The 115343-nt window shown below is 68.3% G+C and carries 103 protein-coding genes and 1 other RNA gene (2 of these 104 running past the window's edge); 38 read left to right on the plus strand and 66 right to left on the minus strand.

The genetic code is table 11. The annotated features are described in order from the left end of the window. A protein-coding gene (locus tag IT361_13270; protein ID MCC6318645.1) for an MBL fold metallo-hydrolase crosses the window boundary here: on the plus strand, nucleotides 1-793 show its 3' portion. The gene continues 74 nt to the left of window position 1, outside the view; 793 of the gene's 867 nt are visible here — the last part of the coding sequence; its start codon lies off the left edge, out of view; it ends in the stop codon at nucleotides 791-793. Nucleotides 794-948: 155 nt separating this feature from the next. On the opposite strand, the gene IT361_13275 is transcribed toward IT361_13270, so the two are convergent. From IT361_13275 to IT361_13385, 23 genes are all read right to left on the minus strand, one after another. Next, nucleotides 949-2526 (minus strand): hydantoinase B/oxoprolinase family protein, encoded by a 1578-nt coding sequence (locus IT361_13275; protein MCC6318646.1) that lies wholly within the window; start codon nucleotides 2524-2526, stop codon nucleotides 949-951. Next, entirely contained in the window at nucleotides 2523-4475 is a 1953-nt protein-coding gene (locus tag IT361_13280) for a hydantoinase/oxoprolinase family protein (protein ID MCC6318647.1), read from the minus strand. The genes IT361_13275 and IT361_13280 overlap by 4 nt, the downstream gene beginning before the upstream one ends. Then, on the minus strand, nucleotides 4472-5692 hold the full coding sequence (locus IT361_13285) for a DUF4105 domain-containing protein (protein MCC6318648.1): 1221 nt from the start codon (nucleotides 5690-5692) through the stop codon (nucleotides 4472-4474). The genes IT361_13280 and IT361_13285 overlap by 4 nt, the downstream gene beginning before the upstream one ends. Then, a complete protein-coding gene (locus IT361_13290; protein ID MCC6318649.1) occupies nucleotides 5692-6696 on the minus strand; it encodes a Gfo/Idh/MocA family oxidoreductase in 1005 nt (334 codons plus the stop codon). The genes IT361_13285 and IT361_13290 overlap by 1 nt, the downstream gene beginning before the upstream one ends. A 19-nt stretch (nucleotides 6697-6715) precedes the next feature. After that, nucleotides 6716-7873, minus strand: coding sequence for a SpoIID/LytB domain-containing protein (locus tag IT361_13295; GenBank protein ID MCC6318650.1), 1158 nt, complete (start codon nucleotides 7871-7873; stop codon nucleotides 6716-6718). Nucleotides 7874-7959: 86 nt separating this feature from the next. Next, on the minus strand, nucleotides 7960-9360 hold the full coding sequence (gene rimO / locus IT361_13300) for a 30S ribosomal protein S12 methylthiotransferase RimO (GenBank protein ID MCC6318651.1): 1401 nt from the start codon (nucleotides 9358-9360) through the stop codon (nucleotides 7960-7962). An 11-nt stretch (nucleotides 9361-9371) separates the two neighbouring features. Then, nucleotides 9372-10328, minus strand: coding sequence for a D-2-hydroxyacid dehydrogenase (locus IT361_13305; protein MCC6318652.1), 957 nt, complete (start codon nucleotides 10326-10328; stop codon nucleotides 9372-9374). After that, a complete protein-coding gene (locus IT361_13310; protein MCC6318653.1) occupies nucleotides 10325-10825 on the minus strand; it encodes a YajQ family cyclic di-GMP-binding protein in 501 nt (166 codons plus the stop codon). The genes IT361_13305 and IT361_13310 overlap by 4 nt, the downstream gene beginning before the upstream one ends. A gap of 86 nt (nucleotides 10826-10911) precedes the next feature. Next, a complete protein-coding gene (locus IT361_13315) occupies nucleotides 10912-11385 on the minus strand; it encodes a DUF983 domain-containing protein (GenBank protein ID MCC6318654.1) in 474 nt (157 codons plus the stop codon). A gap of 283 nt (nucleotides 11386-11668) precedes the next feature. Then, the gene (locus IT361_13320) at nucleotides 11669-12556 is read right to left on the minus strand and encodes a sigma-70 family RNA polymerase sigma factor (GenBank protein MCC6318655.1); all 888 of its coding nucleotides are present in this window, start codon (nucleotides 12554-12556) and stop codon (nucleotides 11669-11671) included. A 43-nt stretch (nucleotides 12557-12599) separates the two neighbouring features. Next, nucleotides 12600-13394, minus strand: coding sequence for a signal peptidase I (gene lepB, locus IT361_13325; protein ID MCC6318656.1), 795 nt, complete (start codon nucleotides 13392-13394; stop codon nucleotides 12600-12602). Then, complete coding sequence (locus IT361_13330; protein MCC6318657.1) at nucleotides 13391-13756, minus strand: hypothetical protein; 366 nt, start codon at nucleotides 13754-13756, stop codon at nucleotides 13391-13393. Before IT361_13330 ends, lepB begins: the two co-directional genes overlap by 4 nt. An 82-nt stretch (nucleotides 13757-13838) precedes the next feature. Then, nucleotides 13839-15326: an aldehyde dehydrogenase family protein gene (locus IT361_13335; protein MCC6318658.1), complete on the minus strand. Its 1488-nt coding sequence runs from the start codon at nucleotides 15324-15326 to the stop codon at nucleotides 13839-13841. Nucleotides 15327-15422: 96 nt separating this feature from the next. Further along, nucleotides 15423-15863 carry a hypothetical protein gene (locus IT361_13340; GenBank protein MCC6318659.1) on the minus strand — a complete coding sequence of 147 codons (441 nt, stop codon included), beginning with the start codon at nucleotides 15861-15863 and terminating at the stop codon, nucleotides 15423-15425. Continuing rightward, nucleotides 15860-17224: a sigma-54-dependent Fis family transcriptional regulator gene (locus tag IT361_13345; GenBank protein ID MCC6318660.1), complete on the minus strand. Its 1365-nt coding sequence runs from the start codon at nucleotides 17222-17224 to the stop codon at nucleotides 15860-15862. The genes IT361_13340 and IT361_13345 overlap by 4 nt, the downstream gene beginning before the upstream one ends. Then, the gene (locus IT361_13350; protein MCC6318661.1) at nucleotides 17221-17868 is read right to left on the minus strand and encodes a hypothetical protein; all 648 of its coding nucleotides are present in this window, start codon (nucleotides 17866-17868) and stop codon (nucleotides 17221-17223) included. The genes IT361_13345 and IT361_13350 overlap by 4 nt, the downstream gene beginning before the upstream one ends. After that, nucleotides 17869-18435 (minus strand): RNA 2',3'-cyclic phosphodiesterase, encoded by a 567-nt coding sequence (gene thpR, locus IT361_13355; GenBank protein ID MCC6318662.1) that lies wholly within the window; start codon nucleotides 18433-18435, stop codon nucleotides 17869-17871. Beyond that, nucleotides 18411-18641, minus strand: coding sequence for a hypothetical protein (locus IT361_13360; GenBank protein MCC6318663.1), 231 nt, complete (start codon nucleotides 18639-18641; stop codon nucleotides 18411-18413). Before IT361_13360 ends, thpR begins: the two co-directional genes overlap by 25 nt. Then, nucleotides 18634-19488 carry an ATP-dependent sacrificial sulfur transferase LarE gene (gene larE, locus IT361_13365; GenBank protein MCC6318664.1) on the minus strand — a complete coding sequence of 285 codons (855 nt, stop codon included), beginning with the start codon at nucleotides 19486-19488 and terminating at the stop codon, nucleotides 18634-18636. Before larE ends, IT361_13360 begins: the two co-directional genes overlap by 8 nt. A gap of 8 nt (nucleotides 19489-19496) precedes the next feature. After that, nucleotides 19497-21038: a YifB family Mg chelatase-like AAA ATPase gene (locus IT361_13370; GenBank protein MCC6318665.1), complete on the minus strand. Its 1542-nt coding sequence runs from the start codon at nucleotides 21036-21038 to the stop codon at nucleotides 19497-19499. Nucleotides 21039-21122: 84 nt separating this feature from the next. Beyond that, nucleotides 21123-22307, minus strand: coding sequence for an HD domain-containing protein (locus tag IT361_13375; protein ID MCC6318666.1), 1185 nt, complete (start codon nucleotides 22305-22307; stop codon nucleotides 21123-21125). Further along, complete coding sequence (locus IT361_13380; GenBank protein ID MCC6318667.1) at nucleotides 22304-24334, minus strand: hypothetical protein; 2031 nt, start codon at nucleotides 24332-24334, stop codon at nucleotides 22304-22306. Before IT361_13380 ends, IT361_13375 begins: the two co-directional genes overlap by 4 nt. 295 nt (nucleotides 24335-24629) lie before the next feature. After that, nucleotides 24630-26453, minus strand: coding sequence for an ABC transporter ATP-binding protein (locus IT361_13385; GenBank protein MCC6318668.1), 1824 nt, complete (start codon nucleotides 26451-26453; stop codon nucleotides 24630-24632). Between the two features lie 129 nt (nucleotides 26454-26582). On the opposite strand from IT361_13385, the gene IT361_13390 reads away from it, so the two are divergent. Both IT361_13390 and IT361_13395 read left to right on the plus strand, forming a co-directional pair. Then, nucleotides 26583-26951 carry a hypothetical protein gene (locus tag IT361_13390; GenBank protein ID MCC6318669.1) on the plus strand — a complete coding sequence of 123 codons (369 nt, stop codon included), beginning with the start codon at nucleotides 26583-26585 and terminating at the stop codon, nucleotides 26949-26951. 150 nt (nucleotides 26952-27101) lie between these two features. Next, nucleotides 27102-29297 (plus strand): GAF domain-containing protein, encoded by a 2196-nt coding sequence (locus tag IT361_13395; GenBank protein MCC6318670.1) that lies wholly within the window; start codon nucleotides 27102-27104, stop codon nucleotides 29295-29297. Here the strand turns inward: IT361_13395 and IT361_13400 are convergent. Both IT361_13400 and IT361_13405 read right to left on the minus strand, forming a co-directional pair. Further along, on the minus strand, nucleotides 29294-29677 hold the full coding sequence (locus IT361_13400; GenBank protein ID MCC6318671.1) for an ACT domain-containing protein: 384 nt from the start codon (nucleotides 29675-29677) through the stop codon (nucleotides 29294-29296). The two genes, IT361_13395 and IT361_13400, sit on opposite strands and share 4 nt — an antisense overlap. After that, on the minus strand, nucleotides 29674-30759 hold the full coding sequence (locus tag IT361_13405) for a DinB family protein (GenBank protein ID MCC6318672.1): 1086 nt from the start codon (nucleotides 30757-30759) through the stop codon (nucleotides 29674-29676). The genes IT361_13400 and IT361_13405 overlap by 4 nt, the downstream gene beginning before the upstream one ends. 104 nt (nucleotides 30760-30863) lie before the next feature. Between IT361_13405 and IT361_13410 the strand changes: the two genes are divergently transcribed. Beyond that, nucleotides 30864-32564, plus strand: coding sequence for an STAS domain-containing protein (locus IT361_13410; protein ID MCC6318673.1), 1701 nt, complete (start codon nucleotides 30864-30866; stop codon nucleotides 32562-32564). Here IT361_13410 and IT361_13415 read toward each other — a convergent pair. Then, nucleotides 32561-32842: a hypothetical protein gene (locus IT361_13415; GenBank protein MCC6318674.1), complete on the minus strand. Its 282-nt coding sequence runs from the start codon at nucleotides 32840-32842 to the stop codon at nucleotides 32561-32563. The genes IT361_13410 and IT361_13415 overlap by 4 nt on opposite strands. Nucleotides 32843-32962: 120 nt before the next feature. Between IT361_13415 and IT361_13420 the strand changes: the two genes are divergently transcribed. From IT361_13420 to IT361_13435, 4 genes are all read left to right on the plus strand, one after another. Further along, a complete protein-coding gene (locus IT361_13420; GenBank protein ID MCC6318675.1) occupies nucleotides 32963-33952 on the plus strand; it encodes an NAD(P)H-quinone oxidoreductase in 990 nt (329 codons plus the stop codon). Nucleotides 33953-34033: 81 nt separating this feature from the next. Beyond that, entirely contained in the window at nucleotides 34034-34567 is a 534-nt protein-coding gene (locus IT361_13425; protein MCC6318676.1) for a GNAT family N-acetyltransferase, read from the plus strand. 128 nt (nucleotides 34568-34695) lie between these two features. Beyond that, entirely contained in the window at nucleotides 34696-36330 is a 1635-nt protein-coding gene (locus tag IT361_13430; protein MCC6318677.1) for a long-chain fatty acid--CoA ligase, read from the plus strand. Further along, nucleotides 36299-37567: a DNA polymerase IV gene (locus tag IT361_13435; protein ID MCC6318678.1), complete on the plus strand. Its 1269-nt coding sequence runs from the start codon at nucleotides 36299-36301 to the stop codon at nucleotides 37565-37567. The genes IT361_13430 and IT361_13435 overlap by 32 nt, the downstream gene beginning before the upstream one ends. Before the next feature lie 10 nt (nucleotides 37568-37577). On the opposite strand, the gene IT361_13440 is transcribed toward IT361_13435, so the two are convergent. After that, nucleotides 37578-38093, minus strand: a complete 516-nt coding sequence (locus IT361_13440) for a hypothetical protein (GenBank protein MCC6318679.1) — start codon at nucleotides 38091-38093, stop codon at nucleotides 37578-37580. Between the two features lie 211 nt (nucleotides 38094-38304). On the opposite strand from IT361_13440, the gene IT361_13445 reads away from it, so the two are divergent. Together IT361_13445 and IT361_13450 are read left to right on the plus strand one after the other, a co-directional pair. Continuing rightward, the gene (locus IT361_13445; protein ID MCC6318680.1) at nucleotides 38305-39096 is read left to right on the plus strand and encodes a TIGR00266 family protein; all 792 of its coding nucleotides are present in this window, start codon (nucleotides 38305-38307) and stop codon (nucleotides 39094-39096) included. A gap of 11 nt (nucleotides 39097-39107) precedes the next feature. Further along, nucleotides 39108-40490 carry an NAD-dependent succinate-semialdehyde dehydrogenase gene (locus IT361_13450; GenBank protein MCC6318681.1) on the plus strand — a complete coding sequence of 461 codons (1383 nt, stop codon included), beginning with the start codon at nucleotides 39108-39110 and terminating at the stop codon, nucleotides 40488-40490. Here the strand turns inward: IT361_13450 and IT361_13455 are convergent. Continuing rightward, nucleotides 40487-42241: a protein kinase gene (locus IT361_13455; protein ID MCC6318682.1), complete on the minus strand. Its 1755-nt coding sequence runs from the start codon at nucleotides 42239-42241 to the stop codon at nucleotides 40487-40489. The two genes, IT361_13450 and IT361_13455, sit on opposite strands and share 4 nt — an antisense overlap. Before the next feature lie 45 nt (nucleotides 42242-42286). Further along, complete coding sequence (locus IT361_13460; GenBank protein ID MCC6318683.1) at nucleotides 42287-46249, minus strand: ATP-binding protein; 3963 nt, start codon at nucleotides 46247-46249, stop codon at nucleotides 42287-42289. Between IT361_13460 and IT361_13465 the strand changes: the two genes are divergently transcribed. From IT361_13465 to mnmA, 14 genes are all read left to right on the plus strand, one after another. Further along, on the plus strand, nucleotides 46237-46977 hold the full coding sequence (locus IT361_13465) for a creatininase family protein (GenBank protein MCC6318684.1): 741 nt from the start codon (nucleotides 46237-46239) through the stop codon (nucleotides 46975-46977). The genes IT361_13460 and IT361_13465 overlap by 13 nt on opposite strands. A gap of 55 nt (nucleotides 46978-47032) precedes the next feature. Then, nucleotides 47033-47713, plus strand: coding sequence for a hypothetical protein (locus IT361_13470; protein MCC6318685.1), 681 nt, complete (start codon nucleotides 47033-47035; stop codon nucleotides 47711-47713). Between the two features lie 117 nt (nucleotides 47714-47830). Further along, a complete protein-coding gene (locus tag IT361_13475) occupies nucleotides 47831-49294 on the plus strand; it encodes a TolC family protein (GenBank protein MCC6318686.1) in 1464 nt (487 codons plus the stop codon). 23 nt (nucleotides 49295-49317) lie between these two features. After that, nucleotides 49318-50586, plus strand: coding sequence for an efflux RND transporter periplasmic adaptor subunit (locus tag IT361_13480; GenBank protein ID MCC6318687.1), 1269 nt, complete (start codon nucleotides 49318-49320; stop codon nucleotides 50584-50586). Nucleotides 50587-50636: 50 nt separating this feature from the next. Next, nucleotides 50637-51407, plus strand: a complete 771-nt coding sequence (locus tag IT361_13485; GenBank protein ID MCC6318688.1) for an ABC transporter ATP-binding protein — start codon at nucleotides 50637-50639, stop codon at nucleotides 51405-51407. A 160-nt stretch (nucleotides 51408-51567) separates the two neighbouring features. Beyond that, nucleotides 51568-52809, plus strand: coding sequence for an ABC transporter permease (locus IT361_13490; GenBank protein ID MCC6318689.1), 1242 nt, complete (start codon nucleotides 51568-51570; stop codon nucleotides 52807-52809). After that, nucleotides 52810-54054: an ABC transporter permease gene (locus tag IT361_13495; protein ID MCC6318690.1), complete on the plus strand. Its 1245-nt coding sequence runs from the start codon at nucleotides 52810-52812 to the stop codon at nucleotides 54052-54054. Nucleotides 54055-54101: 47 nt separating this feature from the next. Beyond that, nucleotides 54102-54827: a bacillithiol biosynthesis deacetylase BshB1 gene (gene bshB1 / locus IT361_13500; protein ID MCC6318691.1), complete on the plus strand. Its 726-nt coding sequence runs from the start codon at nucleotides 54102-54104 to the stop codon at nucleotides 54825-54827. Next, nucleotides 54824-55585, plus strand: a complete 762-nt coding sequence (locus tag IT361_13505) for a tryptophan 2,3-dioxygenase (protein ID MCC6318692.1) — start codon at nucleotides 54824-54826, stop codon at nucleotides 55583-55585. The genes bshB1 and IT361_13505 overlap by 4 nt, the downstream gene beginning before the upstream one ends. Next, complete coding sequence (locus tag IT361_13510) at nucleotides 55578-56216, plus strand: cyclase family protein (protein MCC6318693.1); 639 nt, start codon at nucleotides 55578-55580, stop codon at nucleotides 56214-56216. Before IT361_13505 ends, IT361_13510 begins: the two co-directional genes overlap by 8 nt. Next, a complete protein-coding gene (locus IT361_13515) occupies nucleotides 56213-57163 on the plus strand; it encodes an ABC transporter ATP-binding protein (GenBank protein ID MCC6318694.1) in 951 nt (316 codons plus the stop codon). The genes IT361_13510 and IT361_13515 overlap by 4 nt, the downstream gene beginning before the upstream one ends. After that, nucleotides 57160-57894: an ABC transporter permease subunit gene (locus IT361_13520; GenBank protein ID MCC6318695.1), complete on the plus strand. Its 735-nt coding sequence runs from the start codon at nucleotides 57160-57162 to the stop codon at nucleotides 57892-57894. Before IT361_13515 ends, IT361_13520 begins: the two co-directional genes overlap by 4 nt. Before the next feature lie 58 nt (nucleotides 57895-57952). Next, nucleotides 57953-59110 carry a cysteine desulfurase gene (locus tag IT361_13525; protein MCC6318696.1) on the plus strand — a complete coding sequence of 386 codons (1158 nt, stop codon included), beginning with the start codon at nucleotides 57953-57955 and terminating at the stop codon, nucleotides 59108-59110. 25 nt (nucleotides 59111-59135) lie between these two features. Further along, nucleotides 59136-60212, plus strand: a complete 1077-nt coding sequence (gene mnmA, locus IT361_13530) for a tRNA 2-thiouridine(34) synthase MnmA (GenBank protein MCC6318697.1) — start codon at nucleotides 59136-59138, stop codon at nucleotides 60210-60212. 88 nt (nucleotides 60213-60300) lie between these two features. Here mnmA and IT361_13535 read toward each other — a convergent pair whose 3' ends face one another. The 22 genes from IT361_13535 to IT361_13640 all read right to left on the minus strand — a co-directional run bounded on the left by IT361_13535 (nucleotide 60301) and on the right by IT361_13640 (nucleotide 84882). Beyond that, entirely contained in the window at nucleotides 60301-61623 is a 1323-nt protein-coding gene (locus IT361_13535) for a hypothetical protein (protein ID MCC6318698.1), read from the minus strand. Nucleotides 61624-61657: 34 nt separating this feature from the next. After that, the gene (locus IT361_13540; GenBank protein MCC6318699.1) at nucleotides 61658-64744 is read right to left on the minus strand and encodes a SusC/RagA family TonB-linked outer membrane protein; all 3087 of its coding nucleotides are present in this window, start codon (nucleotides 64742-64744) and stop codon (nucleotides 61658-61660) included. Between the two features lie 279 nt (nucleotides 64745-65023). Beyond that, nucleotides 65024-66043, minus strand: coding sequence for a glycerophosphodiester phosphodiesterase (locus IT361_13545; protein MCC6318700.1), 1020 nt, complete (start codon nucleotides 66041-66043; stop codon nucleotides 65024-65026). Between the two features lie 212 nt (nucleotides 66044-66255). Further along, nucleotides 66256-67395, minus strand: coding sequence for a J domain-containing protein (locus tag IT361_13550; protein ID MCC6318701.1), 1140 nt, complete (start codon nucleotides 67393-67395; stop codon nucleotides 66256-66258). 17 nt (nucleotides 67396-67412) lie between these two features. Continuing rightward, on the minus strand, nucleotides 67413-67946 hold the full coding sequence (locus tag IT361_13555; protein MCC6318702.1) for a nucleotide exchange factor GrpE: 534 nt from the start codon (nucleotides 67944-67946) through the stop codon (nucleotides 67413-67415). A gap of 119 nt (nucleotides 67947-68065) precedes the next feature. Then, nucleotides 68066-69406, minus strand: coding sequence for a competence/damage-inducible protein A (locus tag IT361_13560; GenBank protein MCC6318703.1), 1341 nt, complete (start codon nucleotides 69404-69406; stop codon nucleotides 68066-68068). Between the two features lie 58 nt (nucleotides 69407-69464). Further along, entirely contained in the window at nucleotides 69465-70187 is a 723-nt protein-coding gene (locus IT361_13565) for a CDP-alcohol phosphatidyltransferase family protein (protein MCC6318704.1), read from the minus strand. A gap of 17 nt (nucleotides 70188-70204) precedes the next feature. Next, a complete protein-coding gene (locus IT361_13570) occupies nucleotides 70205-70882 on the minus strand; it encodes a gliding-motility protein MglA (GenBank protein MCC6318705.1) in 678 nt (225 codons plus the stop codon). 21 nt (nucleotides 70883-70903) lie between these two features. Continuing rightward, a complete protein-coding gene (locus tag IT361_13575) occupies nucleotides 70904-71395 on the minus strand; it encodes a roadblock/LC7 domain-containing protein (protein ID MCC6318706.1) in 492 nt (163 codons plus the stop codon). Nucleotides 71396-71432: 37 nt separating this feature from the next. Next, entirely contained in the window at nucleotides 71433-72023 is a 591-nt protein-coding gene (recR, locus tag IT361_13580) for a recombination protein RecR (protein ID MCC6318707.1), read from the minus strand. A 4-nt stretch (nucleotides 72024-72027) separates the two neighbouring features. Further along, complete coding sequence (locus tag IT361_13585; protein ID MCC6318708.1) at nucleotides 72028-72357, minus strand: YbaB/EbfC family nucleoid-associated protein; 330 nt, start codon at nucleotides 72355-72357, stop codon at nucleotides 72028-72030. Nucleotides 72358-72462: 105 nt separating this feature from the next. Further along, nucleotides 72463-74529, minus strand: coding sequence for a DNA polymerase III subunit gamma/tau (gene dnaX, locus IT361_13590; protein MCC6318709.1), 2067 nt, complete (start codon nucleotides 74527-74529; stop codon nucleotides 72463-72465). Between the two features lie 153 nt (nucleotides 74530-74682). Continuing rightward, nucleotides 74683-74779, minus strand: an RNA gene (gene ffs, locus IT361_13595) — signal recognition particle sRNA small type. Between the two features lie 203 nt (nucleotides 74780-74982). Then, entirely contained in the window at nucleotides 74983-76059 is a 1077-nt protein-coding gene (locus IT361_13600; GenBank protein ID MCC6318710.1) for an aminotransferase class I/II-fold pyridoxal phosphate-dependent enzyme, read from the minus strand. A 129-nt stretch (nucleotides 76060-76188) separates the two neighbouring features. Beyond that, the gene (locus IT361_13605) at nucleotides 76189-77151 is read right to left on the minus strand and encodes a YihY/virulence factor BrkB family protein (protein ID MCC6318711.1); all 963 of its coding nucleotides are present in this window, start codon (nucleotides 77149-77151) and stop codon (nucleotides 76189-76191) included. Nucleotides 77152-77184: 33 nt separating this feature from the next. Next, nucleotides 77185-78603, minus strand: a complete 1419-nt coding sequence (locus tag IT361_13610; protein ID MCC6318712.1) for a class II fructose-bisphosphate aldolase — start codon at nucleotides 78601-78603, stop codon at nucleotides 77185-77187. 78 nt (nucleotides 78604-78681) lie between these two features. Further along, nucleotides 78682-80061, minus strand: a complete 1380-nt coding sequence (locus IT361_13615) for a glucose-6-phosphate isomerase (GenBank protein ID MCC6318713.1) — start codon at nucleotides 80059-80061, stop codon at nucleotides 78682-78684. 36 nt (nucleotides 80062-80097) lie between these two features. Beyond that, nucleotides 80098-80880: an MBL fold metallo-hydrolase gene (locus tag IT361_13620; GenBank protein MCC6318714.1), complete on the minus strand. Its 783-nt coding sequence runs from the start codon at nucleotides 80878-80880 to the stop codon at nucleotides 80098-80100. 75 nt (nucleotides 80881-80955) lie between these two features. Continuing rightward, nucleotides 80956-81636, minus strand: a complete 681-nt coding sequence (locus tag IT361_13625; GenBank protein ID MCC6318715.1) for a hypothetical protein — start codon at nucleotides 81634-81636, stop codon at nucleotides 80956-80958. 64 nt (nucleotides 81637-81700) lie between these two features. Continuing rightward, nucleotides 81701-83095, minus strand: a complete 1395-nt coding sequence (pyk, locus tag IT361_13630) for a pyruvate kinase (protein ID MCC6318716.1) — start codon at nucleotides 83093-83095, stop codon at nucleotides 81701-81703. A gap of 92 nt (nucleotides 83096-83187) precedes the next feature. Then, nucleotides 83188-84300, minus strand: a complete 1113-nt coding sequence (gene tal, locus IT361_13635) for a transaldolase (GenBank protein ID MCC6318717.1) — start codon at nucleotides 84298-84300, stop codon at nucleotides 83188-83190. A 3-nt stretch (nucleotides 84301-84303) separates the two neighbouring features. Continuing rightward, nucleotides 84304-84882: a DUF2911 domain-containing protein gene (locus tag IT361_13640; GenBank protein MCC6318718.1), complete on the minus strand. Its 579-nt coding sequence runs from the start codon at nucleotides 84880-84882 to the stop codon at nucleotides 84304-84306. 299 nt (nucleotides 84883-85181) lie between these two features. Between IT361_13640 and IT361_13645 the strand changes: the two genes are divergently transcribed. The 5 genes from IT361_13645 to IT361_13665 all read left to right on the plus strand — a co-directional run bounded on the left by IT361_13645 (nucleotide 85182) and on the right by IT361_13665 (nucleotide 90874). Then, a complete protein-coding gene (locus IT361_13645) occupies nucleotides 85182-85580 on the plus strand; it encodes a hypothetical protein (protein MCC6318719.1) in 399 nt (132 codons plus the stop codon). A gap of 151 nt (nucleotides 85581-85731) precedes the next feature. Further along, nucleotides 85732-87345, plus strand: a complete 1614-nt coding sequence (locus IT361_13650; GenBank protein ID MCC6318720.1) for an amidohydrolase — start codon at nucleotides 85732-85734, stop codon at nucleotides 87343-87345. Nucleotides 87346-87481: 136 nt separating this feature from the next. Then, nucleotides 87482-87910 carry a CBS domain-containing protein gene (locus tag IT361_13655; GenBank protein ID MCC6318721.1) on the plus strand — a complete coding sequence of 143 codons (429 nt, stop codon included), beginning with the start codon at nucleotides 87482-87484 and terminating at the stop codon, nucleotides 87908-87910. A gap of 157 nt (nucleotides 87911-88067) precedes the next feature. Further along, on the plus strand, nucleotides 88068-89678 hold the full coding sequence (locus tag IT361_13660; GenBank protein MCC6318722.1) for an amidohydrolase: 1611 nt from the start codon (nucleotides 88068-88070) through the stop codon (nucleotides 89676-89678). A 197-nt stretch (nucleotides 89679-89875) separates the two neighbouring features. Beyond that, nucleotides 89876-90874: a hypothetical protein gene (locus IT361_13665; protein ID MCC6318723.1), complete on the plus strand. Its 999-nt coding sequence runs from the start codon at nucleotides 89876-89878 to the stop codon at nucleotides 90872-90874. A gap of 13 nt (nucleotides 90875-90887) precedes the next feature. Here the strand turns inward: IT361_13665 and IT361_13670 are convergent, their stop codons facing one another. From IT361_13670 to IT361_13680, 3 genes are read right to left on the minus strand one after another with little or no spacing between them, the layout of a single operon-like run. Beyond that, complete coding sequence (locus IT361_13670) at nucleotides 90888-91274, minus strand: hypothetical protein (GenBank protein MCC6318724.1); 387 nt, start codon at nucleotides 91272-91274, stop codon at nucleotides 90888-90890. Then, a complete protein-coding gene (locus IT361_13675; GenBank protein MCC6318725.1) occupies nucleotides 91271-92641 on the minus strand; it encodes an FAD-binding oxidoreductase in 1371 nt (456 codons plus the stop codon). The genes IT361_13670 and IT361_13675 overlap by 4 nt, the downstream gene beginning before the upstream one ends. Before the next feature lie 7 nt (nucleotides 92642-92648). Continuing rightward, on the minus strand, nucleotides 92649-93080 hold the full coding sequence (locus IT361_13680; protein ID MCC6318726.1) for a c-type cytochrome: 432 nt from the start codon (nucleotides 93078-93080) through the stop codon (nucleotides 92649-92651). A gap of 346 nt (nucleotides 93081-93426) precedes the next feature. On the opposite strand from IT361_13680, the gene IT361_13685 reads away from it, so the two are divergent. Together IT361_13685 and IT361_13690 are read left to right on the plus strand one after the other, a co-directional pair. Beyond that, the gene (locus tag IT361_13685; GenBank protein ID MCC6318727.1) at nucleotides 93427-93858 is read left to right on the plus strand and encodes a hypothetical protein; all 432 of its coding nucleotides are present in this window, start codon (nucleotides 93427-93429) and stop codon (nucleotides 93856-93858) included. 58 nt (nucleotides 93859-93916) lie between these two features. Then, the gene (locus tag IT361_13690; GenBank protein MCC6318728.1) at nucleotides 93917-94090 is read left to right on the plus strand and encodes a hypothetical protein; all 174 of its coding nucleotides are present in this window, start codon (nucleotides 93917-93919) and stop codon (nucleotides 94088-94090) included. On the opposite strand, the gene IT361_13695 is transcribed toward IT361_13690, so the two are convergent. After that, nucleotides 94062-95300: a serine hydrolase gene (locus tag IT361_13695; GenBank protein ID MCC6318729.1), complete on the minus strand. Its 1239-nt coding sequence runs from the start codon at nucleotides 95298-95300 to the stop codon at nucleotides 94062-94064. The two genes, IT361_13690 and IT361_13695, sit on opposite strands and share 29 nt — an antisense overlap. Before the next feature lie 341 nt (nucleotides 95301-95641). Between IT361_13695 and IT361_13700 the strand changes: the two genes are divergently transcribed. Together IT361_13700 and IT361_13705 are read left to right on the plus strand one after the other, a co-directional pair. Next, on the plus strand, nucleotides 95642-95917 hold the full coding sequence (locus IT361_13700) for a hypothetical protein (protein ID MCC6318730.1): 276 nt from the start codon (nucleotides 95642-95644) through the stop codon (nucleotides 95915-95917). Nucleotides 95918-96059: 142 nt separating this feature from the next. Further along, entirely contained in the window at nucleotides 96060-96638 is a 579-nt protein-coding gene (locus IT361_13705) for a hypothetical protein (GenBank protein ID MCC6318731.1), read from the plus strand. A 15-nt stretch (nucleotides 96639-96653) separates the two neighbouring features. Here the strand turns inward: IT361_13705 and IT361_13710 are convergent, their stop codons facing one another. The 4 genes from IT361_13710 to IT361_13725 all read right to left on the minus strand — a co-directional run bounded on the left by IT361_13710 (nucleotide 96654) and on the right by IT361_13725 (nucleotide 101207). After that, entirely contained in the window at nucleotides 96654-97166 is a 513-nt protein-coding gene (locus IT361_13710; protein ID MCC6318732.1) for a DinB family protein, read from the minus strand. Nucleotides 97167-97414: 248 nt separating this feature from the next. Continuing rightward, nucleotides 97415-98941, minus strand: coding sequence for an FAD-dependent oxidoreductase (locus IT361_13715; GenBank protein ID MCC6318733.1), 1527 nt, complete (start codon nucleotides 98939-98941; stop codon nucleotides 97415-97417). 116 nt (nucleotides 98942-99057) lie between these two features. Next, nucleotides 99058-100518: a HAMP domain-containing protein gene (locus IT361_13720; protein ID MCC6318734.1), complete on the minus strand. Its 1461-nt coding sequence runs from the start codon at nucleotides 100516-100518 to the stop codon at nucleotides 99058-99060. Then, on the minus strand, nucleotides 100518-101207 hold the full coding sequence (locus IT361_13725; GenBank protein MCC6318735.1) for a response regulator transcription factor: 690 nt from the start codon (nucleotides 101205-101207) through the stop codon (nucleotides 100518-100520). Before IT361_13725 ends, IT361_13720 begins: the two co-directional genes overlap by 1 nt. A 121-nt stretch (nucleotides 101208-101328) precedes the next feature. On the opposite strand from IT361_13725, the gene IT361_13730 reads away from it, so the two are divergent. Further along, nucleotides 101329-101550, plus strand: a complete 222-nt coding sequence (locus IT361_13730) for a hypothetical protein (GenBank protein ID MCC6318736.1) — start codon at nucleotides 101329-101331, stop codon at nucleotides 101548-101550. 138 nt (nucleotides 101551-101688) lie between these two features. Next, entirely contained in the window at nucleotides 101689-102270 is a 582-nt protein-coding gene (locus tag IT361_13735) for a hypothetical protein (protein ID MCC6318737.1), read from the plus strand. A gap of 168 nt (nucleotides 102271-102438) precedes the next feature. On the opposite strand, the gene IT361_13740 is transcribed toward IT361_13735, so the two are convergent. Next, the gene (locus IT361_13740; GenBank protein ID MCC6318738.1) at nucleotides 102439-103983 is read right to left on the minus strand and encodes a trypsin-like peptidase domain-containing protein; all 1545 of its coding nucleotides are present in this window, start codon (nucleotides 103981-103983) and stop codon (nucleotides 102439-102441) included. 185 nt (nucleotides 103984-104168) lie between these two features. Between IT361_13740 and IT361_13745 the strand changes: the two genes are divergently transcribed. Next, nucleotides 104169-104531: a hypothetical protein gene (locus IT361_13745; protein MCC6318739.1), complete on the plus strand. Its 363-nt coding sequence runs from the start codon at nucleotides 104169-104171 to the stop codon at nucleotides 104529-104531. Nucleotides 104532-104581: 50 nt separating this feature from the next. Here IT361_13745 and mprF read toward each other — a convergent pair whose 3' ends face one another. Continuing rightward, nucleotides 104582-107206, minus strand: coding sequence for a bifunctional lysylphosphatidylglycerol flippase/synthetase MprF (gene mprF, locus IT361_13750; GenBank protein MCC6318740.1), 2625 nt, complete (start codon nucleotides 107204-107206; stop codon nucleotides 104582-104584). A 94-nt stretch (nucleotides 107207-107300) separates the two neighbouring features. Here mprF and IT361_13755 point away from each other — a divergent pair, with 94 nt between their 5' ends. Beyond that, nucleotides 107301-107984 (plus strand): hypothetical protein, encoded by a 684-nt coding sequence (locus tag IT361_13755; protein MCC6318741.1) that lies wholly within the window; start codon nucleotides 107301-107303, stop codon nucleotides 107982-107984. 6 nt (nucleotides 107985-107990) lie between these two features. Here IT361_13755 and IT361_13760 read toward each other — a convergent pair whose 3' ends face one another. Continuing rightward, the gene (locus IT361_13760; protein MCC6318742.1) at nucleotides 107991-108953 is read right to left on the minus strand and encodes a polyhydroxybutyrate depolymerase; all 963 of its coding nucleotides are present in this window, start codon (nucleotides 108951-108953) and stop codon (nucleotides 107991-107993) included. Nucleotides 108954-109145: 192 nt separating this feature from the next. After that, nucleotides 109146-110153 carry a deoxyhypusine synthase family protein gene (locus tag IT361_13765; GenBank protein ID MCC6318743.1) on the minus strand — a complete coding sequence of 336 codons (1008 nt, stop codon included), beginning with the start codon at nucleotides 110151-110153 and terminating at the stop codon, nucleotides 109146-109148. A 283-nt stretch (nucleotides 110154-110436) separates the two neighbouring features. Between IT361_13765 and IT361_13770 the strand changes: the two genes are divergently transcribed. Further along, entirely contained in the window at nucleotides 110437-112932 is a 2496-nt protein-coding gene (locus IT361_13770; GenBank protein MCC6318744.1) for an ABC transporter permease, read from the plus strand. A 294-nt stretch (nucleotides 112933-113226) separates the two neighbouring features. Here IT361_13770 and IT361_13775 read toward each other — a convergent pair whose 3' ends face one another. From IT361_13775 to IT361_13785, 3 genes are all read right to left on the minus strand, one after another. Then, on the minus strand, nucleotides 113227-113394 hold the full coding sequence (locus IT361_13775; protein MCC6318745.1) for a hypothetical protein: 168 nt from the start codon (nucleotides 113392-113394) through the stop codon (nucleotides 113227-113229). A 21-nt stretch (nucleotides 113395-113415) separates the two neighbouring features. Beyond that, a complete protein-coding gene (locus tag IT361_13780) occupies nucleotides 113416-113883 on the minus strand; it encodes a hypothetical protein (GenBank protein MCC6318746.1) in 468 nt (155 codons plus the stop codon). A gap of 324 nt (nucleotides 113884-114207) precedes the next feature. Then, on the minus strand, nucleotides 114208-115343 hold the 3' portion of the coding sequence (locus IT361_13785) for a protein kinase (protein MCC6318747.1). The gene runs 2020 nt beyond the window's last position; 1136 of the gene's 3156 nt are visible here — the last part of the coding sequence; its start codon lies off the right edge, out of view; the stop codon is at nucleotides 114208-114210.

The raw sequence follows: 115343 nt of genomic DNA on the forward strand, positions 1-115343 counted from the left end.
CACGACGTGCCTCGAGGTTCGCTCGCAGGACGACGAGCTGATCATTCTCGACGCCGGCACCGGCATTCGCGATTTGGGCCGCGCGCTCGTCGGCGCCGCTGACGGCACGCCGATCCGCGGTGACCTCTTCTTCAGCCATGCCCACTGGGATCACATCCAGGGGCTGCCGTTCTTCACGCCGGCCTTCCAGTCGGGCAATCACTTCCGACTGTGGGGATCCCCGGTGATGGAGAGCAGCCTGGAGGTGGTGCTGCGCCAGCAGATGAGTCCCGTCGTGTTCCCCGTGGCTTTCGACCAGCTCCTGGCGCGCATGGAGTTTGCCCAGGTGGCGCAGCATCGACACTCCGGCTCGGGCTACAACGTCCAAACCATCAACGTGCGGCATCCGGGTGGTGCGCTCGGCTTCCGCCTGTCCGACGCCGCCGAGGCGACGCGGTCGATGGTGTTCATCCCGGACAATGAACTCGACCGGGACGGTGACCGGGCGGAAGACGCCTCCACACGCGACGCCCTGGTGGAGTTCGCCCGCGGCGCCACGGTCCTGATCCACGACGCGATGTATACGGGGTCCGAATACATGGACCATCGGGGCTGGGGCCATTCGTCGTATCGTGATGCGATCGACTTTGCGATTGCCGCGGAAGTCGAGACGCTGGTGCTCTTCCATCACGAACCCGATCGCAGCGACACGGCGCTGGAGGAGATGCTGGCGCTCTGCCACCAGATGGTGCGCGAGCGACAGGGCCGCGTGAGAGTGCTGGCGGCGGCGGAGGGGATGCAGCTGGACGTCTAGGGACGCATGGGCGGATGGCCATGCGGTGGATGAAGCCCGGCGGTGGACCGGGTGGCATGCGGCGGATCACCCCGATACCGGTTCACGTCGCGCACGTGAAGGTCGCGCCTTTGCCAGTGGGCACGCGGGATTCCGGATGAGGGACGGGCGGCGCCTCAGGTGCCCGCTTCGGCGGTCGCTCCCCAGCCTCCGCCTCCTGGCGTGAGCACGGATACGACGTCGCCTGGCTTCAGCTCCAGCCTGCACTTGGCCGCGATGGGCGTTCCGTTCAGGAGGTTTTGCCCAACCTGTCCGTTGCTGCCGCCTGCCGCGCCCTTGGGGGCGTGGCGCCGGCGTTCGGTCAACAGCGTCACGGTGCAGGGCTCCAGCACGCGATAGCGGCGCACGACGCCCTGGCCGCCCTCGTGCAGCCCCGAGCCCCCGGAGCCGATGCGGATCGCATACTCGTCGATTCGGAGGGGATAGGCCTGCTCCAGCGACTCGATCGGCGTGTTGCGCGTGTTGCTCATGGCCACATGCACGGCGCTGGGGCCCGGCCCGCGATCGCTCGCGCCCTGGCCTCCACCGAGCGTCTCGTAGAACGTCCAGCCCCGGCCGCCGAACGTGATGTTGTTCATCGTGCCCTGGCCCTGCGCCGGTGCGCGCACGCCGGCATCGGCCAGCGCGGCAAAGATCGCGTCTGTGATGCGCGTGGACATCTCCACGTTCCCTGCGGCGACCGCCGCCGGCCAACGCGCGTTGATGGCGCTGCCTTCGGGCACGATCAGTCTCAGCGCACCGGCGATGCCGTCGTTCGTCGGCACGTCGTCGTCGAGCAGCGTACGCAACACGAACACTGCCGCGGCCCGCACGACCTGCAACGGGCAGTTCACATTGCCGGCGACCATCGGGGAGGTACCGTCGAAATCGAGCACGAGTGTCGGGCCTTCCGTGCGTACGTCCACCGCCACCACCACGTCGTCTTCGGTCACGCCATCACCCTCGAGCGCGTCGCGCGCGCGGCCCCGGATCGGGCCTAACGACTCCACGCACGCGCGGGCGCGACGGGCGGTGTACTCCAGCAGCGCGTCGCACGCCGCGTCCACCACCTCGCGACCCTCGCGCGCCCGCAGCGCGAGCCACCCCGCGCAGCCCGCCGCACAGGCGGCCCGCTGCGCTCGCAGGTCGCCCAGCCGCTCCTCCGGCGTCCGCACGTTGGCGAGCACGAGGTCGAGCATGTCGCGATGCCACCCGTCGCCGTGCGCGATGCGCACCGGTGGCACGATAAGGCCCTCCTGCACCAGTTCCGTGGCCCCGCGCGGCATGCTGCCTGGGCTCATCCCGCCCACGTCGGCGTGATGCGCGCGAATCGCCGCGAAGCCGACGATCTCCGATCCCTCCGCGATGACCTCGATCATGGTGAGGTCCGGGAGGTGCGAGCCGCCGTGGTTCGGATCGTTGAGCAGGAACACGTCGCCCGGGACCGGGTTCCGCGCGAGCACCGCCTTCACCGATTCCGGCATCGCGCCCAGATGCACGGGGATGTGCGCGGCCTGCGCCACCATCCGCCCCTTCGCGTCGAACAGCGCCGAGGACGCGTCGCGCCGCTCGCGAATATTTGGCGAGAGGGCGCCACGTTCCAGCACGGTGCCCATCTCCTCGGCGATCATCGCGACCGCGTTGGAGAACACGGTCAGGCGAAGCGGGTCGAAGCCGCGCGATGTCGCCGCCGGACGATCGGTCGCGTGACTCATGCCGAGCGCTCCATCAGCCACCCGCCAACCGGCAGCGCCCGCGCGGTCCAGCGCTCGGCCACGAGCATCGTCGCGTCGGGCAGCGCGACCACGGCCCGCCCACTGAGCGTCGCACCAAGCTCGGCCCCCACATCCCTCGGTGCGGTCGCATCCCATGCGGCACTACCTCGCCGCTGCAGCCGAAGCGCCGGCGCGGCCGCCGTGCGCGTGCAGCGAAGGCTGACGATCTCGACCGGCGCCTCGAGCACGAACCCGTAGCGCCGCTGGTGCTGGGCCAGGAACGCCTCGCGCAGCGCCGCCATGTCGCGGGCCGGGTCGTACGGCACCTCGAGTTCGTGGCCCTGCCCCCGAAACCTGGCCCGGATGATCCAGTCAGGAGCGCCACCGCCGCCCGCGGACGCCGCGACCTCGCGCGCCAGTCGCACGAGGCGTTCACACACACCGTCGTTGGCGTGGGCCATCACGCTCCGCATGGCCACGCGTTTCTCCGGCGCGACGGCAAGGCCGAGGGCGCTCAGCACGCCGGCGTGCGGCGGGACCAGGATCCGGGTCATGCCCAGTCGCTCGGCGAGCCCACAGGCGTGCAGCGGGCCACCGCCACCAAACGCCACGAGCAGGCACTCACGCGGGTCGATGCCGCGCTCGACGCTCACGCGACGCAGCGCGCGCGCCATCTCGGCGTCGGCCGTATCGATCATCGCCGCGGCGCATCGCGTCGATGTCACGCCGAGTCGTGCGGCAAGCGCCTGCACGGCCGCCGTGGCCGCGGCCGCGTCGAGATGCACACCCTCGCCCAGGCGATCGGCACGGATATTCCCGAGCGCGACGTGGGCATCGGTCACTGTCGGCTGCGTCCCACCTCGCCCGAAGGCGACGGGCCCGGGCATGGCGCCCGCACTCCGCGGACCGACACGCAGCGCCCCGCCATCGTCCAGCCAGCCGATCGAGCCTCCGCCAGCGGACACCGTCTCGACGAGCACACGCGGCAACGCGATCGGGACGCCGGCCACGCTGCCGCCGGCCTCCACGAGCGGTTGCCCATCGAGGATGAGGCCCACGTCCGCGCTGGTGCCGCCGATGTCGACGCTCAGCGCGGTGTCGAAACCCGCGGCGCGTGCAGCCAGCGCGGCGCCGGCCACACCGCCTGCGGGGCCCGACAGCGCGAGCGACGCCGCCGCGCTTGCCGCATCGCTCGCGTCACGCATGCCTCCGCTCGACGAGACGACGCCAGGCACGGGCATGCCCAACGCCCTCACGCGCTCCCCCAACCGCGACAGGTACCTGGCGACGCCCGGGCGCGCGTAGGCCTCGCAGGTGGTCGTGGCCGTCCGTTCATACTCGCGGATCTCCGGCAACACGTCACTGGAGAGCACGACCTCGACCCCCGGGATACGCGCGACGATGGCGTCGCGCAACAAACGCTCGTGCGTGGGATCCGCGTACGCGTGCAGGAGCGAAACGGCCACGATTTCAGGGCCGATGCCGGCCACGCGTTCGGCAATCTCGGCCGCGTGTTCCTCGCTCAGCGCCTTCACCGCTCCCTGCGGCTCGATCCGTTCGTCCACCGCGAGCACGCGGGTCCGCGGCACGAGCGGGTCCGGGTGGTGTCGCGAGAGGTCGTAGAGCGACGCGCGCTCCTGTCGCCGCAGGTCCAGCAGGTCGGTCGCTCCCTGGGTGGCGCAGAGCACCAGGCGTGCGCCGGTGCGTTCGAGCAGCATGTTCGTGACGACCGTCGTGCCGTGCACGATGCGGGTGACGGGCGCGCGCTGTGCGGCCGGGCTTTGCAGCGACTCGGCGACGCCTGCACTCTGGTCCGACGGCGTAGACAGTACCTTGGCGGCTTGCGCCTCGCCGGTCGTCAGGGACACCGCGACGAGGTCGGTGAAGGTGCCACCGACATCGATGCCGATGCTGAGGCTCTCGCCACCTCCGGGCGGTCGCGTCGTCATGCGCGGACGCGCCGCCACACCGTCGCCAGCACCATCGCGTGCGGTACCAGGACGAGCAGCGCGACCTGTTCGCTCGCCTGCGGCCAGCGCAGGGCGCCGAGCACCACGCCGACGGCTGCGAGACCGGCACAGATCAGGAGGAAGCGTCGCGCGCGTGGGCCTGGCGCTGCCCGACGCGCCACGATCCACGCCACGCCGAACCACAGCGGGTTGAAGTACAGGAGGTTCACGTTCTCGTACGCCCACACGTGCCGCGTGAGGGTCCAAAGACCGAGGATGAGCAGCCCAAGGACGCCGGCGAGAGCGCACCACGTCGCCGCCAGGCTGCGTCCCGCGGTGGGTGCGATCACCCCAACGACAAACAACAGGGCAGCGATCCCGGAGCCGATCAGCAGGAACGGGAGCTGCCGGTTGGTCGGCGCCGCGGGCTCCGGCGTGCGGGTCGCTGTGAAGACCACACCCTCCGACGCCACGAGCGGACGCCGCGCGCCATCCGGCGCTGTCACGCGGGCGCTCCGAAGCAGATCACGGAACGTCATGGGAACGAACATCGCCTCCCACTGCGTCATCTGCCGGTCGGAAGGCGTGCCAAGTCCGATGTCGATCCCCGTGTAGAGCACGTCGGATTCGGTCAGGCGCCGGGCGTCGTCGCGAAAGGTGCGGCCACTGGGGATCGTGTCGAACTGTCGCCGCAACGCGCCGCCGAGCGCGCGGTCGAGCACGTCGCGCACCCGGGTCGAGCAATTGTCGCTGAAGTAGTCGTAGCGGTAATACTTGTTCTCCTCGCGCGCATTCCACTCCACGTAGTCGCGCACGGCAACGCGCTGCGCGGGCGTGAGGTCGAGCTCCTGGATCCCGACCGAGCGGTTGACACTCTGGTAATAGGCCACGGTGAGACCGGCATCGTACGCCTCCACCGAGTAGCGCATCTCCCCGCGCAGGAATCGGGGGAGGAAGTCGGCCTCCGTGAACCTGAACACACCCCAGTTGTAGACGAGGTTGGTGTTCGTGCGCGCGTCGCGAATACCGAGGGCGTTGTGGCCGAACCGCTCCCAGATCGGATCGCCTTGCCCCATCGTCATCACGTAGACCTGGAGTTCGGAGCCTGGTTCAGCCGGAGGAGAGGGCGCGCGATCCTGTGCGCCCGCCGTGGACGGCAGGGTGAGGTACGCGATCGCGAAGAGCCATGGCGCGAGGCGCCCACGGACACCACGCATCAGAAGCGCACTTCCCTGCCGTCCTCTGCGGACTTGTAGGCCGCCTCGAGGATCCGGTGCACCATGACCTGGTCGGTCGGCGGATCATACGCCTGCTCCCCGCGTACCACCGCGAGGAAGTGGGTCAGCTCCGCGCGATACGACTGGATGAACGCGTTCTCTCGCGCCGCGGCTCCCGTCGGCGAAACGTTCACCGGCGTGCCGTTGAGCTCCTTCACCACGCGCAGGGGCGCCAGGCGCGCGCTCCCGCGCTGGCCCAGCGTCTCGAACCACCAGCGCTCCTCGTCACCCACGTAGGCCCAGCTCAGGTCAAACGTCAGCACCAGACCGTGCGCACACTCGACGACGAGCAGCGCAGCCTCCTCCACCGCATTCGCCCCGCGCGCGCGCTGCATACTCGCCCACACGCGCTCCGGCGCCGGGAAATCGGTCATCCACAGGGCCAGGTCGAGCAACGGAAAGCCGTGCTCGAAGAGCGCGCCCCCACCGCTCTCCTGTCGGCGCGTTCGCCAGCCTTCGAAGCGGCCGCGCGGCTGGTAGGCGCCGGCCCGAACTCCGACGAGCCGACCAAGTTCGTCGCCGCGGAGGAATCGCACCATCGCCTGCACATCCGACCGAAAACGGTGGTTGTTGCCCACGACGACCTTCCGGCCGGCCCGCGTGGCCGCCAGGAGGATGCGCTCCACTCCACGCGCGTTGAGCGAGAGCGGGCGCTCACAGAACACGTCGAGCTTCGCGACCATCGCCTCGAGCACGTGCGGTTCGTGCAGATGGTTCGGCGTGGCGACGATCGCGGCATCGAGTTGGCCATAGGAGAGCGCGTCCTCGAGGTCCGTGAACACGTCGGGGATGCCGAATCGATCGGCCAGGGCGCGGGCCTTCGCCCGGTCATTGTCCACCAGCGCCGCGATCTCGACCCCGCGCGCCTTGCACAGGACCGGAAGGTGCGCCAGCTGGGCGATGGCCCCCGCACCAACCACCACGACTCGCACGCGCTCGCTCATCGCCATCCAGGATGAAGGTCTACCGCGATCGAACCCCTGACTGCACCCGGGCGATCACGGTTCCCGGGTAGTACGCCTCGAGGATGCTGGCGCTCGCCATGCCGGCCCGCGCGCGGCCGATCGCTCCCCACTGACACATCCCCACCCCATGTCCGTTTCCGCGACCCCGGAGCGTCAGGCGCGTGAGGCGACCGCCACGCTCGATCGTCGGTTCGAGCGAAAAATAGGTTGAATTCAGCCACTCGCCACGTGCGTCGCGCAGCGCGAATCGCATGTCGTTGCCCGAGAGTGTCACCGTCCCCGCCTCCGTGTCGAGCGCCAACTCACGCACGCGGCCGGACGGCGTGGTCGCGGCCACGCGCGCCATCGTGATCCGTGCGACGCGCCGGCCTCGCTCCTGGCTCGCCACGGCGTCGAGCAGCGCTCGCTCGTCGATCACCCGTTCCCACGCGAACCGGGGAGAAATCTCGCACCACGCGCGGTTCGTGCCGGGGACGAGATCGCTCACCCCCCGGAGCCAGGCGTCCTGGCCGCCTCGCCACACGTCGCGCGGAGAGGCCGTCGCACCGCCACACGTCGAGTGGTACGGTGCACGGATCGGTTGGCCGCCATAGGTGAGCACCTGTCCCGCGGTCGCAGCGATGGCCGAGTCGGACAAGGCGGTCTCGGCGTCCACCCCACCGTAGACCTGATCCGTGGGACGCGCGGTGAGGTCCCATGCCTTTGTGACGCCCTCCAGGGCCCGGACTACGGTGTAGGAGCGTGCGGCGATCGCCTGCGCCTCGACCGCGGCGATCTCGTTCGGTGCACGTCGCCCGATTTCGATCGGCACAACCCCGCGCAGGTACTCCTCGAGCCCGACGACATTGACGACGATGATCGCCGTGTCAGTGGCCACGAGGCGCAGTTCGCCGCGATACCGATGGCCGTTCCATGGCACGATCGAGGCTGGGCCGTCGGCGATGACGGCAAACGGCTCTTCCGACCACGCCGTTTGTCGACGACCGTCCTTCGACACGACCCGCAGTCGCCGGTTGCTGCGCTCCACTCGCCAGGTGGCGGCTGCGTCGCGCACGTGAGTGCGCCCCCACGCGTCGTCGAGGCGCCAGGGAACCCCTCCGCCAAGCTCCAGTTCGTGCGGTGACGATCCCAGCACGACCCGCAGGTGTGAAGGCACGCGGACCTGCGGTGCGGGCGCCGGGGTGGTCGTACGAGCGACCCCCGCGGCCGTCACGCCAAGCAAGGCGATGCCGGTGACCAGCCTCACGCGCCGAAGGGCCGACCGAATGCCGCCGGGCCACGCACACCGGCGACGGGGAGTGCGCGTCGCGTGGCGTGATTTCGTGGGGGAGCGGACAGGGTCCGCACCACGGTGGCGCGAAAGTCGTGGTCGTCGACGACGTCGTCGAGCCGCACGGACACGAGGCTCCCCGGCACCCCCTCGCCCTCGAGCCACGTGACGCCGTCGATGTCATCGGCCTGGGCCTGCGTGCGTGCCTGGGCCGGTGCGTCACCGGTCGCCGCACGATCCACGATCGCGGGCACCTCGCGGCCCAGCATGGCGCCATAGCGCTCGGCCGTGATCGCGCGCTGCAGCTGCTGCACCTGTTCGAGGCGGTCGCGCTTCACGTCGTCCGGTACGTCGTCCTCCATCGCCCAGGCGCGCGTCCCCTCCTGCGGCGAATACGTGAAGGCGCCAACGCGCTCGAGCTGCACCTCCTCGAGGAACTCCAGCAACTCCGAGAACTCGTCGTCGGTCTCACCCGGGAATCCGACGATGACCGTGGAACGGATGGCGACGCCCGGCACGCGATCGCGCAGGCGAGCGATGCGCGCGAGCTGCGTGGCGCGGCGCTCCGGGCGACGCATGCGCGTCAGCACGGCATCGGCCGCGTGCTGCATCGGGATGTCGAGGTACGGCACCAGGCGTGGCTCGCTCACCATGAGATCGAGCATCGGATCGGTGAGCCCGGCACTGTAGATGTAGAGCAGCCGGAACCACGGAATGTCGGTGCCCTCGAGCAGCGCGCGCAGCAGTTCGGGGAGCGCGCGACCGTCGCGGACGTCCCGCCCATAGTGGGCGAGGTCCTGCGCGACGAGGTTCACCTCGCGCGCCCCCTGAGCCTCGAGCAGTTGCGCCTCGCGCACGAGGTCTTCGAGTCCGAAGGACCGATGTTTCCCCCGCATCAGCGGAATGGCGCAGAACGCGCATCCGTGGTCGCACCCCTCGGAGATCTTGAGGTAGCGCACGTGCGGCAGGTCGCCGGTGTACAGGCGCACGCCGGGATGGATCAGCGACGGCGCGTCGGGGAGCAGGCCGCGCGCGCCCACCTCGGCGATCAGACGATCCGTTTCGGTCGTGCCGAGGAAGAGGTCCACTTCGGGAAGCGCTTCGAGCAGCTCCGGCTTGTGCCGCTGCACCATGCAGCCCACCGCGGCCACCATCTGGCAGTTGCCGGTGACCTTGAGCCGAGCCGCCTCGACGATGGCGTCGATCGACTCCTGCTTGGCGGCATCGATGAAGCCGCACGTGTTGATGACGATCAGCTCGGCCTCCGTGGCCGATGCCGCCGGCGAGGCTCCATGGGCCGCAAGCTCGGCGACATAGCGTTCGCTGTCGACGGTGTTCTTGTCGCAGCCCAACGTGACGACGTGGTAGCGCACGGAGGTCGACGTCAGTAGCCGCGCACGCGATCGACGACCCACCGCGGAAGCACGCCGGCCTCCAGTCCTTCGAGGCACTCGAGAAACCCGGCGCCGGCGCCGTCGGACGTGGTCAGCCCGGAGATGTGCGGCGACACGAGCACGCGCGGATGGGACCAGAGGGGCGAGTCGGTCGGCAGGGGCTCGACCTCGAAGACGTCGAGCGCCGCCCCGCGGAGCCATCCCGCCGCGAGGGCCTCGGGGAGCACCGCCTCCTCCACGACCGGACCACGGCCCGCGTTGAGCAGTACGGCGCCACGACAGCGCGAGAGCATGTCACGCGAGAACAGGCCGCGCGTGGCGGGTGTGATGGGCAGCGTGAGCACGATCCAGTCGGCATCGGCCACCAGGTGCGGCAGGGCGTCGACCGGATACACCGCCGCGAACGCCGACTCCTCCGAGCGCCCCGTGCGGGATACGCCGGTCACGCGGATACCTAACGCGGCAAACTGGCGCGCGATCGCGCTGCCCACGTCGCCGGTCCCCACCAGCAGCGCACGCGTCCCGGCCACCGGGCGAATCTCGCGCGGCTCCCAGCGGCGTTCGCTCTGTGCGCGCATGACCTCGGGCAACTGCTGCTGGAACGCGAGCACCCGCGCGACCGCCCACTCGGCGATCGCGGGGCCAAAGGATTCCGGCGTCCGCGTGAGCAGGACCCCGCGATCGATCTCCGGGGACATCCAGGCATCGACGCCGGCGCCTGTGCAGTGCACCCACCGCACCTTTCCGAGGGACGACGCCGACGGCGGGCGACGAAAACCGACGTACGCCTCAGCCCACTCGAGATCAGCCTGCGTTACGTCAACCATGCGGGCCCCGCGAATCTCGAGATCCGGGCGCCGGGAGCCGATCCACGCGGCGATCTCCTGGTGCGCGTTCGCGCCGATCACGATGCGACGCGGGGCAAACGGCAGCGGGAACATGCTCATCGATAGTTCCCGAACTTGAGCTCCACGCCGAAATCCTTCCCGCGCAACAGGGCGATCGCGGCCTGCAACTCGTCGCGCGACGGCGAGCTGACGCGAACCTGCTCGCCCTGGATCGCCGCCTGCACCTTCCTGAGCTTCGCCTCCTTGATGGCCGCCGCGACTTTCTTCGCCGTCTCGGAATCGAGCGCCATCTTGAGCCCGATCTCCTTGCGCACCGTGTCGCCGCCCGCAGGAATCGTCTCGCCCTCGTCGAGGTTCTTCACCGGCACGCCGCGCTTGATGAGCTTCGTCTGCAGCACGTCGTACAGCGCCCGCATCCTGAAGTCGTCGTCAGCCACGAGCCTGAGCTTTCCCTCGGCGCGATTGAACTCGATCGCGGCCTTCGAGCCCTTGAAGTCGTAGCGCTGGGCGATCTCCTTCTGCGCCTGGTTGACGGCGTTGTCGACCTCCTGAAGGTCCACGCCGGTGGTCACGTCAAACGAGTTGTTGTCAGCCATGCGGGAAAACTAGGCGCCTCGGGGGTTTGGCGCGTGGAGGCTGACCTCATGAAGCCACGGGGCGGCCGCCAGTTGCCTGGCTGACCTTACCGGCTCCCCGGACCTGGTCGCAGCGCCAGATCAAAGCTCAGCCAGAGCACCTTCGAGAACGGATAGGTGAGCAGCGGGGCCACGATCATGCCCAATGGCGCGAGCACCTGAATGGCGTCCCAGGGAACCGCCGGCCAGCGCGACAAGAGGATCGTGACGAAGACCGCTGTGAAGATGAACTCCCCGAGCAGCAGGTTGAACAGCATCGCGCCGAGGAAGTAGTCGTGCTCCCCTCGCTCGAGCAGCTCGTGGCAGGCACCACACCGTTGGCGCAGCCGGAACCAGTGCACCAGGATTGGGCGACCTCCGCAGTGCGGGCACCGCAGCGTCAGCGACCGCGCCAGCAGGCGCAGTACACCACCCGCGCTCGGCACGGTGAGTGTGAGGTCGCTGTTGATCTCCCCACGGTTGACCGAATCGGCGTCGGGCACCGCGCCCAGCGGGCCGCGAGGATCGTCCGTCATCTGCACCCGGGGAAGCTAACGCGCGACGCCTCGCGCTCGGCTGGTAGGCCTCCCTTGAACGCAGCACTCGGCCAACGGAAGCGGAGCATCGCGAGGATGCGGACATCGCAGCACGTCGTTGACGGACCGTCGGCGGAGGTCCATGGCACCAGCCAACCCCGAATCCGCGCCTGCTGTGGAAGCCACCTTCATGCGTGGCCTCGCATGCCAGCCGTCTCTGCCTGGCCGGTTTGCGCAGGAGGACCTGGTGCGAGCCTTTGACTTCACGTCCTCAGCCGTACCCCGGGGCCTAGCCGAGGAACGACTCCAGCGCCCGTGCCCGGCTCACGTGGCGCAGGCGTGACAGGGCCTTCTCCTTGATCTGTCGCACGCGCTCGCGGGTGATCCCCAGCAGCGCGCCGATCTGCTCCAGGGTCATCGGCTCCTCGCCGTCGAGCCCGAAGTACAGGCGCAGGATCTTGGCTTCGCGCTCCTTGAGACTCCCCAGCGCCTCTTCGATCGACTCGGTGAGCGCTTTCTCGAACGTCTGCTCGTCCGGCGTGGGATTGAGATTGTCGGGGAGGTAGTCGAGCAGCTTGTTGTCTTCGCCCGGCGTCAGCGGCGCATCGAGCGAAAGGTGCGCCTGCGAAATGGACATCGTCTTGGCGACTTCTTCTTCGCTGATGTCCATGCCGTCGGCGATTTCCGCGTGCGTCGCCTCGCGCCCAAGTTCCTGCAGCAGCATGTTGGCCCGCTTCCCGATCCGGTGCAGCGTGCCAGCGCGATTGAGCGGCACACGCACGATGCGCGACTGCTCGGCCAGCGCCTGCAGAATCGCCTGACGGATCCACCACACCGCGTACGAGATGAACTTGATGCCTTTGGTTTCGTCGAATTTGTGGGCGGCGCGGATGAGGCCAAGGTTGCCCTCGTTGATCAGGTCCGAGAGCGACACGCCCTGGTTCTGGTACTTCTTTGCCACCGACACGACGAAACGCAGATTCGAGCGGACGAGCTTGTCGAGCGCTTCCTGATCGCCGGCGCGGATCGATTGGGCGAGCGCAACCTCTTCGTCACGTGTGATCAGCGGGTACGCACTGATGTCGCGGAGGTACTGATCGAGGGAGCCTTCGTCGAAGGCGGAGCGCCGAGCGCCGCTGCGCGCCCCTCCCGTCGCCTTGCGGCGGACGGAGGGCACCTCAGGCGTCTCGGGGAGGTACGAATCGGTCACAGAGGCACGGCTAGTGTATGCGCTCGCCAAGACGGTCCCAGCGGACCCTGGTCAGCCAGTCGAAGCGGACGGCGGAGTCCGGCTGGTAGCTGTAATACACCACCATGGGCTGCCCGCGCACCAGCGAGTCCGGCACGAATCCCCAGTAGCGGCTATCGAGCGAATTGTCGCGATTGTCACCGAGGACAAAATAGCGGTGCGGCGGCACCACGATCGGGCCCCAGTTGTTGCGCGACGGATGGTATGACACGGACGCCTGCGCGGTCTTCACGAGGTGGTCACGCTGCCAGCGGAAGGCTTCGCCCGAGACGTCGTCGTCGGGCTCCGATCGCACGACATAGCGCTCGGTGACGCGAACCCCGTTGCGCACGAGCACGCCCTCGGCCATGGCGAGCGTGTCGCCGGGGAGCCCTACGAGGCGCTTCACGAAGTTCTTGGACGGATCGGGCGGCCACTTGAAGACGATCACGTCCCCGCGCTGCGGCTGCCGGATGGCTGGGAGACGCTTGCCGCCGACTGGCAGCTCGGCGCCGTACACAAGCTTGTTCACGAGGAGAAAATCGCCAACGCGCAGCGTGCTTTCCATGGAACCGCTCGGGATCTTGAACGCCTCCATGATGAACACGTGGAGGAACAGGAACAGGAAGAGCGCCACGCTCAGCGAACGGGCCCACTCCCACAGGAACGCCGCCGGCTGGATGCGTGGCTGGTTGACGCGAGCCAGCGCGTCGGCACGCTGCTCGGCGGTGATATCGATCGCCGGCCCTTCGGCCGTGGGTTTGACGGGGCTCACGACCTCGCTCATGCGCGGGCTCCGAGCACGATGCGCGCGCCGATCGCCTCGGCGGCCGCACGGATCGCGTCCAGGGTCGCGCCGCTGGCTCGCGCCACGAGAACATGGTGTCGACCTTCGCTCGCGACGGCGACGTCCTCGAGCGTCACGCCAGGCATGGCCGCCTTGAGACGGGAGGCGACGTCGGGCATGCTCTCGGCGCTGACCACGACCGTCTGGTCCGTGGCGGGTGCGGGCGGGATGTCGCGTTCCGCCAGCGCCCCGACCACGCGGTCCACCACCGAGGCAATGAGCGCATCGCGACCGTGCCGGTGCGCGACCCTCTCGGTCACGCGCCGGATCAACTCGTCACGCTCGGCGGAAGACAGCACCATCGTCGTCGGAATTAATGCGCCCTCCGAGAGGGACGGTAGGGAGTCTCAACCGGCGCGGCGTGCCGTGCGCGGCGACCGTCGATCATGCGTCGTACGTGTCGATCTGTGCCCGCTGCAGACTGCCGGAGTAGTCCACGTAACACACCTTGGTTTCCGAGTAGAACTCGTACACCTCCCAGCCCCCTTCGCGGTGCCCATTGCCCGTCTGCTTCACGCCGCCGAACGGCAGGTGCGCCTCGGCACCGATCGTCGGTGCGTTGACGTATGTGATCCCGTTGTCCAGCTCCGCGAGCGCGCGGAAGGAGTGCAGGACACTCGTCGTGTACACCGATGACGACAATCCGTAGCGCACCCCGTTGTTGACGGTAAACGCCTCCTCGGCGTTGGACACCCGAACCACGGAAAGCAGGGGTCCGAAGATTTCTTCCTGCTCCAGGCGCGACCCGGCCTTGACGTCGGTGAAGATCGTCGGCTCGAAGAACCATCCGTGAGCGAGGTCACCCGCGGTCGCCCGTGCACCACCTGTCACCAGCCGCGCGCCTTCCCCGCGGCCGATCTCCACATATCGCTCCACCTTGCGTAGCGCCTCCTCGTGAATGAGGGGCCCCACATCGGTCCCCGTCCGTCGCCCGTCACCGAGGCGCAATCCCTTCACCCTGTCGACGAGCAGCCCGAGGAACTGGTCATGCACCGCGTCTTCCACGATCAGTCGACTCGTGGCCGTACAGCGCTGGCCCGTGGTCCCGAAGGCGCCCCACAACACGCCTTCCAGCGCCAGGCCGATGTCGGCGTCCCTCAACACGATCTGCGCGTTCTTGCCGCCCATTTCGAGGGACAACCGCTTGTGGAGCCTCCCGCAGGTCTCCCCGACCTTCGACCCCGTTTCGGTCGAACCTGTGAACGAGATCACAGGAATCGCGGGATGCGCAACCATCGCGGCGCCGACGGGATCCCCAAAGCCGTGCACCAGCTGGATCACCTTGGGCGGCAGCCCCGCCTCCAGCATGATCTCCACCAGCACGTGTCCGGTGTGCGGCACGTCTTCGGCCGGCTTGAAGACGCATGCGTTCCCGCAGACCAGCGCCGGGAACATCTTCCACGTGGGGATGGCCATCGGGAAGTTGAACGGCGTGATGATGCCGCAGACGCCGATCGGGCGGCGATAGGACATCGCCCACTTGTTGCGCAGCTCGCTCGGGACGGTGTAACCAAAGAGGCGACGCCCTTCCACCGCGGCGTAGTACGCGGTGTCGATGCCTTCCTGCACATCGCCGCGCGTTTCGGCAAGCGGCTTGCCCATTTCGCGGGTCATAAGGTTCGCCAACTCTTCCTTGCGGGCCGACATCAGGTCGCCGACGCGCCGCAGCACGTCACCGCGCAACGGGGCGGGTGTGCGGCGCCACAGGTCGAACCCGCGGGTGGCGCTCGCAACGGCGCGCTCCACGTCGGCGACGCCGGAGCGCGGAAACTCGCCGATGAGGTCGCGATGATCGGCTGGGTTGCGATTCTCGAAGTACGCACCCGTCGAGGGGGCGACCCATTGTCCGGCGATGAAGTTCTGATATGGCATGACGTATGGGACCAGGAAGGCAATGAACCCGGGCGAGTGCCACGGGACCGGTGAGGAGTCTATCCGGCCGCGCGGCTTACCGCGCCGTGGGGGCCGCTACTCACACAGCCATGCGGCGGGATGATCGGCGCTGGGAATCGCGTACCCAATGCGCGGCAGCACCTGGTTGGCGGCGAGCAGGGCGCCCCACAACACGAGCGCCAGCGACAGGAGGTGGCCGCGCCCCGATCGGTGTCGCCAGGTCCACACGGCGCTCCACGCGCCCGCGATGCTGATGAGGCCGGCCGAGGCGAGGTACCCCGCCAGCGGGAGCCCGCAGCGCGCTCCATACGGCCAGAACATGATTCCGACCCCAAGGGCCGAAGCGATCACCAGCCGCAACATGACGCCGAGCGTCGACGTGCCGGCCTGCTTCTGCTCGGCGACCGCTTTGGCCGCCGGCGTCGGGGCGCCCTTGGCCGGCAGGAGCGCTTCGTCGGAGATCGACTCCAGTTGGCGGTCGATCTTCTTCAGTTCGTCTTCCCAGTTCTTGCTCACGATTCCCGCTCCAGGCCGTGGCGCTCGATCTTCTTGTAGAGGTTCGATCGGGGCATGTCGATGCCGCGCGCGGTTTCGGACACGTTCCAGCTGTACGCCCGCAGTTTGTGCAGCAGGTAGGCGCGTTCCGCTGCGTCCTTGAACTCCTCGTATGTCGGGAGGTCGAGGAGTGCCCCCAGCGGTGATCCGTCAGCGGGCCGCGTGCCGGAGAGGCGACCGATGTCGGCCGCAGTGATGCGGGGGCCGGGCGCGAGGATGAGCGCCCGCTCGATCGCGTTGCGCAATTCGCGCACGTTGCCGGCCCATTCCATCTGTGAGAGGGCTTCCAGCGCCGACGCGTCCAGCGCGCGTGGCGAGGCGCCATCACGCGCAGCCAAAACGTTCACAAAGTGCTGGGCAAGCAGCGGGATGTCTTCCCGACGCTCGCGCAGCGGCGGCACATGCAGCGGAACGACGTTGAGTCGGTAGAAGAGATCCTCGCGAAACCGCCCGGCAGCAATCTCCGATTCGAGATTCTTGTTCGTCGCCGCGAGCACGCGCACATCCACCTGCACCCGCTTGCTCCCGCCGATGCGCGTGACTTCGCCGTCCTGCAGCACGCGCAATACCTTGGCCTGCGCGGCCAGGCTCATGTCGCCGATCTCATCGAGAAAGAGCGTGCCCCGATCCGCCTGTTCGAACTTCCCCGCACGGTCGGCCACCGCACCGGTGAACGAGCCCTTCATGTGGCCAAACAGTTCGCTCTCGATCAGTTCCGAAGGGATCGCGGCGCAGTTCACCTCGATGAATGGCCGATTGGCGCGTGGTGACTCGCGATGAATGGCGCGCGCGACCAGTTCCTTGCCGGTGCCATTCTCTCCGGTGATCAGCACTCGCGCCGGTGTACCCGCCACTTTCTCGATGCGATCCAACAGCGCGCGGATCGCGAACGAGCGGCCAACGATCTCGTAGCGCGACTCGATGGACGCCCGCAGCCGTGCGTTCTCCTCCTGGAGCGACAGGTGCTGCCCCAGGTTGCGCAGCAGCACGAGAATGCGATCGGTGTCGAGCGGCTTCTCCAGAATGTCGTAGGCGCCGAGCTGCGTGGCCTCGACCGCGGTCTGCAGCGTGGCGTGCCCGCTGATCATCACGACCGTGGCGGCCGGATCCAGTTCCCGAAGCCGACGGAGTGCCTCGAGTCCGTCCATGCCCGCCATCTTCACGTCCATGAAGACGAGCTGCGGACGCCACTTTTCGTAGGTGGCGATTCCGTCGGCGGCGGACGTGGCACTGCGGACCTCGTAGCCCTCGTATTCGAGCAGCTGCCCCAGGGCCGCGCGTACACCCTGCTCGTCGTCAACGATGAGAATCCGCCGGCTCATGGCGTGGACTTGTAGAGGATGACCCGACCTCGGGCGACGCGAATGTCGCCCACGTACGGGGGCAGTTCAAACGTAATCGTCCGCGTCGGGTCACCTGGAACGTCGCGCGAACCGCGATCGAGCTGTGCAATGAGCGCGCCGAGGAGTGGCCGCGGCACCTCGATCCCGCCAACCGTCGCCGCGTCGACTACGAACGCTCCACGCCCGCGCGCCACCCCGCGCGGCCTGCCGGTGATGGTCACGGTCTGCCTGGCGGTGAGGAGCGCCTGGAGTGGCCCGAGCCCATCGACCGCACGCAGCGAACTGAGGTCGAGCGACGCGCGGATGCCCAGGGCGTCGCCAACCACCGACGCCTCGACATCCTGCACGCCAGGCGGTACGCGGCCACCCGTTGCGCCGAGGATCAGCGCGGCCACCTCACCCGGCGTGAGGGACGTGAACACCTCGCCCTCTCGCTGTTGCAGCGCTTCCACGCGGCGTCGGGCCGCCGGGGCCTCGTCAGGCGTGATCGGTACCCATGTCACCGGCGTACGAAGCGGTTTGCCCGTCACGCGCTCCCACCACAGCTCGCGCGAGAGCCAGGCGCCGACGCCGAGGGCGAGCAGGACGACGAGACAGCCTATTTGCCGCAAGCAGCCTGACATTCAGCGATCGATGAGTGGAATCGTGGACAGCACGTCGTAGTGTGACCCTGCGGCGCCGGGTCGACTGCGTACGAGCGCGACGTCCCGAACGCGCATGCGGAAGCGTACCCCCACCTCCGCCGCGCGTTGCACGAGCCTCGCACCCGCGCTGGGAGTCAGCGGTGCCTTCGCGCGAGCCAGCGTCACATGAGGTCGGAACGGGCGCGACTCGAGCGGCACGCCAACGAGTGCCCCAACGCCATCGAGGTTCCCGGCCAGCCTTGCGAGCGACGGCGAAGCGTCCATGCCCAGCCATACGACGCGGGGTCGGCGGAGATTCGGGAACCCGCCAACGCCCTCGAACGACACGTCATGCGAGGCCACCGCTCGAACGGCGGCGGTCGCGGCCTCCACGAGTGCTGGCAGACGATCCTCCGGAATCTCGCCGAGAAACTTGAGGGTCACGTGCAGCCGTTCCGCGGGAACCCACGCCAGTTCCGGCACGGACTCGCGCAACGCTGCGGTAGCGGACGCGATCTCCGCCTGGAGCGGCGGACCAGGCGTCAAACCAAAGAAGAGTCGCACCACGCTGCGCCGGCCGATGGGATCTCGACGGCCGCGTGCGTGAAGCCGTGCTGCCTGGCCAGCTCGATCAGGTGTCGTCGCGCAACGGCGTCGAGCGGAACGTAGCGTCCGGTCGGCAGGAGAACGGCCAGTGTGTCTCTCGCCTCCACGGACCAGGGCAAGCCGCGCGTCGCGAGGGCGACCTCGAGCGCCTTTGCGTGCTCAGGCATCGGCATTGACCAGCCCTTCGAGCACGTTGAGGGATCCGGATCGGAACCCGCGCACGTCGAGTGCCACACGCGCGAAGCCGGCGCCGGTGACCGCGGCGCGGACGCGCTCTGCGGCTGAAGGCCTCAGCCATCGATCCAGTTCGCTCGCCGACAGTTCAACCCGAGCGAGGTCACCGTGGTGCCGGACCCGAAGGTCACCCGTGACACCGATCTGACGCAGCGCATGTTCGGCGGCCTCGACCTGTCGCAGTCGCTCAGGCGTGACGGCCGTGTGGTACGGAATGCGCGACGACAGGCATGGCGAGGAGGGTTGCGACCACGTGGGCAGTCCGAGCGCGCGCGATCGCACGCGGATTTCGTGCTTGGTGAGCCCGACCTCGGCCAGCGGCGACCGCACGCCATGCGCGACGGCCGCGGCGGCACCGGGTCGGTAGTCGGCGCGGTCGTCGGCGTTGGTGCCATCGATCACCACCGCCAGCCCGCGCGCCCGCGCGATCGGGACGAGGACGCTCCAGAGTTCACCCTTGCAGAAGAAGCAGCGGTTCACGGGATTGGCCGCGTACCGCGGGTCGTTCATCTCGTGCGTGTCGACCTCCAGCAATGGCAGCGCGATGGCGCGCGCGACGTCGCGCGCCGCGGCCCACTGCGCCTCGGGATACGACGCCGAGCGACCGACGACGGCCAGAACCCGTGCGCTGCCTAACGTTTCCACTGCCACGGCCGCGAGGTACGCCGAGTCAACGCCGCCACTGAACCCGACCAGTACCGACCCGGCGTCGCGCAGCCAAGCGCGCAGGGCCGCTTCCCGTGGCGTGACATCCGCGTCGACGGTGGATAGTGGGCTCATGCCGCAAGCTAGGCGCGCTCCGCGGGCGGCGGCACCCGCGCGGGCGCCCGAAAGAAGATCGCCTCGGCCACGTGCGCCCGGGTGAGGCCATCGGCGCTCTCGAGGTCGGCGATCGTGCGGGCGACGCGGAGTACGCGGTGGTACCCCCGCGCCGAGTACCCTGCGCGCTCCGCTGCCTGCACGAGGAACGTCCGCGCGGCTGGCTCGATCGGTGTATGTACGTCGAGCCAGCGCCCGCTCGCCTGCGCGTTGCAGCGTACGCCGCGCTGCGTCGCGAAGCGTTGGCGCTGACGCTCGCGCGCGCAAACCACACGCGCGCGCACCTCAGCCGAGCCGGCGCCGGCCGGCTGCGAGGGGAGGTCCTGCAGCGCGACGGCGGGTACGTGGACCGTCATGTCGATGCGATCGGCAAGTGGCCCGGAGACGCGCGCGCGGTGCTTTTCAACGTCGGCCGCCGAACACGCGCAGGCGCGCCGTGCATCGCCGGCAAAGCCGCAGGGGCACGGGTTCATCGCTCCGATCAGCGCGAACTGCGCCGGGAACTCCACGGACTGCTGCGCACGTGAGATCACCACCTTGCCGTCTTCCATCGGTTGGCGGAGCGCATCGAGCCGAGCGCGCGGCATTTCCTGCAGCTCATCGAGGAAGAGGACGCCGTGGTGAGCGAGTGATACTTCGCCAGGCCGTGGCGTGCTGCCTCCGCCGATGAGCGCGGCGACAGAAAGCGAGTGGTGGGGTGCGCGAAAGGGGCGCAGCACGTCGCGCAGCGAACTCGAAGCGATGAGGCCGGCCACCGAGTGCACGGCAAGCACTTCCAGCGCCTCGGGGTCGGCGAGTGGAGGGAGTATTGATGGCAGGCGACGGGCGAGCATGGTCTTTCCCGCCCCGGGCGGCCCCACCAGCAGCAGCGCGTGCCCTCCGGCGGCGGCGACTTCGAGGGCGCGCTTGGCGGTCTCCTGACCGGCGACATCGGCCAGGTCTGCGTGCGACGGCGGCGCGTCGTCCAGAACCTCGGGGACCGCGACCTCGCATGGAACGCCGGCGCGCAGACAGCGCACGAGGTCACGCAACGTCGGCGGCGTCCACAGGTCGAGGCCCTCGACGAGGCGCGCCTCGCGCGCGTTCGCCGGTGGCACGACGAGTGGACGCGCGGGGAGCTCACGGGCCGCGCGCATCGCCACCGGCAGGACGCCGCGCACCGGTCGCAAGGCGCCGTCGAGCCCGAGTTCGCCTAACGCGATCACCCGGCGCAGCGGCTCGGGGTTGACCTGGCCGGTGGCCGCAAGCACGGCGAGCGCGATCGGCAGGTCGAATGCCGTACCGTCCTTGCGGATGTCGGCGGGCGCCAGGTTGATGGTGTAGCGTCGCGGCGGCAGCTCGAACCCCGAGTTGCCCAGGGCGGCGGAGACGCGCTCCCGCGCCTCCTTGATGGCGTTCGCGGCGAGGCCCACGATCGTCCACGAGGGAAGCCCCCGGGTCGCGTCGACCTCGACCATCACCTCGTAGGCGTGCACGCCGAGGACGGCGGCGGATCGCACGGCGGCCAGCATGTCCCCACATTCGCCGGGGGCGTGCCGAGCGGCGGCATCGTTCCGTCCCCGCTCGCATCGAAATCCTGCCCAGCGGCCGGTGGGTCAGTCGACCGCGAACGCTCCGTCAATCACGTCGGCATGCGCGGCGCGCAATTCGTGGGTCTGCATCATGTCGAGGAACGCCGCGGTGATGGTCGGCTCGAACTCCGTACCGATGCGCTGGCCGATGTACTGCAGGATGTCCTGCGTCTCCCACGCCACGCGGTAGGGCCGGTTGGTCCGCAACGCATCGAACACGTCGCACACATGCACGAGCATGCTCGCGTGATGGCAGTCGCACCGCCGCTGGCGCGTGGGGTATCCGCCGCCGTCGATCATGATGTGATGCTCAAAAGCGACCACGGCGCAGAGATCCAGCCGGTGATCGTGTTCGAGGATCATGCGCGCGCCGTCCGCCGGGTGGCGCCGCATCAGCGCCAGTTCATCGGGCGAGAGCTTCCCGGGCTTCCGCAGTACGTCGAGCGGAACCTTCACCTTGCCCAGGTCATGCAGCAGGCCGGTCATGCCGTACTGCCGCACCTCGCGTCCGGACAGGCCCAGGTACTCGGCGAGCGCCATGCTGAGGACGGAGACGTTGAGCGCGTGCGTCGTGGTGTACTGGTCAAACTCCTTGAGTGTGAGGAGCGGCAGGAGCACGCGCTGACCGGCGTGCATGGCCGTTGCGAGCGTGTGCACCACGGTCTCGGCTTCGGCCAGCGGGAGGTCGTTGCGCGTCGTGACTTCGTCATGGACCCACTGGACGGTCTCCGCCTCCTCACTCAGGTCGTATGACTCGTAGTCGCCATCGTCGGAGCCCTCGGCCACCGGTTCGTTGCCGCGAACGCCCACGGCGCCGTAGCGGATCGCTTCGGTCCCGCCCACGGGCGTGCGTGCGTCCAGCACCAGTTCCCGCGTCACCTGCGCGCCGAGCCGGACGACCAGTCCGTCGAGGAACGCGCGGTACTCCTCGCGCGAGACGCTTCGCTCGAACTCCATGCGCTGGACTCCAGCGGAGGAAAGCCGGCGTGCCCAGTCCCAGCCCTGGAGGTCGCGCAGGGGTCGGTTCGCGTACACCACCTCCGCGCCGAGGAACGAAAACGTCGGTCTCGGATCGGACTCGAGCATGACCCGAAGCAGATCAAACGACACCGACGCGGCACGATCGCGCGCCGGGTGACCTTCGGCGTAGAGGGACATCTGCGCGAGCGCCTGCGCGAGCGATGTCAGGTAGCGCACCACGTCGTTCATGCGGCCCCCCGCACCGAGGGATGGACCGCTCGGCGGTACTCTGCGACCCGACCCCGGTCCACGAGGGAAATCACCCGGGCGGCGACAGGCGACTCCGGATAGTTTGCGACCAGGGCAGCGGCCGCTGCGATGCATTCCGGGGTTGGCTTCCGCAGGCGCGGCGGGCCCACCATCCATCGCCGCGTCAGCAACAGGTTCCCGAGCCACGCCTCGGCCTCCGGCGTGGCCGAGCTCCCGACGGCGCGAATGAGCCGCACGCGCAGGTCCGGCGTCAGCTCCGGCTCCTGGTAGCGCGCGATCAGCGACTGGGCGACGTCCCGCGGGCATGCGCCCGCCAGATGCACGAGCCCGATCGCCACAATGCTCATCTCGCGATCCTTCAGCGCGGTCACCACCGCGGAGTCGTGCGACTCGTCGACGCGAATCAGGTACCGGATCGCCTCGCGACGGATCGCGACGTCCGGATGCGTCGCATAGTACGACGGGTCGACCTGCGCCGGCCATTCGTCGAGCTGATCGAATACGGCCAGGAAATGGCGGAGCAGTCGCGGCGGCGCGCCCGACACATACGCGCCGACCGGCGCCAACACGTCACGGCCGATGCGCACCAGCAGGTCGACGAGAAGTGCTGCGTCGTCGGACGCTCGGCCTTCGAGCGCGGCGATCAGGGCGCCGACGGCCCGCACTTTCATGCGATCCACCGCCTGCCTGAGCAGCGCGACGTCCAGTCTGGACTGCGCCAGGTATTCGCGCAGTGACGCCTCGTTGAGCACCCGATCGACCAGGGCCTCACGCACGCGCGACGGCGGATACTCCTCGAGGCGTGCGATCACCCCGGCGAGCCCGTCGCGGAGGGCCAGGCGTGCCAGGGCGGCCTCGGGCGCGGGACCCAGATGCTGGGTGTGCAGGCAAATATCGACGACGCGTTCCGGTTCGGCCATGTCGCGACGCCGGTCCGCATTCACGCGCGCGTCCGGCGTGGACGCGCGTTCGAGCAGGCGCTCGTACATCTCCGGGTTCGGGTTGTCGAGCGTCCACCCATCGAGCAGCCGCCGGATCGAATGACGGAGCACGCGCTCGGCTTCGGCGCCGCGACCACCGGATTGCTGGGCACGCGTCGTCAGCTTCTGGAGCAGGCGCAGCATCGCCCCGGACACCGACACGGCGTCGTTGCGCGATGCCGCACGCACGAGTTCGAGCACCGCGCGCGAGGCCAGCGTCTCGTTGGCCGTACGCACGACCTGCGCGCCACGCACGGCCCCACCGGCCCGCAGGAGTCGCGCGAGCGCCGGTTCTCCGATCGACGCGATGAGGTCGGACACCCGTTGCCGCTGGGCCGCCGTGACGCCGTGGGCGCGCTCTCCCAGTTCCTCGAGCAGCGCGGCGAGCCGTTCGATCACCGCCGTGTCGAACGCGGCGTCTCCCGATCCGGCCCCGATGGCGGCGGCCATGATCCGGGGGTCCATGGTGTCGCCCTCGACAGCATCTCCGCGCATGGCCGCCGACGACAGCGCGCGCCACGTCGCGTTCTCGTGTTCGGCGGGCGCGGCACTCACCTCGTGTCCGAGCAGCCCGAGGCGCTCGAAAGCGACCGGATGAACGGCGACGTGTTCGCTGCCGTTGTCACGGCGCGCCCCGAACGGTTCGCCCATCTCGTCGACGGGCTGTGCCGCTTCGTCGAGGAAGCGATCGAGTTCCTCCCGCGTGACGCCGCGCTCGAAGCGGAACGCTCCAACGAGATGGTTCCCGAGCCGCGCAGCAAACTCGGAAAGCAGCGGATGCGCGTCGTCCGAGGCAGCGCCATCGATGATCAGCCGGTGGTCAGCAACGCCAATGGGCACGTCGGTGCGATCTGCGAGGATCGAGGCCAACCGCATGTACACCGCCTCGACCGACCCCTGCAGAATCGGGTGCCCCTTGGGGTAGATGGAGCGCTTGTGCACGGCGATCGCCATCTCCACGACGAAGTCGTGGAGTTCGCGCGGCAGAGCGACGCGTGGGCTGGACGGCGGCGTGTGGGTGGGCATGCCAGGACTCGCCTCTATAGACGAGACGGGCGAACCCTAGTCACGGGAAGCCAGAGCCCGGGTCGGGTGTGCGAGCGGCGCCCAGGCTCAACGGGGCGTCCCGCCGGTCGTGGGGCGGCGCGTCGGCGCGCCACGACCCATTCAATTGCGACGCCGGCTAACTCACTGTGTCACAACTGCTTGAGTCAGCAGGCTCTCTCGGTCGGCTCCTGCCCGCCGGCCGCAGCCCTGGGGGCCGCATGAGGTCTCGTGCGCGTATAGCTGGCAGACATCGACGCCAACGTCACCGGGACGGTCAATTCGCCGGTTCGGCCTCCAACGGAGCGTAGTCTTCGCCCGGATTCACGTAGCGGTCGCGCTCGACGCCATACTGCGTGTCGTGCAGCTCCCGATAGCGTCCCCCCTGCGCCATCAACTCTGCGTGGGATCCGCGCTCGACGATCTCCCCCCCCTCGACCACCAGGATCTGGTCCGCGCTTTCGATCGTCGACAGGCGGTGCGCAATCACGAACGTCGTGCGCCCTTCGCGCAGACGCCCCAGCCCGTCACGGATCATGGCCTCGCTCTCGCTGTCCAGGCTCGACGTCGCCTCGTCGAGGATGAGGATGCGCGGGTCGGCAAGGATCGCACGGGCGATCGCGACGCGCTGACGCTGGCCTCCTGACAGCTTCACGCCGCGTTCGCCGACGATCGTGTCGTACTGCTTCTCCCACTTCTCCACGAACTCGTCGACGTGTGCGATGCGGGCCACCGCACGCACCTGCTCGGTGGTCGCCTTCGGGCGCGCATACGCGAGGTTGTCGCGGACACTCCCGTCGAACAGGAAGTTGTCCTGCATGACGACGCCGAGGTGGCTCCGGTATTCGCGCAGCCGGAGACCGGAGAGCGGCTGTCCGTCGACAAAGATCTCCCCGCTGTTGGGCCGGTTGAACGCCATGACGAGCCCGATCAGCGTGCTCTTCCCCGCCCCGCTGGAGCCGACCAGTGCGGTGGTCGATCCGGCCGGCGCCGAAAACGAAACGCGACGAAGCACCGGCACGCCTTCGACATATTCGAAGCTCACGTCGCGGAACTCGATCGCGCCATTCACGTGCGGCACCGGCAGTTTCTCGGCATCGCGCGCGTCTTCGGTTTCCATGTCGCGGATCTCGCGAATGCGATCGAGCCCAGCGAAGGCCTCCGTGATCTGCGTGCCGATCGACGCAATGCCCACGAGCGGTGCCGCCACCATGCCGATGAAGAAGACGTACATGAACAGATCGCCGAGTGTCATCTGTCCGCTGCCGATCGCCTGGCCACCCATGACGATGAGCAGCACGCCGATCACGCCGACGATCACCGTCGTGCCCGCGCCAACCGCCGAGGTGCCGGTGATCGTCGACCGCACGTTCTCGAACAGGCGCTCCGCCCCCTCGATGAACGTCTGCTCCTCCCGCTCCTCCGCCGTGTACACCTTGACGGTGCGTACGCCACCGACGCTTTCGGTGAGGCGGCCCGTTACCTCCGCGTTGATCTCGCCGCGCTTGCGGAAGATCGGCCGCAGCTGTTTGAAGGCCACCGCCATCATGCCGCCAAATGCAGCGAGGAGCACAATGGTGAGCGCCGTGATATGCCAGTTGAGGTAGAACAGGACCCCGAGCGCGATTACGGCCGTGAACAGTCCGCCAACGAGCTGCACGATTCCGGTGCCGACGAGGTTTCGCACACCTTCGGCGTCGGTCATGATCCGCGAGATCAGCACGCCGGTCTTGGTGCCATCGAAATACGAAACCGGGAGCCGCATCACGTGTCGCTGCACCGCGATCCGCATGTCCGTGATCGCGCGCTGCGCCGCAATGCTCACGACCTGCGAGAGTGAATACGAGGTGATCGCCTGGACGATCGTCGCAGCCCCGGCGGCCAGCGCCAGCGGCCAGAGCAGGTCAAATCTTCGCTGGCCGATCACGGTATCGATCAGGTACTTGGAGCTCGCCGGAAGCACGAACCCGGTGAGCCGGTTGACCAGCATCAGCACCGAACCGATCCCAAGCGAGCGGCGGTGTGCCCAGATGAGCGAGCGGGCCTCGGCCCAGGCCCGGGACACATTGATCTTTTTCTTCGGCTTGTCTGACGGTGGCATACCGGAAGCGGGTCGAGGCGTCGCGAAAGCTAGCCGGACTCCGCGCTGGACGCGCATTCGCCGCCCCCGTGAAACCGCGCGAATCGCGCGGCGTACGGTGGTCACACCCGTGCACGGCGGAGGCACACCATGTGGGCGCTGATCAAGGCAATCCTCGTGAAACTGGCGCTCATCAAGACCTTGCTCCGCATCCTCGCGAGCCTGGGCTGGCTGCTGCCGCTCGCCCTGCTCCTCAAGGCCATCGGGATCCCGCTGCTGATCCTGTTTGCGCTGCTCGCACTGCCCGTGATCATCGTGCTCGCGGTGATCGGCCTGCCGCTGCTCCTGGTCGTCGTGGTCGGTGGAGGCTTGGTCACGTTTGCGATCTGGGTCGCGAGCATGGGCCTGCTGGCTCTCAAGCTCGCGCTCCCCATCCTTGCGGTGGTCTGGCTGATCTCGTGGCTGAGGCGTCGCAACGACGACGGCCCCGCGACGGCGGCGGACACCGGCACGGCCTGAGCGTACGGGGCGCCGAGCGGTCGATGTGACGCTCGACTTTGGCTGGCTGGCGTAGCAGAGTGACGAACTGGGGTTTGCCCGAGTGTTTGGCGCGTGGTCCAGGGCCGACACATGGAGGCGACCTCCGCCGTTCCACTTCGCGCTGCCTCCATGCCCGTCCGCCCCAAGCCGAGTTCGCCTGGCGCCGCCGATTCCCCATCGGCCGCTCTCCTGCGTCGGCTGGCGGGTGCGCTCGCACCGCTCGTCGACACCACCGACGTACTGCGCGTCGCGGTCGACACCACGGTCGAGTTGCTTGAGGCGGTGGCCGGTGCGGTACTGGTGCCGGCCAGCGACGGGACTCATGTACGCGTCGCCTACTCGCGCAACTATCCCGCCGCGCTGAGCGAGGGCTTTCCACAACCGATCAGCGCGTACCCGCTCGCTGATCGGCTCCTGCGCGAGCGCTCGCCGGTGTTCCTCGAGAGTCTGAGCGACCTGCACGAGCTGGCACCCGGGGTTCCCCTGCGCGCCGATGCCGGCGCGCGCGCGGCGCTGCCGCTGGTCGTGGGCGAGCAACTGCATGGTGCGCTGGTCATCAGCTTCCCCGCCGGCCGCGCACTGACCCCTGCCGATCGGGAACTGCTGCTCGCCGTTGGGCAGCAGGTTTCGATCGCCCTGCACCGGGCCACGCTGTTCGAGCAGGAGCGGCGCACGCGGCGCGAGGCCGAAGACGCCGCACAGATGCTCAGCGAGGCGCTCGACCACATGACGGACATGCATTTCGTTGCGGACGACGAATGGCGCTATGTCCGCATGAACACCGCCATGCGCACATTCCTCCAGAGCCTGGGCCTCGAGCCGGATGCGCTGCTCGGTCGGTCCATGTGGGAGTGTTTCCCACGCCTCAAGGGCGGCGCGATGCACGAAGCCATGGCGGAGTCCCGGCGCACCGGAAAGGCGGTGCGATTCGTCGCAGTTGGTGTCTATGCCAACACGCGCTACACGGGTTCGGCGTATCCGGTGACCGGCGGAACGGCGGTAATCGTGGAGGACACCACCGAGCAGGAACGCGTGCGTCACGGCGAGCGCCTGCTGGCCGAGTCAGGCGCGGCGTTTGGTGCGACGCCCGACGTCCAGGCCACCATCGCGCAACTCGTCGCGCGCGTCGTGCCGCACCTCGCCGACGTCGCCGTGGTGTTCGTGAAGCGCGACACCGGCAGCATCGGCGTCATGGCGCTCGAGTCGGTCGAGGGGAGCGCGCGCGACGCGCTCACCCGCTTCGATGCGCGCTTTCCGATCGATCAGACGCCGTGGCATCCGATATGGACGCCGATCAACGAAGGGCGTTCGGTCCTCGTCGCGGATGCGGCGGCGCTGGTTGGCACGGGCGTCGACCAGGCGTCGCGCGAGGTGGCACAGCTCGTGCACGATACGTCGACGACCAGCCTGCTCATGGTTCCCCTGCAGGCGCGCGGCAACGTGCTCGGCGCCCTCGCGATGGGTACGCAGGGCAAGCGCCACCGATTCGACGACACCGACCTCGCACTCGCCGAACGTGTGGGCCACCTGGCCGCGCTGGCGCTGGACAACGCGCGTCTGCTCGCCGGCGAGTACCGATCGCGTGAAGAGGCGGAGCGCGCGCGTCACGCGGCCGAGCGTGCGAGTCAGGCCAAGAGCGACTTTCTCGCGATGATGAGCCACGAGTTGCGCACGCCGCTCAATGCGATCGCCGGGTACGCGGAACTGCTCGAGCTTGGGCTGCGGGGCTCGGTGACACCCGAACAGGTGAGCGACCTGCAGAAGATCCGGCGAAACCAGCAGCACCTGCTGGGGCTGATCAATTCGGTGCTCAACTTCGTGCGGCTGGACGCCGGCCGCGTGGTGTACGACGTCACCACCGTGCCGCTGGCCGCGTGCATGGGATCGATCGAGTCGCTCGTGGAGCCGCAGCTCAACGCTCGTCGGCTCCGCTACCGCTGCGACCTTGCCGACGCGGCGCACACGGTGCGCGCCGACAGCGAGAAGGTGCAACAGATCCTCCTCAACCTGCTCGATAACGCGATCAAGCACACGCCCGTCGAGGGTACGATCGTCATGCGCGCCGAGGTCACGGGTGCACACGTGCACGTGGTGGTCACCGACTCGGGCCCCGGGATCCCTTCCGAACGCCTGGACGACATCTTCGAGCCGTTCGTGCAGGCAGGCACCGAGCCCGCGCGCCAGCAAGGCATGGGGCTCGGCCTCGCGATCAGCCGCGAACTCTCCCGCGGCATGGGCGGCGACCTCGTCGCGCGGTCAGCCGACGGCGAGGGGGCGTCCTTCGTGCTGACGCTGCCGCGGGGCCCCGATCGACCGACGGGTTAGCGCTCCCGCACTTCGTGTCCTGCCAGGCGCCACGCCTCGTGCGCGCGGGACAGGTCGGGTTCAGGGACCAGCAGGTAGTCCGTGTCGAACGTGGAGACCGAGAGAATGCTGATGCCCGCGGCCGCCAGCGGCGCCACGAGGGACGCCAGGACCCCCACCGCGTCGAACGGGAGCGGGCCGTCGACCACGTAGAGCGCGAAACCGCGCTCGGCGCGCACGGTCGTCGGGACGAGCGTGGCGTCACACACCACGGATGTCTCGTCCGGCGTGCGCGTGACGCTCGCGAACGCCGAGCGCGTCGCCCACCACGGCCACCCCTCGCTCGGCGCGAGGCGCGCCACCGCAAAGGTGTCCCCAACGCGCCGCAGCGGGTATGTCACGCGTCGAGCCCGAGCGCGCGCTTGATTCGCCGGATCTGGTTCCGGTGCAGCAGGTCGTGCGCGGCCAGCAGTCTGATAATGTGCCACACACTCTCGGGCCCACGTTCGTTATGCAGGCCAACGCGCGCCCGTTCCGTTGCCGACAGGCCGCGCGCAAACCGCAGGTTGCGGCCGCGCAGGACGCGGAGCTCGTTGCGCAGGGTCTCGAGCGGATCGTCGGTGTAGTGCAGACGCGTGGCCCACAGGTCCTGGTCGTACCCCTGGATCGGTGGGGTGTCCTCTGCCACGATCAACCGCACCCGGTAGCCGTAGACGATCTCGGTATCGACGAGGTGCGAAAGCACCTGGGCGATGCACCACTTGCCGGGCGCTTCGGGGCGCCGCGCGTCGGCCTCGCTGAGCCCGGCCGTGAGCGCATCGATCGCGTCCGCGGATTCCGCCCACACCGCGAGCGGGTCGCGATCGCCAAGCAGTTCGAGGAGTGATGCCGTGTACTTCGCTCCTTCCTCGAGCGTGCTCCCCGCCCGATTGGTGAACGGCGTGTCGGCCGCCGCCTCTTCGAGAATGCGCTGGATCTGCGCCAGGTGCCGGCGCTCGTGCTGTCCGATCATCAGCACCCATTGGTACAACGTGATGTTGCCCAGCGCGGGATGCGGGAACCGCACCTCGTCGAGCGCGAATCCGTTCGCCTCGGCGGCCCAGGTGTGCAGGCCCTGACGACTCTTCGACAGGCGTTCGAACAGGCCTGCCGGGTCGGGGCGATCCATTGGCGTGGTGAACGACGGCGCCTGGACCGGATTCACCACCACCGGAAGGCGGGACCAATCGAGCGAGTCGAGCAGGCTGGTCTCCGCCGTCTCCGGTCCCAACCCCGCCTCGCGCGCACGCCGGAAGGCTTTGAACAGCGCCCGCACGGTGGAGTCTTCGACGAGGTGCAGATGGCCGACGATGTCGCGCACCGTCCAGCCACCGGCGTGGGATCGTGCATCCCACTCGCGCGGGCCCAGCGGCTCGAGGAGACGCTGCAGGTCACGGCGGGCCTCATCCGTGTAGTCGAGGAGTTCGCGGAGTCGCGTGTGCATGGCGGCGCAATCTAGTGAGGGAATCCCGAACCGTCCCCGGAGCAAACCCGGCAAGTCGGTGAGTAGTGGTCGTCACGTCGCGATGCAACTACTTTCCCGCTGCCATGCGCGATCTCGTTCCCAAGCTGTTCACTACGCTGCAGCACTACGATCGCGCGCAGTTCGCCCGCGACGTCATGGCCGGGACCATCGTGGGCATCGTCGCCCTTCCCCTGGCGATCGCCTTCGGGATCGCGAGCGGCGTCACGCCGGAGCGCGGGCTCTACACCGCCATCGTCGCCGGATTCATCATCTCCGCGCTTGGTGGCTCACGCGTGCAGATCGGCGGGCCCACCGGCGCCTTCGTGGTGATCGTCTACGGCATCGTCACGGAATACGGGCTCGAGGGTCTCACCATCGCGACGCTGCTGGCCGGCGTGATGCTGGTGGCGATGGGTGTGGCGCGCATGGGAGTGATCATCAAGTTCATTCCGCAGCCGCTGATCACCGGCTTCACGAGCGGCATCGCCGTGATCATCGCGTTGGGGCAGGTGAAGGATCTGCTCGGCCTTCGAATGGGCGCGGTGCCGGCCGACCTGGCGGGCAAGCTGTCGGCGTACTCAACCAACCTGGGCCTGGCGACACCGTGGGCCATCGCGATCTCCGCCGGATCGCTCGTGCTGCTCGTGCTGTGGCCCCGCGTGAGCACCCGCATCCCCGGACCGTTGGTGGCCCTCGTGCTCACCACGCTCCTGGTGCAGACGTTGGACCTCCCGGTTGAAACGATCGGTTCGCGCTTTGGTGCCTTGAGCGTGACATTGCCCGTGCCGGTCGTCCCGCACCTCACGTTCACCGAAGCGACGCGCCTGGTGTCCCCGGCGTTCACCATTGCGTTGCTCGGAGCGATTGAATCGCTGCTTTCGGCGGTGGTGTCGGACGGCATGATCGGCGCACGTCACCGCTCGAACATGGAACTCGTGGCGCAGGGCGTGGCCAACATCGCGTCACCGCTCTTCGGCGGGATTCCGGCCACCGGCGCGATCGCGCGAACCGCGACCAATGTGAAGAACGGCGGCCGCACGCCGGTGGCTGGCATGGTGCACGCGGTCGTTCTGCTGCTCCTCACGGTGCTGTTCGGTCAGTGGGCATCGCGCATTCCCATGGCGACCCTGGCGGCGATCCTCATGGTGGTCGCCTACCACATGAGCGAGTGGCGCACCTTTGTCGATGAGTTGCGCGGACCGCGCGCCGACATCGCGATCATGCTCGTGGCGTTCGTGCTCACGGTGGTGGTCGACCTGACCGTGGCGATCGAGGTGGGCATGGTACTCGCGGCGTTCCTGTTCATGCATCGTATGGCCGAGGCCACCACGGTCTCGGTGGTGACACAGGAACTCTCAAGGGCCCGTGATGGCCGCGAAGAACTGACGCGGGCATCGGATGTGCCGCCGGGGGTCGAAGTGTTCGAGATCAGCGGAGCGTTCTTCTTTGGTGCGGCCGAGGCGTTCAAGGAAACGCTGTTGACCGTTGGCAGTCGGCCCAGGGTTCTGATCATTCGCATGCGCGACGTGTCGATGCTCGACGCCACCGGCCTGCGCGCCCTGCGCGATGTGGTGCGGCGGAGCCAGGCCACCCGAACCCTGGTGCTGGTAAGCGAGATCCACTCGCAGCCGCTCCTGGTGCTGGAGCGTTCGGCGCTGGGCGAAGAGCTGGGTTCCGACGCTATCTTCCTCACCCTCGACGATGCCCTTGACCGGGCCCGGGCGTTCCTGGCGGATCGAACCCCGACACCGATCGCGACGCCGGTGTCCGGCCCTGATCGTTAGGCGCCGGGCGGGAGGGCCCGTCGAATGTCGCGCTGGCCGTTGGCCACGCCGAGGCCCACGCTCACCCCGAACGCGATCGCCGTGCCCCCACCGATGATTGGGAGCAGCGCCGCAGCGAGCCCCCCCACCGCCAGCGCCCCAGCACCCGCGAGGATGGGAGCGAACCCTGACTGCGCACCGTCAACGTAGCGCAGCCGGTCCCGAACGAAGGCACGCGCCTGGGTGTATCCGATGAGGGCGGCCGCGGCCGAAATGGCGAAGGCAATGAGACCAATCATGAGTCGGCTGGTGAAGTCTTGCGCCGTCACTACGCAGCGTGTGGTGGCTGTGTTTCGCGGCGTGCTGCCCCTCGCCGCGACGTCCCGGTAGCTTGGCACCTTCCCAGGCCGGAGCGACCCATGCGCGCGGCGATCATTACCAGCTTTGGTGGCCCTGAAGTCCTCGCGGTGCGCGAAGTGTCCGACCCCGTGGCCGGCGAGGCGCAGGTGCTCGTGCGCGTTCGGGCGAGCGCGCTCAACCGTGCAGACATCCTCCAGCGTCTTGGCCGCTATCCCGCCCCACCGGGTGCACCCACCGACGTCGCAGGCATCGAGTTCGCCGGCGAGGTCGCTGCCTGTGGCCCCGGCGTCACCAGATGGCAGCCCGGCGATCGCGTGTACGGCATCACCGGCGGCGGGGGCCACGCCCAGTTGCTGGTCGCGCACGAGCGTACCATCGTGCGCATCCCCGATCGGTGGTCGTTCATCGAGGCAGCGGCGATTCCCGAAGCGTTCATCACGGCGCACGACGCGCTGGTCTCGCAGGCCGGGCTCGAGGCCGGTGAATCGGTCCTGATTCATGCGATCGGCAGTGGCGTCGGCCTGGCCGCCTCGCAGCTCGCGCACGCACTCGGCGCCCGGGTCTTCGGCACGACGCGCAGCCGTGCCAAGCTCGATCGTGCGCGCGAGTTCGGCATGGACGACGGGCTCGTCGTCGGCGACACGCTCGACACGTTAGGCAGCGCCGTCGACGCGTTCACCGCAGGCGCCGGTATCCACGTCACGCTCGACCTGCTCGGCGGGCCCTACCTCGGCGCCAGTCTGCGCGTGGCCGCACTGCGGGGCCGTGTCATGCTGGTCGGCACGATCGCTGGCGCCACCAGCACCCTCGATCATCGCATTGTGCTGGCCAGGCAGCTCACGTTGCGCGGCACGGTGCTCCGCCCCCGATCGCTCGCCGAAAAGGTCGCGGCGTCGGAAGCATTCGACCGCGACGTGACGCCGCTGTTGGCCGCCGGCTCCGTGCGGCCCGTCGTGGACTGCGTATTCCCGCTCGGCGAAATCGCCGCCGCGCACGCGGCGATGGAATCGAACACCACGTTCGGAAAGGTGGTGGTCGACCTGGGCTGAGCCGGAATTTGAAATTGGTTCGGTTTGATGAACCAGCTCCTGGAACTTGCACGGCGGGTTCGGCGTATTTATGCATATACCGTGCATAACCTCGCATCTCGCCGCCGTCCGGCCCACCCGCGAACACCCACCCGCGCGCACCTCAGTGCAACGCACGCGGCGCGCGCGGCACGTCCCGGTGACGCCGCCGACATCCACGCGCTCATTGCCACGTTCGTGGACGATGGTCGCCTGCTCCCGCGCGCGTTGCACGAGGTGGAGTCCGCCCTCGACGACTTCGTCGTGATCGTGGATCGCCACGATCGCGTGCAGGCCTGCGCCGCGCTGGCCGAGTATTCCCCGTCGCTCGCCGAGGTGTCGTCGGTGGCGGTGGCGCCGCAGGCCCAGGGCATGGGCCTGGGCTCGCTCGCCGTGCGGAGCGTCGAGGCCGTGGCGCGTCGCCGAGGCGTGGTCGAGCTGTTCGCGCTGTCGCTCGCCGAGCCCTTCTTTGTGTCGCTCGGGTATGCCCGCACCCACCTCGCGGCCTTCCCCGAGAAGGTTGCCCGCTACGAGGCACTCGTCGACCGCGGGGTATCGGTGACCCCGAAGGCCTGCTTCCACAAGACGATCGCCTAACGATCGCCCGGCGCTCCCAGGCGCCGCTGAGGCACGACCCCACTCGACGCTGTCGGTTGTGCCGACGGACGGCCGGCAGCAGTTTCCCGTGCCCGGCTCTCCGGGCGTTCCCCTGCGAGGAGACAGCGATGCACGGCCTGATGATGGACATGCCCCTGTCCGTCCCGATGATGATCCGCCGCGCCCTGACCTCGTTCAGTGGGCGACCGGTCGTGCACCGACGACCGGACCGCGCCGTGGCTCGGACCACGTATGGCGACCTGATCCCGCGCGCCGGTCGGCTCGCGCAGGCGCTGCGGCGGCTCGGGGTGCGTCCGGGCGATCGTGTGGCCACGCTCGCGTGGAACCACGCGCGCCACGTCGAGGCGTACTTTGCGATCCCGTGCCTGGGTGCGGTGCTCCACACCCTGAATCTGCGGCTGCACCCGGACGACATCGCGTTCATCGCCAACCACGCCGCGGATCGCGTCATCCTCGTGGACAAGGTGCTGTGGCCGCTGTGGGAGAAAGTGGCCGGCCGGGTGAAGCCCGAGCACGTCATCGTGATGTCGGACGACGGCGACGCACCGCCGGGAACCCTGGACTACGAGGCACTCATCAGCGGCGAGTCTGACGCGTGGTCGTGGGACGACGTCGCCGAGCATGAAGCCGCGGCCATGTGTTACACCTCCGGCACGACGGGCGCCCCCAAGGGCGTGCTGTATTCGCACCGCTCGATCACCTTGCATGCGCTGGGTCTCGGCCTCGTGCAGGCCTTCGGGCTGAGCGACCGCGACGTGGTGCTCCCCGTCGTGCCGATGTTCCACGTGAACGCGTGGGGGCTGCCGTTCGCATGCGCCTTTCTGGGCAGCGGCCAGGTGCATCCCGGCCCACACCTCGATCCGGCGTCGCTCCTCGGCCTGCTTCAGGACGAACGCGTCACCCTGACCGCGGGCGTCCCCACGATCTGGCTCGGGATCCTGCAGGCCCTCGACGCCGCGCCCGGCACCTACAAGCTCGATGCCTTGCACACCATGGTGGTGGGAGGCGCCGCGGTGCCCGAGTCTGTCATCCGCGCGTTTCGCGAGCGTCACGGTCTCAACGTCGTTCATGCCTGGGGCATGACGGAGACCTCGCCCCTCGGGACCGTGAGTCGGCTGACCCCGGAGCTCGACACGGCCAGCGACGACGTGAAGTACGCGTATCGCGCCAGACAGGGTCGACCGATGGCATGTGTCGAGGTGCGCGCCCGGAACGAGGAGGGACTGGTCGCGTGGGATGGCGCGACGATGGGCGAGCTCGAGGTGCGTGGCCCCTGGGTCGCACGCGGCTACTACCAGTTGTATGGCACGAGTGATCGCTTTACCAGCGACGGCTGGTTCCGCACGGGCGATGTGGTGACCATCGACGCGCTGGGCTACGTCACGATCCAGGATCGGGCCAAGGACCTGGTGAAGTCCGGCGGCGAATGGATCAGTTCCGTCGCGCTGGAGGGCGCGCTGATGGGGCACCCCGACGTCGCCGAGGCCGCGGTGGTCGCGATCGCGCACCCACGATGGGATGAACGTCCACTCGCTCTCGTCGTCGTGAAGGAGGGGCGCAGTGTCGACGAGGCGGCCCTGCGGGCCTTCCTTGCCGAGCGTTTTGCCAAGTGGTGGGTCCCGGACGCGATCGTCCGGGTCGACGCCATCCCGAAAACGAGCGCAGGAAAGTTCCACAAGAGCGTCATGCGCGAGCAGTTCCGGGAGCACTATGGCAGCGGGCGACCCGCCGCCGGCGGGTGATCCGCCCGCGCGGCGGATCATCCTCGTCGACGCCGACGCGTTCTTCGTCGCCGTGGCCCGGCTCGTTGATCCCGCCGGGGCTGGCCGCGCTCGGCTGCTGATCGTTGGCGGTGGCGGCACGCGAGGCGTGGTCTGTTCCGCGTCCTACGAAACGCGCGAGTTTGGCGTGCGCTCGGCCATGCCAACGGCGCGCGCGCTGCGATTGTGCCCCGGCGCGATGGTCGTCCCGGTGCCGCACAGCGTCTGTGGGCAGAAGAGTCGCGAGATCCGTGCGGCGCTCGAGCGGTTCTCGCCCGTGGTCCAGGGGGCGAGCATCGACGAGTGGTATGTGGACCTGAGCGGCACCGAGGCTCTGTACGCTCACGCCTCGCTGCGCGACGTGGCGCACCGGATCCGCGCCGCAGTGCAGGCGGAGACCGGGCTCACGGTGTCCATCGGTGGCGCCACGAATCGTTTGGTGGCCAAGATCGCCGTGGAGCGCGCCAAGCCCAAACCGGGAACGCACGCCGACGGCGTGTTCGTCGTTGCGCCGGGCCAGGAGTCGGCGTTCCTGGAGACCGTCGCGCTCGCCGACATCCCCCTGGTCGGGCCGCGATTTCGCGAATCGCTTGCGTCCAGGGGGCTGCGCACCGTCAGCGACGTGCTCGCCGTGGACCTCGCGTCGCTCACGAGGATGCTGGGTGCGCGCGCGGCCCGGTGGCTCCACGATCGCGTGCGCGGGATCGACGATTCGGCGGTTCGCTCGCGCGACATGGCGCGCAGCCTGAGTCACGAGGAGACGTTCGGCCACGATCTGTCGAGCGACGAGGACCTCGACCGCGAACTCGTGCACCTGGTCACGCGGGTCGCCCACGACCTGCGCCACGACGGGCTGATGGCCCGCACCGTGACACTCAAGCTGCGCGACGGCGACTTCACCACGCGGAGCGCAGGGCGAACGCTCCCGGCCGCCGTGCTCTCCGACCGCGTGATCCTGACCACGGCGCGCGCGCTCCTCGCCAGGCTGCGGCGTGCCAGGCGCGTGCCCGCGCGCCTCCTCGGCGTCGCCCTCACCGGACTCGAGGACGCGGACGTCGACACCCAGCTCTCGCTCTTTGCCGGCGACGTGACGAGCCCGGTGGAATCGCAGAAGGACCGGGCGCTGTCACAGGCCATCGACGCGGTGCGGCAGCGCTTTGGCCGCGACGCGGTCGTGCCCGGGCGCCTCGCCGACGGGAAGCGGCGCCTGCGGCGTTAGGCGTGCGCGATCACGGCCGCGGTTGCGGCAACCCCGCCGAAAGCGCGTTGGCGATGCGCTCCTGGCTCCGCTCATTCCGGGTGAAAACGAGCGCCGCGAGGTTGTTCGACGTCACGAGCAGCGGCAGGACGGGATAGCTCCGTCGCTGCCCCCGGAGCGAGACGCTCAGGCTGTCGAGGCGATCCGTGTCTGCGCGCCTGGCCTCGGCGGTGCCGTAGAGAAACACCTGAACTTCGTCACCAGGTACGCCCACGTCGTACCCGATGCCAGGGACAGAAAACAGGTCCAGTGTCACCGCCTCCGGGCGGCGGGTGGCCACGAGGCCGGCGTGCAGCATCCGGTCCTCGACGGAGCAGCGCGCCCAAAGCCCGGACAGCCGGCAGGCGGTGTCGCCAGGCGCGGCCGCCGGCGGCGTCACGACCACCCTGGGTGAATCGACGGCGGCATCGCGCGACTCGCGCGGCCCGGCGCAGCCGGCAAGCAGGACGACGGCGGACCTAACGAGACCACGCGGCGGACGCAGCATGAGTCCAAGATACGTCGCGACGGCGGACGCCGGAACCGCCGCCTCCGGCCGACCGCGGTCGCGAGCCGCCGCGCTCCGTCAACGGTCGATCGAGCAGCACGAGGAGATCGCGCCGGTGTTCGCGCAGTGAAGGTTCAGCCTTTCCGGTCGCGCACGACCGGCATTACTTGAAGGCGCGCTGCTCCCGCTCCCACCCCCCGATCCATCCCCCATGCCTGCTGACGACATCGAATACCGACTCATCGGAGATGACCTTCAGGGCGTGATCATCACGCTCGACCCCGGCGAGGCGGTGGTCGCCGAGGCCGGGGCGATGATGTACATGCAAGACGGCATCGCGATGGCCACCACGCTCGACCAGACGGGACGTGGCGGCACCATGTGGGACAAGCTCAAGTCCGCGGGCAAGCGCGTGCTCTCGGGCGACTCGTTCTTCGTGACGTTCTTCATGAACGAGACGACCGTGCGCCGGGACGTGGCGTTCGCGTCGCCGTACCCGGGCAAGATCCAGCCGATCGACCTCCGCTCATGGGGTGGCGATCTCATTGCCCAGAAGGACTCGTTCCTCTGCGGGGCGCGCGGCGTGGATGTGACCCTCGCGTTTTCGCGGCGCATCGGCGCGGGATTCTTTGGCGGCGAGGGATTCATCCTGCAGCGCCTGCTTGGGGACGGCCTGGTGTTCCTGCATGCATCCGGCACCCTGCTCGAACTCACGCTGAACGCCGGCGAGCGGCTGCGCGTCGACACGGGGTGCCTCGTCGCGATGCAGCCCACCGTGGACTACGACATTCAGATGGTGCCGGGGGTGAAGACCGCGCTCTTTGGCGGCGAGGGGCTGTTCTTCGTTCAGTTGACGGGCCCCGGAAAGGTCATCCTGCAGACGCTGCCCTTTTCACGCCTCGCCGATCGGATCATCGCCGCGGCACCACGGGCCGGCGGCGCGCGCCGCGAGGAAGGAAGCGTGCTCGGCGCGCTCGGCGGCATGCTCGACGGCGATCGCTGATCGCGCGCATCATGGCGAAGCAGCAATCGATCGATCCCGCGACGGGGAACGTCGCCTTCGAAATCGAAGAGCACTCGCCGGCGGAGGTGGAGGGCCGCGTGGCGCTCGCCGCGTCCGCAGCGGTGGCATGGGCGGCGAGCGCCGTCAACGACCGCGCCGAGCTGCTGTTCCGTGCCGCCGACCTGCTCGAGGCGGAACGCGAGGACTTCGGGCGCCTCATGACCCAGGAGATGGGCAAGACGCTCGCGTCGGCGATCGCCGAGGCGGAGAAGTGCGCCGCCGCCTGTCGCTACTATGCTGACAACGCCGCGCGCTTCCTTGATCCGGAGCTGGTCGTCGATCACGGATCGGAGCATGGGGAGGTGTGCTACCAGCCGTTAGGCACCGTGCTCGCCGTGATGCCCTGGAACTTTCCGTTCTGGCAGGTGATCCGCTTCGCGGCGCCGGCAATCGCCGCCGGCAACACGGCGCTGCTCAAGCACGCCTCCAACGTTCCGCGCTCGGCGATCGCGCTCGAAGACCTCTTTCGGCGCGCGGGGGCGCCGCCTGGTGTGTTCCAGTCCTTGCTGATCCCCGCGCGCCGCGTCGCCGACCTCATCGCCGACCCACGGGTCCACGCCGTGACGCTCACGGGCAGCGAACCGGCGGGTCGTTCGGTGGCCGAGGCCGCGGGGCGACATCTCAAGAAGGCGGTGCTCGAACTCGGTGGCAGCGATCCGTTCATCGTCTGCGAGAGTGCCGACCTCGATCGCGCGGCCGCGGTCGCCGTGACGGCGCGATGCATCAACAACGGGCAGTCGTGCATCGCGGCCAAACGCTTCATCGTCGTTGCGCCCGTGTTTGATCGCTTCCTCGATCGCTTCACCGCCCTGATGAGCACCCTCAGGGTCGGCGATCCCATGGACCCGGACACGGACCTCGGGCCGCTGGCCACACCCGCCATCCGCGATGAGCTCGACGCGCAGGTCACGGCCAGCCTCGACGCGGGCGCCCGGCGGACGCTGGGATCAGGCCCGATACCGGGGCGCGGCAACTACTACTCGCCGACGATCCTCGTGGACGTTCCGCGGAGCGCGCCGGCGTGGAGCGAAGAGCTGTTCGGTCCGGTGGCACTCTTCCATCGTGTGGCGTCGCTCGACGCGGCGATCGAGCTGGCCAACGCGACGCGGTTCGGACTCGGCGCCAGCGTCTGGACCGCAAAGATCGCCGATGCCCGGCGCGCGGAGCTCGGACTCGATTGCGGGACCGTGTTCGTGAACGGCATGGTCGCGTCGGACCCGCGCTTCCCGTTTGGGGGCGTCAAGGCGTCGGGGTTTGGCCGCGAGCTCGGGGTGTGGGGCCTGCGGGAGTTCGTCAACGTGAAGACGGTGCGCCGCTTCGGCCTGGAGCGTTAGGCAGGCTCGTCCCTGGCCGGCGTGTCGCCGCGCCCGAGGACGCGACCCCACCACGTGTCCTGGCGGCGCGCCTCGCGCTCGCGCTCGGCCACCAGCTCGCGCCACGCGTTGCGCATCGCGTCGCCGTCCGCGAAGCGCGTGGCCGGGTCCGGTGCGAGCCCCTTCTGCAGGAACGCAGCGATCGGCTCGGGCAGCATCGACGTGTCGGTGCGGGCGCCCAGCTGCTGCGCCAGCAGGCCCTGCGGATCCGGCGCCTCGAACGGCGGGCGACCGGTGAGCGCGTAGTAGATGATTGCCGCCGCTGCGAAACAATCGACCGCTGGCCCCTGGGCTTCTCCCAGGATCTGCTCCGGCGCGGCAAACGCAGGCGTTCCCGTGACGCCGGCCCGCTCGCCCTCGGCCCGAGCGATACCGAAATCGGCGATCCGCCACCGCCGGTAGCGATCGATCAGGATGTTCTCCGGCTTGAGGTCGCGGTGTATGATGCCGACCGCGTGCGCGGCGGCGAGCGCGTCGAGCACCCGATCGATCTGGCTCACGATGCTCTCGAACGGCCGCGCCCCGGCGCGCGCGATGAGGTCGGCGACGGAACCACCCTCGGCAAGTTCCATCGTGTACCACGATACTTCGCCGCGCGCATCCCAGTCGAAGATGGGAATGATCGCCGGGTGCGCGAGTTGCGCCGCCAATCGCGCTTCGCGTCGGAACCGCGCCACCGCGTGTTCGTCTTCGGCCACCGCGGGGTGCAACATCTTGAGCGCCACTTCACGCTCCAGGGACAGATCGCGCACGCGCCAGACGCTCCCGAACGTGCCGCGGCCCAGGAAGCCCAGCACATCGTAATCATCACCGACGGCCCAGCGCAGGCGACCCTCTTCAGTGAGCGCCGTTGGAATCGACGGCATCGAGCTGAACCCGGCGCGCGAGCCGGAGACGCGCTCGAGGGCGCGCAGCATGAACGACAACGAGCGATGCCGCTGGTCCGGGTCGCGCCGCAGCGCGACATCGAGGATCGCCGCGATCGACTGCGGCACCTCGGGGCGCAGCAACTGGAGCGGGGGGATCTCGCCACGCGGCGGCAGCTCGCCGGTGATCGCGAAGAACAGCGACGCCGCCAGCTGCCACTGGTCAGACGCCAGCGTCGGTCGCCACTCGCCGGCACTCCACTCCGGCGCCATCGGCGTCCAGCGCGAGTCCGGCGCGAGCCCTTCCGGGATCTCGCCACACGGGAGTGCCCACTGCCATCCGAGCAACCAGATCCGGCCCGACGGCGCCGACCAGATCACCTCGGGCGACACCGCGCCGTGCGCCGAGCCCTGGTCATGGACGTACACCAGCAGCGAACCAACGACGCGCAGCAGCCTGACCGTCTCGGGAATGTCCATCGCCCCCGTGCGACGAACACGGGCCCCCGCCGCTTCTGCCGCCAACCATCGTCGCAGGTATCCGGGCCCACGCTGACTATGGGGATGTGGCGCCCAGTAGTGATACGTGGTGGGGATCGATGGATGGTTGCGATGGGCCAGCGCCCGGGCCTCGGCGGCGAGCCAGTTCAGGTGTGTCGGATCCGGGGCCGACACCAGCGAGAGCGAACGCCCCAGGGCGTCGCGGACTTCCTGGTAGTGTCGGTGCTCCATCGACACGCCTTCGGTGCCCCACGCCCAGTCCGGTGGGAGCTGCCAGCTCCGCAGGTGCTCCGGCAACTCGTGCGACACGCGGTTGGGCGCGTCACCCAGGGTCTCGGAAGGCACGGAGCGTACGTGATCTGCGGGTGTGGGCGGCATGCGTGAAAGCTGCTATGTCGGCGTCGCCGCAACCAGCGCGAGCGACGCCGTCGCTCCGCGCGGATCTCGTCGCTCGAGCCGGATACGGCCACCCCACGATTCGACCAGTCGTTTGCTGATCGCGAGGCCGAGTCCACTTCCGCTGGTGCGCGTGGAGAACTGCGGCTCGAACAATCGCGCCACGACGTCATCCGCGATACCGTCACCATCGTCCTCGACGGTCACGTGCACCTGGTCATTCTCGCCTCGCGCACGCACGGTCACCTGGCGTGCGTGCGCGAGGCGTGCGTTCTCCAGCAGGTTGAGGAGCACTTCGCGCAGTTCGCCCTCGCGGGACAGCGCGTGAAGCGAGCCAGGCACGTCGGCGGACCACGTGATCGCACTGTCCCCCATCCGCTCGAGATCCACGACATCGCGCACCACGCGTGCGACGTCGACCGGCTCGGCGGTCGCCGCATCATCGGGGCGCAGCCCAAAACGCGCAAATGATCGTGCGATCTCGTCGAGCCGGTCGATTTCCTCCAGGATGCGGGCGACGTTGCGGCCAAGAATGGTGCTGAAGTCGCTGCGCCCATCGGCGTGGGCGCGTTTGACGTGCTGCACGCCAAGACGGATGGGCGTGAGCGGATTCTTGATCTCGTGCGCGACCTGTCGCGCCATCTCGCCCCACGCAAACACGCGCTGCGCCCGCGCGAGGTCGGTCACGTCGTCGAGCGTGAGGACGGCGCCCCCGTCGCCTCGGGACAGTCGCGTGAGGCGACCCCGGAGCTGGCGGCCGCGCCACCGCAGCTCAAATGCGTCGTCTTCGAGGTCACCGGCGAGGAAGGCCGCACAGCGTTCGGCGATGCCGGGGAGGCGTTCGACGCGGTCCCGGGGATGCAGCGTCCCAAGCAGTCGTTCGGCCTGCGGGTTGGCCAGGAGCACCGCGCCGTGTCGATCCAGCGCCACCACACCACTGGCGACGTCCCGGAGCACCGCTTCGGTTCGGCGGCGCGCGGTATCGAGTGCCTGGCGCGAGTCGCTCAGGTCAACGGCCATGCGCCGAAACGTCTCGAACACGTGTGTGAACTCGCTTGGTGGCCGCGGGCCTAACGCGGGCAGCTCGCGGGCGCCGGCCGCAACGTCGCCCGCCGCGCGTCGCAGCGCCGCGACGGGCCGCGCAAAGGCACGCGCGGCGAGCCCGCTCAGCCAGAGCGCCACCAGGGTACCGATCGCCATGGACACGGCGAGCAGCGCCACGAGATCGCGCTGCTGCCGCTCCAAAGTCAGTTCGCTCCGACGCGCCGGAGCCGCCAGGACGGAGCCATCGGCGAGCACGCGGTAGCCGAGCAGCGTCGGCTCCCTCCCCACGGTGATGCGGCGGTTCGCCGTCTCCTCCGCGCCCCACAACACCTCCTGCGCCGCGACCGGATCGAGCAGGAGGCCGAGCGGCGCCAGTCGCGCAAAGAGCACGTCGCTCGTGGCCACCAGCTCGCCCTGCCGGTACTGGAAGAGCGGCGCGTCGAGCCGCCCGGCTTCGGTGCCCAGGTCGAGCGCGCCGCGCGCGCTCACGGCGCGCAGCGTCTCCTGCACCAGGAGCGACCGGGAGAGCGCGTCCTCGGCACCAAGACGGTTGTACGTCCAGATGGCGAAGGCGATCGACGGGAGGGCAAAGGCACCAAAGATCGCAACCGTCAGTCGAGCGCGGTACGAACGCCGGTATCGCGCGGCACGCGCACGCAGCCAACGCGTCAGTGCGCGATCGGACAGCGCGACGAGCATCCAGAGCAGGCCGAACGCCGCGACGTCGAGGATGACCAGGAGCGTCCCGCGGACCAGGAGCGCATCGAGCGAGCGCAGTTCGACCTCGGCGTGTGCATGCAGGTTGCCAAGCACGGCCTGCATCTGCCAGTCGCCGCGCAGGGCGTCATCGCGGCGGATCCAGCGCTCCACGTGCGCGGCCGGGGGCGCAGTGGCCGGACCGAGTGTGAGTCGATACGGCGGCTCCGTCGCTGTCGGCGACTCCACGCCGAGGAGCGCAGCAAAGGGGTCGTCAGCAATGAGCCGCGTGCGCGGCGCAACGGCGATCGTGATTGCATGGGCCGAGTCGAGCGGCGCCCCGACCACGAGCTGCACACCCTGCGTCGACCCGAACTCCCGCGAGATCACGGTGCCCGTGGAGTCGGCGTAACGCGCGAGTTCACGCTCACCCTCGGCACGGCGTTCGAGGCGCGCGAGGTTGAGCACCGCATCGGGCACGATCGATGCCCGCGGTGACCACACCGCCAGCTGAACGGGATTGGCGGCGGCAGCGAGCCCGGAACCCACGTACAACTTCAACAGGTCCGCCGACGTCCGCGGCGGCGGACGCTTCTGCACGTCGTCGAGCAGTCGCGTCAGGAGCACACGTACCTCGGGATCCGCCGCGCCAAGGCCAGCGGCGTCTCGCTCCGCCAGGTCCACCCGCTTGCGCGTGATGGACCCCCACACGAGTGTCGTCGCCCCGCAGGCCGCCAGGAACGCCACGTGCAACGGGAGCGTGCGTGAGCGTCGCGTGATCACGAGCGCGCTCATCGCCGCGATCCAGAGCACGGGGTACCATGACGGAAATCGACCCGGCGCCTCCAGCACGACCGGCGCGAGCACCGCCGCGGCGGCACCGAGCAGCGATCCCCAGGCCGCGCCGTTAGGCAGGCCGCGGCGACGCCACGCGCTGGTTGCCCACACGCCGAGCAGCAAGGTGCCGGCCGCAACGAGGAAGAGCGCCACTTCCCACGCCACCCACAGGGTCGCCGGTGCACCGCGTGGAGGCAGTTCGATCCCGCGCGCGAGGTAGCGCAGGAGGTATGGAGCGCCCACGACGCAGGAGGCCGCGAGCGGCAGCGCCACCCACACCGGAGGACGCCAGCGGCGGTCGCGGGCGAAGGCGATCACGACCAGGCAGGCGAGCGCGCCCGTCATCGCCAGCGCGCCGATGCTTGCCGTCCAGGGGCCGCCGGACGCGGAGAAGTAGTAGCCCGAGTTGAACGCAGCGGTGACGTTCGACAAGCTGCTCAGAGGCGCCGCCCCGATCGTGGCCCCAACGCACAGCAGCGCCACGAGACGTCCGACGAGCCCAGACGCGCCCCGCCAGACAATCCCCAGGCCAACGACGAGGATCGCAAGCGCCAGGGTCAGCACGATCACGCGATACCGCTCCTCGAGCGCGAGCCGCCGCTCCGGCTCCGGCGTGGGAACCGGGCGCAGCCAGAGGTCGGGGCGTCCGTCGACGCTGAGCGTGGCCGCGCTGTCGAGTGGCGTCCGGGACGCGTCGATGCGCTCGAGGCCGAGCCGATCGGCCATGACGCGGAGCCAGGGCCGCGCCAGCTGATCGGCCGGCGCGAGTGCGTAAAGAGTGCGCATCGCGATCGCCTCGCGACCGTCCTGCGAGGCCCGGGCGTACACCACACCGTAGAACTCGTTATGTGCGATGCCGACCGGGAGTGCCATGTCGGCCAGCGGCAGTCGCACCAGGCCGGCCCACGCTTCGGGCACCCCGGCGCGCAGAATCACGCCCGCAGCCTCACCACCCGCAGCCGAAGGCAGGACCGGCTCCAGCAACGTCACGGACGTCCCCTGCCCCGTTACCGGGAGCCCCGCCAGGGCGCGGGCGGCGCGCTGAAGTTCATCCGTCAGCTCAGCGCCGCTCCGTTGAAGGACCTCGAGCGCAACGCCTGGCACGCTCGCCCCCTCGCTCGAAGATGGCCGACCGAGCGCGCGCCACGCCGCCACACAGGTCAGGATCATCGCAGCCTGGCTCGCGATGAGCGCCAGCCAGGCCGCGCGCCGCGAACGGACCAGCGCCACGGTGGCGATCGTGGCGGCGGTCGTCGTGACGAGATAAGGTACGCTCCACGTGCGCAGGAACAGCGCACTCGTCACGCACGCGACACCGGCGAGCAGGAGGCCGGCACCCTCGCGACGCCCCACGCCGCCCGAAAGAGATGGCTGAATCACGACCGCAGCCCCTGCGCCTGAAGGAGCTGTCGCCGCCCGCAATCGCCGATGCGCTGGCGCGCGACCCCCGACTCCTGCTGCCCGTCGGAACGTGCGAGTCGCATGGCCCTCACCTGCCGATCGGCTGCGATACGATCATCATCGACCGGCTCGTCGACGACCTCTCGGCGGAACTCCAGATCCTTCGGGCACCGACCCTGGAGTACGGGGTCAACGTGCCGCACGAGCGGCCGGCGCCGGGCGGAGCCGGACTGCGCCGGAAGTCGCTGCTGCGGACCCTCAACGACCTCATCGATGCGTGGGAAGCCGGGGGCGTGAAGGAGTTCGTGCTCGTGACCGCCAACGGCCATGACGCACACGTCGAAGCCCTCTCGACGGTAATCACCACCGCCGCTCGCGTGCAGGTCATCGACGTCCTCGGAATCGTCATGCCCGAGGCGACCGACAGCCCGTACGGCGCGTTGCATGGAGACGAAATCGACACCTCGCTGATGCTGTTCCTGCATCCCGATCTGGTGGACATGGGTCGCGCCGAGGACTTCCCGCTGCCGTCACGCCGGGGGCTCCGTAGACTTGGACGGGCGAACCTGAGGGTGATGCGAGCCTCCGCGGGATCGATGGGCAATCCGTCGGCGGCGTCGGCGGCGAAAGGTGAGGCTATGTACAAGCGTATCAAGAGGTTGATTCGCGACAAGGTGCTGCTTGCGCCCCAGGACGACGAGGACTAGGGTGACATATCGGGTTCAGAACGGGTCCCTTCCACTGGTGTACCATCCCGGTGCCATGACGCGACTATCCCTGCTCCTCCTCGGTACGGTCCTGGCCGCTCCACTCTCAGCCCAAGGCGTGCGTTCGCTGGACCGAGGATCGTTCACGATCACGGTGAACGGCCAACGTGTGGGTCGCGAAGACTTCACGATCAGTGGGACGCCCGGTCCGAACGGAATGGAGTACCTCTCTCGGGCGACGGTGGTCTACGGCGATCGCCGCATGAACCCGTCGCTGTGGTCTGACTCCACCGGAGCGCCGTCGCGCTACACCGTGGAGGTCAAGGGCACGAGCGGGGCTCATGAGCGCTGGATGGGCCGGATCGCTCGGGGGCGAGTCAGCGCGCAGATCGACAACGCCCGCGGCCCCTCCGAGCGCGAGTACGTGGTGGCGGACGGTGCGGTGCTTCTCGATGACGACGTGTTTCACCAGTATTTCTTCCTTGCCCAGCGCAGCGGGGCGAGTACTTCGATCGTGATCCCGCGTCGCAACGCCCAGCTCGTCCTGCGGGCCACGGATGGAGGAAGCGACCGGGTAACAATCGGCGCCACGGCGCTCGACGCCCGCCACATCGTCTTCACTGAACCGACCGGCGCGACGCGCGACGTGTGGGTGGACGCCAAGGGACGCGTGCTGAAGGTGGCAATTCCATCGCGGAATCTCGTCGCGCTGCGCGACGACCCGCCCTCGGCATAACGCGCTCGGTCCCACACGCCCCGCGCACGGACGGGGCGTTTTGGGTCTTTCGGTCGTGAAACCGACCCAGCGGACGTCCCGTACGTCCGGCAGCCTTCATCTTCGCCATATCACGTCATGCGACGACTCGTCCTCCTGTCCCTTGCCGCGCTTCCTTCGCTCCTTGGCGCCCAGGCTGCGGGACCGGTGCTCACCCTCGAAGAAGCGGTGCAGCTCGCCATCAAGAACAACCCGACCTACCTGCAGAGCACGTCCGGACGCTCGCGGGCCGGCGCGGCAGTGCGTAGCGCGTACGGCAACCTGCTCCCAAGCGTTCGCACGTCATTCGGATCCTCGTATCGCGAGGGGCGTGCGCAGTTCTTCGCCGGGCAGGCGTTCGGCTCCACGTCCGACGTGTTGTCTTCGAGTGGCGACGTCTCGATCGACGCGCAATACAGCCGGGCCTCGTTCCTTGGCGTCAGGCAGCAGCGCGCCAACCTCGATGCCGCCGAGGCCGAGGTCACCAGCGCGGCCGCCACACTCCGCACCAACGTCATCACCCAGTACCTCAACGCACTGCAGGCCGAGGCACGGGCCGCCTTTCAGGACACGCTCCTGGTGAGCACCCAGGCGCAACTCGAGCTGGCCCGCGCCCGACAAGCCGTGGGAGCAGCCACCACGCTCGATGTTCGGCGGGCCGAAGTGCAGGTCGGCCAGCAACAGGTTGCCAGACTGCGGGAGCAGAACACCGCCGAGCTGGAAAAGTTGCGGCTCTTCCAGCAGATGGGCGTGGAGCAGCCCGCCGACGTGCGGTTGACGACGGCCTTCGGCGTCGAGGAGCCTACGGTGCAGCTGCAGCAGGTGCTCGACCTCGCCCGCCGCGCGAACCCGGCCCTGGTCGCGCTCCAGTCGCGCCAGCGCTCGGCCGACGTACAGGTCTCATCGGCGCGTTCGGCGTACCTCCCGACGCTTTCGCTCTCCACGGGCCTCAGTGGCTTCTCGCAGCAGCTCATGGACATCGACGGGCAGATCAACGATCGCAAGGCCGGCATTCTGGGCAGTCGCGCCTCGTGCTTCTCGCAGGACTCGCTGCGGCGCGGGGCCGGGCTGTCGAGCATCGCCGCCCAGTGCAACGGCATCGCCTTCACCCCGGCCATCGAGGACGCGATCCGCAGTGGCAACTCCCAGTGGCCGCTCAAGTTCACGCGCAGCCCGTTGAACTTTGCGGTGCAGGTCTCGCTGCCTCTCTTTGACGGTTTCCAGCGCGAGCAGCGCGTGCAGGAGGCCCAGGCGTCGAGCAACGACGCCCGGTATCGCCTGCGCGAGCAGGAACTGCGCCTCACGGCCGACGTCACATCGGCCTATCGGACACTCACGACGGCGTATCGGACCGTTCGCCTGCAGGAACAGAACTCGGTGACGGCGCGCGAAGCGCTGGCCCTGGCGCAGGAGCGCTTTCGCGTCGGCGCCAACACGTTCGTTGATGTGACCCAGGCACGCAGCGATTACGAGCGCGCCGAGACCGATCGCATCAACGCGATCTACGACTTTCACAAGGCCTTCGCCGCCCTCGAGGGCGCGGTCGGCCGTCCACTTCGCTGAGCGAGGAATCCATGAGCAAGGGTATGCGTTGGTCCCTGATCGGCCTGGGCGTCGTGGCCGTGGCCGCGGTGGCAGCCACGACGGCGGCCAAGCGAGGGGCCAAGGGAACCGAGGTTCGGATGGAGACCGTCGAGCCTCGCGATCTCGTCGCAGCCGTGACGGCCTCGGGCCAGGTCCAGCCGCGCACCAAAGTGGACGTCGCTGCCGACATTTCCGGGCGCATCGTCCGCCTGTCCGTCAAAGAAGGACAGCTGGTGAAAAAAGGCCAGTTCCTGCTCGAGATCGACCCGCAGGAATACGTGGCGGCCGTTCAGCGCAGTGAGGCCGCACTCTCCTCGTCACGCGCACAGGCGGCGCAGGCCAGGGCCAATCACCTCCAGGCGCAGCGGAACTACGACCGCAGCATGGAGATCCGCAAGACAAACGCGCAGCTCGTCGCCGAAGAACAGATCGAACAGCTCAAGACCACGCTGGAGGTGAACCTCGCCCTGTACGAGTCCGCGCAGCACAACGTCGATCAGTCCGTGGCCGCCCTGCGCGACGCCAGGAGCAAGCTGTCGAAGACCACGATCCTCGCCCCGATGAGTGGCCGCATCACGCGCCTCGTCGTCGAAGAGGGTGAAACGGCGGTGCCCGGCACATTCAACAAGGACGCCGCCACGCTGCTCACCATCTCCGACATGAGCGTGCTCGAGACCAAGGTGAAGGTCGACGAGACCGACGTGTCGCGGATCAGCGTGGGCGACTCGGCCGTCGTGCAGATCGACGCCTTCCCGGACACCACGTTCCTGGGCAAGGTGGTCCAGATCTCCAACAGCTCGGTCAAGGCGGCGGCAGCGGGCGCACAGACGGACCAGGCCATCGACTACGAAGTCACCATCCAGCTGCTCAATCCGCCGCCTGATACCCGACCGGACTTCTCGACCACCGCCAAGGTGGTCACGGACGTTCGCGACAAGGTGCTCTCGATTCCGATCATCGCCCTTACCGTGAGGGAAAACGAAAGCGTCGGGAGCGGAGATTCCGCAGTCACCGTGGGCCGCGCCCCCCAGAAGGAAGTGGGCAAGCGGGACGTCGAAGGCGTGTTTGTCGTCGCGGCGGACAACAAGGTGACCTTCCGGCCCGTAAAGGTAGGGATTGCCGGAGATCGGTATTTCGAGGTGATTTCCGGTCTCAGCCAGGGCGACAAGATCGTGGGTGGCACCTATCAGGCCATCCGCGAGCTGAAGGACGGCGACCTGGTCCGCCAGATGAAGGAAGAAAAGAAGCCCACACCCGGATCGAAATCGTGAGCGAACACTTCGGAACAGGGAACCCGCTGACCACCACTGGCGAGCACGCCATGAGCACCACGGCCGAACGAAAGGCCGTGGTCGCGCAACCCGGGGCGACGCCCGACAGGAACTGGGTCATCGTCACCCGCGGTCTCAAGCGCGAGTACGACATGGGCGGCGAAATCGTGCGCGCGCTCCGCGGCGTGGACCTCGCGATCCGACGCAACGAATACGTCGCCATCATGGGCCCCTCGGGCTCCGGAAAGTCCACGCTGATGAACCTCGTGGGTTGCCTCGACACACCGACCGCTGGTGAGTACTGGCTCAACGGCATGCTCGTGTCGAAAATGAGCGACGACGAGCTGGCACGCGTCCGGAACAAGGAAATCGGGTTCGTTTTCCAGACGTTCAACCTGCTGCCGCGTGCCACCGCCCTGCACAACGTGGAGCTTCCGCTGGTCTACGCTGGCATCTCGGCCGACGAGCGCAAGCGCAAGGCGAAGCACGCGCTGGAAAAGGTGCAGCTGGAGCACCGGATGACGCACAAGCCCAACGAGTTGTCCGGTGGACAGCGCCAGCGCGTGGCGATCGCTCGCGCGCTGGTCAATGACCCATCGATCCTCCTTGCCGACGAACCGACCGGCAACCTTGATTCGCAGACTTCGACGGAGATCATGAAGGTGTTCGAGGGGCTCGCGAGCGGCGGGCAGACGGTGATCATGGTGACCCACGAGCCCGACATCGCGTCGCATGCGCGACGCATCGTCGTGCTGCGCGACGGCCTCATCGCCAGCGACGACCGTCGTCAGGCATTCAAGGAGCAGCACGGTATCGGTTGACCGGACGTTGGGCGAGACCGTCAGCGTCGCGGCACCGGGGGGACAGTTCAGGCGACTGTCCCCCCTTTCTGCTCTCTCAGGCTATTTTTCGGATGACCTAAATCAAGCTTCGGCGTTCTCTTCCCCACTCGCCTCGCGCTCACCGCTCATTCGCTGAAAAGTGCTTCCCCTCGACGTCGTCGCCACCGCGTTCGCGCAGATCCGGTCCGCCAAGTTGCGGTCGTTCTTCACGCTGCTCGGGATCATCGTATCGGTGACGTTTCTGGTGGCCGTGCTCGCGATCATCCAGGGCCTCAACGCGTACGTGAAGGAGAACGTCGCGGACGCCATGATCGGCGCAAATGCGTTCCAGGTCCGCCGCAGCCCGATCAACGTCTCGGGTTTTGTCGACGAAGAGGTCGAGCGGATGGCACGGCGCCCCCTGATCACCCGCACGGATGCCGAGGCCGTGCGCGCCGCCTTCCCCGACGCGGAGGCCGTGGCAATCCAGTCGGGCTGGCCGACGCCGTCAGCAGACGTCACCTGGCGCAATCGCACGGTCGGTGATGCCCTCGTCTTCGGGGTCACGGCGCCGTTCCAGGTGGTGCAGGACTATCGGCTCGAGCAGGGGCGCGCGCTGTCGGACATCGACGTCACGCAGCGTCGGACCGTGGTCGTCCTGGGCGCCGAACTTGCGGAGAAGCTGTTCGAGACCGTCGATCCGGTGGGGCAACAGGTGCGACTCCGCGGCGAGCTGTTCACGGTGATCGGCGTGAACGCGCGCAAGGGTCGCGTCCTTGGTCAGTCGTTCGACGGATACGTGCTCCTGCCGTTCACGCGCTTCGAGATGATGTACGGCAAGCGGGCCTCGACCACGGTGTCGATCAAGATGCGCGCACCCGAGGATGTGGCGACGGCCATGGGCCGCGCCGAGGAGGCGATGCGTGTCGCTCGCGGCCTCCGCCCCGGGCAACCGAACAACTTCTCGATCGAGACGTCCGACGCGCTGGTGAACTTCTGGAAGACGCTCACGCAACTGCTGTTCGCGATCGTGCCGGCCATTGTATCCATCGGCATCGTGGTGGGCGGGATCGTGATCATGAACATCATGCTGATGTCGGTCACGGAGCGGACGCACGAGATCGGGATCCGGAAGGCGCTTGGCGCCCGGGCGCGCGACATCGAACGGCAGTTCCTGGCCGAGGCGGTGGCGCTGGCCTCGCTTGGGGGGTTGCTGGGCGTGATGGTCGGGTGGCTGCTCGCCGCGACGGTGGCGGCGGCGTCGCCGCTCCCGACGCGCGTCACGTGGTGGTCGGTGGCGATCGCGCTTTCCCTTGGCGCCGGAGTCGGCATCGTGTTCGGCGTGTATCCCGCGCGACGGGCCGCGCGCCTCGATCCGATCGCCGCGATGCGGGCCGAATAGATGCGACTCGCCGATCAGATTCGCGAAAACGTGGGCATCGCGATCGACACGCTGCGCACGTCCAAGCTGCGCTCGGCGCTCACGGTACTGGGGGTCGTCATCGGCATCAGCACCGTGATGGCGATCGCGACACTGATCAACGGCGTGCAGCAGCAGATCGTCACCACGATCCAGACCGCGGGCCCGACGACGTTCTACGTGATGAAGGTCTACTCCGAAACGCCGCTGAACCCCGACAACCTGCCGGCGTGGGTTCGCATTCGGCCCGACCTGCATGGCGACGAAGCCGAGCGCTTTTCCCAGCTGCCGGAGATCGGCTATTCGTCACTGTGGGGCATCAAGGTGGCGCGCGTGGAGTACAACGGGCTGCGCGTGCAGCCCAACCGCATCTACGGCGCGGACTCGCGATTCACGGAGATCATCGGTGGCGAGCTGGCGAGTGGCCGGTGGTTCACGCGACAGGAGGTGGCCGGCGGGCGCAACGTCTGCGTACTCGCCGAGTCCGTGGTGCAGACGCTCTTTGGCCGCGAGAACCCGATTGGCAGAACCGTGCAGCTCGGCGGTCGCCCGGCGACCGTGATCGGGGTGTACGCCCCGCTCACCAACATCTTCGATCCGCCGGGTGTCGAGACCGCGGCGATCGTCCCGTTCCGCTGGCTCGATCAGCGCTTCGACATCAACCGCACGCAGGAACAGTTCATCGTGATCAAGCCGCGGGCGGGGGTCACGGTCGACGCGGCACAGGACGCCGTGCGGATCGCCCTGCGGGAGATGCGCGGCCTGCGCCCCTCGGCGCGCGACAACTTCGACTTCATGACGCAGGGGCAGATCCTGCAGGTGTTCAACAACCTCACCGGGGCCTTCTTTCTGGTGATGGTCGCCCTGTCGTCGGTCGGTCTGCTGGTCGGCGGCATCGGGGTGATGGCGATCATGATGGTGTCGGTGACGAGCCGGACGCGCGAGATCGGCGTGCGCAAGGCGTTAGGCGCCTCGCGTCGCGACATCATGATGCAGTTCCTCATCGAGGCGGCGACGCTCACCGGCATTGGTGGCATCCTGGGCATCATCACCGGCCTGCTGATCGGCAAGGGCATCTCGATGGCCGTCAGCGTCTCGGCGTCGACGCCGCTCAGCTACACGGTGGTGGCGGTGCTCCTCTCCCTCGGGATCGGCGTGACGTTTGGCCTGGTGCCGGCGCGGCGCGCGGCCCGCATGGATCCCGTGGAAGCGCTGCGCTACGAGTGACCTCCGCCTGACTTCGCGGGTGCGATGCCGGGCGGCTACCTTCCAGCATGTTCGACCTCCATATCGTGGCCATTGCGCCGCACCCGGACGACGCCGAGCTGATTTGCGGGGGCACCCTCGCGCTCGCGGCCCGGCGGGGGCAGCGCGTCGGCATCATCGACCTGACGCGGGGCGAGACGGCAAGTCGCGGCACCCCGGAGCGCCGTGCCGAGGAGGCGGCGATTGCGGCGGCGATCCTGGGCGTTGCGGAGCGCCGCACGCTCGGCCTGCCTGACGCGGGCATCACGAACACGCCGGAGACCCGCGTGCAGCTCGCGCGACTCCTGCGCGAACTGCGGCCGCGCGTCGTCATCGCCCCGGCTCCGGCTCCCTTTGGCCGGCATCCCGATCACCGCGTCGCGGCAGAACTCATTCGTGACGCGGTGTTCGTTGCCGGATTGCGCAAGGTCGCCCCGGAGGTTCCCGCGTTTCGGCCTCACAAGGTCGTCCACGCGATCACCTACCGCGAAGACTTTGTACGCCCCACCTTCGTCGTCGACATCACCAGTACGTTCGACGCCAAGCTCGCCGCCATTGCCGCCTTCCAGTCGCAGTTTGATGGCGCCATCCAAGCCGGAGAAGTCTATCCCAACGGCGAACCGCTCGCCGACATCATCCGCCACCACTCGGCGCACTACGGATCGCTCATCCGGGTGAAGTACGGGGAACCGTTCTTCACCACCGAGACGATGCGCGTCGACGATCTCACCGCACTGGAGGTATCCACGTTTTGACGACCACGGCGCACTCCGACGTCACCTACGGCTCCTACCTGTACGTCGACGAACTGCTGACCCTGCAGCAGCCCCGCTCCACACCCGAACACCCCGACGAGTTGCTGTTCATCGTGGTGCACCAGGCGAGCGAACTGTGGTTCAAGGTCATGCTCCATGAACTGCGTGCCCTGACCACGCATCTCGGGAATGCCGACACGCTCGCGTCCCTGACCGCGATGCGGCGACTCAACGCGCTCATGCGCATCGTCGCGTCGCAGCTCTCGGCGCTGGACACGCTGCCGCCGCAACGCTTCGCGGAGTTCCGCGGGTACCTCGGATCCGCGAGCGGCGGACAGAGCTATCAGTTCCGTGCGATCGAAGCCGCCTCGGGACTGCGCGACGAACACTTCATGCACGTGCTTCAGGAACACGGGCCCATCCCGGCGGTAGTCGCTGACGTGCTCACGCGCCCTACGCTGCAGGATCTGTTTCTTGGCCTGCTCGCCAAACACGGAACGACGCTGGAACAGGTCTACGCCGCGCCCGACAAGACCGCGCACTTTTTGCTCGCGGAGAGCCTGATCGAGTACGAACAGGGCTTTGGCCTCTGGCGATTCCTGCACGTGCAGCTGGTCGAACGTATCATCGGGCCGCAGACAGGTGGCACCGGCGGCACGCTGGGCGCCAAGTACCTGCAACGCACGCTGCAGCAGCGGTTCTTCCCCCGTCTCTGGGAGGTGCGGTCGACGGTGTTCGGGACGCGAAGCAGTGCCTGAGGAGCGCTGGTACGACGCCAGCGTCCTGCTGCGCCCCGGCACGCCGGAATGGCCGGGGGACAGCCCATTCGATTGCCGCTGGACCTGGCGTCTCGCCGAGGGCGCAAGCGTGAATCTCTCCACGGTTTCGGGGAGCCCACACGTGGGAACACACGCCGACGCACCGCTGCATGTGCGGGACGGCGCGCCGGCGTCGCACGACCTGCCGGTCGAGGCCTTCATCGGTGAGGCCTGGGTCGCGGACGTCCGGCACGTGACGGGCGAGATCACGCTCGCCGCGCTGCGGCTGCCCGACGAGCGCCGCATTCCGCGATTGCTGCTCCGCACGGGTCGCGACATCACCGGTGGACGTTTTCCCGACGCGTGGCCGTCGCTCTCGGTTGACGCAATCGACGCGCTGCACGCGCGCGGGCTGCGACTCGTTGGCACCGATGCACCGTCGGTGGACGACCGCGAGAGCAAGGACCTGCGCAACCATCACCGGATCTTCGACGGTGGCGCATACGTGCTCGAGAATCTCGACCTGCGCGGGGTCGAGTCGGGCGCCTGGCACCTGATGGCGCCCCCGCTGCGCATCGAGGGACTCGACGCGGCGCCGGTCCGCGCGTTGCTCAAAGCACCGCCGCGATGAGCGCGTGGGCGATCCGCGTCCACGAACTGGTGAGGGACTTTCGCAGCGTGCGGGCGCTGGACCACGTCACCCTGGACGTCCCGGCCGGCATCGTGTTCGGGTTCCTCGGGCCGAACGGCGCGGGCAAGACCACGCTGATCCGGGTGCTGCTTGGCCTGGCCCACCCCACCGCCGGCCGCGTCGAGGTGCTCGGTCGCGACCCGGTGCGCGATGGGGAGGGCGTGCGCACCGCCTGCGGCGCCCTGCTGGAACACACCGGGCTCTATGAACGACTGAGCGCGCGGCAGAACCTCGACTTCTTTGCTCGCGTGTGGCGACTGTCGCCGTCCGATCGCAGCGCCCGCATCCGCGAGCTGCTTTCGCGATTTGGCCTCTGGGAGCGGCGCGACGAAGTGGTGGGTACCTGGAGCCGCGGCATGAAGCAGAGGCTCGCCGTCGCCAGGGCGGTGCTCCACCGTCCACCGCTGGTGTTCCTCGATGAACCGACGGCCGGCCTCGACCCGGTGGCCAGCGCGTCACTCCGGGATGACCTGGCTCGCCTCTCGGGCGATGAAGGGGTCACCGTGTTCCTCACGACGCACAACCTCGCGGAAGCAGAGCGCCTCTGCGCACTGGTCGGGATCGTACGGCGAGGAGCGCTCATGGGCTTCGGCACGCCGTCGCAACTGCGCGAACGTCGCACCCGCGACCGGATCATCATCGCCACCAGCAACGCACCCACGGATGACATCGTGAACCGCCTCGCGCTGGTCGAGGGCGTGGCGTCGGTCGAGCGCGTCGATGGCGGACTTCGCATCCAGTTCACGCCCAGCGGCCGTACGCCGGCCCTGGTCCACTGGCTCTCGGCGCATGGCGTGGACATCGAGCAGGTGCGACCGGACCGCGCCACGTTCGAAGATGCGTTCCTCGACCTTGTCGACGCCCCGGGCGCCGGAGCGCGCGCATGATCCGCGACACGTGGACCGTGACGCACAAGGAGTGGATGGAGATCATGGACCAGTTCGCGCACGTGCGACGCGGCGGATGGTCCATCCTGCTCGTGGTCGCCTTTCTCGGGATCTTCGTCCCGCTCCAGCTGGGGCCCGGCTGGGCGAATCTCACGATCATGTTCTTCTATTGGCCGTTCATCACTTCCAGCATGACGTCAACCATCGTGTCGGACTCGGTGGCGGGTGAGCGCGAACGGCACACGCTGGAAACGCTGCTGTCCACACGACTCAGCGATGCGTCGATCCTGCTCGGCAAGGTGATCGCGGCGGTGCTCTACGGGTACGCGTTCGCGCTCAGCAACCTGGCGATCGGGCTCATCACCGTGCGTGTCGCGTTCGGCGAACGTGCCGAGTGGATGTCGGCCCATCGATTGGTTTCGCTCCTCGTGCTGCTCGGCACCTCCGCCACATTCGTGTCCGGGCTCGGGGTGCTGGTGTCCCTGCGCGCGGCGACCGTGCGGCAGGCGCAGCAGCTGTTCGGCGTGATCCTCCTCGTGGCAACGATGATTCCGGTCGCGGCCGTCCAGTTTGTTCCCGAGGCGTCGCGGGCACGAATCTCGGCCCGACTGGGCGACCTGGGCGTGGAGGGCGTGGCCTGGTGGATCAGTGGGACGTGTGCGGTGCTCGCCGCGATACTGCTCCTGATTGCCGTTGGGCGCTTCAGGCGCGGTGAGGTGGACCTGGGCTGAGCGGGCCAGGATGGCCGAGGCCCTACCACGACCCTGGGTAACCGGGCATTTTTTCTTCATGAGCAGCCCGATCTACCTGGACTACGCGGCCACGACTCCGGTGCGAACGGAAGTGCTGGAGGCGATGCTGCCGTTCTTCGGGCCGCGGTTCGGCAACCCCTCGAGCATGCACCGCTGGGGTCGTGAAGCCCGCACGGCCCTCGACGAGGCGCGTGAACGCGTGGCGCACTGCCTGGGCGCACATCCCGACGAGGTGTGTTTCACCTCCGGGGGAACCGAGGGCGATAACCTCGCCCTGCTCGGCAGCTGGCGGGCGGTGCGGCACGTGCGGCCCGCCATCGTCACCACGCCGATCGAGCACAAGGCGGTGCTCGCCGCCGCACATCAGGTGCAGAAGGAAGGCGGCGAAGAGCGCATTCTGGAGGTATCGCCGGACGGGCTGGTGCGACGCGAGAGCTACGAGGCGCTCGTCGACGAGCGTGTGGCGTGCGTCAGCATCATGTGGGTGAACAACGAAGTGGGCGTCCTGCAGGACATCCCGGCACTCGTCCCGCTCGCCAAGTCGCGCGGAGCCCTGTTCCACACCGATGCCGTGCAGGCGTTCGGAAAGGTGGTCATCGACCTGCAGGCGCTACCGGTGGACTACCTCACGATCTCGGGTCACAAGATCGGCGCTCCCAAGGGAATCGGCGCGATGTTCCTGCGTCGAGGCACGCCGCTCGAGCCCCTCATGCACGGCGGCTCGCAGGATCGCGGCCGTCGACCGGGCACCGAAAACGTGGCCATGGCAGTGGGCTTTGCCGTCGCGGCCGAGCTGACCCTGGCGGAGCGTGAGTCCGAGGTGGCGCGTTTGCGGCAGTTGCGCGATGCGCTCGAGGCCGCGCTGCTCGCGCAGATCCCGGACGCCGTCGTGCACGGACGAGGCGCGCCGCGCGCGCCGCACATCCTGAATATCTCCGTACCGGGGACCGACAGCGAGGCGATGCTGATGGCCCTGGACCTGCGCGGCGTCGCGTGTTCGGCGGGGTCGGCGTGTCAGAGCGGAAGCGTCACGCCATCGCATGTGCTGTCGGCGATGGGCGTGTCTCCCGGTACGGCGGCCGCGGCCATCCGCATGTCGCTGGGAGGCCTAACGAGTGATGTCGACGTTCAGCGCGTTGCCGAGGTGTTCCCTGCCCTCGTCACCAAGGCCAGGCGGCTCAGCGGAGTGAGCTGAGATGCCGGCGCGGGTGCTGGTCGCCATGTCAGGGGGGGTCGACTCCTCGGTCGCGGCCGCGCTGCTCGTCGAGCAGGGGTACGACGTGGTCGGCGCCACGATGAAGCTGTTCTGCCACGGCGACGAGGTGCCCGACCGGCCGTGCTGTTCGCTCGATTCGGTGAACGACGCGCGCCGCGTGTGCCAGGGGCTTGGCATTCCGCACTACGTCCTCAACCTCGAGACGCGGTTTGGCGAGGACGTCGTCGACAACTTCGTGCAGGAGTACGAGGCGGGCCGTACCCCGATTCCCTGCGTGCGCTGCAACACGTTCACCAAATTCCGCGACCTGCTGCGCAAGGCCGACGCGATCGACGCACCGTACATCGCGACGGGGCACTACGCGCGGATGGCCAACGGCGAGCTGCATCGCGGCGTCGACCCGGACAAGGATCAGACGTATTTCCTCTGGGGCATCGATCGCGCGGTGCTCGCCCGCATGCTGCTCCCGGTTGGGCACCTCACCAAGGTCGAGACGCGGCGAATGGCCCACGCCCACGGGCTCGAGGTGGTGGCGGAAAAGGTGGAGAGCCAGGACATCTGTTTCGTGCCCGATGGCGATCACACGCGCATCATCGCCCAGCGGCTCGGTGCTGACACGCCCTCGCTGTCGCCCGGCCCGGTGCTGCACATCGACGGGCGAGTGCTCGGCGAGCATCACGGGTACGCCCGCTTCACGATCGGCCAGCGGCGCGGACTGCCGGGCGGCTTCCCGGAGCCGCTGTACGTGGTGGCGATCCGACCGGAGACGCGGGCGGTCGTGGTGGGGCCGCGGGCGGCGCTGCTCGGGAGTGGCGTGGTTGCGCAGGAGGTGAACTGGCTCGTCGACCCGCTGCCCGTTGGCGCACACGTGCAGGTTCGCGTGCGCCATCGCTCGGCGGTCGCGCCCGCCGAGATCGTTCGGGTGGAGGCCGACACGGTGGAGTTTGCGCTGGACGAGCCCGTGGCCGCGATCGCGCCAGGTCAGTCGCTCGTGATGTACGACGGGGACCGCGTCCTGGGTGGCGGGTTCATCGCGCGCGCATCAGGTGTGCGCGGCGCCCTCCCGATCCTGGCTGCCTGACGAGGGTCGTCGGCGCACGGCCACCCTCATGGCAACGGGTGGACGAGTCGCCTTCACTCGTCCACCCGTTCTGCTGCCAGGCTGTCGGTTACGCGTTCCGATCAGCGCACCCAGTGTACCCCGAGTTGTTCCGCTCGGCGTTCGAGGGGATGAGGTTGACGTCGGTCCCGTAGGTGCCGCCCTTGAAGTACGCCCCCGACGGAAACACGGTCTCGGCGCCGCGAGAATACTGGCGAATGAGCCTTCGCAGGTCACCAACGCGGTGTGCCGTCAGCCAGAACCAGAAGGCGCGCTCGCGAAACAGCGTGTTGACGCGATCGGTCTGCGTGCCCGGATCGGTGAGCGGCGCAAGGCCGGTGAGCGTGGCGCGCGCTGCATTGAGGTAGCCCAGGTACCCTGGCAGGTCGCCGGCGGCGAGCGCGGCCTCGGCCTGGATCATCCGGGCCTCGATGCCGCTCGCCAGTTCCACTGGTGAGTCGCCCGCCGGGAACTTCGTGGGCATGACGGCTGGCGAGCCGTCCTGACCAGGGCGGGTCGCACCGAACTTGATACGCGGGTCGCCCGACGAGAGGTAATCCAACCCGTTGCCGCCCTCACGATTGACCACGCCGAAGTTCGGTGTCGCGACCATCCAGTCGTACACGTCGTTGACGATCGTGGTGCGGGAGTGCTGCACCATGTAGGTATACGACGTTGGCACGTTGGCCACGAGAGCGGCGGCCGCGGCGTATTGCGTGGTGCCCTGGTTGAGCAGCGTGCGTGCCTTGCCCAGGGCAATCAGGTTGCGCGTTGCGGCATCGGTGGCCGGTGCGAGCGCGAGCGCCGAATCGAACGATGCAATCGCCCGTGAATAGAGCTGGGCATTGGTGAGGTTCACCGTCTGCGGGTTGGCGTCGTCGGCGTTGCCGATCGGCACACCGTTGCAATAGTGCTCGGCCGTCAGTGTGTACACGTAGGCCTCGAGCGCCTGCAGGTTGGCCATCTGCGTGCTGTTGGTGGCCCCGGGCGCTCCGTACTGGGCCAGCGCCTTTCGGGCCCGGATCAGCTGGGTCTGGGCGCCACCGACCAGCGTCCACACGGTCGACGGAAACGTGTTCTCGTTGACCGCGCGGCTATCGGCGTGTTCGGTGCCACCGCGGTGCGTCGTCATTTCGTCGGTGAGCAGGCCGCCGAGAATGTTGAGGCCGACGCCGCTGCCGGCGTTGTCACCGGAATAGAGGTTGGCAAAGTTGCCGAGCGCAGAGACACGGAGGGCGGCCGCACCCGTTGGGCTGGCGGCGGCTTCTGGCGTGATCTGATCGGGCGTGTTCACCGCCAGCAGCTCGTCGCGGCTGCAAGCGGCGCTCAGCGTGGACAAGCCAAGGGCGAGCAACGTCCGCCCGTGTCGCGTCCAAAGATGCATGCGAGTCATGCGTGTGTCCTCGTTGGGTGCGTGGGAGACGCGGTTAGAAGCCGATGTTGACGCGCGTGATCCAGTAGCGCAGGAGCGGAGTCGAGAAGAAGTCGTTGTTGCCACCGCCCGTATTCTGGACCGAGCTGTTGGTCTCGGGGTCGATGCCCGGGTACTTGGTCCACGGCACCCCGAGGTTTCGACCGCTGAAGACGATGCTGACATTGCGGCTCTTGAGGTATTGCTGCGTGAGGCGCTCCGGCACCTGGTAGGCGACGGACAGCTCGCGGAAGCGGATGAAGTCGTTCTCCACGAATGTGCCCCAGACCGTGCGCTTGGACGGCGAGTTGGCCGCCACCGCCCGCGCCTGCCATTCGAGCGGCGTCTTCGGGTCGTTGACCTCGCGACAGTTGCCGGTGCCCACGCAGCGCTGGTTGAAGTAGCCCCACTGGTTCCAGAACTGCCCGCGATAGTCGAACAGGGCATTCACGCGCAACCGATTGTTGAAGAAGCCGAACGTGTTGTTCATGCCGGCTTCGCGCTGCGGCAAGGTGGATCCGCGGTACTTGTCGGCGCCCACCGTGATCTCGGCGTCGGTGAGGATGCCGTCCCCATTGGCGTCGTTCCAGCCCGTGAGTTCGCGGTCCCAGAGACCGAACAGCGGATAACCCTCCACGTTGCGAGCACCGACCGGGCTGCCCAGCGCCACGTCACCGTCGTCCAGCAGCTTGTTCTTGATCTGCGAGCCACCCAGTCGGAGGTTCCAGCTGAATACCCGCTCCTGAACGATGTTCGCGTCGATCGTGAGCTCGAAGCCCTTGTTCTCGACGGCGGCGAGGTTTACCCACTGCGTAGTGCCGGCGCCGTAGGACGGCGGCAGTGGCTTGGCAAAGAGTGCGTCTTTGGAGCGCTTGCGGAAGTAGGTGGCTTCGACGTTGATCCGATCCGAGAAGAGGCCGAGATCGAACCCGCCCTCGAGTTCCGTGGTGACCTCAGGCTTGAGCAGCGCATTGCCGATCGAGGTCAACCTCAGGCCGGGCAGTTCGCCGTTGTCGGCCGGGAAGGTCGAGGCATTGAGGAACTGGATGGCCGCCGTGGTTCCCGGCTGTACGCCGGCCTTTCCGTAGGCGACGCGGACCCTCGCGCGCGAGATCCCGAGCACCGGCTTGTACCACGGCTCTTCGCTCAGCACGTACGAGCCTGCGGCTCGCGGGTAGATCGTGTTGCCAACGCTGCGGCCGAACGCCGAGTTCTGGTCGGTACGCAGTCCAAAGGTGAGAAACAGGCGGTCCCGGAGGCCAAGCTGCTCCTCCACGAACGCACCGTATGTCGCGTTCTCCGTCGTGAACTCGAAGGATCGCACCAGCCCGGCTGAGTTTGTCGTGGTGGCGCCCGGCGGGAGGTTGTACCCCTGCCCCTGACCCTGATACTGCTCGTCCTTGAACCACTGCAGTCCGACGGTGGTTCGCGAGTTCAGCGTGGGTGTGACGTCGAGCGTCGCCGTACTGCCGAGGTCCACGGTGAAGCGTGACGTGTTCGATCGATCGTAGAACTTTCCGCCTTCCAGCGGGTTGGGCCCCCATGCCTGGGCGGCTCGTGGACCCTCGCCGCGCAGATTCTGGCGATGGTTGTACGAGTGGTCCTGATCGAGCCCGGTCGTCGCACGGAACTGCAGCCAGGAGCGCGGCGTGTAGTTCCACGCCGCCGAACCGACCAGGCGGTTGTCGGTGAGCTTTTGCTCGATGGAGAAGATGTCGCCGACAAACTCGCGCTGATATCCGTTGGTGGCATTCTTCCAGCCCGGCCCCGTCATGCCCTGGAACGTCAGGCCGGCAAAGAAGCCGCCATCGAACGGAGTATACAGTTCGCGATACGTGTAGCCGGTCGACACGTCGAGCGTCATGTTCTGCGCGAGCGCGAGCTGCATGTTCGCCCGAAGCGTGTTCTGTTCCAGGTGGTTCGGATTGATCTGGCGTTCGGTCGGCGCCTTGCCGCGTTCCGTCGTCAGACGCCGCACCTCGCTCGAGGGCATTTCGTAAGGACCCGTCTCGATCTCACGTTCGCCGGCCACGAAGAAGCGAAGGAGGTCGGTCCCGCCCGAGGCCTGCAGGCCGCCCACGTAGCGAGGTTTTTGCGTATACGGTGAGGTGCCGGCGTCTCCCAGCGGATTGTTCCTGGAGAGCGAGTCGATCACGCACGTCCTGGCCGCGAAGTTCGCGATGCGACACTGGATGTTGGGCGCGCCGATGCGCTGGCCCGCGGCGTTGATGCTCTGGCCCCAGCTGCGCCAGTTGTCATCGAAGGTCGCGGGCTGATCGACGAGTCCGTATTCACCCTGCGCGGTCCACTGCGTGCGCCCGGCGCGGCCACGACGCGTGCGAATGACTACGACGCCGTTCGCAGCGGCCGTGCCGTAAAGCGCCGCCGCCGATGGACCCTTGATCACGTCCATGGATTCGATCTCCTCGGGATTGATGCCCGAGAAGCGATTGATGCGCTGCGTCGACGTGTTGCCTGGCGCCGCACCGTTGTCGAATCGGACGCCATCGACCACGATCAATGGCTCGTTGGTGAGACTGAGCGAACTCGTGCCGCGGATGCGAATCGAGGAGGACGTGCCGGTCTGGCCGGAGCCCTGGATCACCTGGACACCCGGCGTACGGGCCTGGAGCAGCTCGTTCACCGTCGTGACCGGTGCAACTGCCGCGATCGAATCCGTTTTGATCGTGGCCACCACGTTCCCGAACGACTTTCGCTCCATCTGTCCCGTTGCTGTCGTCACGACCTCCTGGAGCCGCGTCGCCGCCTTCGTCATCGTGAAGTCGAGCGTTACCGACCCATCGGCCGTCACGGTCACCTGCTGCTGCACCGGCGTGTACCCGATGCGCACCACGCGCACCTCGTGTGCCCCCGCGGGCACTCCCGTGATGCGATACTCACCATTGAGCGACGTCGCCGCACCGAGTCGCGTGCCGACGACGACGACCTGCGCCGCGTTTACCGGGCCGGACCCATCGGAATCGGTGACGCGACCGGTGATCGATCCAATGGCCTGCGCCCGGAGTGCCGATGTCACCCCGAGCAGAACTGTGGTCGCCACCGCGGCGCGGCAGGACCATCGACGTAGGACAGACGTGGACACTGTGCCTCCATGTGAAGGTCGTGCGAATCCATGTGCTGCGTGCACATGCCGGGACCACGACCATGCGTGCTGTCGTGCCTGACGAGTGCATAACGCGTTGCGCAGGCGTTCTGCTGCGGCGTGCGCATCACGTGCGGAGCACCTCGGATCCGCTCATCACGGTGCAACGCGTGGCGACGCGCCGCCACGATCCGTGAGGGGTAAACGCTGACGAGCTCTGGAGTGGTGGAATGCCTCACGCGCAGCCGAACTCGTCCTTGCCGACGCGTGGAACCGCAATCAACGGCGGCGCGCTGTCACTCCCTCGATCGGGAAGTCGCCGAACATGCCATCGACGCCCAGCGCCATGAAGCGCCGCCATTCCGCGGACGCATCGCCTGCGTACGCCGCAGGAAGGAACGGCGCGTCGGAGCGCAGCGTCCACACGTGCACGGCGAGGCCAGCCGCGTGCGCATCCTGCACGAGCGTGGTGGGCGCGGCGAGTGCGCCGCGATCGTCCACGGGCTGCACGAGTTCCTTGTGTACGCCAACGCCAAACGCATAGCCAGCGATCTCGCGCAGCGATGCCGCCGAGACGAACTCGGCGACGGTGCGCCCGTCGCCCGCCGCCACACGATCGGCCGGCAGGCCACCCTTGTCGATCAACTGGATCAGGCGAATCGATGTACGCGCACGCAGCGCGCGAAGGTTGCCGCTCTCGAACGACTGGATGAACACCTCGTGGTCGCGTTCGTGGAATCCGTGGCGGGCCAGATCCTCCAGCAGGCGCTCTTCGAGCGGCAGCCCGATCGATCGGAAGTAGGTCGGGTGCTTGGTCTCGGGATAGACGCCAATCGTGCGGCCGGTCTCGCGCTCGCGCCGGCGCAGGAGTGCCAGCACGTCGTCGAACGTCGGCACGCTGAAGCGTCCGTCATTCGCGTGCGATCGCGTGGCGAGTCGCTCCCGTGCCCGCAGGGTCCGGAGTTCGTCGAGCGTGAGATCCTCGACAAACCATCCGGTGACGGCGTCGCCGTCGACCATGATCGTGCGTCGCCGCTCGGGGAAGCGCGTGGCCACGTCGGTCGTGCCGGAGATCTCGTTCTCGTGACGCGCCACGAGCACGCCGTCCTTCGTGCTCACGAGGTCGGGCTCGATGTAGTCGGCGCCCTGCGAGATGGCGAGATCGTAGGCCTCGAGGGTGTGCTCGGGCAGGTGGCCACTCGCCCCACGGTGCGCAATCACAAGTGGTCCGCGCATCACCGAGGTCACCCGGGCGACCTCCGACGCGGGACGCGCACACGCGGCCAGCAGGAGGAGCATCGCGCCGCATCGCACGGCGAATCGCGGAGCGCGGTGGCGTCGCCGGATGCAATCATCAGGGAGATGCACGTGCCTCGAGACACTGGGTCCATATCGTGACCACGGCCACGTCCTCGTCAGAGCGGCTGCGCCCAGCGACCGCCAATACCCGTGGAGAACGCTGGTACTCCGACCGCGGCCAGCACGAAAACCGTTCCGGCCACGGCACCTCGCTACGACTTCATGCCCACCGATTCGGCAAATGCGCGGAACAGCTTCTCCTGCTCCTCGGTCAACTCGTCAGGCACCGTGATCGTCGCCTCGACGATGAGGTCGCCTTTCTGGCCATCCTTTTCGATCCCCTGCCCACGCACGCGAAAACGGCGTCCGCTGTCAGTGCCGGCGGGAATCTTCAGCGTCACCTTCTTGCCATCGAGCGTGCGCACCGTGATGCGCGTCCCGAGCGTGGCCTGCGCAAGGTTGAGCGGAACCTCGGCCACCAGGTCGTTGCCGTCGCGGCGATAGAACCGATCGGCCTGCACCAACAGCGTGATGTCGAGGTCGCCCGCCGGGCCACCGTTCGAACCCTTGGCGCCCTGCCCCTTGAGTCGGATCTTCGTACCGGTGTCCGCACCCGCCGGAATCGTCACGAGCACGCCCTTGCGACGGCGCACCTCGCCGGAGCCACTGCACGTGGTGCAACGCTCGGTGGGCACCTGGCCACGGCCGGCGCACATGGGGCACGGGCGATTGACGGCAAAGCCACCCTGACCAAACGACACGACGCCGCGGCCATTGCATTCAGGACACATCTTGATCGTCGCGCCAGGCGCGGCGCCGGTGCCCTTGCACGTATCGCAGTCTTCGTTGACGTCGATCTCGATCGGCACCTTGCCCCCGGCGGCCGCGGTACGGAACGGGATCTCGAGCGTGGTTTCGATGGTCTGGCCCTGTTCGGCGGCGCGACCTCTCGGGCCCCCCTTGCCGCCACCGAACATCGAGCTGAACAGATCGCCGAGTCCCCCGAGGCCGCCGATGTCGAAGTCCTGGTAGCGCGTCGAACCCGACGTCGCCCCACCGGCGCCGCTCGTCGCGCCCGGGCGAGGACGTGGTCCGGCGCTGCCGCCCGCTCCCGGGAAACCACTGAAAGCACCGAGGCGCCGCATGTCGTCGTACTGCTTCCGCTTCTCCGCATCGCCGACCACCTGATACGCCTCGGAGATCTCCTTGAAACGCTCCGCCGCCTTTGGATCGTTGGGGTTCGCGTCAGGATGATACTTCTTGGCCAGCCGGCGATATTGCTTCTTGATGTCGTCGGCTGCCGCCGTCGACGACACGCCGAGGACGGCGTAGTAGTCCTTGCTCTGCGCCATCGCTGCCTAACGGCCCCTCACTCGGCCCACTGACGGACGGCGACGCGCGCGGGCCGCAGCAGCTGGCCACGAAAGACGTAGCCCGGCTGGAACACGCGTGAAACGACGTGGTCCATCTCCGGCGATTCCGCGGGCTCCGTGCTCACGGCCTCATGATGATTGGGGTCGAAAGGGTGATCCACCGGATTCACCACTTCGAGCCCGTGCCCGCCCAGGGCCTTGAGCAGCTTCTTCTCAACCATGGCCACCCCTTCGACCACGGTGCGTGCGTCGGTGGAGTCGGGGTCCACGTGGGCAAACCGAGCGACGTCGTCGATCATCTCGAGAAGCCCGCTCACCAGGTCGCCTTGCGCGCGCCAGCCGGCCTCCTGCCGCTCGCGCACGGCGCGCTTGCGGAAATTGTCGTACTCGGCGGCGAGCCGCAGATGCTTGTCGCGCTGCTCGTCCAGGGCTCGCTGCCAGTCTTCACGGGACGTCTCGACGCCTGGGGCGCCGTCGGCCGGCGCCCCCCCCGAAGTGTCGGGCTCTTGGATAGGATCGTGTTCAGGCATGTCTCAGGATTACTCACGTGAGCGCGCGAGGGTTTCGACCCCGTGTCGGGCTGGCCCAAAGGCGCAACTCAAATCTCCACTGTGACTTGAGCGGAAACAACGGCCCGTCGAGAGGCTGGCTACGCGGGGCTCCCTTCCTCCGCGGCTGGCGCCAGGCGCCTCCGGATCATGTCCAACGCAGTCTGCGTGGCCCGAAACCGAATCTCCTGCCGGTCGCCGATCATCTGGCCCCCGAGGGAGAGGGGGGCGCCGTCATCGACCAGGGCGATCCAGACGAGGCCCACCGGCTTGGCAGGCGTCCCTCCGCCCGGGCCGGCGATGCCGGTGATGCCGATGCCGATGGACGCTCCCAACCGTTCGCGAGCGGCACGCGCCATCGCCTCAGCCACCTCCCGTGACACGGCGCCCACGTTCTCCAGCATTTCGGGCGTGACGCCGGCCAGTGTCTCCTTCGCCTGATTGGCATAGGTGATCAAGCCGCCCAGGAACACATCGCTCGATCCGGGAATCGCCGTGAGCCGAGCGCCAAGCAGGCCCCCCGTGCAGCTCTCGGCGACGGCGAGCGTTCGGCCGAGGGCACGGCAGCGCTCGAGCACCACCTCGGCGAGATCGGTGGCGCCTTCTGCATACACGGGGGAACCAATGCGACGCCTGAGCAGGTCGGCTCCGGCCCGAAGCGCGACCTCAGCGACGGCCGCCGACCGGTGACGACTCGTCAGGCGGAGGTCGACGCCCTCCTGACCGGGCAGGTACGCCAGCGCGAGCCCGTCGATCCCCTGGGCCGCGTCGCCCAAACGGGCCGGAAGGGCGGACTCGGCGATCCCGGTCGTGCGCACCACAAGCGAGCGGATCGGTTCCGCGTTGGGCGGAAGTCGCCGCCTCACGAGTGGCTCGAGCTCATCGACCCACAGCCCTCGCATCTCCCGGGGCACACCAGGCAGCATGGCGACCCATCGACCGTCCGCATCCTCGAGGAAGATGCCCGGCGCGCTTCCATGCCGATTGACGAGCACGGTGCAGCCTCGGGGCAGCATCATCTGTTGCTTGTTTGCCTCGGGTGGCTCGCCGGCCCGACCGCGCGACCGCCAGATCTCGCGAAGGCGTTCCCACTGCACCTCGTCGAAATAGAGGTCGCGCCCGAAGATCGCAGCGATGGCCGGCTTGGTGAGATCGTCGGCGGTGGGCCCCAGCCCTCCCGTGGTGATGACGGCCCCGGAGCGCGCCAGCGCTTCACCGACGGCGCTTGTGATGTCGTCGGCGTTGTCGCCCACTGATCCACGGCGTGCCACGGAGACCCCGAGGTGCGCGAGTTCGCGCGCGAGCCACGCGCCGTTGGTGTCGACGGTCAGGCCTAACAACAGCTCGTCGCCGATGGTGACGATTTCCACGTTCGGATCGGGCGGAGGGCCGGGCGACGTGGCGACCACAAGGTCACCTCGCACGCCGTAAGGCGTGGACATAAAGCAATAGGGCGAAGCGCTTCAAGCGCTCCGCCCTGATCTCGTCGTGACCGACCCTTCAGCTTCGTGCGCTCCGATCTCCCAGGAAGAGGTTCCCGTAGCGCTGCAGATAGAGCCAGAGGGAGTAGAGGGTCAGGCCCACGGCGATGAGCATGGAGACGGTGCCCACGATGCCGTTGAAGTAAGCAAAGGCGTGCCACGCGTCGTTGTTCCAGCGGTGTTCTGCTGCGGCGGAGGCCGCAAAGAACCAGAAGAACGCCGCGCCCACCCAGATCAGCTGGAAGGCGGTCTTCCACTTGGCGGGGCCGATTGCCGCGATGATCACACCGCGCCGCTTGGCGTATTCGCGGAAGACGGTCATGAAGACCTCGCGGCCGAGCACGATGGCGACGATCCAGAACGGCAGGCCAATCAGGCCCAGCGGGGTGACGAACGGCCAGGAAATGCGGGCGCCGTGCATGACCGGGCCCACGGTGCCCGCGGCGGCCCAGCTGGCGACCGGCGCGGTAGTCACGAAATCGACGTCGCGCGTGAGCCAGTACATCGGGAGAAGCGTGGCGACGAGCAGGAGCTTGTCGGCCAGCGGGTCGAGGATCTTCCCGAGGTTGGTGACGAGGTTTCGGTCCCGTGCCAGCTTGCCGTCGAAGTAGTCGGTGACGGCAGCGGCAACGAACAGGAGCCAGGCCGAGAGGCGCGGCATCCATCCGGCGTTGACGATCAGTGCCGCGATCAGTGGCGTCGCGGCGATTCGACTCATCGTAATGGCGTTCGGCAGATTCATGGCCGGACGGTAAGGCGTCAGGACAGGGCTTTCAGGACGAGTTTGGAGACCGCCTTCAATGTATCGAAGACCCCATCACCGGTCACCGCGACCGCCTCGAAATGCGTGGCGCGTTCGACCCACTCTCCCGTGGCCACCTGTTCTACAAGGTACGTGCCCGCGTGATACACGTCAGGCGTGTTTCGTTGCCGAGCCGGCTCGGTGACTTCCCAGCCTGGATTCAGAGATGCCTGGAGTTCGGCCAGCGTGGCCGCGTTGGGCAGGTCGCGCTTGTTGTACTGGATCACGAACGGCATGCGGGTCAGGTCGTACCCGTATTCGCTCATGTTGTCGTACAGGTTCTGCATCGACTCCAGGTTTGCCTCCATGCGGTCGACCTGGGAATCGGCCACGAAGACGATGCCGTCCACTCCCTTGAGGATGAGCTTGCGGCTGGCGTTGTAGTAGACCTGCCCCGGCACCGTGTAGAGATGGAACCGCGTCTTGAAGCCGCGAATGGTCCCGAGGTCGACCGGGAGAAAGTCGAAGAAGAGCGTGCGCTCGGATTCGGTGGCGAGCGAGATCAGCTTGCCGCGCGTCGAGGGCGCGACCTTCTGGTAGACGTGCTCGAGGTTGGTGGTCTTGCCACCGAGCCCCGGCCCGTAATACACGATCTTGCAGTTGATCTCGCGTGACGCGTAGTTGATCATCGACATCGTCGTCCCCTCGCGTCCCGACTACTGGAAGAGACGATCGATCTCGTCATCCACATCGCCGAGCAGCGCGGGCGCGTGCCCCGCGTGGCGGGTGGCCGAGCCCGCGAACATCCGCTCGAACAGGCGATTCAGTTCCTCGACGACGCCTCGCATCTTCAGTCGGACCATCCCCAGGGTAGTGCGGTTGTCGAAGAGTACCACCAGGATCGCGCGGCGCGCGACGTCGGCCAGGAGCATCGACTCGCGCTCCCCCTGGTGAAACAGTGTGTTGAAGTCGCGCTCACCGATCAGGCGCGCCAACTGGTCATTGGCCGAGAAATCAGCGGCCGCGAGCGTGGCGAACGCGGTCACGTCAAAGGCCGGCCGGTCGCCGCCGGTGGTGATCAGCTGGCCGCTTCGATCCACAACCAGCGCGCAGCGCGCGTTGCAGTCGAGGAGGAACCGCTGCAACTGCTGTCCGATGGCCGCGTTGTCGGCTTCGCTCAGGGACCAGCTCGTCGCTCCAGGATGCATTCGTCAATTCGTTAGGCTCCCGGCACCGGGAGCGCCATCACCGCATGTCGCGCCGCGCTGCCAGGGCCTGCGCGATCGTGACTCCGTCTGCGTACTCGAGGTCGCCGCCCATCGGCAACCCGCGCGCGATCCGACTCACCCTCACCGGCAGCGGCGCCAGCAGCTGCTGCAGGTACAGCGCCGTGGCCTCCCCTTCCACGCTCGGGTTGGTCGCCACGATCACTTCCACCACGCCCCCGGCAGTGATCCGCCGTTCGAGATCCCGAAACGAGAGATGTTCGGGACCCACCCCGTCCAGCGGCGAGATCCGCCCGCCGAGAACGTGATACAGGCCACGAAACTCCCCCGCCCGCTCGATTGCGCCGATATCTGCCGCTTCTTCGACGGCGCAAATCATGGTTCGGTCACGTCTTGGGTCCCGGCAGATCGCACATTCGGGATCTTCGGTGAGATTGTGGCACGCCCGGCAGGGGTGGACGCGCTCCGTCAGCACTTCCAGGGCATGCGCCAGCCGCCGACTGCGTTCGGGTGGCTGCTTGAGCAGGTGGTAGGTGAGGCGAAGCGCGGTCTTGCGTCCCACGCCGGGGAGCTTTGCCAGTTCGTTGGCCAGGTCGTCGATGGCCGACATACGTTCAGAACGGCAGCTTGAACGGCAGGTTCATCCCGCCGGTCAACTTGCCCATCTCGGCTTGCGCCGTCTCCTTCGCGATCTCGGCGGCCTTCTTCTGAGCCTCGGTCATCGCCACCACGATCAGGTCCTCGAGCATCTCAACGTCCGCCGGATTCACCGTTGATGGGTCGAGCTTGACCTTCCTGACGTTCCCCTTGCCATCGCATTCGACGCTCACCATGCCGCCCCCCGCCGATCCGGTGACCGTGAGCTTCGCAAGTTCTTCCTGCATCTGCTCCATGCGGCTCTGCACCTGTTGCGCCTGCTGGAGGATCTTGAAGATGTCGGCCATGGGGACGGATGATCGAAATGGGGACGCAGGGAGGCGGGAAGCGCGTACGCACGGCGCCGTCATCGAACGGTCGGCGCGCGGGTTCGGACCCGCTGGTGCGCCTTCCTAAAGTAGCTCGAGGTCCAGCGCGTCGATCGCGTCGGCGAGCATCGGACTCTTCTTGCGCAACGACTGCAACGTATCCGCCTTGACGCTTTCTGCGGTCATGCGCTTTGGGGACGGTCGCGCGTCACTGGCTGGGGGCTTGATCGCGACCCTCGTGATTCCGGCGATGCCCGGAACGAGCGCGCCGGTCAGGTCGGCGATGCGCGACGCCGCGCCCTCGTGAAGTCCGGGCTGGTCGAGCTGCAGGGTGAGCAGCCCTCCGGCCGTCACCGCCACTGGAACCGCATGTTCGAGCAACGAAGCGACAAGCGGACGGTCTCGCCGCAAGCCGGCGACGATGTCGTCCCACGCCTCCACGATGGCGTTGATGTCCAGCGGCGCGGCGGCCCTGCCGGAGGGATGGGATGCAGGTTGCGTGGCCTGGGACTGGACCGGCGCCACCCGCCGCGGCACCGGCTCGGCTACCGCCATCCGTCCGCCGGCGGACCCTCGGGCGTCCGTGGCCCCGGGCTGGGAATCGGAGAGCGCCCGCGGAACCGGTTCGGTTACACGCGGCATGGGGGCGGCAGCGTCACGACTACCCGGGCCCTCGGCGCGCACCGGTCGCTCCGGGGGAGTCGACGGCCGCCCGGGCGGAATCGAGAGGCGCTCGCTGGCAGCCGTCGGTCGCTCGGGTGCGGACGAGAGTCGCTCGGCGCCAGCCGTCGGTCGCTCGGGTGCGGACGAGAGTCGCTCGGCGCCAGCCGTCGGTCGCTCGGGTGCGGACGAGAGTCGCTCGGCGCCAGCCGTCGGTCGCTCGGGTGCGGACGAGAGTCGCGCGGGTGGGGTCGTTGGTCGCTCGGGCGGAGCCGAGGGTCGGTCGGGGGGAGCGGACGGTCGCGGTGAAGGCGCTGGATTGCGGCTCGCCGTCGCACCACCGCCACCACCGCCGCCACCGGGACCCATCTCGCGCAGCACGGCTTCGAGGTCCACCGTGCGATCAAGCAGCGCAAAGCGCACGAGCAACGCCTCGAGCAGGATCTGTTGCTGACCGCTCTTTCGGAACTTGGGTTCGAGCTCGGCAACCGCCGTGAGCATGCGCAGGAGGTCGCCCGACGGGTATCGGGACTTGCGGTCTTCGAGCGCCTTCAGCGCCTCTTCACTCACCTCGACCGTGCGCGAGCCGAGGCTGACGGCGAGCTGTGCCCGGAGCATGTCGCTGAGCCCGGTGAGGAACTGGCCGAGATCGATTCCCATCTCCACGAGGCGCGACACGACGTCGAAGACGTCGCCGGCCCGCCGCTCGGCGATGAGGTCGAGGAGACCGATATACTCGTCTTCGGGCACCAGACCAAGGGCCTCGCGCACACGCGCCGAGGTGACTTCGCCATCGCCTAACGCGAGCACCTGGTCGGTCAACGAAAGGCCGTCCCGCATCGAGCCGTCCGCCGCGCGTGCGATGATGGACAACGCATCTTCGCTGGCCGTGATGCCCTCATCAGCGAGCACCAGGCGCAGGCGATCCCGGACATCGCCGGCGCTCATGCGCCGGAAGTCAAAGCGCTGGAGCCTCGACAGCACGGGGGCGGCGAGCTGGGTGATCTTCTGCGGCTCGGTCGTGGCGAAGACAAACACGACGCGCGGCGGCGGCTCCTCGAGGATCTTGAGCAACGCGTTCCACGCCTCGCGTGTGAGCATGTGCGCCTCGTCGACGATGTAGACCTTGTAGCGGTCGTCGCCGGATGGGGCGTACATCGCGCGTTCGCGCAACTCGCGTGCGTCGTCGACGCCGCGGTTGGAGGCGGCGTCGATTTCCACGACGTCGAGACTCGCCGAGCCGGTCCAGATGCGCTCGCAGGACTGGCACGTGCCACACGGTTCGCCGTCGGCGCGCTTGTTCTCGCAGTTGAGGGCCATCGCAAGGACGCGCGCCAGCGTGGTCTTGCCGACGCCGCGCGGGCCGCAGAGCAGGTAGCCGTGCGCCACGCGCCCCCGGGCAATGGCTCCCTTGAGCGTGGCCGCGACGTGGGACTGCACGGCCACGGTATCGAAGCTCTTTGGACGGTACTTGCGGGCGAGGGCGATCAAGGTCGAGGCAGGGGCTGGAAGAACAGTGGCGGGACCGATACCGCTCGACCTCGCATGCTGGGGGCCGCAGCCGCGCACAGCAAGGGGGCCGGCGTCGTAAGGAAACAAAACGCGCGGGGGCGATGCCGTCGTCGGCGATCAACCCCCGCGCAATACTCCAGGTCTGACGAAGCAACGCGAGACATCGCGTACCGCTGCTACCTTCGGGGTCCTCACGGGGTTGGCGCGCTTACGCCCTCCGGGACCTGGAGCACCGGGAAGTGTAGCGCACCGCGCCGGATGGGGCTACCCGCACGCGCCGGTGCTGAGCACGTGATCGCCCGCGTGCGCCCGTCGGCAGTGCACCCCGACCCACTCCTTCGGCGCGGCCGTTTTCCACGGCGACGTCGCCAGTCGACTCGCTGGAGCACCCACTGCGGTACCCGGCGCTCACCCTCGCCCCCACGGCCGAGTTTACGCCCGCCCGCTGGACTGGGCGGGCCATTCCGACGTGTCGCCGAGCGCACGCCAGGACTCGTCGAGCGCCGACAGCACCACCTCGCCCGCGCGATCGACATCTTCACCGCGTGCATCGAGGTGCAGCACGGCACGCACGCGCGATGGGGTCCACGCCCCGACCAGCACGCCGTCCTCCCGGGCGCGCCGTGCCACGTCGTGTGCACTGAGTCCTGGCGCGAGGTCGATCATCACGATGTTCGTTTCCGGCGGAACCACCGTGGCCGCAATGGCGTGGTCGACCTTTTCGGCGAAGCGCGCGGCGTTGGCGTGATCTTCGGAGAGGCGGCCGACGTTGTGCTCGAGGCCGTAGAGCGCACCGGCGGCGAGGATTCCGCTCTGTCGCATCACACCGCCCAGTCGCTTGCGGTGTTCGTTGGCGCGGTCGATCAGCTCTTCGTCGCCAACCAGTGCAGCACCGGCTGGAGCGCCCAGGCCCTTCGCAAACGAGACCATGACGAGGTCCGCGTAGCGCGCGAAGTCGCGCAGCGACGTTCCGGTCGCGGCCGACGCATTCCAGAGCCGGGCGCCGTCAAGAAACACGGCGCATCCCTTGGCCCGCGCCACATCGTGCATCGCCTTGATGCCTGCGAGCGGCGTGACCAGACCACCGGCGCCGTTGTGGGTGTTCTCGAGGCAAACCAGCGATGCGCGGGGCGAGAACGGCGAGGCCGGCCGAAAGACACGCTCGAGGGATCCGGAGTCCATCATGGGTCCCTCGCCCTGCACCGTCCGCATCTGCACGCCAGCGATCACGGCCGCGGCCACCATCTCGCGATCTACGAGATGTGCGTTGAGATCCGCGTAGACCTCCGTGCCCGGTTCGCTCAGCGTCCACACGGCGGTCTGGTTGGCCATGGTGCCGCTGGGGAAGAACAACCCCTTTTCCTTACCGAGCAGCTCGGCGACGCGTACCTCGAGGCGCCGGGTCGTTGGATCGCCGTCGAGATAGTCATCGCCGACCTCGGCGGTCGCGATCGCCTGACGCATGCCGGGCGAGGGCCGAGTGACGGTATCGGAACGAATATCGATCACGGCGGGGGGAGCGGAGGCATCATGGCGGCCTGAACCGGCCGATTCGTGCCCTCCAATCTAGGATCGTGCGGCGGTTCCGTCACGAAGAATTCCACCATCCCACGGTCTCGAACGCGGACCGTGCGCGCGTCAGACGTCGAAACGTGCGCGCTGGAGCCGCCTGACCCGCCGGAGTTCCTGCGCCTGCGCCACCTCGCCCCCAAGCACAAAGATCATCGACGCGTAGTAGACCCAGAACACGACCGAGATGAGCGCGTACAGCGTGCCCGTGTACACCGAACCCGGGTCAAAGGATCGTGTGACCGCGGTCCAGGCATTCCGGGCAAGTTCGAGCAGAACCGCCGAGGATAGCGCGCCCACCATCGCCTGACGCCAGCGAATCTTGCGGTTGGGCAACACCTTGTAGAGCGAGAAGAAGATCAGCACGACGAAGGCGAATGCGATCGCGCGCCCGATCGCGTACTCCACGGCGCCCATTACGTCCTGCCGCAGGCCCACCGCCATCAACGCGTTGAGCCCCCGCGTGCGGGCCACGGCGAGGTAGAGGCTGAGCGCGATCCAGACGAGCAACAGGATCGACGAATACACGGTGATGCGCACGTCGAACCACTTGCCAATGAGGACGCCACGCTCGGTCTCGATGTCGAAGATGTCGGCGAGCACCGTGCGGAGCGACCCGAACAACCGGGTCGACGCCCAGATGTAAACCACGAGCCCCCAGGCGCCAATCGAGCGTCGCGACGCGACCACGTCGGTGATGAACCGATGCAGCGGCGCGTTGGCGGATTCCAGGTGCGGCGGCAGAAAGCGGTCGGCCAGTGCGATCACCTCGGAGACCGAGGCATCGGTCGACAGGCCGAGCACGACCGTGAGTCCCGCGATGAGCAGCAGAACGAACGGCACGGCAGCGAGCATGAGGTTGAACGCGATGCCGCCGGCGAGGAAGAAGATGCGATCCTCGCCGCTCGAGAGCCACACACGCCGGACGTAGTCGCCGAGCGCCGCAGCGAAGGCCACGATCGCGCGACGCGCACGCGTCACGACCGTGTGTGCGCGCGTGCGTGGCGACGGAGCATCCACGGGGACCGACATGCGACCGGGCCGGGCGCGGCGATCCCCGCGGGCCTAGTCGCTGAGCGAGGCGTCGTCGGGCGCGGCCTCGACCACGATCGCGCCCGGGGTACCAGGCATCGGACGATGGACGGCCAGCGGTTTGACCGTCCGGCGAACCGCGGCCTGCGTACCTCCAACCGCAAGTTGCCGGAACAGGAACCCGAACTTGGCATCGTACGCCTTGGCCAGCGCCGCCTTCACGTCAGGTGGCAGATCCCACAACCGGCGCTTGAACGGTCCGAGGGCCTTCTTGCGCGTCTTGTAGAAGAACTGCTCGTCGGAGTCCGTCGCCTTGCGCTCGTCCTTCGCGTTCTCGCGCAACCAGCCGTAGATCTCGTCCCGGAGCGCGGACGGCAGGTGGTCGTACAGCATGTTCTGGAAGTTGGTCGCGAGGTGGATTTCGGCCGTTTCGGTACGCGGGAAGTGATGGAAGGCGTCATCAGGCAGGGTCGACGCACCGTGCTGCACGGCACCCGAGAGGCCGTAGTCGTCGCGCGCGATCTTCGAGAGTTCCTGGAGCGTGTTCAGGTCGAGCTTCACGTCGGCGATCGACCCGTCGGCAAGCACGACGCCCCCGTGCGAGGTGCCCGACTGCACGGAGATCTTGGACAGTCCTGCGGCACCGGGTTGCAAACGGGCAAGCGCCGCGTTGAACCCGTCCATGAACGCACGGAGTTCCGGCACCGTGGAGTTCTCGGTGCCGACTTCGCCGATCTCGCCGCCGACCGACACGGTCACGCCCCTGGGCTCGATCCCGCGAATGAACGTGGTGATTGCCGCGCACTCGTCGTAGTTCAGCCGCTGCTGCTCGGCGAGCGTGGCACGGGACAGGTCCACCAGGGTGGAGGTGTCGACATCGATGTTGTAGAAGCCGGCCTCGATGGCCTCAGTGGCGAGCTTCTTCACGTTGTCGACTTCCGTGACCGGATCGGCCGCATACTTCTTGTGGTTCACCTGGAAGTGGTCGCCCTGGATGAACACCGGGCCACGGAATCCCTCGCGCAGCGCGGCGCCAAGCATGACCGCGACGTATTCGCTCGGTCGCTGGTCGGTATAGGCGATCTCGGAGCGCGCGATCTCGAGCAGGAACGCTCCGGCCTTCTGTTCGATCGCGACGCGGAAGATGGCGCGTGCCGTGTCGTATGCGGCGCCGCGCACATTGATCGCCGGCACGGTGAAGCCACCCACCTCGCCACGGCCGCGCGCGAGGTACAAGTCATGAATGGATGCCGGGCGCACGCCGACCGCCTGGCCGATCTCCCAGATCAGCCAACGGGCGTAGTCCCTGGCCGACCCTTCGCCGAACACGGCTTCGCGCACCAGGGCGTCCATGCGATCGGAGCGCAGGACCGCCTCGTCGTGAACGGTGACGCGAGAATCGACGCGGGTGATGGCGTCACCGAAGGCGGCGTGTGCGTTGGTAGCGGTCATGAGGAGAGATACCGGTGCTGATCGATCGTGGAAGGAAACGTGCCGAAAGCTACTCCTCCGGCGGAGCGGCCGGAGGAGTCAGACGCGGCGGTCAGGCGACGGTTGCGGCAGCGCCTCGAACGCCTGACGCGAACGATCGAAGCCGGGCCGGCCCATCATGCCGTACGTGAACTGCTTGCCGAGCTCCACGCCGGGCTGGTCGAACGCGTTGATCCCGTAGAGGGCGCCGGCGTACGCCGTCGCGATTTCAAGGAACATCATGACCGCGCCCACGTGCCAGGCGTCGACGCGATCGATCTCGATCGTTGCGCTCGGTCGACCACGCGAAGCCAACGCCCCCGCGGTCGCCCGTCGCTCGGTGTTGAGCAGCTCCCACAATGAGTGGCCGCCAAGATAAGCCAGGTCGGGTACCTCGGCATGGATGGAGGGAATGGTCACGTCCACGGACGGCGTGGCCACCGCCAGAAACGTCACCGTCTTGTCGCGCGGGCCTTCCATGAAGAGCTGCACCTGGCTGTGCTGATCAGTGGCGCCGAGCGCGGGCACCGGCGTCGGACCGACGTGACGACCGTCCGGATGCTGCTTGCCCAGGCTCTCGGCCCAGAGTTGCACGAACCACGCCGCGACATCGCGGAGCGGGTCGGCGTAGGGCATGAGTACCTGGATCGGTTTGCCCGCCGTCGTGTCCGCGAGCCACTGCAACACCCCAAACGTGGCCGCGGGGTTGGCGGTGAGCACGGAGCTGTCCGTCCGCCGCACCATGTCACCAGCGCCCGCGAGCAGCGCGGCGACGTCGATGCCGATCAGGGCCGCTGGGAGCGTACCCACCGGCGAGAGCACGCTGAAGCGTCCGCCGATATTGCCCGGGATGTCGAGCGCCGGAATCCCCTCGGCGTTTGCGATCGGGCGCAGCGCACCTTTGGTCGGGTCCGTGACGAACACGAGGTGCGCCTCGAGCGGCAGCGCCGCGCGGACGAGGCGATCGCGCACCACGAGATACTGCGCCATGGTCTCCGCCGTCCCCCCCGACTTGGAGATCACGACGAACAGGGTGGTCGCCAGCGTGACCCTGGCAAGCACCGCGTCGATGGTGACCGGATCGACATTGTCGAGCACGTGCAGGCGTGGCCAGTCGTCGCGCGCCGCGTCGTCGAGCGTGTTCCATTGTGGCGGACGCAGGGCATTGCGCAGCGCGGTCGGGCCGAGCGCAGATCCGCCGATGCCGAGGAGCACCACGTCGCGATACCGTCCGCGCGTGCGTGCCACGAAGTCGCTCACCTGACGCTGGAGCCCTGCATCATCAGGCAGGTCGAAGAACCCCAACTCTCCGCTGCGCCGCCGCACGTCGACGGCCGCGTGTGCCGCCGCGAACGCGTCGGCGGACGCGGCCCAGCGGTCGACGACGACGCCGCCGGCCACGGCGTCGGCGAGCATGAACGTGTAGTCGAGCGTCAGCATCGGCAGGCAGGTGGATGGTCGTGGCGGTGATGAAGGTCAGGCATCCGTGCGGACGATGAGACCATCAAACGCCGGGGCGATCCCCCGGGGCAACTCGGCCTCGAGGTCGGCGTGAAAGTTCTGGTGCGTCAGGTGCGTGAGGTATGTGCGTGGCGCCCCGACGTCGTGCGCCACGGCGACCGCCTGGGCGAGCGAGAGATGCGTCGGATGCTCCGTGCGAAACAGCGCATTGAGCACGAGCACCTCCACGCCGCGCAGTCGCTCGACCGCGGCCGGTGGCACCGACTTGGCATCGGTGACGTAGGCGATGGGCCCGATGCGGTACCCGAACACGGTCACGAGGCCGTGGGGCACGGCGATCGGCTCGACGACCGCATCGCCAATCGTCACGACTTCGCCGTCGCGCAGGGGACGCGCCGATCCCTCCGGCTTTGACGTCCCGGGCAGCGGACGCAGCCGCTCGTCGAAGATGTAGGGAAACCGGCGACCGAGCCGATCGAGCGTGTCTGCCGGTCCATACATCGGCAGTGGCGAGTCGCGACGCACGGTGAAGGCCCGAATGTCGTCCACGCCATGAATGTGATCGGCGTGATCGTGCGTGAACAACACCGCGTCGACGCGATCGACCCCTGCGGCCACCAGTTGCAGCCGCAACTCGGGCGGGGTGTCGATGAGGAGCCGCGTGCCACCGTCGGTCTCGATGACGGCGCCACACCGCGTGCGACGATCCCGCGGATCCGGAGAGCGACACACTTCACAGCGACACCCGATCTGGGGAACGCCGAAACTGGTGCCGGTACCGAGGAACGTGAGCTTCACGAGGGCGCGGACAGCGGAAACGGGGTCGAGTCGGAAGCTACCCCCAACCGCAGCCCCGGTGTCAGGGCACGTGCGTCACGCCGTTGGGCCAGCCCGGTCCTCGAACGCGAGGAGGCCTTCGGAGGTCGCCAGGGCAAAGGCGCCCCACAGGATGAAGGTGACGCCGAGCATTTCCATCGTCTCCTCCAGCCACACGAAGGCGGGCCCGAGCTTCGCATGGATGCCGAGGCTGACGACCGGCTCGATGCCGAACGCGCCGAGGGCAAAGACGAGCAGCCCTATGCCGAAGGCCTGGAGCGCGCCGGGGACCGCATCGAACGCCGCCTTCGCGCGTCGTGCCGCGACACCGATCACGATCAGCACCGGAATCCCGAGCGCCGGCAGCCACAGCGTCTTGAACTCGCCCTGCCCCTGCCCAACCTTGCCGCTCACGCCGATCGAGAGCTTTTCATGCACCTGCGCGATCTCGTCGAGCGAAAGCGCCATGAAGATCGCCGACGTGATCGCAAGCGGGATGGCCGACGCCGCCCCCCGCTTGCGCTGCCGATACGCAACGAACGCGAGCAGGCCGGCAACGACCGCCCATTGCATCGATGAATACCACGACGGCAGGTTCGCTTCGTCGTCGAGGTCGACAAGTCGGTTGATCTTGGCGAAGGGCTGACCGACGAGGCGGTTCACCACATAAGGAATGCTGACCAGGATGTCGGCGGCGAAGAACGCCTTGACGGGTCGCGAGAGCGCTGGGAACCGCATACCTCGTGGTGTGAGAGTCAGGCCGGGGAAGCAGACCGGCGAGGGGTGCGTCAATCCGGAGCGGTCAGACCAGCTCCACCTTCATCAGGTTGGTCGTCCCGGGGACATCGAAGGGCACGCCGGCCGTCACGATGACGCGATCACCCTCGCGGGCGAGGCCGTGTTCGAGCAGCGCCACGCGCGCCTTCGCATACATCTCCGCATAGGTCTCGCTACGCTCCACGAGCACGGGAATCACGCCCCAGACCAGCGCCATCTGCCGATAGGTGCGCTCCACATCGGTGAGCACGAGGATCGGGACGCCGGGACGATGCGCCGCGACGATGCGCGCGCTGAAGCCGCTCTTGGTGAAGACGATCACGAGTGGCGCGCCCAGCAGTCGTACCGCCGTGGCGGTGGCGGCCGCGATCGTCTCTTCGGTGGTCACCGAGCCGGGCGCGAGCCGGCGCTCTTCCGGACGCGCGGCGGGGTGCTGCTCGATCTCGGCGATGATGCGCTGCATCGCCTGCACCGCGAGCCGTGGGTACGAACCGGAGGCCGTTTCCGCCGAGAGCATGACGGCATCGGTCCCGTCGAGGATCGCGTTCGCCACGTCGCTCCCCTCGGCGCGCGTGGGACGTGGATTCTGGATCATCGACTCCAGCATCTGCGTCGCCGTGATCACCGGGCGCCCCATGACGTTCGCCAGACGGATGATACGCTTCTGGACGAGCGGCACCTCCTCGAACGGCAGCTCCACACCCAGGTCGCCGCGCGCGACCATCACCGCATCCGTCGCGCGCATGATCGCGTCGATCTGTGCGAGCGCCGTGTCCTTCTCGATCTTCGCGACAATGAGCATGCCCTTCGGCAGCAGCGCGCGCAGCATCGCAATGTCCTCGGCGCGGCGGACAAAGCTCAGTGCGAGGTAGTCGACGCCGTGCTCGATCGCGAAGGCCACGTCGGCGCGGTCTTTCTCGGTGATCGACGGCGCCGAGACGGCAACGCCGGGGAGGTTGAGTCCCTTGTGGCTCTTGATCGGACCACCGTAGACGACGCGCACGTGCACTCGGTGCTCGACCACGTCCATGACCACGAGTTCTATCAGGCCATCGTCCACGAGGATGCGATCGCCGGCGTGCACGTCGGCGGCCAGCGCGTCGTAGGTGACCGGAATCTCACCGGCGACGCGCAGGTCCTCGTACGCGAGCACGAGATCCTGGCCGCTGGCCACCACGATCGGCGCATCGAGGTTCCCGATCCTGATGCGCGGGCCCTGGAGGTCGCCGAGAATCGCGACCGGTCGTCCGCGCAGCTTCGCCTGCTCGCGGACGAGCTGGATGCGTTCGGCGTGCTGTTCGTGCGTCCCGTGCGAAAAGTTGATGCGGGCGACGTTGAGGCCGGCGTCCATCAGGGCGCCGATGGCCTCTGGCGTCGCGGTGGCCGGGCCCAGCGTGCAGACGACCTTGGTCCTCGGGATGTGCGATGACACGTTGGCAGGTGGGGGCGTTGGGGGCGCGTTGGCTGGCCGGATGCTGCGGGCGCATAGTCGCCCCCAGCATCACGGATGCTTCAGGCCACGCGACTCGCGCCTAACGCGGCGCGCTTGCGCTCGATGCCGGCCACGAGGCCGTCGAACGACTTCTGGAACGACGTGAGACCGTCCGCGAGCAGTTTGGCCGTCACCTCGTCGATGGGAATGCCGATGCGAGCCAGTTCGCTGATGACGCCTTCGGCCTCGGCGACCCCACGATCCACCGTGCGTTCGGTGACGCCGTGGTCACGGAAGGCATCGATCGTGGCGGGCGGCATCGTGTTGATCGTGTGCGGGCCGATGAGGGCCTCGACGTAGACCACGTCGCGATATGCCGGGTTCTTGGTGCTGGTGCTCGCCCACAGCGGCCGTTGCACGCGGGCACCGAGCGCGCGCAGGCGCTCCCATCGCGCACCAGAGAACCGCTCGGTGAAGAGTCGGTAGGCGAGCTTTGCGTTGGCGATCGCCGCCTGCCCCCGGAGCGACGCCACCGCGTCGCCGCGCGCGTCGAGGCGCTTGTCGATCTCGCTGTCGACGCGGCTCACGAAGAATGATGCGACCGACGCGAGATGATCGATCGGCTGGCCCGCCGCCACGCGATCCTCGAGCCCGCTCAGGTACGCCTCGATGACCCGATCGTGGGCGCTGATGGCGAAGAGGAGCGTGATGTTGACGTTGATGCCTTCGCTCGTGAGCTGGCGAACGGCCTTGGCACCCTCGGCGGTGCCCGGCACCTTGACCATCACGTTGGGACGGTCCACGGCGCGCCACAGTCGACGCGCTTCTTCGACGGTGTCTTCGGCGTGATGAGCGACGCCCGGTGACACCTCGATGGAGACATAGCCGTCGGCCCCCTGCGACTCCCGGTACACGTCGGCAAAGATGTCGCAGGCATGGCGTACATCATCGGTCTCGAGCTGCTCGAAGACCTCCCACGCGGTCGCCGTCGCGGGAATCGCGGCGATCTGCGCATCGTACGCCGTGCCCTCGGCCAGGGCCTTCTCGAAGATGGTCGGGTTGGATGTCATCCCCCGCAGTCCGTCTTCGCGAATCGCACGCGCCAGCGAGCCGTCCACCAGCATGCGGCGGTCAATGAAGTCCAGCCAGACGGATTGTCCGGCCTCGTGGAGCATGCGCATTCGTTGAGTCATGGTCTACCGTACCGCCCAGGTGGTCGTGAACTCGCGCGTGCCCCACATGATGCGGAGGTCGCCGCGTGGTGCGCCTTCGGCGCCGGGAACGAGGGTGATCGACAGCGACTCGACCGGCGTCGCGAGCGTCTTGCCGGTGAGTGGCACGCGAGCGTGATCGCGCTCGGCGACGTATTCGGTGCCCCACTGTCCCGTGTTGGTGTTGATGATGAGCTTCCACGGTCCCTGAGCCGACGTTTCCGCGTACAGCGAGTAGAGACCCTTGGGGACCACCGTGCCACCAATGACCAGGTCGACGTCGGTCTTGAGCGTCGTCGACGTGTTGGCGCCAAGCCGCCAGATCTTGTTGAGGTCATCGGGGAGCGCGCCCGCCACCGTGCGGCCACGGGCGTGCGGCTGCCCGTATTCGATGCGCAATACGTGGGGCGCCGGAGCGGCACCCGTGGCGCCCTGCGGACGCGGCGTCGAGAGGGCAACCTCGACCGTTGCGCGGGTGCTCGGCGCCGATCTCAGGGTGGACTGGGCACCGACGGCGCCAGCGAAAAAAACGATCGGAGCGAGAATCGCGGCGTGGAGTCTCACGGAGCGGTCCGGAAGGAGTGGACGTGCAGTCGATCACGAAATCTGCCCGGGTGATCGGGAGCCGGGCAACCGCACGTGCACTCGCCTGTGGGATTTGCGCGACCAGGAGCACCCCGATGGGGCGATCGAATCGGGTTCGGCCGGATTCGTCGCCAGGCAAGACGGACCGGTTGGGCGCGGCGCGCGTATGGTGGAGGGTCGAGTCCAACTCCGTTCGTTCAGGGCGATTGGCCGCCCGTGGTGTCCGTACCGCAGGGCCGCAGAGTCTGGTGGCTGTTCGATCCTGAATGGAGGTTCCCATGGTCCGGTTCGCGTTGGCGATTGCCCTCGTCCTCGCAGCGCATGCGTGCAGCGAGAGCACCGCCACCAACCAACCCGGTGCGTTGGCGCGCTTCGAGGTCGAGGTGTCGGGCGAGAAGTTCGTGGTTGCCGTCGCGACGCAGGCGCAGGCGGAGGCGATGCGCGCGCGCTTGCAGAGCGGCACGCGCGGGGTGGTGATCGGCACGCTGGCAGCCGGGCATGGCGGATTCAACGCGCCGTGGGCGTGGCACCTGACGACGCAGAGCGCGACGACGGCGGATCTGGCGATCGAGCTGTGCGACGGCCGGCCGAGCATGGTGAGCGCCGACCTCGCGTACTGGCTCGGCTCGGTGCGGCAGTTCTGCCCATGGGGCGCCAGGGTGACCCGAGAGCTCTAGCGGCCGCAGCGCCCGCGCGTCCTGACCGGGCTGGCTGCGTCAAGCCAGCGGTCAAAGCGCGCGATGTGGACGAGTCGGCGAAATGGCCTGTGGGTTGCCCTTTGCCCGGCCGGCCTTTGATTCTCCGTTCCTCGTCAACGGAGAACCCCGGATGCGACGCAGCATCGTTCGTGCGATGTGCACGGCGGCCCTGATCCCCGCTTTCGCCCAGGCCCAGGCCCGCCCGGCCGCGGCGCCCCCACCCGACCCGCGACTCGCGAAGCTCAAGGTCGAGGCCCTCGCCAGCGTCGAAAAGCGCGCGAAGATGGTGCAGGAAATTGTCGACATGCTCTTCTCCTTTGGCGAACTGGGCATGCAGGAAGTCGAGACGTCGCGGTACCTCACCGGACTGCTCGAACGCAACGGTTTCCGCATCGAGCGCGGCGTGGCCGGCATGCCCACGGCGTTCACCGCCACCTGGGGGTCGGGCAAGCCGGTGATCTCGCTCGGCTCGGACATCGACGGCATTCCGCAGGCGAGCCAGAAGCCCGCCTTCGGGTATCGCGAACCGATGATCACCGGCGCCCCCGGCCATGGCGAGGGACACAACTCCGGGCAGGCCGTGAACATCGTGGCCGCGATCGCCGTGAAGGAACTCATGGAGCGCGAAAAGATCCCGGGCACGCTCATGTTGTGGCCCGGCGTCGCCGAGGAGCAGCTCGCCGGCAAGGCGCACCTGGTGCGCGCCGGCGTGTTCAAGGACGTGGACGTGGCCCTGTTCACGCACGTCGGCAACGACCTCGGCGTCTCCTGGGGACGCGCGCCGATGCAGGCGATGGTCTCGGCCGAGTTCCGGTTCAAGGGGCAAACCGCGCACTCCGCGGGCGCACCCTGGCGCGGCAAGTCGGCGCTCGACGCGGTGATGCTCATGGCGCAGGGCTGGGAGTTCAAGCGCGAACATCTCGAACCGCAGCAACGCTCCCACTACGTCATCAAGGACGGCGGCGACCAGCCCAACGTGGTGCCGCAGACCGCGAGCATCTGGTTCTACATTCGCGAGCGGGACTACGAGCGCGTGCAGGCCAACTTCGAGGCCGCCAAGCGCATCGCCCGCGGGGCCGCGCTGATGACCGACACACAGCTCGACACGGTCATCATGCTCGGCTCGGCCTGGCCTGGTCACTTCAGCAAGCCCATTGCCGAAGCGACCTACGAGAACATCAAGCGTGTGGGCATGCCGTCCTGGGACGCCAACGACCAGGCCCTGGCCAAAGCGCTGCAGAAGGAGCTTGGGTTCCCGGAAAACGGGCTCCAGAGCACCGTGCGCACGCTGTCGCCGCCGCCCCCTCCCGACGTCGTGTTTGGAGGCTCCGACGACATCGGCGACGTGTCGTGGAACGTGCCGACGGTGACGCTCAACTATCCGTCCAATATTCCCGGTCTTCCCGGACACAACTGGTCCAACACCATCGCGAGGGCCACGCCGATCGCGCACAAGGGAGCGCTGGCCGGGGCCAAGGTGCAGGCGCTGACGCTGCTCGACCTGATGCTGACCCCGCGAGTCGTGGCCGACGCCTGGACCTACTTCCGGGACGTGCAGACCAGGACGACGAAGTACACCTCGTTCCTCGGCCCCAACGACGGGCCACCGATCTGGCTCAACGTCGACATCATGGCGCGCTATCGGCCGGAGATGAGGAAGTTCTACTACGACCCCTCGAAGTACTCCACCTACCTCGAGCAGTTGGGAATCAAGTATCCGACCGTGAAGGCGGTCACGCAGTAGGGTCCGGTGCTTCGGCGCGGCGTCGGCAGTGGTTCGCCCGACGTCGTGCCGGCACGGAGGTTTTGCGATTCCGGTCCCAGCACTTCAGTGACGCGGATTGCTGCCGAAGCTCCTTGCAGCACCCGAGGAGCCGAACATGCTGGTCCGAGACGCCATGACGCGGAGAGGACATACCATCCGCAACGACAAGAAGCTGGCTGCCGCACGCGCCATCATGGAGTGGGCCAGTGTGGCTCACTTGCCCGTGGTCGATGCGCAGGGCGCCCTGGTGGGCGTGATTACGCACGACACATTGCGCGCGGCAACCCCGGCGGCCATCGATGCCACCATCCCCCGCGCCGAGAGCGATCGCACGCTCGCGGTCACGCCGGTGTCCAACGCGATCGTGTCGGATGTGCCGAGCGTGAGTGCAGACGCGGCGGCGTGGCAGGCCGCCGAGCTGATGCAGCAGCACCGGGTCACGTTCCTCACGGTGGTCGATGGAACGCGGGTCGCAGGTGTCGTCACGGCCAGCGATCTGGTCGCGATGATCGAGCGTACGCCGAACCTGCGCCTCAGCGCCTGAGCTGACGGCGCCTCGCTGGGTCGTTCAGGCTCGGTCGGTCCACCGACCGGCAGCGACTCACGGTCCAGGCGTTGATTGAACCAACGCTATGGGCGCCACGGCTTGCCGAGGCCGTGCACCGACCGCATCGTTCGCGGTCCCCAGCCCAATCGAGACCATGCTCCGTGCCCCCAGGCGCGCCGCGCTCGCGCTTGCCGTCGTCCTCGCTGCCCCGTCGCTGACCGCGCAGGGCACCGCCACCACCCAGGCCCGACTCGACCGGCTCAAGGCCGAGGCCGTCCAGAAGATCGACGCGCGAGCGAAGCTCGTGCAGGAGATCATCGATCACGTCTTTTCGTTCGGCGAACTCGGCATGCAGGAGTTCGAGACCAGCAAGTACCTGACGGGGCTGCTGGAGCAGAACGGTTTCAAGGTTGATCGGGGCGTGGCGGGCATGCCCACCGCGTTCGTTGCCACCTGGGGTTCCGGGAAGCCGGTGATTGCCCTGGGATCGGACATCGACGGCATCCCGCAGTCCAACCAGAAGCCGGCCTACGGATACTTCGAGGCGCTCGTTCCGGGCGCGCCTGGCCATGGCGAGGGTCACAACTCCGGGCAGGCCGTCAACATCGCGGCCGCGCTCGTGGTGAAGGAGATCATGGAGCGCGAGAAGATTCCGGGCACGCTCAAGCTCTGGCCGGGCGTCGCGGAGGAGCAGGTGGCCGGCAAGGCACATCTGGTGCGCGCGGGCGTGTTCAAGGACGTGGATGTGGCCCTGTTCACGCACGTCGGCAACAACCTCGGGGTGTCGTGGGGTCAGTCGGGCTCGACCGCGCTCGTCACCGCGCTCTTCAAGTTCAAGGGCCAGACGGCGCATTCGGCCGGGGCGCCGTGGCGCGGCAAGTCGGCGCTGGACGCCGTGATGCTGATGGGCCAGGGCTGGGAGTACAAGCGCGAGCACCTCGAACCGGCACAGCGTTCGCACTACGTGATCAAGGACGGCGGTGATCAGCCCAACGTGGTGCCGCAGACGGCGAGTATCTGGTTCTATATTCGCGAGCGCGACTATGATCGCGTGCAGGCCAACTTCGAAGCCGCCAAGCGGATCGCGCGCGGCGCGGCGATGATGACCGACACGCAGCTCGACACGGTCATGATCCTCGGCTCGGCGTGGAGCGGGCACTTCAACAAGGCGATCGCTCAGGCGACGTTCGACAACATCAAGAAAGTCGGGCTCCCGTCGTGGGACCAGAACGACATCGCCCTGGCCAAGGGCATCCAGCGCGAGCTGAAAGTGAACGAGCGCGGCCTTGAGACGACGATCGATTCCCTGGGCGGACCGGTGGATCCGGCGCGGTCGATGGGTGGCGGTTCGGATGACATCGGCGACGTGTCGTGGAACGTACCGACGGTCACGCTGCGGTATCCGTCGAACATCCCGGGACTGCCTGGGCACAACTGGGCGAACGGCATCTCGATGGCCACGCCTATCGCCCACAAGGGGGGCGTAGCCGGCGCCAAGGTCCAGGCGATGACGCTGCTCGACATTCTGCTCACGCCCAAGCTGGTCGCCGACGCGTGGGCCTACTTCAACGACGTCCAGACGAAGACGACGAAGTACAAGTCGTTCCTGGGGCCCAACGACGGACCGCCGACGTGGCTGAACGAGGACATCATGGCGAAGTACCGCCCGCTGATGAAGCCGTACTACTACGACGCCACGAAGTTCAAGAGCTACCTGGAACAGCTGGGCATCAAGTACCCGACGGTGAAGCCTATCGCGCAGTAGAGGACGACGCGGAGGGTGAGGCGCGCGGCCGCACACTGCCGCGCGCCTCGTCGTTGTCGGATCCCGCGATGCGAGTCTACCGTGCCGCGGTGGTGCCCGCGCTCGATCGGGTCGTGAGCACGACGACCGACATGGAGGGGGACGCCGCCGCAGAGCGCCTGCGTGCATCCGGCGGCGCGGAGGCGTAGCGTTCCTCCATGCCGCTGCTTCGCCTTTCCCGACTCGATGCCTCGCTGCGGGCGACGGTCATTTCGAGGACGCCCCTTCGCTACCGCGAGGGGGCGGACGCGCGGCTCGATCGACCGCCGCACGTGCGGGCCGCGTCGAGCCTGACATGGATCGGCGACCGCGTCGCGCTGGTCCAGGACGATGCAAACTTTCTCGCGCTCATCGATCCTGTCTCTGGCGTCGTTGAGAGCGTCACCCTGCCGGTTGGCCGTGGCGGCGTGCGTGTGTTTGACGACGCACGCGGGAACAAGCGCGACAAGTTCGACTTCGAGGCGTGTTGCACGTTGCGAGACGCGGATGGTCCGGTCGTGCTGGCGTTCGGGTCGGGGTCCCTGCCGGCCCGGCGCCGCGTGCTTGTTGTCGATCGTTGGGGGGCCACGGAGCCGCGCGTGACGGTGGTCGACGCAACGGCCCTGTACCTGTGCCTCGAAGCCGAACGTGACTTCTCCGGCAGCGAGATGAACATCGAGGGCGCGCTGGCACTCGATGACGTGGTGCGCCTCTATGCGCGCGGCAACGGCGCGGCTCGCGACGGTCGTGTGCCGGTGGACGCCACGGCGGATCTCGATGTCCGCGCACTGCTGGCCTGGCTGCGCGACTCCCGCGCCACGCCACCGCCGCCTTTCGGCATCGTGCAGTTTGACCTTGGAGAGATCGGAGACGTGCGCCTGGGGTTCACCGACGCGACGCGGCGAGGCGCCGCCACCCTGTTCAGCGCAGCCGCCGAAACCTCGGCGGACGCCGTCGGCGATGGTGAGGTCGCGGGATCGGTAGTCGGGGTAATCCCCGCCGACGGCCACCTACGGCATGCCCTGCTGTGCGACCGTGATGGCCAACGGCTCACCGACAAGGTTGAGGGAATCGTCGCCGTACCCGCGCAACGCGACATGGTCTATGCCGTCATCGATCCGGACGACCACCGCCGGCCCTCGGAGTTCTGCGAGGTGCGCCTGGAGGGGAACTGGTAGCCGGTATGCGCAGCTACTTCTTGCAGAAGTGCTTGAACGCCACGTCGCCAAAGCTGCCCGCGAGCGTCGGGCCGTAGCCCGGGATCTGGTTCACCTTGTGCGTATAGATCCTGTTCGCCTTTTCGTCGTGGTAGATCCAGCTCTCCTTCACGGCAAACGACGCGGCGCTGCAGTTGAACATCGCGATGGCCTTTGAGGCCGTCACGTCGCCCTTCCCCGGGATCGCCACTGGCTTGGCGTAAACGACCCGCACCGTGGCCGTGATGATGCCATCCTTTGCCGTCTTCACGGTGCGCGCCTCGATGAACACGGGATTGCCCGTGCTCGTGAGGCCGACCTGCTGCCAGCGTCCCTGCACCGCGCCGACCAGGACGAGCGCCGCCATGAGCGAGGACCTCATGCGTCGAAGTTCTCCTCCTGGTAGTTGTTGCTCCCGGGCGGGCGGCGCGCGCCCTGCTGCGCCGCTGCCTCCGCCTTCGCGGCCTCTTCTTCGTACGTGGTCGTCGGCACGCGGAAGGCTTCGGTCAATGCGGGATCGGTCGGCTTGCCGAGCACCCGACGCGCGGTGTATTCGCCAAACACCGGGCCCTGCTTGAACGCCTCGGCGTTGCCGCCGCCAGCGATCCACACGTTCGAAAAATCGGGGTGCTTGTCGATGATGAAGTTGCGGGAGACTGTCGTCTCGTAGTGACAGGCGCGCTGCTCGTTGATCGGCATGTCCTTGAGCAGCGGAAAGCGTTCGGCCAGGAAGGTGCGTAGGCGGGCGACGTTAGGCGCGCCCACCATGCGCTCGCTCGTATCCGGATCGCCCGCCTGACCGCCACCGATACGCGTACGGAACCCGTGGTTGTCCACGGCGAGCGCCGCCCACCCGGTGATGCCGGGAAAGTTGTGGCTCGGCATGTCGGGCGCCTGGAATCGCTTGTCGCCGATCGGCGTCGCCATGTAGAACACGTTGCCCATCGGGGATCGCATGCGGGGCCCCAGCAGGTTGGCGAACACCTTGGGGAGCCACGGCCCGCAGGCAAAGACGTATTGTCCACCGCGGATCGACGAGCCATCCGAGGTGAGCAGCTGGTCGATCTGGCCCGTGCCGCGCATCAACGTGCTGATGCGGTCGATGCGGAGCGTGCCTCCGTGCTTCTGAAACCAGGAGGCGACGAGTTCGCACGAGCGTCGCGCCCGCACGACCCCGGCCTGTGGCTCGTAGATGATCGCGTTGATCCCCTGCAGGTCGAACACCGGCCAGCGATACCGGGCCTCGTCGACGGTGAGGGTCTCGTGGCCGATGCCGTTCTTCACCCACCACTCGCGCGTCTGCGTGAGGAACGGCTCCCACTGCGCGCGCGTGATGAGGTCACCCGTGGTGAAGTAGACCCGCGCGCCCAATTCCTTCCAGAAGATCTCGTCCCACTCGCGCCAGCGCGTAATCGCGGTGTTGGCCCACAGCATCCATTGCTCGCCGTTCGGCCGGTCGCCGTAGGACGTGCGCACGCCGCGGGTGACGTCGCCGGACGTCGAACGGGAATTGCCAGGGCCGTACGCATCGACGAGGAGCACCTTCGCTCCCATCGCGTTCAGGTGCAGCGCGGTCCAGCCGCCGATAGCGCCCGCGCCGATCACCACGACATCCGGCAATCCCTTCTGGAGCGCCGGCGCCACGCCGGACGACGGAACGATCGTCGCACCCAGCGATCCCGTGCCGGTGAGCAGGAGACCGGTCTGGGCTCCCGCCTGCTTGATGAAGTCGCGGCGGTCGATGCTCACCGGAGGATCAGGGACGAGGAGGAATCGAGTCGATGCGGATCAGCTTGAGCTCGGCCTCATCGACGGAGAGCTCGGCGTCACCCTGCGGGTACCCGTTCAGGTTGAGGATGTACGCGACGATGTCGACGTAGTCCTTGACGGGCAGCTGGCCCGGGTTGTCCTCGGGCATCGTGGTCTTGATCAGCTCGTACAGGTCAAAGACGGTGCGCCCTTTCCATGCCTGCTCGAACGACTCACCCGTGTAGGCCTCCGCGCCGTGACAGCTGCCACAGCTGGTCCGATGAGTGGCGCGCCCTCGGGCCACCTGCTCCGCGTTCATGACGCCGGACATCGCCGATCGTCCGGCCGGGGCCAGGGTGGAGTCGCCCTGGGCGAACGCGGAGGGGGTCATCAACAGGCCGGCTGCGGCGGCGACCAGGGTACGCAGTCTCGAATGCATGTGGTGGTCTGGCGTGAAGGCGAGGAAGCGTCGACGAGCGCTGGTAATGTTCGCGCCGGCGCGCCGCCCCACCAGTGCCATCCGCTCCCCCGCGCCTGGCGGCCTGATCCCGACGCCTTCGACGGCAGCCAGGCAGCGGGTCGCGCCCATGAGCTACGCCACGGCAAGGCACGTCACACCTGGGTGAGCAGCCATCGCCACATGCGGTGGCCACCGGCCTGCGACGGAAGCGTTCATCAGCGGAGCGTTTGGGTGCTGCTCCCGGGGGGACATCCCTTGCGGGGCTGACAGGACCGACCGAACGTGAAGGCCTGCGGCACCCGAATTCCCACCCGGAGATCCTCCGATGCGCCGTACCCTGATGTTCGTCGTGGTGCCCGTGTTCGCATGCTCGTCGTCGCGCACCACGGTCGAGTCGGCGCCGCTGTCCGGGGCGAGCGCGACCGCGGCGGCGACCACCAGGGGTCGCACTGCCGACGTGATCCCCGAAAGCGAAATCTCCCAGCAGACCGGCGTCACCAACGCCTACGACCTGATCCGACGCCTGCGACCGAACTTCCTGCGCAACGTCGAGCGATCGAGCCTTCGCACCAACTCCAGCGCGCCACTCGTGCGCCTCAACGGACAGCTGCTGGGCGAGCTGACCGAACTGCGCGGCATCGAGGTGACACTGGTCCAGGAGATCCGCTACTTCTCGATCGTCGAGGCCGAAAGCCGCTGGAGCGGCACGCTGGGCCGGCCAGTGATCGCGGTCACGACGAAGAAGACCCTGAAGTGAGGCGAGCGCGCGGTTAGGTTCCGTGCATGGGTTTCCGGGCCATCAACCTCGTGCCGACATGAACGAGAAACAGCTGCAGAAGCTGATCAAGCAGATGGAGAAGAAGGCCAAGCCGGCGTCCAGGCCCGCGCGCTGGAACGATCCCACGCTGGCGGCCACGCAAAAGGATGCCGAGGAAAACGTCGAAGAGGCGAAAGAGATCTTCAGGGAGATGAAGCGCCGCGAGTTCTGAGTTTCGCGGCTTCCGCGCGACGTCGGACCGCCGACACGGAGTCGGCGTCGACCGCGGCCGCCAGCATCTCGATGAACGCCGCGCGCGCGGCAGACGGTTCGCGGCCGGTCGCCACGGGCCATGCACTGATCATCGCGACCACCAGGCGTCGCGCCGGGTCGATGTGGATCAACTGCCCGTGGATGCCTCGCGCGCCGAAGGTGCCGTCCGCCGATGTCCACCACTGGTAGCCGTACCCACGGCCGTCGCCCAGGTCCACCTGGGATTTCGTGGCCTCCTCGAGCCATCCGTCGGCAAGCACGGGTCGACCGTTGATGCGACCGCCATCCAGGACAAACTGCCCGAAGCGGGCAAAGTCGCGCAGCGTCGCCTGGAAGCAGCATCCGCCGTGTTCGTGGCCTCCGCGGTCGAGCTGCCACGTCGCGTCCTGCTCCATCCCGTAGCGACCCCAGATCTTTCGTGACAGGTAGCGGGACAGCGGCTGGCCTGTGGCCGACGACACGAGCACGCCGATGAGATTCGTCTCGCCGGTCTTGTAGACCCAGCGGGTTCCGGGCGTCGTATCGCGCGTGAGCGTCCGCATGAAGCTTACCGTCGCGTTCTCCCCCCGCGGTGGCCGGTGCAGGTGGAAGCGATAGACGTCACTCAGCGTATCGGTGTAGTCCTCGTTCCAGCGCACCCCGGACGTCATGGTGAGGAGCTGCCGCACGTTCACACTGTCGTAAACGCTGCCCTTGAGGCCGGGGATGTATCGCGTGACGGGGTCCTCGACGCTGGCGATGTAGCCGTCGCGTATCGCCGCGCCCACGAGTGTCCCCGTGATCGACTTCGCCACCGAAAACGACGTCCATTTCTTCGAGGCGGACTGGCCGAGCGCGTAGCGCTCGAGCCGGCGCTCCCCGTCGACCAGCACGACGACGCCGGCCACCTTCTGCTCGGCGATGTAGCGATCCAGGGCCTGCCCACTTTCGGTCGAGGGGGCGAGCGCGGCCAGCGGTGCGCCGACGGGCAAAGGATGTACGCGGACGCCGCGCCTGACGATGCGATGCTCGTAGATCGCGCTCCAGCGCGGGAACCCGAACTCGCGTTCGGCCTGGTTCCAGGTGGCCAGGGGACGGTCGCGCAGGTCCCGGATGGTCGGTTGCGAGAGGAGCGTGCGCCCGGCAGCAGCGAGGAGCGCGAGGGAGAGAGAGAGGCGCGATGCCAGCATGCTCGAAGTTTACTCGGCGCGACCGGCGCGCGTGGGCGCATGGTGACCAGAGGACCGCTGCGACTGGCGACTCATGGTTCGTTGTGCTCGCCGGAAATGGGGATGCCGGAAGGTCCGGGTGAGGCCACAAGCGCACCTCATGTTCCGCGTCGGCCTGACCGCTCGTCCTTGCCCCACGCGTACCGTGGGCCGCGACGCCCTCCTTGCCGTTCGATCACTCCGGCGCAGTCCCGGCTTCGTGGCGCTTGTCGTCCTGTCGCTCGGCGTCGCCCTCGGCGTGACGACCACGATGTTCGGGCTCGTCGACTCGGTCCTGCATCCGCGGGTCCCGCTGCTTTGCCGTGCGCATCGCGTTCGGCTCGTCCGAAGCGCAGGTCGCGCGCATGACGTTGCGTGACGGGGCGACGATGGCGCTTGCGGGGACGGCGGTGGGCGCCTTTCTGGCGATGTGGCTGGCGCGCGTGCTCGACGCGATGCTGTACGACGTGTTCTACACCGACGCGCGCGCGCTGGTGGTGGCCGAGGTCCTGGTGATCGCGGTGACCTTCGCGGCCGCTCTCGTTCCGGCGCGACAGGCGGCGAGGAGCGCTCCGGCGGAGATCCTTCGCGCGCGCTGACGCGAAGGTTGGGACGAGCCGATGGCCGTTCGCCCCCGCGGGATCGCCGTCTGCCATCTGCGGACTCGGTCGCGCGCCCGCGACGCGTGAGAGTTGCGGCGCGAGACACTCGCGCTCCGCCCTCCCGTCACCCACCCGCGCCATGCCCACCTCGATTCCCGGTGCCCGCCGCTCGATCCTCACATGCGCCGCCCTGGCCCTGGGACCGGTTGCATTGCCCGCGCAGGGTGCGCGCGTGTCACTGGCCGACCCTGCGGCATACGGCGCCGAGGTCGAGCGCGCGGTGACGCTCGTGCGGCGCGCCACGGCAGCCTACCAGAACATCGACGCCGCGATCGCCGATGGCTTTCCCCGTGTGGTCGCCAGTTGCCTGGCGAATCAGGAAGCCGGCGGCATGGGACATCACCACACCAATCGCGCGCGGATGGACGCGTCCGTGGAGATCGAGAAGCCCGAGATCCTGCTCTACTCGTACCACCCTGACGGCCGCTACGTCCTCAACGGCGTGGAGTACATCGTGCCGTTCAGTGTCTGGCCCAGGGACTCCGCGCCGCCACGGGTCATGGGTCGCGACCTGATCCCGAGCGAAGGTCTCAACCTGTGGTACCTGCACGTCTGGATCTGGACGCCTAACGCGTCCGGCCTGTTCTCGGACTGGAATCCCACCGTGACCTGCCGGCCCGCGGGCGGCGGCGGCCTCGACCTCTCATCGCAGCGCTGACCGGCTGCGCGCGCATCAGGTCAGGTAGTTCTCCCTCACATGCGTGATGTGGAAGGCGACGTGACCGGCCAGGATGTGCACGAGCGCGCGCACGGTGACCGGGTTGCCGGACACGATTCCGCTGCGGTTGATCGCCTCGTCAGGCATCGCCTCGATCGCGGTGATGTTGGCCAGCCGCGCAGTGCGCCACTGCCCCAGCACCGAGGCGACCGAGTGCGCATTGAACTGTCCGTGGGGCGTCCACTGATCCTGGTCAAAGGACGGCAGGGGGTTCGCGTCGCCGCGCGCGATGTGGAGCGCCCGGAACCCGAACACGCGCTCGGTGTCGGCCACGTGCCCGATGACCTCCTTGAGGCTCCACTTCCCAGGGGCGTAGCTCGCCATTCCCTGGGCCTCGGTCACGGTTGCGAACAGCGCCTCGAACTCGGCGACCTGTGAACGCAACGTCGGCATGAGCTGGCCGTCAGGGACGAGCGTGACGTAGCGCTGGAAGTAGGGCGTGTATTCGGACGGGGATGGCGCGTGCATGGCGGCGGCTCGCAAGAGAGGATGGGCGAACGAGGTCGACGGTACGGGGGCGTTCGGCGTTCCGTACCGTCCGTGAAATCTGGCGACCTCGGGCTCAATCCGCGCGCGGCGAGGCGGCGCGGTGAGACCCCAGGGTTGCACCGTCGACCGGGTGACTGAAGCGGAGAAGCGTCGCGGGTCGCGCAGCCCAACTGGAGCGCGCTCGCCGGGGCACTCGTGACGCGCGCCGCTCTCGATGTGCGGGCCCGTCAGGTTATCGCCCGCTCCATCGCGAGTTCGGCGTCCAAAGACACACCGTCGCGGTTGATCGTGGCCACGGCGACTGTCTTGCCTCTTGCGAGGTAGCGTACCGTGGCATCGCGGGCGGCCAGGCTGCCGTCGATCTCGATGCGGTCCCACTGCGCCGCGTGACCGACGTAGTTGATCGTGGCGTCGTAGTGTGCGCTCCAGAAGAACGGCACCGCGTCGAACGCCACGTTGGCGCCGAGCATGTTGCGCGCCGCCGCCACCCCCTGGCGCTGGGCGAGCGCCCAGTGCTCCACGCGAAGACGCTCACCGGTATGGGGATCCGGCCAGCGCGCGATGTCGCCCGCCGCCCAGATGGCGGGGTCACTCGAACGCAGCTGTGCATCGACCAGCACGCCGCGATCGACCGCGAGCCCTGCGGCCTGCGCGAGTTCCAGATTCGGCCGCACGCCGACGCCGGCGACCACGAGGCCGGCGCCGAGCAGCGTTCCGTCGTCCAGCATCACCCCATCGGGACGCGTCGACACGGGCTTGCGTCCGAGATGGAACGTGACGCCTCGCGACTCGTGCACACTGCGAATCCAGTCGCCAACCTCGGGGCCAAGCACGCGCTCCAGCGGTCGCGCATCGGGGGCCACGACGTGCACCTCGAGGCCACGCGCGACGAGCGAGGCGGCCACTTCGAGTCCGATGAAGCTCGCGCCGATCACGACGGCGCGCCGCGGCGCCGCCTGCTCGGCCGCGCGAATAATCGCTCGACTGTCGGCCAGCGACCGGAGCGTGAGCAGCGGCAACTCCGCTGCGACGGGGATGTCGAGCCTCACGGCGGTCGCTCCCGTCGCGAGCAACAGGGCATCGTACGCGAGCGTACTGCCCCCGTCGACCGTGAGGGTTCGCTCGGCCGGGGTGATGGCCCGCACCCGCTCGCGCCGCAGCTCAATGCCTCGCGCCTGCAGCTGTTCGGCCGAGCGCAGCGTGACCCACTCCTCGGGCGCACTGCCGGCGAGGTAGTCCTTGGACAGATTCGGCCGATCGACCGCAGCGGCCGGATCGCTGTCGAACAGGGTCACCGGTCCTTCGTAACCCTCGTCGCGCAGCGCTTCCGCAGCGGCAGTGCCCGCGGCACCAGCGCCGATGATGACGACGGAGGACGGCGCACTCGTCAGGCGCCGCGACGGTGCTGCCGCGGCACGACCGGTCACGCGCACAGTGCCTCCCTGCTCCTCCACCGCATAGCATGCCACCGGTGCCAGCGCGGGCGGACGATCCGACTTGCCGGTACGGAGGTCGAAGGCCGCGTGATGCCAAGGGCAGCGCACGGTGTGACCCACGACCAGACCTTCGGCGAGCGGGCCGCCGTAGTGCGTGCAGGTGGCGCCGATGGCATGACATCGGCCTTCGACGCGGGTGATGACAACGGCGTCATCACCCACACGACCGGCGAGCAGGGCGCCCTCGACAATCGAGTGCGCAGGGACACCCGCGGCGAGATCCGGGGTGTCGGGAGCGGGAGCAGCGTGATCGGCCATCAGACGTCTCGATTGAACGGCGGGTGCGGCGCGTCCGCGCGCACCGGGAGGCGGCCGCGCCTCGTTCCCGTTTGCGCGAGAGCACCCGACACCCACACCTAGTCGAGCGCGCGGATTCAGTTCCCCGAGGTCACCAGGGTACTGGCCGGTGCCCTGGGAATCGTGAGACGGAACGTGCTGCCCGATGTCGTGCTCGCTGCGAGCACGACGTCACCGCCATGCTCACGCGCCACGCGTCGGCAAATGGCCAGTCCGAGCCCGGCTCCGTCCGTGCCTGACGATGCGCGCACGGCGTCAGCGCGAAAGAATCGTTCGAACAATCGCGCCTGCACCTCCGCGGGGATGCCGGCGCCATCGTCGCGCACGTCGAGCCGCCAGCGCGGGCCATCGTCGCTGACGTCGATGACGACGACGCCGCCAGGTCGCCCGTACTTGATGGCGTTCACCACGAGATTGTCGATGGCGCGTCGCAGCAGCGTCTCGTCTCCCAGCACCAGACCTTCGTCGACGCCGCGCACCTCGATGGATGCCTGACGGGCCGCGGCCAACGATCGGAGGTCGTGGGCGCTGTCTTCCGCGAGATCCCTGAGGTGGAGCGGCGTCCGGTTCAGAATCGGCTCGCCGGCATCGGCACGCGCGAGGAGGAACAGGTCACCAACGATCGCGCGCAGGCGATGCGCCGACTGCCTGATCGTGCGCAACGCCGTCACGTAGTCGTCGCGCGTGCGATCGTCCCGCGCGAGGGCAAGGTCGGCTTCGCCATTGATGATCGCGAGCGGCGTGCGCAGCTCGTGCGACGCATCGGCGGCAAAGCGGGCCTGGGCCTCGAACGATCGTTCGAGGCGCTCCAGCAACTCGTTGAACGTGGTGGCGAGCCGTCCGATCTCGTCGGCCGGATTGACGACGGGGATGCGCTCGTGGAGGTTGGTTGCGCCGATCTCGCGTGCACGACGCGACATCACGTCCACCGGGGCAAAGCCGCGCCCCGCGAGCCACCAGCCACCAGCGCTGGCGAGCAGGAGCACCACGGGCAATCCGATGCCGAGTGCCCAACGAGCGTCGCGCAACATGCGGGTGCGCGCCGTCATCACCTGGGCAACACCAACGACGAGTGCGCGATTCCCGATGTCGTATGGCAGCAGGAGGACGCGCACCGGTCGTTCGTCGATGACGCGAGTGACGAGTGTGGGCATCGCGGGTGCGGACTCGAGCAGGTCGTCCAGCACGTTGTCGATCGCGAGGCGCGGGCTCGATGCCCCGTCGCGCGGTCCGGGCAAGGCGTCGCGCGGCGGCGCGACCGGACCGCGGGCGCGGTCGTGCAGTCGTACGGACACCCCGGGGAGCTGGAGCACGTCGAGCACGGCAGCGATCGCCACACTGTCGGCCGCACCGAGGTGACGTTCGAACTCGATCGCCGACGCGAGCGTCTCGCCGGACTCGGCAAGGAACTCGTCCACGCGCTCCAGGCTGCTGTAGGCGAGAAAGACGTACCCGGCTCCGCCGACCGCGCTCAGGAAGGCCGCGAACACCACCGCGTACCACCAGGCGAGCCGGGCGCGCAGGCTCCGACCGAACATCACCGCGACGGCTCTGCGTTGTCCGCCTCTGCGAGCATGTAGCCCGCGCCTCGCCGCGTGTGGATCAGCGGCGCGCGACCCTGATCGACCTTCTTGCGCACGCGATTGATATAGACCTCGATCGCGTTGGTGAACGGATCGTGGTTTTCGTCCCAGACGTGTTCGACCAGTTCCGCCCGTCCGATGACGCGTCCGGCGTGGCGTGCGAGGTACTCGAGGAGCACGTACTCCTTGGTCGTGAGTGCCAGTGTGCGCCCCCCACGTTCGGCCCGCTGCGCCGCGACGTCGACCGTGAGGTCACCGACGGTGAGACGCGAGGGTGAGAGTTCCGGCATGCGACGCAGCAGCGCGCGCACGCGCGCTTCGAGTTCCGCGAGGTCGAACGGCTTCGTGAGATAGTCGTCTGCCCCCGCGTCGAGACCGGCCACCCGATCGCGGACGGCATCACGCGCCGTGAGCATGAGGATCGGCACGCGGCTCCCGCGCTTGCGGATCTCGGCGCAGACCTCGAGGCCGTTGCGCTTTGGCAGCTGAATGTCGAGCACGATCACGTCATACGGATTCACGGCAGCCTGCACCACGGCGGCGTCGCCATCGGTGGCGTGGTCGACGGCGTAGCCACCTTCACGCAGCGAGCGCACGAGCAGGTCGGCCAGGCGGGCATCGTCTTCCACCAGCAGCAGGCGCATCGCGCTGTAATCCTCCGTTAAGCCGTCGGCGCGTACCATGCGCGCGGGTTCGGGATGCGGGCTTTGGCCGCACCACCCCCGCACCGTGGCGCCTTCACGGACAACATAGCTGGAGATACCCATGCGAGCACGACGCACCATCTTCCTTGCGGGCCCGGTACTGCTCTGGGGCGCCCTCGCGGCAGCGCAGGGCAAGTCGCCGACCACTGCGAAGCCGGCACCGGCGCACACGACGACGGCCACGGTCGCCGATACGGCGCACAAGACGGCCGCCAAGGCCACGCACCCCACCGACTCGGCGAAGAAGTCGCCGCGTCACAAGGCACGCAAGCCCAGGTCCTGACCGCTTGCGGCGTCGGTGCATCGGGGGATGTCACCGGCGCCGCACGGTTCGGCCGCCACGATGCGCGCCCCGTTCACTGTGCGGTCCGTTGGTTGGGTGACCGCCGCGGCATTGCTCGGGGTCGCATCCTGGTGGGGCGTGCGCCGCCGCCCACCCGCAGCGCGCGTCACCGAGTTCCCGACCCGCATCGCGGGCGTACGGCTCGCCGTGATCTTCACCGGCGACGAGGGGACGACCGATGAACTGCGGGCGCTCGCCGCCGCTCTGGCCCGGGACGGCACACCGAGCGTTGCCGTGGCGCCATGGCGTGACGGCTCGACGCCGGTTGGCGTCGGCGGGGGCGTCGATGCGCTCGTGCGCACCTACCTCCGGACGTGGGACCGCCAACGCCTCATCCTCATCGGTCTCGCGCGAGGTGCCGGCACCGCGCCGTTTGTCGCCAATCGCCTGCGTGGCGACGTGCGCAGCCGGATCGATGCCCTGGTCCTGGTCGATCCTCCGCCCCGTGCCGCCTTCCGGGGCCATCGCGGATGGGGGTCCGGTGTCCGGCCCACCGACCTCCCCGTGCGACCCGAGTTGGAGCGCCTGCGCGGCGTCCCCATGCTCTGCCTTTCGGATCCGCGGGGCTACTGCGCGTCGCTCGATCGCGGGCTGGTCCAGGTGCTCGCGGATGGCTCCGACGCTCGGGTGATCCGGCAAATTGTGGCGTTCCTGCAGTAGGTGTACGACTGCACCCGGCACAGGTGGCCCATGAACGTGCCGCGTTCTCACATCGGGCGCAGGGCGGCGGTGATGTCGCAGAGCGACTTGTCTCGCGGGACGTTCACGAAGTCCTGCGCACAAACGCCCCGGCCCGCGAACGAGCCGGGGCGCATTCGTGCAGCGGCATCATCCGCCGATCAGCTTCACACGCTCAACGCGGCGCTGACGCGCGCCCGTGTTGTACACGTCCAGGCTGACCACGACGCCCGCAGACTTTCCGCTCAGCGCCCGGCGCACGTCATCTCGCGTGTGCGTGGCGATGCCGTCGATGGAGAGCAGCACGTCCACACCGCGATCCGAGGGCGGCGCCAGGTGCGATTCACTGTCGGCACCGGGTTCGACGGCGGTGATCACGAGGCCGTTCATGCGCTCGGGGAGCCGAATGTCGCCCGCCACGGACGCGTCATCGCTCGGCGCGACGGAGATCCCGAGGCGCACGCCCGTGGCGTCGGCGGAGTCCGATCGGGCGGACGTCTCGCCTGCCGCGACCTCGCGCTCCATACGGGCCAGCGCCACGCGGATCGTGGCGCGGTCGCCGTTCTTGCGGCGCACGTCGAGCGACACCATGTCGCCCGGGTGGCGGAAGGCGATGCGCTCCTGCAGCTGTGCGACGTATTCAACGGGCGTGCCATCGACCGCGACGATGAGATCCCCGGCGCGCAGTCCGGCACGAGCGGCCGCGCTCGATTCGGGGGGCATCGTGGCCACCACCACGCCCTGTGCGCGCGACATCCCGGCCCACGCGGCGTCATTGGCGTCAGCCTGGCGCACCTGAACGCCCAGGGCCACGCGTTCCACGGCGCCGTGGTCGATCAATTGACGCAACACCACGCGCGCCAGGTCGATGGGGACCGCGAACCCGTAGCCGCTGTAGTAGCCCGTGCCGCTCGCGATCGCGCTGTTGATGCCGATCACGCGCCCGTGCAGGTCGACCAGCGGGCCACCGGAGTTCCCGGGATTGATCGCTGCGTCGGTCTGTATGAAATCCTGGATCGACCGTGAATTGCTGCTCGGCAGCCGCAGCGTGCGCCCCTTGGCGCTGACGATGCCCTCGGTCACCGTGAAAGTGAGCTCCTCGCCAAGCGGGTTCCCGACCGCGAGGACGAATTCGCCGACGCGCGCCGAGTCGCTCGACCCGAGTTCAGCCGGCACGAGGTCGTTGGCCTTGATGCGCAGGACGGCAACGTCGGTGGGCTGGTCAACGCCGACGACCGTTGCGTCAAACTCACGCCGGTCGAGCAACCGCACCCGCACGCGGGACGCGTGATCCACGACATGGGCGTTGGTGAGGATGGTGCCGTCCTTCGAGACGATGAACCCCGATCCGGAGGACATCGCCCGTCGAGGCGACGGCGATGGCGACGACTCGTCAGGCATGCCGAAGAACCGGCGAAACTCCGGCGGGAAGCCATTGGGTGCGGGCGTATCGTCGGCGGCGTCGGCCGTGACGTCCGCGGTGATATAGACGACGGCCGGCTTGACCGTGGCCGCGGCGGCCACCGTCGCGTCGTTCAGCAGCGCGACGCTCGCCACCGGTGGTTCGCTCGCTGGAGGTGGTGCCGCGTGAGCGAGCAGGGTGCCGCGAGGGGCAAGGGTGACGCCGGCAACGCCCGCAACCACCAGCGCTCCGGTGGCGGCGAGTGTCCGCGAGAGGGAGAGTGTGTATGACATGCGACGGCTCCGTTCGGTTGGGTACGGTGGAGGGCGCTTGATGGTCGCCGTTCCGCACGCAACGTGCATCCCGCTCCCTTACAGTCCGGTGAACGACGCGTTCATCGACCGGCAAGGTTCTCCCCGACATCCTGCACGTGGCGCCTCGAGCCATGGAGGCTCGGCGCTCCAAACCAGGAGGCATCATGCGCCGCTTCTCACTCCTCGCGCTCACTATCGGTGCGGCGACCCTCGTGGCTGCCGAGCCGGCGCACGCCGCGCGCGACACCACCAGTGTTCTGCTGCAGAACGATCGCACGGTCCCCGTCACCGTCTACCTGGAAACGGGCGGTCGGGAGATTCAACTGGGCAAGGTGGGCCCGATGGCCACGTCGACGCTCGTGATTCCGCGGTGGCTCGTGAGTTACGAGACCCCGCTGCACATCTTTGTGCACCCCGCCAATGGCGACGACCAGGACAGTGGACTGCTCGAGGTGAACACCGGCGACCGCATCGGCGTCATCGTGCCGGCCCGGGATGTATTCGAGCCCTTCCCGCTCGATCGGTGACTCGGGGTCGTGGTCGGGTCGGCGCGACCCGGCCACACTCCCGTGCCTGCCTAACGAAGCACGAGCCCGGCGATCCCTCCCGAGATCAGCGAGGCGACGTTGGCCAGGACGCGCGGCAGCGCGAGGCCCGCCGGCGATGCGAGATAGCGGGGCTCCCACTCCGGATCGAACTTCTCCTTCCACGCACGGAGCCCGCGAAAGTTGTAGAAGTGCTCCGCATGGCTGTACAGGAGCCGTGCCACGCGGTGCCACCGCGGCGCCAGGGCGTGCGCCTCCATCCCCGAGAGTGGCGCCATGCCAAGATTCATCCAGCGAAACCCGCGCGCGCGGCCCAGCAACATGAGCTGGATGAACAGGTACTCCATGGCACCGGGCGGCGCGTCCGGCAGGTGACGCATCAGGTCCACCGATAGCTCGCTGCCGTTCCCGGTCCATACGTTCGCGAACGCCACGATGCGCCGGTCGATGCGAATCACCGCGCAGGGAAAGCGCTCGATGTACGTGGGGTCCCACCGCCCCAGCGAGAACCCCTTCTCCCGCGTGGCCTTCGCACCCAGCCACGCGTTCGACACGCGCTCGAGTTCCGGCAGACCCGTGGGTACCTGGGTGCTCTCGATCAGCTCGAAGGCGCCCCCCGCACGCTCAACGTCGCGAATGGTGCGACGCAAGCCGCGACGTCCTCCACCATCCACCGCAAACGACTCCAGGGGTACCCTGCCCTCTTCACCAAGCTTGAAGAGCGTGAGCCCGAGGTCGATGTAGAGCGGCAGGTGGCGATTGCTGACTTCATAGAACACCGGCGCGGCCCCGTGCTGGTCCGCCGCCTCGCGAAAGCGCCAGGCCAATTCGCGACGGCTGTGATCGCTCCCCATCGGGTCGCCGAGCGCCACCCAGCTGCCTCCGCTCACGCCGTACATCAGGAACCCGTCGCGCTGCTCAGCAAACATCAGGTGCTTGTCGCCAAGGAGCGCCAGCGCAGCCGCGGTCTCCGGGAGCCTGGGAACGAGCGCGGCGACTTCCTCGAGTTCGCTCGTCGTCGGCAGGGCGAGTACCGGGGCGGCGTGGCGCAACAGGCGCACCGCACCCACCACACCCAGCGCGATGGCGGCGCCCGCGGACGCCCGAAGGAACCGCGGCGCGTCAGCACGTTCCGCAAAGTGCCACCAGAGATCCGTGGAGTACTCGACGTGACGGAACGCAAAGAGTCCGGTCCACACGCTGACCCCGACCACGGCGAGCACCGCGGCGACCCAACCCGGGCTGAGCGGCTCGGCGAGAAGCGAGGCGCGTCGGTAGAACGCGCGACGGCTCGCCGTCAGCACGACGAACACGACCGACAGCGCTGTCGCTTCTTCGTAGTCCAGTCCCTTGAGCAGCGACGCAGCGATCCCGACGCCGAGCAGCACGCGCGTCAGCTGGGCCGCGGCGTCGAGCCGCCGCGTCAGCGCCCAGCCCAGCACGACGAGCCCGGTGCCCGCGACGCTCGCGGCGAAATGTGACAGCTCCACCACACCCAGCGGCATGACATCCACGAGCATGCGCATGCGCCCGTGGAGACTCGGCGTCGCGCCGGACAAGAGCAGCATGGCGCCGCCGATCATCGTCATCGCGCCGATCGCGGTCGGCAGCAGCGGCTCGGCCCAGCGCTCGAAGCCCGCTGACACCATGCTCGCCGCACGCGCGAGACGCGCCCGTTGCCATCGCGCTTCGTGCGTCACCAGCAGGGCGATGGCCCCCGTGAAGGGCAGCAGGTAGTAGACAGCCCGCCAGGCCAGGATCGCACCCAGCAACCGATCGGCGCGCACCGTGTCGCCGAACTGCAGCACCATGAGCGTCTCGAAGACGCCGATGCCGCCAGGCACGTGGCTGAGCAGCCCGATGCCCTGCGAGAGGAGGAAGGCGCCAAAGAAGGCGAGGGCGCCGACGCCGTGGCCTGCCGGGAGCAGCACCCAGAGCGACAGGGCGGCGAGGCACCAGTCGGCAGCCGCGACCGCATACTGCCGCGCGACCAGCGACGGGGCCGGGACGCGCAGCTCATGACCACCCAGTCGCAGGGAGCGGACACGAGCCACGCTGATCGCCACCCACGCACTGCTCCCGCAGAGACAAAGCGCCGACAGCAAGCGCACAGCCATGACCGGCAGGTGCAGTCGTTGCAGCGCGACCAGCGGTTCGACGACGCCCACGAGGCCGGTGAGCGTGAGGATCCCGAGCGTGAACGTGGCACCGGAAAATGCCGCGGCGCGCGCGATCTCCCATGTATCCAGCCCCCACGCGCTCCAGAGCCGCAGCCGCAGGGAGCTTCCGGTGAACGCCGCAAAGCCGAGCGTCTGGCTCACGCCGTACGTGATGATCGATGCGAAGGCGATCTGGCGATAGCGGAGCCGGCGCCCGACCCAGCGCAGCGCGATCGCATCGTAGCCCGGGAGCACGGCGTACGAGGCAATGGTCGCCGCGACGGACAGCAGGAGCGCCTGCCAGGGCACGGCGCGGGCCGCGGCGACGATCTCGTGGTAGCGAACATGCGACAGCTCCCGGGCGAGGAGTAAGAGCATCACCGCCAGCGCCGCGAGGCCGAACACAGGCGTGAGCCAGGGGCGCGCCCCACGCCACCAGCGTGGAACACCGGCCGGCCCTGCAGGCGGCTCGGCGTTCGGGAGGGTCACGGCGGACATGGCGCTCAAACTCACCTCCCTCAGCTTGCCGCAGGATGAACGCGCGTCGTTGCCGTTGATCCTCCTGCAAGGTAGGCAGGCGTAGCGTGCGTCCATGTTGCTCATCTCATCGGTACTCCTTCTCGCGGCGGTGAGCGCCTGCGACAGCAGCGCGACCGTGCGCCTGCCACTCATCGAGCGGCCCGCCATGGCCGATACCAATGCCACGCTCGTCGTCCTGCTCACGGGCGACGGCGGCTGGGCGCACGCCGACGAAGAAGTGGCCAAGGGGCTGCGTGCGCGGGGCGCGGCGGTCGTCGGGCTCGACATGCGTGCCTACCTTCGCACGCGCCGTTCGCCTGACGAAGCGGCGCACGATGTGGGATGCCTCGCCGACGCCTACGCCGCGCGATGGCAGCGCGACCGCCTGATGGTGCTTGGCTACTCCCGCGGCGCCGACATTGCGCCGTTTGTCGTGGCCCGGTGGGACGATGCCCGGCGAAGCCGCATCAACCTCGTGGCACTCGTGTCGCTGTCAACGCACGCCAACTTCCAGTTCCACCTCATCGACCTGATCCGCGACGTGTCACGCGACACCGATGTTCCCGTGGCGCCCGAGCTGGGCCGGCTGCGGGGCCTGCGGGCCATCTGCATCTATGGAACGGAGGAAGACCACTCGGGGTGTCGAGGTGCCGACACAACCGTGATCACGCCGTACGCGCGCGACGGTGGTCATCGGCTGACGGGCGGCTTTGACGCCATTGCCGCGTTGCTCGAGCGAGGCCTGCATCCCGGGTAGGTTCGATCAGTCGTCGGTGGTGCGCGGGTGGGCCTTGAAGAACGCCCACATCACGTCCGTCGCGTCGAGCGTGCTGCCCGGGTCGTCACCACGGCGCCTCCCGGCACGGCCGCCCGGCCACGCGTGACCGCCTTCCTTCACCTGGTAGAGTTCCACGGCAACGCCGTTTCCGCACGGCCACGTCCAATGGATGACACCGTTCGCATCGCGTGTCGCCGGCGTCGCGCCGCACGCGGCGGCGCGGGCCCAGTACGCGCCCTGCTCGGCGTTTGGCCTGGGCGGCACGCCGTCCCACGCGCGCCGGCCGATCCCGTCTCCCAAACCACCGGCTGCTGGCACCGACGTGTCTTTCAGTCCATTGAATATCACGGCGGAGACGGGGCTCGACGGCATCGCCTCGTCGCCAAACACCGCTCCGACGACCGGCGCGATCGCGGCCGGTCGATGGCGGAGTTCCCGGCCCAGTCGATGCGCCATCATGCCCCCGTTCGACATCCCGGTGACGTATATGCGCCGCGGATCGACGTTGAACTCGCGACCGATCGCGTCGATCATGGTGTCGATGAAGCCGACGTCATCGACTCGGTTCTCCATCGCAAAGCCGCAGCAGTGCGCGGCATTCCACGTCAGCAGGCGCCCACCGGGCCGGCCGCTGCCGTTGGGATACACGACGATGATCCCCTCGCGATCGACCAGCCTCGTGAACCCGCTCATCGCCTCGGCATTTGCGGCGTTGCCCCCGCCACCATGCAGCACGATGACCATCGCACGCGGCGTCGCGTCGCTCGTCGCGCTCCGGGGCGCCCGCACCACGTAACTGCGTTCCGTCCCGCGAACCTGCAGGGTGCGCAGGCCTTCGTCGCCTGCGGCTCCCCGCGGACGCCGTAGCCGACCCTGTGACTCCGCCTGCTCCGGCGCGGCCAGGGTGGAGGCCAGGACGGCCAGGACAAGAAGGGTCGTGGGTCTCATGCAGCCGTAGACGCGACCACGACCCGGCGCGTTAACGTGACAGACGGATTCAGGAACTGCGGAACGCCTTGGGCAGTGCGTGCGTGGGGCCTCGAACGTACCGGCGGCCCGCTATCCAGGGCCAGCGGTGACGGCTCCACTCCCGCTCTCACTCGCGAGCAAGGCACCTGGCCGCCGTATGGCGCGTTCCCCTCACCATCCGAGCACCAGCGCAAAGACCAGCGGCGCCACGATCGACGCATCGCTTTCGATGATGTACTTCGGCGTGTCCACGCCAAGCTTTCCCCACGTGATCTTCTCGTTGGGCACAGCGCCCGAATACGAACCGTAGCTCGTCGTCGAGTCGGAGATCTGAGCGAAGTACCCCCAGAGCGGCACCTCGGGACGCTGCAGGTCCTGGTGGAGCATCGGGACGACGCAGATCGGGAAGTCACCGGCGATGCCGCCCCCGATCTGGAAGAACCCGATCGACGACGCCTCGGCGGTGCGCGTGTACCAATCGGCGAGCGCGATCATGTATTCGATGCCCGTGCGCACCGTGTGTACGTGCGCCACGTCGCCGCTGATGCAGTGCCCGGTGTACATGTTGCCAAGCGTCGAGTCCTCCCAGCCCGGCACGAACATCGGAAGGTTACGCTCCGCGGCGGCGAGCAGCCACGAGTCCTTTGGGTCGATCTGGTACGCGTTGCGGAGGGCGTCGCTCAGCAATACACGATAGAGGAACTCGTGCGGAAAGCGGCGCTCGCCGCGCGCGTCGGCGGCCTGCCACTCGGCGAGCACCGCCGATTCGATGCGCCGCATGGCTTCCATCTCGGGGATGCACGTGTCGGTAACGCGATTCATGTGGCGCTCGAGGAGCGCCTGTTCGTCGGCCGGCGTCAGGTCGCGGTAGTTGGGCACGCGCTCGTAGTGCTCGTGCGCCACCAGGTTGAAGACGTCTTCCTCGAGGTTGGCCCCGGTACACGAGATCGCGTGCACCTTGCCCTGGCGGATCATCTCGGCGAGCGAGCGGCCCAGCTCTGCGGTGCTCATGGCACCCGCGAGCGTGACCAGCATGGAGCCGCCGTTGGCCAGGTGAGCGCGGTACCCGTCGGCGGCGTCGACGAGGGCGGCGGCGTTGAAGTGGCGGAAGTGGTCGCGGGCGAAACGCGAGACCGGTCCAGCGACGGATGTCGTCACCGAGGTGTGCGGGGCGGGCATTCGACTGCACCTCGCGCGCGGGGCGTCGCATCGGGATCGACGCGCGCGCGAGACCCCGAGGGACGTCCTACGGTCGCGCGGGATGCGCGCCCGCCATCGGAACGTCTGGTGGCTCGCAGGGAACCGTAGGGAGTTCGCGGCAGAGACGCAACCATCGGGGCATCCCCTGATCAAACCCGATCGGCCCTGGCGCTGTCAAAGGACCGTTGCGCCGTTCGTGCGCTGGCCCTCCACCGCGTCCGACTGGCACAAGCGCACGTCGCCACCTCCACCGCCGAATCCGATGCGCGATCTCCGGTTCGCCGTTCGCACGCTGCTCAGGACGCCGTTCGTCACCGCTGTGGCGCTGCTGTCGATCGCGCTGGGGATCGGCGCCAACGCGGCGATCTTTTCGCTGTTCGATCAGATGCTGCTGCGCCCGCTCCCCGTACACGCTCCGGACGAGCTGGTGAACCTCTCGCTGCCCGGGCCGATCCAGGGCAGCGACTCGTGCAACCAGTCGGGCGGCTGCGACATCATCTTCAGCTATCCGATGTTCCGCGACATCGAAGCGCGCCAGGAGGTTCTTTCCGGCGTCGCCGGGCATCGGTTCTTTGGCGTGAGTCTGGTCGTGGGCAACGCGCCGATGACCGGCGAAGGGAGTTGGGTGACGGGGAGCTACTTCTCGACGCTGGGCCTGCAGCCCGCGCTTGGTCGCTTGCTCACCCCGGCCGACAATGAGCCCGGCGCCGACAACATGGTCGCGGTGCTCAGTCACGGGTTCTGGATCGACAAACTGGGCGGGCGCCCCAATGTGCTGGGCGAGGCGCTGCGCGTGAATGGCCGGACGTACACCGTCGTCGGCGTTGGTCCTGCCGGGTTCGACGGCACCACGCTGGGTTCCAGGGCCCTGCTGTTCATCCCGATGCAGTCGCGCGTGTGGGTCGGCGACCACAACGGCCTCACCGACCGCAGGGACTACTGGGTGTACATGTTCGGTCGGCTCAAGCCCGGCGTGAGCATCGCAGCCGCCAGGGCCGGGCTCGATCGCGTGATCACGCCGATCCTCACGGATGTCGAAGCGCCGCTGCAGGAAGACTGGAGTGCGGCGACGATGGCCCGGTTCAAGGGCAAGCGCATGGTGGTGGAACCCGGCGCGCGAGGGCAGAGCGACATCCACGGCGAGGCGCGCACGCCGCTCACGCTGCTGCTCGGCATTACCGGCGTTGTCCTCCTCATCGCCTGCGCGAACATTGCCAACCTGTTGCTGGCACGCGGCGCGAATCGAGCCACCGAAATGGGCGTTCGGCTCGCCCTTGGTGCGGGCCGCCGCCAGCTCGTGCGGCAGCTGCTCATCGAGTCGCTTCTGCTGTCAACAGTTGGCGCCGTCCTGAGCCTCCTGGTCGCGTTCTGGACGCTGCGCGGCATCGGGGCGCTCCTGCCCGCAGACTCCACGGGGGCGCTGCGCCTCGATCTGCAGTGGCCGATGGTAGCCTTTACCGGCGTCCTGGCCGTGGTGACCGGACTGCTCTTCGGCCTGTTCCCCGCGCTCAACTCCACCCGCGCGGACCTGATCTCGTCCATTCGCGCCGGAGCCGGACAGATCGCCGGCGGCCGTGTCGCCGCGCGCTTTCGCACCGGGCTTGTCGTGATGCAGATCGCCCTCTCGATGGCGCTCCTCGCGTCCGCAGGCCTCTTTCTCAAGAGCCTGGCCAACGTGAGCCGCGTGGAACTCGGCATGAACGTGGACGACATCGTGACGTTCGGTGTCTCACCGCTTCGCGTGGGCTACGACACGCTGCGCGCCAAGGCGCTCTATGCGCGCATCGAAGAGGAGCTGGCGGCACAACCCGGCGTCACCGCGGTGACGAGCGGACTCGTCCCGCTCCTCGCCAACTCCAGCTGGGGAAACAACGTGATCGCGCAGGGCTTCGAATGCCTGCCCGACATCGACTGCAACTCCCGCTACAACGCTGTCGGTGCCGGCTACTTCGGCAAGATGGGCGTCACCCTGCGCTCCGGTCGCGACTTCACGCTGGCCGACGGGTACGGCTCCCCGCCGGTCGCCGTCGTGAACCAGGCCTTCATCGAGAAGTTCCGCCTGGGCAAGGACGCCGTGGGCAAGTTCATCGGCCGGGGCTCGCAGGGCGACTCGCTCAACATCCAGATCGTCGGCGTGGTACCGGACGTCAAGTACAACGATGTGAAGCGCGAGGCGCAACCGGTGTTCTACCTGCCGTGGGCACAGCAGGGCATCCTGGGCCAGCTGTACTTCTACCTCCGGACCGACTTCCCGCCGTCGCAGCTCGTGGGCGCGCTGCCAGCCATGATGGCGCGCATCGATCCCACGTTGCCGGTTGAAGATCTGCGCACCATGCGACAGCAGGTGCGCGAGAACGTGTTCCTGGATCGCATGATCTCGATCCTTTCGGCGTCCTTTGCCCTGCTCGCGACGCTCCTCGCGGCCGTCGGTCTCTACGGCGTCCTGGCCTACTCCTTTGCGCAGCGCACGCGCGAGATCGGCGTGCGCATGGCCCTGGGCGCCGATCGCGGGACGGTGCAACGCATGGTGCTGCGGCAGGTGGGCCTGCTCACGGCCTGCGGCGCGGTGCTGGGGATGTTGGGCGCCTTTGGGCTTGGCCGCGCGGCCGGCGCGCTGCTCTTCGGGCTGGAGAGCCACGACCCGGCGGTGTTTGCGCTCTCGCTCGTGGTGTTGACCGCGGTGTCCTTCAGCGCCGGCTGGGCCCCCGCGCTGCGCGCCAGCCGCACGCTGCCAATGCACGCGCTTCGACAGGACTGATCTCCGGGCAGCGCGACCTCCCCGTGCGAGCGGCGAGGTCGCGCACCCGCGGGACGCCCACTTCTTCGAGCGCATCAGTCGGCGGACCCAGCCCTCGGTGGAGGATCCCTGCACATGCAGGTATCCGCCGGCCGCCACCGCACCCCCGCCCCACCCCAGCATACCCACGGAGACATCCGTCTGCATTGCCTGGCCTTCGACGGCCACCACCTGCACCGACGTCCGCGCGTCGGAAATGAGGATCGTAGGGGGCTTCCACCTGAGCCCACGGTGCGGGTGACAGCTCGTCGGGGTTCACGCCAGATCCCTCAGCTCGAGCGCAAGCCAGGCGCGGGCAGACTTCCAGTCACACGCCACGGTCGCCTCGGAGACACCGAGAAGTTGCGCAACCTCGGCGACTTCGCGACCGCCCAAGAACCTGGCCTCGACTACCGCGGCCTGACGCGGATTGCGCAGCGCCATGCGATAGCGCCGCTGGCCTCGCTACCTCGCGGGGCCTCCCAGCCGTACTGCCCACAGCGCAGCCGCAGCAGGCAGCACCAATACGCCGATGGAGGCCGCACCGAGCAGCGCCACGATCGTCACCGCGACCGCGACGACGGTGAGCCAGCTCCGCGGCCACGGAACGACACCCCAAAGGAACGGCAGCAGGCCAAGAACACCGGGGATCATGACCAACAGGACGCCCGTGCCGAAGGTCTCCCAGCCCGTCAGGTGTTCGATCGTCGCGGCGGTGCGCAGGGGCGCACCGGTTGCGGTGATCGAGGCCGACTCCGTAGTGCGCACGCCCATCGGCCCTAACGCGATGGCCAACGTCGAGATCATGGACGTCAGCATCGGCGCCAGCGCCAGGGCCCAGCGTTGCGCGCCGCTCCATGTCAGGCGCGCCCGGTTCCACCGCAGAACCAGGGCGCAACCCGTCCACAGCATCGTCAGTACGAGCCAGCTCAATTTCACCTCCAGCCATGCGGGACGGAGCTTCAGCAAGTATGCAATCACATCCCGCGATCTGCCTGTTGCGCTGCGGGCCTCTGCCGGCGTGCGTCGTGCCTGCCCGCTCAGAGGTGTAGCAAGGCGAGTCGATCGGCCGGCCGCGGGTCCTCGGCCTTCGTCAGCCTGACGTCGAGTGCACGCACGATCTCGCGGGCCACGCGCTCCTGCACGTCGAACACGTCGTCCACCGTCCCCGCGTACCGTACCGCGCGGCCGCAGAGGCCGTTGGCCGGATCCGCCCCCGGGTTGCGCGAGCCTGAGCAAGCCGTCGCGGCCGCGTCATCACCCCGTGGCGCGGGCCAGCCTGGTGATGCGCAGCTGCAGCGCCTTGACCCTGGGCTGCAACGCAGGATCGGCTCGCTCCCAGAGCCGTGTGATCTCCGTGTACCGCTCGATCGCGCGCTTGGGCTGCCCGCGTGCCTCGTACAGCTCGCCAAGCCATTGCAGCGCTGGTACCCGCCAGCGTGGGGACGCATCCAGGTTGGGGTCCGGCATGTCGAGGTAGCGCTCGAAGGCCGCGATGGCGGAGTCGGCCTGCCCCAACTCCTTGAACGCGACCGCCCGCAGGACGGCGTACATGTTGACCTGCGACATGTGACGCCGATTGGACTCATCCAGCTCCCGAATGGCGTCTGACCAGCGGCCTTCGGTATAGGCGAGCGCTCCCCGCAGCCATGCGCGTGCACCCTCGGGATCGTTGGCACTCGGCACCATGTCGCGTTCGGCGCCCTCGACCACCTCGCGTGTGAGCTTTGGGTCGCGAATCAGCAGCGCCACGCCCAGCAGGTTGTACCACGGGCGCGCGTCGGGCGCCATGGTCGACATGGGCGTGCGCGCGAGCCCGCGCCGAACGGCGGCGAGCGCGGCGCCTTCATTGCCGTCGAAGCCTGACTCGTAATACGCCGTGTCGAGCGACAGCGTGATCTGGTTCTCCGGCTCCGGACGCGCCTTGAACAGAGCGAGCGACGACATGGCCGTCCGCCGCCGCGCCTCCTGCAGCCGGCCGCGCAGCTCCGCGGTGCCTGCGAGACCGCCGTTCGCTCGTATCTCCTGCCGCAGCGTTTTCGGCGCCGCCGCGACCGCCCTGGCCACACTGTCGGCACGATCGAGCTGCCCCTGTCCATACGCCGCATACCACTCGGCTTCCCAAAGATCATTGCTTGCTGGCAGGGCCTCTCGATAGCGCCGCACCGTGGAGTCCAGGCCAGTGAGGTGGCCGTTGCGGATCTGCATCTGCGCCAGGTTCGTGAAGGCGCCACCAAACGTTCGCGGTAGCAGGGTCACACGTCGGTAGAGCGACTCGGCGGCCGCGTAGTCCCGCTTTCCGTCGCTGAGAATGACGGCCGCGTTGTTGAGCGCGGCGGTGCTCGTAGAGTCGAGCACGAGCACCGACTTGTAGGCAGCGCCGGCGCGATCGA

The organism is Gemmatimonadaceae bacterium, assembly GCA_020846935.1.
Classification (GTDB): domain Bacteria; phylum Gemmatimonadota; class Gemmatimonadetes; order Gemmatimonadales; family Gemmatimonadaceae; genus RBC101.

Bases quoted from the DNA above. Each gene is read 5' to 3' on its own strand.
- IT361_13275 (MCC6318646.1), bottom strand. From the start codon at position 2,526: ATGAGTCACGCGACCGATCGTCCGGCGGCGACATCGCGCGGCTTCGAC.
- IT361_13280 (MCC6318647.1), bottom strand. From the start codon at position 4,475: ATGACGACGCGACCGCCCGGAGGTGGCGAGAGCCTCAGCATCGGCATC.
- IT361_13285 (MCC6318648.1), bottom strand. From the start codon at position 5,692: ATGCGTGGTGTCCGTGGGCGCCTCGCGCCATGGCTCTTCGCGATCGCG.
- IT361_13290 (MCC6318649.1), bottom strand. From the start codon at position 6,696: ATGAGCGAGCGCGTGCGAGTCGTGGTGGTTGGTGCGGGGGCCATCGCC.
- IT361_13305 (MCC6318652.1), bottom strand. From the start codon at position 10,328: ATGAGCATGTTCCCGCTGCCGTTTGCCCCGCGTCGCATCGTGATCGGC.
- IT361_13310 (MCC6318653.1), bottom strand. From the start codon at position 10,825: ATGGCTGACAACAACTCGTTTGACGTGACCACCGGCGTGGACCTTCAG.
- lepB (MCC6318656.1), bottom strand. From the start codon at position 13,394: ATGAGCGAGGTCGTGAGCCCCGTCAAACCCACGGCCGAAGGGCCGGCG.
- IT361_13330 (MCC6318657.1), bottom strand. From the start codon at position 13,756: ATGGTGCTGTCTTCCGCCGAGCGTGACGAGTTGATCCGGCGCGTGACC.
- IT361_13335 (MCC6318658.1), bottom strand. From the start codon at position 15,326: ATGCCATATCAGAACTTCATCGCCGGACAATGGGTCGCCCCCTCGACG.
- IT361_13345 (MCC6318660.1), bottom strand. From the start codon at position 17,224: ATGAGCCGGCGGATTCTCATCGTTGACGACGAGCAGGGTGTACGCGCG.
- IT361_13350 (MCC6318661.1), bottom strand. From the start codon at position 17,868: ATGTCAGGCTGCTTGCGGCAAATAGGCTGTCTCGTCGTCCTGCTCGCC.
- IT361_13360 (MCC6318663.1), bottom strand. From the start codon at position 18,641: ATGCCTGAGCACGCAAAGGCGCTCGAGGTCGCCCTCGCGACGCGCGGC.
- larE (MCC6318664.1), bottom strand. From the start codon at position 19,488: ATGAGCCCACTATCCACCGTCGACGCGGATGTCACGCCACGGGAAGCG.
- IT361_13370 (MCC6318665.1), bottom strand. From the start codon at position 21,038: ATGCTGGCCGCCGTGCGATCCGCCGCCGTCCTCGGCGTGCACGCCTAC.
- IT361_13375 (MCC6318666.1), bottom strand. From the start codon at position 22,307: ATGAACGACGTGGTGCGCTACCTGACATCGCTCGCGCAGGCGCTCGCG.
- IT361_13380 (MCC6318667.1), bottom strand. From the start codon at position 24,334: ATGCCCACCCACACGCCGCCGTCCAGCCCACGCGTCGCTCTGCCGCGC.
- IT361_13385 (MCC6318668.1), bottom strand. From the start codon at position 26,453: ATGCCACCGTCAGACAAGCCGAAGAAAAAGATCAATGTGTCCCGGGCC.
- IT361_13390 (MCC6318669.1), top strand. From the start codon at position 26,583: ATGTGGGCGCTGATCAAGGCAATCCTCGTGAAACTGGCGCTCATCAAG.
- IT361_13395 (MCC6318670.1), top strand. From the start codon at position 27,102: ATGCCCGTCCGCCCCAAGCCGAGTTCGCCTGGCGCCGCCGATTCCCCA.
- IT361_13405 (MCC6318672.1), bottom strand. From the start codon at position 30,759: ATGCACACGCGACTCCGCGAACTCCTCGACTACACGGATGAGGCCCGC.
- IT361_13410 (MCC6318673.1), top strand. From the start codon at position 30,864: ATGCGCGATCTCGTTCCCAAGCTGTTCACTACGCTGCAGCACTACGAT.
- IT361_13415 (MCC6318674.1), bottom strand. From the start codon at position 32,842: ATGATTGGTCTCATTGCCTTCGCCATTTCGGCCGCGGCCGCCCTCATC.
- IT361_13420 (MCC6318675.1), top strand. From the start codon at position 32,963: ATGCGCGCGGCGATCATTACCAGCTTTGGTGGCCCTGAAGTCCTCGCG.
- IT361_13430 (MCC6318677.1), top strand. From the start codon at position 34,696: ATGCACGGCCTGATGATGGACATGCCCCTGTCCGTCCCGATGATGATC.
- IT361_13435 (MCC6318678.1), top strand. From the start codon at position 36,299: ATGGCAGCGGGCGACCCGCCGCCGGCGGGTGATCCGCCCGCGCGGCGG.
- IT361_13440 (MCC6318679.1), bottom strand. From the start codon at position 38,093: ATGCTGCGTCCGCCGCGTGGTCTCGTTAGGTCCGCCGTCGTCCTGCTT.
- IT361_13445 (MCC6318680.1), top strand. From the start codon at position 38,305: ATGCCTGCTGACGACATCGAATACCGACTCATCGGAGATGACCTTCAG.
- IT361_13450 (MCC6318681.1), top strand. From the start codon at position 39,108: ATGGCGAAGCAGCAATCGATCGATCCCGCGACGGGGAACGTCGCCTTC.
- IT361_13465 (MCC6318684.1), top strand. From the start codon at position 46,237: ATGGCTGAATCACGACCGCAGCCCCTGCGCCTGAAGGAGCTGTCGCCG.
- IT361_13470 (MCC6318685.1), top strand. From the start codon at position 47,033: ATGACGCGACTATCCCTGCTCCTCCTCGGTACGGTCCTGGCCGCTCCA.
- IT361_13475 (MCC6318686.1), top strand. From the start codon at position 47,831: ATGCGACGACTCGTCCTCCTGTCCCTTGCCGCGCTTCCTTCGCTCCTT.
- IT361_13480 (MCC6318687.1), top strand. From the start codon at position 49,318: ATGCGTTGGTCCCTGATCGGCCTGGGCGTCGTGGCCGTGGCCGCGGTG.
- IT361_13485 (MCC6318688.1), top strand. From the start codon at position 50,637: ATGAGCACCACGGCCGAACGAAAGGCCGTGGTCGCGCAACCCGGGGCG.
- IT361_13495 (MCC6318690.1), top strand. From the start codon at position 52,810: ATGCGACTCGCCGATCAGATTCGCGAAAACGTGGGCATCGCGATCGAC.
- bshB1 (MCC6318691.1), top strand. From the start codon at position 54,102: ATGTTCGACCTCCATATCGTGGCCATTGCGCCGCACCCGGACGACGCC.
- IT361_13515 (MCC6318694.1), top strand. From the start codon at position 56,213: ATGAGCGCGTGGGCGATCCGCGTCCACGAACTGGTGAGGGACTTTCGC.
- IT361_13520 (MCC6318695.1), top strand. From the start codon at position 57,160: ATGATCCGCGACACGTGGACCGTGACGCACAAGGAGTGGATGGAGATC.
- IT361_13525 (MCC6318696.1), top strand. From the start codon at position 57,953: ATGAGCAGCCCGATCTACCTGGACTACGCGGCCACGACTCCGGTGCGA.
- mnmA (MCC6318697.1), top strand. From the start codon at position 59,136: ATGTCAGGGGGGGTCGACTCCTCGGTCGCGGCCGCGCTGCTCGTCGAG.
- IT361_13535 (MCC6318698.1), bottom strand. From the start codon at position 61,623: ATGACTCGCATGCATCTTTGGACGCGACACGGGCGGACGTTGCTCGCC.
- IT361_13545 (MCC6318700.1), bottom strand. From the start codon at position 66,043: ATGCTCCTCCTGCTGGCCGCGTGTGCGCGTCCCGCGTCGGAGGTCGCC.
- IT361_13550 (MCC6318701.1), bottom strand. From the start codon at position 67,395: ATGGCGCAGAGCAAGGACTACTACGCCGTCCTCGGCGTGTCGTCGACG.
- IT361_13555 (MCC6318702.1), bottom strand. From the start codon at position 67,946: ATGCCTGAACACGATCCTATCCAAGAGCCCGACACTTCGGGGGGGGCG.
- IT361_13560 (MCC6318703.1), bottom strand. From the start codon at position 69,406: ATGTCCACGCCTTACGGCGTGCGAGGTGACCTTGTGGTCGCCACGTCG.
- IT361_13565 (MCC6318704.1), bottom strand. From the start codon at position 70,187: ATGAATCTGCCGAACGCCATTACGATGAGTCGAATCGCCGCGACGCCA.
- IT361_13570 (MCC6318705.1), bottom strand. From the start codon at position 70,882: ATGTCGATGATCAACTACGCGTCACGCGAGATCAACTGCAAGATCGTG.
- IT361_13575 (MCC6318706.1), bottom strand. From the start codon at position 71,395: ATGCATCCTGGAGCGACGAGCTGGTCCCTGAGCGAAGCCGACAACGCG.
- recR (MCC6318707.1), bottom strand. From the start codon at position 72,023: ATGTCGGCCATCGACGACCTGGCCAACGAACTGGCAAAGCTCCCCGGC.
- IT361_13585 (MCC6318708.1), bottom strand. From the start codon at position 72,357: ATGGCCGACATCTTCAAGATCCTCCAGCAGGCGCAACAGGTGCAGAGC.
- IT361_13605 (MCC6318711.1), bottom strand. From the start codon at position 77,151: ATGTCGGTCCCCGTGGATGCTCCGTCGCCACGCACGCGCGCACACACG.
- IT361_13610 (MCC6318712.1), bottom strand. From the start codon at position 78,603: ATGACCGCTACCAACGCACACGCCGCCTTCGGTGACGCCATCACCCGC.
- IT361_13615 (MCC6318713.1), bottom strand. From the start codon at position 80,061: ATGCTGACGCTCGACTACACGTTCATGCTCGCCGACGCCGTGGCCGGC.
- IT361_13625 (MCC6318715.1), bottom strand. From the start codon at position 81,636: ATGCGGTTCCCAGCGCTCTCGCGACCCGTCAAGGCGTTCTTCGCCGCC.
- tal (MCC6318717.1), bottom strand. From the start codon at position 84,300: ATGACTCAACGAATGCGCATGCTCCACGAGGCCGGACAATCCGTCTGG.
- IT361_13645 (MCC6318719.1), top strand. From the start codon at position 85,182: ATGGTCCGGTTCGCGTTGGCGATTGCCCTCGTCCTCGCAGCGCATGCG.
- IT361_13650 (MCC6318720.1), top strand. From the start codon at position 85,732: ATGCGACGCAGCATCGTTCGTGCGATGTGCACGGCGGCCCTGATCCCC.
- IT361_13655 (MCC6318721.1), top strand. From the start codon at position 87,482: ATGCTGGTCCGAGACGCCATGACGCGGAGAGGACATACCATCCGCAAC.
- IT361_13660 (MCC6318722.1), top strand. From the start codon at position 88,068: ATGCTCCGTGCCCCCAGGCGCGCCGCGCTCGCGCTTGCCGTCGTCCTC.
- IT361_13665 (MCC6318723.1), top strand. From the start codon at position 89,876: ATGCCGCTGCTTCGCCTTTCCCGACTCGATGCCTCGCTGCGGGCGACG.
- IT361_13670 (MCC6318724.1), bottom strand. From the start codon at position 91,274: ATGAGGTCCTCGCTCATGGCGGCGCTCGTCCTGGTCGGCGCGGTGCAG.
- IT361_13680 (MCC6318726.1), bottom strand. From the start codon at position 93,080: ATGCATTCGAGACTGCGTACCCTGGTCGCCGCCGCAGCCGGCCTGTTG.
- IT361_13685 (MCC6318727.1), top strand. From the start codon at position 93,427: ATGCGCCGTACCCTGATGTTCGTCGTGGTGCCCGTGTTCGCATGCTCG.
- IT361_13690 (MCC6318728.1), top strand. From the start codon at position 93,917: ATGAACGAGAAACAGCTGCAGAAGCTGATCAAGCAGATGGAGAAGAAG.
- IT361_13695 (MCC6318729.1), bottom strand. From the start codon at position 95,300: ATGCTGGCATCGCGCCTCTCTCTCTCCCTCGCGCTCCTCGCTGCTGCC.
- IT361_13705 (MCC6318731.1), top strand. From the start codon at position 96,060: ATGCCCACCTCGATTCCCGGTGCCCGCCGCTCGATCCTCACATGCGCC.
- IT361_13710 (MCC6318732.1), bottom strand. From the start codon at position 97,166: ATGCACGCGCCATCCCCGTCCGAATACACGCCCTACTTCCAGCGCTAC.
- IT361_13715 (MCC6318733.1), bottom strand. From the start codon at position 98,941: ATGGCCGATCACGCTGCTCCCGCTCCCGACACCCCGGATCTCGCCGCG.
- IT361_13720 (MCC6318734.1), bottom strand. From the start codon at position 100,518: ATGTTCGGTCGGAGCCTGCGCGCCCGGCTCGCCTGGTGGTACGCGGTG.
- IT361_13725 (MCC6318735.1), bottom strand. From the start codon at position 101,207: ATGCGCCTGCTGCTGGTGGAAGACGATGCCCGCCTGGCCGACCTGCTC.
- IT361_13730 (MCC6318736.1), top strand. From the start codon at position 101,329: ATGCGAGCACGACGCACCATCTTCCTTGCGGGCCCGGTACTGCTCTGG.
- IT361_13740 (MCC6318738.1), bottom strand. From the start codon at position 103,983: ATGTCATACACACTCTCCCTCTCGCGGACACTCGCCGCCACCGGAGCG.
- IT361_13745 (MCC6318739.1), top strand. From the start codon at position 104,169: ATGCGCCGCTTCTCACTCCTCGCGCTCACTATCGGTGCGGCGACCCTC.
- mprF (MCC6318740.1), bottom strand. From the start codon at position 107,206: ATGTCCGCCGTGACCCTCCCGAACGCCGAGCCGCCTGCAGGGCCGGCC.
- IT361_13755 (MCC6318741.1), top strand. From the start codon at position 107,301: ATGTTGCTCATCTCATCGGTACTCCTTCTCGCGGCGGTGAGCGCCTGC.
- IT361_13760 (MCC6318742.1), bottom strand. From the start codon at position 108,953: ATGAGACCCACGACCCTTCTTGTCCTGGCCGTCCTGGCCTCCACCCTG.
- IT361_13765 (MCC6318743.1), bottom strand. From the start codon at position 110,153: ATGCCCGCCCCGCACACCTCGGTGACGACATCCGTCGCTGGACCGGTC.
- IT361_13770 (MCC6318744.1), top strand. From the start codon at position 110,437: ATGCGCGATCTCCGGTTCGCCGTTCGCACGCTGCTCAGGACGCCGTTC.
- IT361_13775 (MCC6318745.1), bottom strand. From the start codon at position 113,394: ATGGCGCTGCGCAATCCGCGTCAGGCCGCGGTAGTCGAGGCCAGGTTC.